Origin of the sequence: Ottowia beijingensis (assembly GCF_013423955.1) — a bacterium.
Classification (GTDB): Bacteria; Pseudomonadota; Gammaproteobacteria; order Burkholderiales; family Burkholderiaceae_C; genus Ottowia; species Ottowia beijingensis.
On the sequence record NZ_JACCKX010000001.1, the window covers coordinates 2777211 to 2892553 of the forward strand.

Annotated in this window: 73 protein-coding genes, 4 tRNA genes and 35 pseudogenes (2 of these 112 cut by a window edge); 76 read left to right on the top strand and 36 right to left on the bottom strand. The window is 68.5% G+C overall.

What is annotated here, in order from left to right; translation table 11 throughout:
- The 3 genes in view from H0I39_RS22360 to H0I39_RS13940 are tightly spaced (at most 3 nt apart) and all read left to right on the top strand, a layout consistent with a single transcriptional unit that may run on beyond the window.
- Positions 1–278: the end of a hypothetical protein gene (locus H0I39_RS22360; protein ID WP_257645798.1), read on the top strand. Its footprint begins 430 nt before the window's first position; only the last 278 of its 708 coding nucleotides appear in the window; its start codon lies off the left edge, out of view; it ends in the stop codon at positions 276–278.
- Positions 182–700: an FUSC family protein gene (locus H0I39_RS22365; protein ID WP_308645858.1), complete on the top strand. Its 519-nt coding sequence runs from the start codon at positions 182–184 to the stop codon at positions 698–700. The genes H0I39_RS22360 and H0I39_RS22365 overlap by 97 nt, the downstream gene beginning before the upstream one ends.
- Before the next feature lie 3 nt (positions 701–703).
- Positions 704–1525 (top strand): hypothetical protein, encoded by an 822-nt coding sequence (locus H0I39_RS13940; RefSeq protein ID WP_180550912.1) that lies wholly within the window; start codon positions 704–706, stop codon positions 1523–1525.
- Between the two features lie 159 nt (positions 1526–1684).
- Here H0I39_RS13940 and ubiM read toward each other — a convergent pair whose 3' ends face one another.
- The 4 genes from ubiM to H0I39_RS13960 all read right to left on the bottom strand — a co-directional run bounded on the left by ubiM (position 1685) and on the right by H0I39_RS13960 (position 4871).
- The gene (ubiM, locus tag H0I39_RS13945; protein WP_180550913.1) at positions 1685–2896 is read right to left on the bottom strand and encodes a 5-demethoxyubiquinol-8 5-hydroxylase UbiM; all 1212 of its coding nucleotides are present in this window, start codon (positions 2894–2896) and stop codon (positions 1685–1687) included.
- Between the two features lie 220 nt (positions 2897–3116).
- Positions 3117–3569, bottom strand: a complete 453-nt coding sequence (locus tag H0I39_RS13950) for an acyl-CoA thioesterase (protein ID WP_180550914.1) — start codon at positions 3567–3569, stop codon at positions 3117–3119.
- A gap of 119 nt (positions 3570–3688) precedes the next feature.
- Positions 3689–3928 carry a thioredoxin family protein gene (locus tag H0I39_RS13955; RefSeq protein WP_180550915.1) on the bottom strand — a complete coding sequence of 80 codons (240 nt, stop codon included), beginning with the start codon at positions 3926–3928 and terminating at the stop codon, positions 3689–3691.
- Between the two features lie 34 nt (positions 3929–3962).
- Positions 3963–4871 carry a permease gene (locus H0I39_RS13960; RefSeq protein WP_257645799.1) on the bottom strand — a complete coding sequence of 303 codons (909 nt, stop codon included), beginning with the start codon at positions 4869–4871 and terminating at the stop codon, positions 3963–3965.
- 335 nt (positions 4872–5206) lie between these two features.
- Here H0I39_RS13960 and H0I39_RS13965 point away from each other — a divergent pair, with 335 nt between their 5' ends.
- The 16 genes and pseudogenes from H0I39_RS13965 (at position 5207) to H0I39_RS22380 (ending at position 24333) form a co-directional block, all read left to right on the top strand.
- Positions 5207–5725 carry a DUF3305 domain-containing protein gene (locus tag H0I39_RS13965; protein ID WP_180550916.1) on the top strand — a complete coding sequence of 173 codons (519 nt, stop codon included), beginning with the start codon at positions 5207–5209 and terminating at the stop codon, positions 5723–5725.
- 4 nt (positions 5726–5729) lie between these two features.
- A complete protein-coding gene (locus H0I39_RS13970; RefSeq protein WP_180550917.1) occupies positions 5730–6449 on the top strand; it encodes a DUF3306 domain-containing protein in 720 nt (239 codons plus the stop codon).
- Positions 6409–8510: pseudogene (locus tag H0I39_RS13975) on the top strand (4Fe-4S binding protein). Before H0I39_RS13970 ends, H0I39_RS13975 begins: the two are co-directional and overlap by 41 nt.
- Positions 8507–9123, top strand: a pseudogene (locus H0I39_RS13980) (TorD/DmsD family molecular chaperone). The pseudogenes H0I39_RS13975 and H0I39_RS13980 overlap by 4 nt, the downstream one beginning before the upstream one ends.
- Before the next feature lie 231 nt (positions 9124–9354).
- Positions 9355–9570, top strand: coding sequence for a formate dehydrogenase (locus H0I39_RS13985; protein ID WP_180550918.1), 216 nt, complete (start codon positions 9355–9357; stop codon positions 9568–9570).
- 48 nt (positions 9571–9618) lie between these two features.
- Positions 9619–12587, top strand: a pseudogene (locus H0I39_RS13990) (formate dehydrogenase subunit alpha).
- A 10-nt stretch (positions 12588–12597) separates the two neighbouring features.
- Complete coding sequence (gene fdh3B, locus H0I39_RS13995) at positions 12598–13215, top strand: formate dehydrogenase FDH3 subunit beta (protein ID WP_180550919.1); 618 nt, start codon at positions 12598–12600, stop codon at positions 13213–13215.
- Between the two features lie 242 nt (positions 13216–13457).
- Positions 13458–14723 (top strand): formate dehydrogenase subunit gamma, encoded by a 1266-nt coding sequence (locus H0I39_RS14000; protein WP_180551820.1) that lies wholly within the window; start codon positions 13458–13460, stop codon positions 14721–14723.
- A gap of 14 nt (positions 14724–14737) precedes the next feature.
- A complete protein-coding gene (locus H0I39_RS14005; RefSeq protein WP_180550920.1) occupies positions 14738–15166 on the top strand; it encodes a hypothetical protein in 429 nt (142 codons plus the stop codon).
- A gap of 81 nt (positions 15167–15247) precedes the next feature.
- The gene (locus tag H0I39_RS14010) at positions 15248–16111 is read left to right on the top strand and encodes a formate dehydrogenase accessory sulfurtransferase FdhD (RefSeq protein ID WP_180550921.1); all 864 of its coding nucleotides are present in this window, start codon (positions 15248–15250) and stop codon (positions 16109–16111) included.
- Positions 16112–16246: 135 nt separating this feature from the next.
- Positions 16247–18769 (top strand): ABC transporter permease, encoded by a 2523-nt coding sequence (locus tag H0I39_RS14015; RefSeq protein WP_180550922.1) that lies wholly within the window; start codon positions 16247–16249, stop codon positions 18767–18769.
- A gap of 182 nt (positions 18770–18951) precedes the next feature.
- Positions 18952–21084: a bifunctional 2',3'-cyclic-nucleotide 2'-phosphodiesterase/3'-nucleotidase gene (locus H0I39_RS14020; protein WP_180550923.1), complete on the top strand. Its 2133-nt coding sequence runs from the start codon at positions 18952–18954 to the stop codon at positions 21082–21084.
- 145 nt (positions 21085–21229) lie between these two features.
- The gene (locus H0I39_RS14025; RefSeq protein WP_180550924.1) at positions 21230–22459 is read left to right on the top strand and encodes a patatin-like phospholipase family protein; all 1230 of its coding nucleotides are present in this window, start codon (positions 21230–21232) and stop codon (positions 22457–22459) included.
- 99 nt (positions 22460–22558) lie between these two features.
- Complete coding sequence (locus H0I39_RS14030) at positions 22559–22951, top strand: group II truncated hemoglobin (protein ID WP_180550925.1); 393 nt, start codon at positions 22559–22561, stop codon at positions 22949–22951.
- Positions 22952–23093: 142 nt separating this feature from the next.
- Positions 23094–23294, top strand: coding sequence for a hypothetical protein (locus tag H0I39_RS22370; RefSeq protein ID WP_257645801.1), 201 nt, complete (start codon positions 23094–23096; stop codon positions 23292–23294).
- Positions 23279–24333 (top strand): annotated as a pseudogene (locus H0I39_RS22380) (MFS transporter). Before H0I39_RS22370 ends, H0I39_RS22380 begins: the two are co-directional and overlap by 16 nt.
- A 307-nt stretch (positions 24334–24640) precedes the next feature.
- Here H0I39_RS22380 and H0I39_RS14040 read toward each other — a convergent pair.
- Both H0I39_RS14040 and radC read right to left on the bottom strand, forming a co-directional pair.
- Positions 24641–25300: a Smr/MutS family protein gene (locus tag H0I39_RS14040; RefSeq protein WP_180550926.1), complete on the bottom strand. Its 660-nt coding sequence runs from the start codon at positions 25298–25300 to the stop codon at positions 24641–24643.
- Positions 25301–25434: 134 nt separating this feature from the next.
- Positions 25435–26112, bottom strand: a complete 678-nt coding sequence (radC, locus tag H0I39_RS14045; protein WP_180550927.1) for a RadC family protein — start codon at positions 26110–26112, stop codon at positions 25435–25437.
- A 70-nt stretch (positions 26113–26182) separates the two neighbouring features.
- Between radC and H0I39_RS14050 the strand changes: the two genes are divergently transcribed.
- The 4 genes and pseudogenes from H0I39_RS14050 (at position 26183) to H0I39_RS14065 (ending at position 29269) form a co-directional block, all read left to right on the top strand.
- Positions 26183–26626, top strand: a complete 444-nt coding sequence (locus H0I39_RS14050) for an FKBP-type peptidyl-prolyl cis-trans isomerase (protein WP_180550928.1) — start codon at positions 26183–26185, stop codon at positions 26624–26626.
- Positions 26626–27594, top strand: a complete 969-nt coding sequence (gene ispH, locus H0I39_RS14055) for a 4-hydroxy-3-methylbut-2-enyl diphosphate reductase (RefSeq protein WP_180550929.1) — start codon at positions 26626–26628, stop codon at positions 27592–27594. Before H0I39_RS14050 ends, ispH begins: the two co-directional genes overlap by 1 nt.
- Positions 27595–27829: 235 nt before the next feature.
- Positions 27830–29145: pseudogene (gene serS / locus H0I39_RS14060) on the top strand (serine--tRNA ligase).
- Between the two features lie 34 nt (positions 29146–29179).
- Positions 29180–29269 (top strand) — tRNA-Ser (locus H0I39_RS14065).
- A 52-nt stretch (positions 29270–29321) separates the two neighbouring features.
- On the opposite strand, the gene H0I39_RS14070 is transcribed toward H0I39_RS14065, so the two are convergent.
- Entirely contained in the window at positions 29322–30032 is a 711-nt protein-coding gene (locus tag H0I39_RS14070; RefSeq protein ID WP_180550930.1) for an HAD family hydrolase, read from the bottom strand.
- Positions 30033–30073: 41 nt separating this feature from the next.
- On the opposite strand from H0I39_RS14070, the pseudogene hemH reads away from it, so the two are divergent.
- Positions 30074–31164: pseudogene (gene hemH / locus H0I39_RS14075) on the top strand (ferrochelatase).
- Between the two features lie 69 nt (positions 31165–31233).
- Here the strand turns inward: hemH and H0I39_RS14080 are convergent.
- From H0I39_RS14080 to H0I39_RS14135, 12 genes and pseudogenes are all read right to left on the bottom strand, one after another.
- Positions 31234–32132 (bottom strand): annotated as a pseudogene (locus H0I39_RS14080) (alpha/beta fold hydrolase).
- A 35-nt stretch (positions 32133–32167) separates the two neighbouring features.
- Positions 32168–34236, bottom strand: a pseudogene (locus tag H0I39_RS14085) (3-hydroxybutyrate oligomer hydrolase family protein).
- Between the two features lie 157 nt (positions 34237–34393).
- Positions 34394–35473, bottom strand: coding sequence for a branched-chain amino acid ABC transporter permease (locus H0I39_RS14090; protein ID WP_180550931.1), 1080 nt, complete (start codon positions 35471–35473; stop codon positions 34394–34396).
- 100 nt (positions 35474–35573) lie between these two features.
- Positions 35574–36557 (bottom strand): branched-chain amino acid ABC transporter permease, encoded by a 984-nt coding sequence (locus tag H0I39_RS14095; RefSeq protein ID WP_180550932.1) that lies wholly within the window; start codon positions 36555–36557, stop codon positions 35574–35576.
- Between the two features lie 79 nt (positions 36558–36636).
- The gene (locus H0I39_RS14100; RefSeq protein WP_180550933.1) at positions 36637–37362 is read right to left on the bottom strand and encodes an ABC transporter ATP-binding protein; all 726 of its coding nucleotides are present in this window, start codon (positions 37360–37362) and stop codon (positions 36637–36639) included.
- 138 nt (positions 37363–37500) lie between these two features.
- Positions 37501–38276, bottom strand: a pseudogene (locus H0I39_RS14105) (ABC transporter ATP-binding protein).
- A 247-nt stretch (positions 38277–38523) separates the two neighbouring features.
- Positions 38524–39709 (bottom strand): annotated as a pseudogene (locus H0I39_RS14110) (substrate-binding domain-containing protein).
- 206 nt (positions 39710–39915) lie between these two features.
- Positions 39916–41419 (bottom strand): annotated as a pseudogene (locus H0I39_RS14115) (sigma-54 interaction domain-containing protein).
- Between the two features lie 120 nt (positions 41420–41539).
- Positions 41540–41809: a GlsB/YeaQ/YmgE family stress response membrane protein gene (locus H0I39_RS14120; protein WP_180550934.1), complete on the bottom strand. Its 270-nt coding sequence runs from the start codon at positions 41807–41809 to the stop codon at positions 41540–41542.
- Positions 41810–41981: 172 nt separating this feature from the next.
- Positions 41982–43478 carry a tripartite tricarboxylate transporter permease gene (locus H0I39_RS14125; RefSeq protein ID WP_180550935.1) on the bottom strand — a complete coding sequence of 499 codons (1497 nt, stop codon included), beginning with the start codon at positions 43476–43478 and terminating at the stop codon, positions 41982–41984.
- A gap of 13 nt (positions 43479–43491) precedes the next feature.
- The gene (locus H0I39_RS14130) at positions 43492–44052 is read right to left on the bottom strand and encodes a tripartite tricarboxylate transporter TctB family protein (protein ID WP_180550936.1); all 561 of its coding nucleotides are present in this window, start codon (positions 44050–44052) and stop codon (positions 43492–43494) included.
- A 118-nt stretch (positions 44053–44170) separates the two neighbouring features.
- Positions 44171–45142, bottom strand: coding sequence for a Bug family tripartite tricarboxylate transporter substrate binding protein (locus H0I39_RS14135; protein WP_180550937.1), 972 nt, complete (start codon positions 45140–45142; stop codon positions 44171–44173).
- Between the two features lie 128 nt (positions 45143–45270).
- On the opposite strand from H0I39_RS14135, the gene H0I39_RS14140 reads away from it, so the two are divergent.
- The 8 genes and pseudogenes from H0I39_RS14140 to H0I39_RS14175 all read left to right on the top strand — a co-directional run bounded on the left by H0I39_RS14140 (position 45271) and on the right by H0I39_RS14175 (position 52598).
- Positions 45271–45951, top strand: a complete 681-nt coding sequence (locus H0I39_RS14140) for a response regulator transcription factor (protein WP_180550938.1) — start codon at positions 45271–45273, stop codon at positions 45949–45951.
- Positions 45948–47350 (top strand): annotated as a pseudogene (locus H0I39_RS14145) (sensor histidine kinase). The gene H0I39_RS14140 and the pseudogene H0I39_RS14145 overlap by 4 nt, the downstream one beginning before the upstream one ends.
- A pseudogene (locus tag H0I39_RS14150) lies at positions 47347–47783 on the top strand (RNA-binding S4 domain-containing protein). Before H0I39_RS14145 ends, H0I39_RS14150 begins: the two co-directional pseudogenes overlap by 4 nt.
- A 196-nt stretch (positions 47784–47979) precedes the next feature.
- Positions 47980–48852 carry an alpha/beta fold hydrolase gene (locus H0I39_RS14155; protein ID WP_180550939.1) on the top strand — a complete coding sequence of 291 codons (873 nt, stop codon included), beginning with the start codon at positions 47980–47982 and terminating at the stop codon, positions 48850–48852.
- A gap of 159 nt (positions 48853–49011) precedes the next feature.
- Positions 49012–49647: a DsbA family oxidoreductase gene (locus H0I39_RS14160; RefSeq protein WP_308645927.1), complete on the top strand. Its 636-nt coding sequence runs from the start codon at positions 49012–49014 to the stop codon at positions 49645–49647.
- Positions 49648–49962: 315 nt separating this feature from the next.
- Entirely contained in the window at positions 49963–50370 is a 408-nt protein-coding gene (locus tag H0I39_RS14165) for a cytochrome b/b6 domain-containing protein (RefSeq protein ID WP_180550941.1), read from the top strand.
- 11 nt (positions 50371–50381) lie between these two features.
- Positions 50382–51036: pseudogene (locus H0I39_RS14170) on the top strand (response regulator).
- A 176-nt stretch (positions 51037–51212) separates the two neighbouring features.
- A complete protein-coding gene (locus H0I39_RS14175; RefSeq protein ID WP_180550942.1) occupies positions 51213–52598 on the top strand; it encodes an ATP-binding protein in 1386 nt (461 codons plus the stop codon).
- A 216-nt stretch (positions 52599–52814) separates the two neighbouring features.
- Here the strand turns inward: H0I39_RS14175 and H0I39_RS14180 are convergent, their stop codons facing one another.
- The 5 genes from H0I39_RS14180 to H0I39_RS14200 all read right to left on the bottom strand — a co-directional run bounded on the left by H0I39_RS14180 (position 52815) and on the right by H0I39_RS14200 (position 56510).
- Complete coding sequence (locus H0I39_RS14180) at positions 52815–53633, bottom strand: M90 family metallopeptidase (RefSeq protein ID WP_180551822.1); 819 nt, start codon at positions 53631–53633, stop codon at positions 52815–52817.
- A gap of 11 nt (positions 53634–53644) precedes the next feature.
- Positions 53645–54460 carry a UDP-2,3-diacylglucosamine diphosphatase gene (locus H0I39_RS14185; protein WP_180550943.1) on the bottom strand — a complete coding sequence of 272 codons (816 nt, stop codon included), beginning with the start codon at positions 54458–54460 and terminating at the stop codon, positions 53645–53647.
- A gap of 228 nt (positions 54461–54688) precedes the next feature.
- Entirely contained in the window at positions 54689–55195 is a 507-nt protein-coding gene (locus tag H0I39_RS14190) for a peptidylprolyl isomerase (protein WP_180550944.1), read from the bottom strand.
- 23 nt (positions 55196–55218) lie between these two features.
- Entirely contained in the window at positions 55219–55899 is a 681-nt protein-coding gene (locus H0I39_RS14195; RefSeq protein ID WP_180550945.1) for a peptidylprolyl isomerase, read from the bottom strand.
- A gap of 89 nt (positions 55900–55988) precedes the next feature.
- Complete coding sequence (locus H0I39_RS14200) at positions 55989–56510, bottom strand: tetratricopeptide repeat protein (protein WP_180550946.1); 522 nt, start codon at positions 56508–56510, stop codon at positions 55989–55991.
- Between the two features lie 215 nt (positions 56511–56725).
- Between H0I39_RS14200 and cysS the strand changes: the two are divergent.
- The 3 genes and pseudogenes from cysS to H0I39_RS14215 all read left to right on the top strand — a co-directional run bounded on the left by cysS (position 56726) and on the right by H0I39_RS14215 (position 59827).
- A pseudogene (cysS, locus tag H0I39_RS14205) lies at positions 56726–58103 on the top strand (cysteine--tRNA ligase).
- Between the two features lie 41 nt (positions 58104–58144).
- A pseudogene (locus H0I39_RS14210) lies at positions 58145–58797 on the top strand (DNA-3-methyladenine glycosylase family protein).
- Positions 58798–58852: 55 nt separating this feature from the next.
- Positions 58853–59827 (top strand): acetyl-CoA carboxylase carboxyltransferase subunit alpha, encoded by a 975-nt coding sequence (locus tag H0I39_RS14215; protein ID WP_180550947.1) that lies wholly within the window; start codon positions 58853–58855, stop codon positions 59825–59827.
- 68 nt (positions 59828–59895) lie between these two features.
- Here the strand turns inward: H0I39_RS14215 and H0I39_RS14220 are convergent, their stop codons facing one another.
- Positions 59896–60192, bottom strand: a complete 297-nt coding sequence (locus H0I39_RS14220) for a YkvA family protein (protein ID WP_180550948.1) — start codon at positions 60190–60192, stop codon at positions 59896–59898.
- A 225-nt stretch (positions 60193–60417) separates the two neighbouring features.
- Between H0I39_RS14220 and tilS the strand changes: the two genes are divergently transcribed.
- The 3 genes and pseudogenes from tilS to H0I39_RS14235 all read left to right on the top strand — a co-directional run bounded on the left by tilS (position 60418) and on the right by H0I39_RS14235 (position 62834).
- Positions 60418–61386 carry a tRNA lysidine(34) synthetase TilS gene (gene tilS, locus H0I39_RS14225; RefSeq protein ID WP_180551823.1) on the top strand — a complete coding sequence of 323 codons (969 nt, stop codon included), beginning with the start codon at positions 60418–60420 and terminating at the stop codon, positions 61384–61386.
- Between the two features lie 57 nt (positions 61387–61443).
- Positions 61444–62714, top strand: a pseudogene (locus H0I39_RS14230) (aspartate kinase).
- A 27-nt stretch (positions 62715–62741) separates the two neighbouring features.
- Positions 62742–62834 (top strand) — tRNA-Ser (locus tag H0I39_RS14235).
- An 81-nt stretch (positions 62835–62915) separates the two neighbouring features.
- Here the strand turns inward: H0I39_RS14235 and serB are convergent.
- The 3 genes and pseudogenes from serB to mfd all read right to left on the bottom strand — a co-directional run bounded on the left by serB (position 62916) and on the right by mfd (position 68786).
- The gene (gene serB / locus H0I39_RS14240; protein WP_180550949.1) at positions 62916–63641 is read right to left on the bottom strand and encodes a phosphoserine phosphatase SerB; all 726 of its coding nucleotides are present in this window, start codon (positions 63639–63641) and stop codon (positions 62916–62918) included.
- 246 nt (positions 63642–63887) lie between these two features.
- Positions 63888–64565: a L,D-transpeptidase gene (locus tag H0I39_RS14245; protein ID WP_180550950.1), complete on the bottom strand. Its 678-nt coding sequence runs from the start codon at positions 64563–64565 to the stop codon at positions 63888–63890.
- 682 nt (positions 64566–65247) lie between these two features.
- Positions 65248–68786, bottom strand: a pseudogene (gene mfd / locus H0I39_RS14250) (transcription-repair coupling factor).
- A gap of 318 nt (positions 68787–69104) precedes the next feature.
- Between mfd and ispD the strand changes: the two are divergent.
- Together ispD and ispF are read left to right on the top strand one after the other, a co-directional pair.
- A pseudogene (ispD, locus tag H0I39_RS14255) lies at positions 69105–69814 on the top strand (2-C-methyl-D-erythritol 4-phosphate cytidylyltransferase).
- A complete protein-coding gene (gene ispF, locus H0I39_RS14260; protein WP_180550951.1) occupies positions 69811–70308 on the top strand; it encodes a 2-C-methyl-D-erythritol 2,4-cyclodiphosphate synthase in 498 nt (165 codons plus the stop codon). Before ispD ends, ispF begins: the two are co-directional and overlap by 4 nt.
- A gap of 40 nt (positions 70309–70348) precedes the next feature.
- On the opposite strand, the pseudogene H0I39_RS14265 reads toward ispF, so the two are convergent.
- Positions 70349–71763: pseudogene (locus H0I39_RS14265) on the bottom strand (sensor histidine kinase family protein).
- A gap of 225 nt (positions 71764–71988) precedes the next feature.
- A pseudogene (ompR, locus tag H0I39_RS14270) lies at positions 71989–72719 on the bottom strand (osmolarity response regulator transcription factor OmpR).
- A 161-nt stretch (positions 72720–72880) separates the two neighbouring features.
- Between ompR and H0I39_RS14275 the strand changes: the two are divergent.
- Both H0I39_RS14275 and H0I39_RS14280 read left to right on the top strand, forming a co-directional pair.
- On the top strand, positions 72881–73201 hold the full coding sequence (locus tag H0I39_RS14275; RefSeq protein ID WP_180550952.1) for a hypothetical protein: 321 nt from the start codon (positions 72881–72883) through the stop codon (positions 73199–73201).
- A gap of 122 nt (positions 73202–73323) precedes the next feature.
- Entirely contained in the window at positions 73324–74055 is a 732-nt protein-coding gene (locus H0I39_RS14280) for an SIMPL domain-containing protein (RefSeq protein WP_373368306.1), read from the top strand.
- 125 nt (positions 74056–74180) lie between these two features.
- Here the strand turns inward: H0I39_RS14280 and H0I39_RS14285 are convergent, their stop codons facing one another.
- Entirely contained in the window at positions 74181–74333 is a 153-nt protein-coding gene (locus H0I39_RS14285) for a hypothetical protein (protein WP_180550953.1), read from the bottom strand.
- Between the two features lie 26 nt (positions 74334–74359).
- Here H0I39_RS14285 and H0I39_RS14290 point away from each other — a divergent pair, with 26 nt between their 5' ends.
- The 5 genes and pseudogenes from H0I39_RS14290 to rimO all read left to right on the top strand — a co-directional run bounded on the left by H0I39_RS14290 (position 74360) and on the right by rimO (position 79790).
- Complete coding sequence (locus H0I39_RS14290; protein WP_180550954.1) at positions 74360–75277, top strand: alpha/beta fold hydrolase; 918 nt, start codon at positions 74360–74362, stop codon at positions 75275–75277.
- Positions 75274–77488 (top strand): annotated as a pseudogene (locus tag H0I39_RS14295) (RelA/SpoT family protein). The gene H0I39_RS14290 and the pseudogene H0I39_RS14295 overlap by 4 nt, the downstream one beginning before the upstream one ends.
- A 65-nt stretch (positions 77489–77553) precedes the next feature.
- Positions 77554–77630 (top strand) — tRNA-Val (locus H0I39_RS14300).
- A 152-nt stretch (positions 77631–77782) separates the two neighbouring features.
- Positions 77783–78343 carry a polyhydroxyalkanoate synthesis repressor PhaR gene (gene phaR, locus H0I39_RS14305; protein WP_180550955.1) on the top strand — a complete coding sequence of 187 codons (561 nt, stop codon included), beginning with the start codon at positions 77783–77785 and terminating at the stop codon, positions 78341–78343.
- A gap of 27 nt (positions 78344–78370) precedes the next feature.
- A pseudogene (gene rimO / locus H0I39_RS14310) lies at positions 78371–79790 on the top strand (30S ribosomal protein S12 methylthiotransferase RimO).
- A 113-nt stretch (positions 79791–79903) separates the two neighbouring features.
- Here the strand turns inward: rimO and H0I39_RS14315 are convergent.
- A tRNA-Leu gene (locus H0I39_RS14315) sits at positions 79904–79988 on the bottom strand.
- Between the two features lie 50 nt (positions 79989–80038).
- Between H0I39_RS14315 and rnr the strand changes: the two are divergent.
- Both rnr and H0I39_RS14325 read left to right on the top strand, forming a co-directional pair.
- Positions 80039–82304 (top strand): annotated as a pseudogene (gene rnr / locus H0I39_RS14320) (ribonuclease R).
- 58 nt (positions 82305–82362) lie between these two features.
- Positions 82363–83076, top strand: a complete 714-nt coding sequence (locus tag H0I39_RS14325) for a hypothetical protein (RefSeq protein ID WP_180550956.1) — start codon at positions 82363–82365, stop codon at positions 83074–83076.
- Positions 83077–83088: 12 nt separating this feature from the next.
- Here H0I39_RS14325 and H0I39_RS14330 read toward each other — a convergent pair.
- Positions 83089–84624 (bottom strand): annotated as a pseudogene (locus tag H0I39_RS14330) (NAD(P)H-hydrate dehydratase).
- A 133-nt stretch (positions 84625–84757) separates the two neighbouring features.
- Positions 84758–86010 (bottom strand): annotated as a pseudogene (locus H0I39_RS14335) (D-amino acid dehydrogenase).
- A gap of 284 nt (positions 86011–86294) precedes the next feature.
- Here H0I39_RS14335 and rpsB point away from each other — a divergent pair.
- The 24 genes and pseudogenes from rpsB to kdoO all read left to right on the top strand — a co-directional run bounded on the left by rpsB (position 86295) and on the right by kdoO (position 109838).
- Positions 86295–87053 carry a 30S ribosomal protein S2 gene (gene rpsB, locus H0I39_RS14340; RefSeq protein WP_180550957.1) on the top strand — a complete coding sequence of 253 codons (759 nt, stop codon included), beginning with the start codon at positions 86295–86297 and terminating at the stop codon, positions 87051–87053.
- 127 nt (positions 87054–87180) lie between these two features.
- The gene (gene tsf, locus H0I39_RS14345) at positions 87181–88068 is read left to right on the top strand and encodes a translation elongation factor Ts (protein WP_180550958.1); all 888 of its coding nucleotides are present in this window, start codon (positions 87181–87183) and stop codon (positions 88066–88068) included.
- 164 nt (positions 88069–88232) lie between these two features.
- Positions 88233–88955 (top strand): UMP kinase, encoded by a 723-nt coding sequence (gene pyrH / locus H0I39_RS14350; protein ID WP_180550959.1) that lies wholly within the window; start codon positions 88233–88235, stop codon positions 88953–88955.
- A 91-nt stretch (positions 88956–89046) separates the two neighbouring features.
- The gene (gene frr, locus H0I39_RS14355; protein WP_180550960.1) at positions 89047–89607 is read left to right on the top strand and encodes a ribosome recycling factor; all 561 of its coding nucleotides are present in this window, start codon (positions 89047–89049) and stop codon (positions 89605–89607) included.
- A gap of 209 nt (positions 89608–89816) precedes the next feature.
- Positions 89817–90476: a polyprenyl diphosphate synthase gene (gene uppS / locus H0I39_RS14360; protein ID WP_257646171.1), complete on the top strand. Its 660-nt coding sequence runs from the start codon at positions 89817–89819 to the stop codon at positions 90474–90476.
- A 16-nt stretch (positions 90477–90492) separates the two neighbouring features.
- Positions 90493–91353, top strand: coding sequence for a phosphatidate cytidylyltransferase (locus H0I39_RS14365; protein WP_180550961.1), 861 nt, complete (start codon positions 90493–90495; stop codon positions 91351–91353).
- Positions 91350–92543 carry a 1-deoxy-D-xylulose-5-phosphate reductoisomerase gene (locus H0I39_RS14370; RefSeq protein ID WP_180550962.1) on the top strand — a complete coding sequence of 398 codons (1194 nt, stop codon included), beginning with the start codon at positions 91350–91352 and terminating at the stop codon, positions 92541–92543. Before H0I39_RS14365 ends, H0I39_RS14370 begins: the two co-directional genes overlap by 4 nt.
- 265 nt (positions 92544–92808) lie before the next feature.
- Positions 92809–94180, top strand: a pseudogene (gene rseP / locus H0I39_RS14375) (RIP metalloprotease RseP).
- Between the two features lie 54 nt (positions 94181–94234).
- Positions 94235–96530 (top strand): annotated as a pseudogene (gene bamA / locus H0I39_RS14380) (outer membrane protein assembly factor BamA).
- Between the two features lie 50 nt (positions 96531–96580).
- Positions 96581–97045, top strand: coding sequence for an OmpH/Skp family outer membrane protein (locus H0I39_RS14385; RefSeq protein WP_180550963.1), 465 nt, complete (start codon positions 96581–96583; stop codon positions 97043–97045).
- 52 nt (positions 97046–97097) lie between these two features.
- Positions 97098–98084 (top strand): UDP-3-O-(3-hydroxymyristoyl)glucosamine N-acyltransferase, encoded by a 987-nt coding sequence (gene lpxD / locus H0I39_RS14390; RefSeq protein WP_180550964.1) that lies wholly within the window; start codon positions 97098–97100, stop codon positions 98082–98084.
- A gap of 61 nt (positions 98085–98145) precedes the next feature.
- Complete coding sequence (gene fabZ, locus H0I39_RS14395; protein ID WP_180550965.1) at positions 98146–98589, top strand: 3-hydroxyacyl-ACP dehydratase FabZ; 444 nt, start codon at positions 98146–98148, stop codon at positions 98587–98589.
- A gap of 143 nt (positions 98590–98732) precedes the next feature.
- On the top strand, positions 98733–99521 hold the full coding sequence (gene lpxA, locus H0I39_RS14400; RefSeq protein WP_180550966.1) for an acyl-ACP--UDP-N-acetylglucosamine O-acyltransferase: 789 nt from the start codon (positions 98733–98735) through the stop codon (positions 99519–99521).
- Positions 99522–99669: 148 nt separating this feature from the next.
- Positions 99670–100886, top strand: a pseudogene (lpxB, locus tag H0I39_RS14405) (lipid-A-disaccharide synthase).
- Positions 100858–101493 (top strand): ribonuclease HII, encoded by a 636-nt coding sequence (rnhB, locus tag H0I39_RS14410; protein ID WP_180550967.1) that lies wholly within the window; start codon positions 100858–100860, stop codon positions 101491–101493. Before lpxB ends, rnhB begins: the two are co-directional and overlap by 29 nt.
- Positions 101490–102266 carry a TrmH family RNA methyltransferase gene (locus H0I39_RS14415; RefSeq protein ID WP_180550968.1) on the top strand — a complete coding sequence of 259 codons (777 nt, stop codon included), beginning with the start codon at positions 101490–101492 and terminating at the stop codon, positions 102264–102266. The genes rnhB and H0I39_RS14415 overlap by 4 nt, the downstream gene beginning before the upstream one ends.
- 159 nt (positions 102267–102425) lie before the next feature.
- Positions 102426–103597 (top strand): annotated as a pseudogene (gene carA / locus H0I39_RS14420) (glutamine-hydrolyzing carbamoyl-phosphate synthase small subunit).
- A 32-nt stretch (positions 103598–103629) separates the two neighbouring features.
- The gene (locus tag H0I39_RS22385; protein WP_257645802.1) at positions 103630–103782 is read left to right on the top strand and encodes a hypothetical protein; all 153 of its coding nucleotides are present in this window, start codon (positions 103630–103632) and stop codon (positions 103780–103782) included.
- Positions 103773–103991 (top strand): hypothetical protein, encoded by a 219-nt coding sequence (locus tag H0I39_RS22390; RefSeq protein WP_257645803.1) that lies wholly within the window; start codon positions 103773–103775, stop codon positions 103989–103991. Before H0I39_RS22385 ends, H0I39_RS22390 begins: the two co-directional genes overlap by 10 nt.
- 171 nt (positions 103992–104162) lie before the next feature.
- Positions 104163–104645, top strand: a complete 483-nt coding sequence (locus tag H0I39_RS14430) for a hypothetical protein (RefSeq protein WP_180550969.1) — start codon at positions 104163–104165, stop codon at positions 104643–104645.
- Positions 104646–104654: 9 nt separating this feature from the next.
- Positions 104655–107935, top strand: a pseudogene (carB, locus tag H0I39_RS14435) (carbamoyl-phosphate synthase large subunit).
- 100 nt (positions 107936–108035) lie between these two features.
- Positions 108036–108512 carry a transcription elongation factor GreA gene (gene greA / locus H0I39_RS14440; protein WP_180550970.1) on the top strand — a complete coding sequence of 159 codons (477 nt, stop codon included), beginning with the start codon at positions 108036–108038 and terminating at the stop codon, positions 108510–108512.
- Between the two features lie 14 nt (positions 108513–108526).
- Positions 108527–108942 (top strand): annotated as a pseudogene (locus H0I39_RS14445) (DUF4149 domain-containing protein).
- Positions 108943–108946: 4 nt separating this feature from the next.
- A pseudogene (kdoO, locus tag H0I39_RS14450) lies at positions 108947–109838 on the top strand (Kdo hydroxylase KdoO).
- Positions 109839–110435: 597 nt separating this feature from the next.
- On the opposite strand, the pseudogene H0I39_RS14455 reads toward kdoO, so the two are convergent.
- Together H0I39_RS14455 and H0I39_RS14460 are read right to left on the bottom strand one after the other, a co-directional pair.
- Positions 110436–111190, bottom strand: a pseudogene (locus tag H0I39_RS14455) (glycosyltransferase).
- A gap of 132 nt (positions 111191–111322) precedes the next feature.
- Positions 111323–111793, bottom strand: coding sequence for a YhbY family RNA-binding protein (locus H0I39_RS14460; protein ID WP_180550971.1), 471 nt, complete (start codon positions 111791–111793; stop codon positions 111323–111325).
- A 196-nt stretch (positions 111794–111989) separates the two neighbouring features.
- Between H0I39_RS14460 and H0I39_RS14465 the strand changes: the two genes are divergently transcribed.
- The 3 genes and pseudogenes from H0I39_RS14465 to folP all read left to right on the top strand — a co-directional run.
- Entirely contained in the window at positions 111990–112652 is a 663-nt protein-coding gene (locus tag H0I39_RS14465) for an RlmE family RNA methyltransferase (protein WP_180550972.1), read from the top strand.
- A 198-nt stretch (positions 112653–112850) separates the two neighbouring features.
- Complete coding sequence (gene ftsH, locus H0I39_RS14470) at positions 112851–114764, top strand: ATP-dependent zinc metalloprotease FtsH (RefSeq protein ID WP_180550973.1); 1914 nt, start codon at positions 112851–112853, stop codon at positions 114762–114764.
- A 146-nt stretch (positions 114765–114910) separates the two neighbouring features.
- A pseudogene (gene folP, locus H0I39_RS14475) lies at positions 114911–115343 on the top strand (dihydropteroate synthase) (it continues 451 nt past the right edge of the window).

Here is a 115343-nt window from a genome sequence, read left to right on the forward strand (position 1 = left end):
TCATGGCGGCGGCCATCGGCGCGCACATGCCGATCCACGTGCCCGACTTTCCGCTCTACGTCGGCCTGTTCACGCTGGGCTGCGTGCTGGCCTGCCTGATCGCGTTCGGCTACAGCCTGTGGATCTTGCGCCTGCGCGAGCCGGCGCCCATCGCGCCCTGCCCGCGCCCACGTTCGACTTCGTGGTGTTCGACTCGGTCGTCATCGGCGTGTTCGTCGGCGGGTCGGTGCTGGTGGCGCAGGCGCTGGGCCTGCAGCGTGCCTACTGGGTGCCGGTGAGCTGCCTGGCCGTCATTGCCGGTGCCACGCTGCGCGCGGTGTGGGACAAGCAGCTGCAGCGCATCCTGGGCACCGCGCTGGGTCTGCTGCTGGCGTGGGGCTTCATGGCGCTGCCGTTCAACCCGTGGCTGATCGCGGCCATGGTGATGGTGCTGACCTTCATCATCGAAACGCTGGTGGTGCGCCACTACGGCGTGGCGGCGGTGTTCATCACGCCGCTCACGCTGCTGCTGGCCGAGGCGGCGGCGTTCGGCCAGCAGTCGACCATGGCGGTGCTGCAGGCGCGCTTTGTCGACATCGTGCTGGGCAGCGTGATCGGGCTCGTCGGCGGCGCGTGCATCCACAGCCCGCGCTTTCGCGCCGCCGTGTCGCCGTGGCTGCGGCGGCTGGCGCCGCAGCGCCTGCTGCCGCCGCCGCGCTGAGCCATGCAGCTCACCCGCCGCCACACCCAGCGCCTGCGCCAGATGCTCCGCTCGGCCGGCTGGCCGATGCTGGACGTGCTGGAGGCCGAACTGCTGACCGCCGGCCTGCTGCAGCGCGTGCCGGGCAGCGCGGGCGCCGAGACGCTGCGCGTGACCGACGCCGGGCTGGCGGCCATCGCCGCATCGGCCGTCAGCAACCGCGCCGCGCTGTCGGCGCACGAGGCGCTGGTGCAGCGCGTGGCGACCGAGCTGGCGCGCGCCGGGCGCATCGTGTGGCGCGGGCTGGGGCTGCGCGTGCCGCTGCCGCCGGTTGATGGGTCGAATCAGGCTACAGCGCTTGCTGGGCAAGCGCCATTAGCTATCAATAGTGAAGTTTCTGAAGACGATGGAGGCCTTGGCGAGACCATGGTGCCCGGTGCCCCGAAGGCCCGCTGGCTCGTCGCTTGCCCCGACGTGTTCTCGCTGCGCCACACCAGCGTCGAGGCCTACCTGCAACCCACCGTGCACGAGATCAAGGTCAGCCGCGCCGACCTGCTGGGCGACCTGAAGCGGCCCGACAAGCGCGCCGCCTACCTGCAGATGGGCGGCGCCTGCTGGTACGTGCTGGGCCGCGATGCGAAGGGCCGTGCCATCGCCAGCCCCGAGGAAGTGCCGCCCGAGTGCGGCGTCATGCAATGGGAGGCGGATGATCGCCTGGCCGTGTTGCGCCCTGCACCGCGCCGGACGGTCGAGCGGTTGCCATTCCACGTCTGGATGGCGCTGGCGCGCGCCACGCCGCTGCCGCCGCCCGAGGACGAGCAGGGCGATCTGGCCGTCGCGGATTGAGTGGGCACCTGCTTTGTGGGAGCGGGCTTGCCCGCGATGGCAGCGCTTGGACCACAAGATACGCCGCATCGCGGGCAAGCCCGCTCCCACAAGAAATCAGAACGTTATCCGCCCCGAGTCGCCGCCGGACAAGCGCGAGCAGCCATCTAATCAATAGCGTCAAGGCCGCCCCGCCAGCTGCGCCGCGACGGCGCGCTTGAACGGCGTCACGCGCTCGGCCACGCGCAGCACGGCGTCGCGCAGCAGGCGCGCGGGCGGCGCATCGGCCGTGTACAGCGTGGCGACCAGGCGCGTGGCCTCGTACAGCGGCCGCGTGGCCAGGCGGTGTGTGCGCTGGTAGCGCGCCAGTGGCTCGGGCGCGCCGATGTCACGGCCGGCGGCGTGGGCGGCCAGCAGCTCGCGCGACAGCGCTTCCACGCTCAGCAGCCCGAAGTTGAAGCCGTGCGCCGTCACCGGGTGCATGCCCACCGCCGCATCGCCCACGCAGGCAAAGCGCGGCGCCACCAGCCGGTGCGGGTACACGCCCACCAGCGGGTAGGCGTGGCGCGTGCTGGTCAGGCGCATCGCGCCCAGCCGCCCGTCGAAGCGGCGCGTGATCTCGGCGCTGAAGGCGGCCTCGTCCAGCGCCAGCAGCGGCTCGATCTGCTGGTGCGGCAGCGTCAGCACCACCGAGGCGCGGTGCGCGCCGGTGGCCGGGTCGTCGTTCATGGGCAGCAGTGCCAGCGTCTGGCCGTGGCCGAACCATTCCCAAGCCGCGTGGTGGTGCGGCAGCGCGTGCGTGAACTGGCTCACCACCATGCTGCGGCCAAAGTCGTGCATGCCCGCGCCGATGCCCACGGCGCGCCGCGTGGGCGAGAAGCGGCTGTCGGCCGCCACCAGCAGCCGCGCCTGGTGCGTGGCGCCGCTGGCCAGCGTGACCTGCGCCGTGTCGGTGGTCACGTTGACCCGCGCCACGCCGTCGCCGGCGATCAGCGTGATGTCGCCATGCCGCGCCATGCTGTCCTGCACCGCGTCCCACGCGGCGCGGCGGATCAGGTGGTTGGACACCAGCCAGCCCAGTTCGCTGCGCGCCGTCAGGCCGTGGCCGATGGTCATGGCGAAAGGCGACGGACCGTTCATCACCTTGGCATCGCGCAGCGGCGCCAGGGCGGCCGGCTGATGGCCTTCGATGCGCTGCCACAGGCCAAGGCGCCGCAGCGTCTCGGCCGAAGGCTGGGTCAGCGCGATCTCGCGCCCGTCGAAGGCCGGCTCGGCCATGGCTGCCTGCGGTTGCTGCTCCACGATGCCGATGGACAAGCCGTGACCCGACAGCGCCTGCGCCAGGCACAGCCCGGCGGGGCCGGCGCCGCTGATGAGAAGGTCGAAGTGCATGGCCGACGAGGATAGGCGCCGCGGCATCGGCCGGCATTGACCCCAGTCAATCGCGGCCGCGTGTGCTGCGGGCGCGCCCGAGGCCGCTGGCACCGCTGTCCAGCACGGCTGGCTGTTACATACTCCCCTATAGGTGGACCGCAAACGCCCGTCTATAAAGCGATTCAACTGCATACTCCAAACAAGTCAACGGCTGGACAAGGCGACGTCGCCGGTGATGTCAGCCCGCCGCCATGGCCGCATTCGCCATCGCCTGCAGGCGCTCGCGCACCGACGCCGGGAGCGGCGCGACGCGGCGCGTCTGGCGGTCGATGAACACGATGCCGGTCTTGCCCAGCGCCACTTCGCGCCCGCTCTGCAACTCGCGCATGCGGAATTGCAGGTCGAAGCCGTAGCGGTTGAAATCGCTGGCCGCCATCTCGATGCGCAGCGTCTCGCCGTGGTAGCCCTCCGATTTGTACTGCGCCATCAGGTCGCCCACCACCACGGCCGTGCCTTCGATGTGGCCCTCGCGGTAGCCCAGCGCCTGGAAGAAGCGCACGCGCGCCTCCGACACCAGGCTCAGCAGCTGGGCGTTGTCGAGGTGCCCGCCCTGGTTGACGTGGCTGATGTAGATCTGCACATCGGTGTGAAAGTCGTAGCGCGGCAGCGCGGGGTGGATCAGTCGGGGCATGGGCGGCGATTCTGCAGCAGCGGCTTGGCCAGGCCATTGCCTCAGTCGACAGGGCGCTTGCCACCATGGCCGCAAGCCGCCGATGGCGGGAGAGTCTTGAGTGCGATGCGCGCCACGCGTTAATTCCGTGCTCTCAACAACCCCGCAATCTCCTCCGCCGTCAACACCCGCCCGGTGCTCACCACCTGATCATCGAAGGCCAGGCCGGGCGTGGACATGACGCCAGCTTTGGCGATGTCGGCCATGTCGGTGACCTTGACGACTTCGTCGCTGCGGCCGAGATGGGCGACGGCGGCCTGGGCGTTTTCGGCCAGCGCCACGCAGTGCTTGCAGCCAGAGCCGAGGATCTTGATCTGCATGTGAACTCTCCTTGGGTGGGGTGAAAGCCAGCCCTCACACGAACCAGTGCGCGAGGGCGTTGAACAGGTAGCCGATGACGACGATGCCGCTCGTCACCAGCACGAAGAACAGCACCAGCAGCGGCGTACGCACCACCTGCTTGAGCATGATGAGCGAGGGCAGCGACAGCGCCGTCACGGCCATCATGAAGGCCAGCACGGTGCCCAGGCCCACGCCCTTGCCGATCAGCGCCTCGGCAATCGGCAGGGTGCCGAAGATGTCGGCATACATGGGCACGCCCACAGCGGTGGCCAGCGGCACCGACCACCAGTGTTCCTTGCCGAGCAGCGCGGTGATGAAGGGCTGCGGAATCCAGTTGTGGATGGCGGCGCCGATGCCGACGCCGACGAGGATGTAGAGCCACACGCGGTGCACGATGTCGCGCACCTGCTCGCGCGCGAAGCGCAGGCGGTCGGGCAAGGCCAGTGCTTGCTGCGGCACCTCGGCCATCTGGGCCTGGCGCACGAAGTCGGCCACGTGGCGCTCCATGCGCGCGTGGTCGATCACCGTGCCGCCGATCACGGCCAGCACGACGCCGACCACGACATAGGCGATGGCGATGGGCCAGTTGAAGATGCTGGCCAGCAGGATGACCGAGGCCAGGTCGACCAGCGGCGACGAGATGAGGAACGAAAACGTGGTGCCCAGCGGCAGCCCGGCGCTGGTGAAGCCGATGAACAGCGGGATCGACGAGCACGAGCAGAACGGCGTGATGGTGCCCAGCAGCGCCCCGGCCAGCCGCGCACTCACGCCGCTCATGCTGCCCAGGATGCGGCGCGTGCGCTCGGGCGGGAAGTAGCTCTGCACCCACGAGATGCCGAAGATCAGCACCGACAGCAGGATGAAGATCTTGACGACGTCGTAGACGAAGAAATGCACGCTGCCGCCCAGGCGGCTGTTCATGTCCAGCCCCAGGGCCTCGACCCCCAGCGCACCAGATCGGACAGCCACTGCATGCGCAGCAACTGGTTGTTGAGCCATTCGAAAACGGACATGGGCGCAGCGTGAGTGATTTCACTCGCAGCTTAATGGATGGCGGCGTGTGCGTGAGGGCAGGCGCCGCAAGCTGCCAGTGCCGATGCGCGAGTCGCCCCGGTGCTGGTGGGCTTGCTGCCCCGTCGGCCGCACAAGACGGGCGTACTCGGGATAATCGGGCCGTGAACGCCGCTTCTGATTCTTCGGCAGTCGAACCTGCACCCATTCATGCCGCCCGCCCGACCATCCGTGTATCGGTCCTGATGCAGCGCGTGCCCAACCACGGCGCCGCCGCGCGCTGGCAGCCTTGGCGCTGGGTGCTGGGTGACGTGGTGCCGCAGCAGCCGCAGCACGGCGATGCGCCGCACCAGCTGTACGACAACGACAGCGGGCAATGCTGGATCTTTCCCGGCCACACCGTCAGCCTGTTCAAGGACGATGCCGAGGGCTACTACCTGAACGTGACCACGCCCGCGCCGGGCTGGTTCGTGCTGTGGCGCATGGACGAGACCGCGGAAGGTGGCGAGCCAATACCGCAGCCGCAGGCCGTCAGCCTGAGCTACCACGACGCCGGCCGCTGGCTGGACGCGCAGGAGACGGTGGAGCAAGTGCCCGCGCCGCCCGAGGTGGTGGAGTGGCTGCGCGCCTTCGTCGATGCGCACTACCAGCCCGAACCCAAGCGCCGCCAGCGGCCGCAGAGCTTTCAGCCGCTGACGGACCGCTTCGGCAACCCGGCGCGCGTGTCGACCGAGCAGAAGCGGCGCGGCGGGGGCGGGGCGTGAAGCGATGAGCGACGAGCAGAGCGACGGATTCCTGGGCCGCTGGTCGCGCCGCAAGGTGCAGGCGCGCACCGGGCAGCCGCTGGCCGAGCCAAGCGTGCCGCCGGTGGCGGCTGTGCCGGCACCGGCGCCTGCGGTCGATGACCTGGAGGTTTCCGAGTCCAATCGGCCTCCAGAGCTCGTTGATACTTCGCAGGCAGCTATCAATAATGAAGCAAAAGAGCCCGCGCCAGCACCGACGCTGGACGACGTGAAGGCGCTCACCATCGATTCCGACTTCAAGCCCTTCGTGGCGCGCAGCGTGACGCCTGAGGTGCGCAACGCTGCCTTCAAGAAGCTGTTTGCCGATCCGCACTTCAACGTGATGGACGGGCTGGACATCTACATCGACGACTACACCCAGCCCGATCCGCTGCCCGCCAGCATGCTCAAGCAGATGGCGAGCGCGAAGTTTCTGCGCCTGGTCGAGGACGAACCCGAGGTGCCGGGCGATGCGCCCGCGGCCGACGAACCGCCCGTGGCCCAGGTGCCCGCGGAGGGCGCGGCCGAGCAACCCCGCGCCGATGCGGCCGAGGGCGATGTGGCACAGTCCGACGCATGCAAAGATTTGCCTATGTCGGCCCCGCTGGCCGAACCCACGGGGGCGCCCGCCGATGCGCACCCTGATCTGCGATTGCAACCAGACGATGCCGCTCGATGCGAAGCGGATCGGCCTGGCGCTGCATGAGGAGCTGACCCCGCATTCCACGCTGTGCCGCCGCGAGGCGCCGGCGTTTCAGCGCGCGCTGCAGGGCGGCGAGTCACTGGTGGTGGCCTGCACGCAGGAGCAGCGCCTGTTCGCCGAACTGGCCGACCAGACCGAGGGTGCGCGCACTTCGGTGATCCGCTTCGTCAACATCCGCGAAACCGGTGGCTGGAGCCGCGACGCGAAACAGGCCACGCCCAAGATCGCCGCGCTGCTGGCGGCCGCGCGACTGCCCGATCCCGAGCCGGTGCCCACGGTGAACTACCAGAGCGCCGGCCGCCTGCTCATCATCGGCGCGCTCGACGACGCCGAGCGCGCCGCCGCGCTGGTGCAGGACGTGCTGGACGTGACGCTGTTCACCACCGGCCCCGGCAACGCCGGCGGTGCGCAGGCGCGGCGCTGGCCGGTACTGGGCGGGCAGCTGAAATCGCTGAAAGGCTGGCTGGGCGCGTTCGACGTCGAATGGTCGGCCAGCAACCCGATCGACCTGGACCTGTGCACGCGCTGCAATGCCTGCGTGGCCGTGTGCCCCGAGAACGCCATCGGGCTCGACTACCAGATCGACCTGGCGGCCTGCAAGTCGCACCGGGCCTGCGTGGCCGCCTGTACTGCGGCGGGTGCTATCGATTTTGACAGGCCGGCGAATCTTCAGCAGGAGCGCTTCGACCTGATCCTGGACCTGCGCGCACCCGACGCCACGCCGACCTTCCTGCAGCACGCGCCGCCGCAGGGTTATCTAAGGGGGACGGGCGCGACGCCGGCACGCTGCTGAAGCTGCGCGAGCTGGTGGGCGAGTTCGAGAAGCCGCGCTTCGTGCAATACAAGCCCGCCATCTGCGCCCATGCGCGCAACGAACAGGTGGGTTGCAGCGCCTGCATCGACATCTGCTCGGCCGAGGCGATCAGCAGCGAGAAATCGCAGAACCGCGTAAAGGTCAACTTCAACCTGTGCGTGGGCTGCGGCGCCTGCACCACCGTGTGCCCCACGGGCGCCATCACCTACGCCTACCCGCGGGCGCCGGAGCAGGGCGCGCGCATCAAGACCCTGCTGTCCACCTACGCCGCGGCCGGCGGGCAAGGCGCTGTGCTGTTGCTGCACAGCCAGGACAAGGGCCAGGCGCTGATCGACGAGCTGGGCCGCGCCGCGCAGCTCAAGCTGATGCACGGCGTGCCGCACAACGTGCTGCCGCTGGCGCTGTGGCACACGGCCAGCCTGGGGATCGACGTGTGGCTCGCCGCCGTCGCCTGGGGCGCCCAGCAGGTGGTGGTGCTGACCACCGACGAGGAGGCGCCGCAGTATCTGGACGGCGTGCAGGCCCAGATGGACGTGGCCCAGGCGCTGCTGAACGGCCTGGGCTACAGCGGCACGCACCTGAAGCTGCTGCGCGCCAGGACGCCGCAGGATCTGGACCACGCGCTTCAAAACCTGAAGCAGACACAGCAGCGCACGCCGCGCGAGCCGGCGCGCTTTGCCTTGGTGCCCGAAAAGCGCAGCACGCTGGAACTGGCGCTGGATCACCTGATCGCGCAGTCGCCCTTGAAGGCCGCCGAGCGGCCCGAGGCCATCGCGCTGCCTGCCGCATCGCCCCTTGGCGCCGTGGTGGTCGACCAGGCCAAGTGCACGCTGTGCCTGTCCTGCGTCAACGCCTGCCCGGCCGCGGCCCTGCAGGACAACGAGGAGCGGCCGGAGCTGCGCTTCATCGAGAAGAACTGCGTGCAGTGCGGCCTGTGCGTGAGCACCTGCCCCGAGGATGCGATGGCGCTGCTGCCGCGCCTGTCGCTGGCGCCCGAGCGGCGGCAGCCACGCGTGTTGAACGCGGCCCAGCCCTACGGTTGCATCCGCTGCGGCAGACCCTTCGGCACCGTGCAGGCCATCGAGGCCATGCTGGGGCGACTGGCCGGGCACGCCATGTTCCAGGGCGCGGCGCTGGAGCGCCTGAAGATGTGCGCCGACTGCCGCGTGATCGACATCTATTCGGCCGACAACGAAGTCGGCATCGACGACGTGGCCGATGGCCGCAACCTGCAGGGGTGGAAGCCATGAGCGAGCTGCATCTGTCCGACGAAGGGCTCGACGAGGAAATCGCCCGCGCCGAGGTTTATGGGCTGCTGGCGCAGCTGTACCAGGCGCCGCCAGCGCCTGACTTGCTGGCCAACCTGCGCGTGGCCGTGACCGAGGCACCGACCGCCGGCGGCTTTCTCGAAGAGCCCTGGCGCCAGGTGGTGGGGCGGCGCGCGCGCAGACCGATGCGCAGATCGCCGATGAGTACGACGCGCTGTTCGGCGGCGTCGGCAAGCCCGAGGTGCTGCTGTTCGGCTCGCACTACCTCAGCGGTTTTCTGAACGACAAGCCGCTGGCCCAGCTGCGCACCGACCTGGCGCAACTGGGGTTGACGCGCGACGAGGCCCTGGCCGAGACGGAAGACCACATCGCCTACCTGTGCGAGGTGATGCGCTACCTGATTGCCGGCGACGACGTGGCCGTGGCCAACCTGACGCAGCAGCAGCGCTTCTTTGCCACGCACCTGCAACCCTGGGCGGATCGCCTGTGCGACGACCTGGCGGCGCACCCGGCGGCGCGCTTCTACCGCGCGGTCGCCCAGTTCACCCGTGCGTTCATCAGCGTCGAGGCGCAGGGCTTCGATCTGACGGCCTGAAAGGTACTGTCCAACGACGCTTTGCGGTACCGTTGAATCATTTGGGTTGTTTGCGCAGCTGTGGCCGGCGCGAGTTGCTATCAATTGAAAAGCGCTGTCAAACCTATAGACGTTGTTCGCGCTCGGGTTTACACCGACCCGCCGTCGGGGGCTCGTATATCATTCGCCGTACCAACCCATGTATCAGATTGCATAGGTACGCCTGCGCAGTCCACCACGAGGATCATCGCCATGTCCCGTTCCAACACCGATCACAAGCTCTCGCGCCGCGTGCTGTTTGCCGGCGCCGGTACCGCCGGTGCAGTGGCAGCGGTGGCCGCCGTGCTGCCCGCCGTGCGCCAGCCGCAGGCCGCCGTGGCCGAGACGCCGCGCCAGCCGCCCGAGCGCGGCGGCGGCTACGTGCTGAGCGAGCACGTCAAGCAGTACTACAAGACCACGCGCCTCTGAGCGCCGGCGTCCCACCCGATTCCACCCCCGACCGCGTGAGGGTTCCCCATGTTGCTGACCAAGAAATCCGGCGCCGCTGCAGGCGCTCCTGTCTCCTCGTCCTTCGTGCACCGCTTGCGCCATGGCCTGTCGCAGGCCGTGCCGACGATGGACCGCCGCGCCTTCCTGCGCCGCTCCGGCCTCGGCGTCGGCGCCGGACTGGCGGCCACGCAGCTGACGCTGGTGAAAAAGGCCGACGCGGCCGGCGCCGCCAAGAGCATCGACGGCAGCGGCACCGTCGAGGTCAAGCGCACGGTGTGCACGCACTGCTCGGTCGGTTGCGCGTCGGATGCGGTGGTGGAGAACGGCGTCTGGGTGCGGCAGGAGCCGGTGTTCGATTCGCCCATCAACCTGGGCGCGCACTGCGCCAAGGGCGCCGCGCTGCGCGAGCACGGCCATGGCGAATACCGCCTGCGCTACCCGATGAAGCTGGTGAACGGCAAGTACCAGCGCATCAGCTGGGACGAGGCGCTGAACGAGATCAGCGCCCGCATGCTGGATCTGCGCAAGCAGAGCGGGCCCGACAGCCTCTACGTCATCGGCTCGTCGAAGCACAGCAACGAACAGGCCTACCTGCTGCGCAAATGGATGAGCTTCTGGGGCAGCAACAACTGCGACCACCAGGCGCGCATCTGCCACAGCACCACGGTGGCCGGCGTGGCCAACACCTGGGGCTACGGCGCCATGACCAACAGCTACAACGACATGCAGAACAGCAAGGTCGCGCTGTACATCGGCTCCAACGCCGCCGAGGCCCACCCGGTGTCGATGCTGCACATGCTGCACAGCAAGGAAACCGGCTGCAAGATGATCGTGGTCGACCCGCGCTTCACCCGCACGGCCGCCAAGGCCGACGAGTACGTGCGCATCCGCTCGGGCTCCGACATCCCGTTCCTGTTCGGCCTGCTGTACCACATCTTCAAGAACGGCTGGGAAGACAAGCAGTACATCCATGATCGCGTGTTCGGCATGGACAAGGTGCGCGAGGACGTGCTGGCCAAGTGGACGCCCGACAAGGTCGAGGAGGCCTGCGGCGTGCCCGAGGCGCAGATGATCAAGGTGGCCACCATGCTGCACGAGAGCAAGCCCGGCACCATCGTCTGGTGCATGGGCCAGACGCAGCACACCATCGGCAACGCCATGGTGCGCGCCTCGTGCATCCTTCAGCTGGCGCTGGGCAACGTGGGCGTGTCGGGCGGCGGCGCCAACATCTTCCGCGGCCACGACAACGTGCAGGGCGCCACCGACGTCGGCCCCAACCCCGATTCGCTGCCCGGCTACTACGGCCTGGCCGAAGGCTCGTGGAAGCACTTCGCCGCCACCTGGGGCGTCGACTTCGAGTGGATCAAGAAACAGTACGCCAGCCCGGCGATGCTGACCAAGAGCGGCATCACCGTCAGCCGCTGGATCGACGGCATCCTGGAGAAGAACGAACTGATCGACCAGGAAAGCAACATCCGCGGCGTGCTGTTCTGGGGCCATGCGCCCAACTCGCAGACCCGTGGCCTGGAAATGAAGAAGGCCATGGACAAGCTGGATCTGCTGGTGGTGATCGACCCCTACCCGTCGGCCACCGCCGCCATGGCGGCCATGACCAGCGCGCCGGGCGACCTCAACCCCAACCGCGCCGTCTACCTGCTGCCGGCCTGCACGCAGTTCGAGACCAGCGGCTCCGCCACCGCATCCAACCGCTCGCTGCAGTGGCGCGAGAAGGTCATCGAGCCGCTGTGGGAAAGCCGCAGCGACCACATGATCATGTACCAGCTGGCGCAGAAGTTAGGCTTCGACAAGGAGCTGTGCAAGAACTACGCGATGCAGAAGGTCAAGGGCCTGGACGAGCCCGTGCCCGAGGACATCCTGCGCGAGATCAACAAGTGCGTGTGGACCATCGGCTACACCGGCCAGAGCCCCGAGCGCCTGAAGGCCCACATGAAGCACATGGGCTCGTTCGACGTCAAGACGCTCAAGTTCAAGGGCAGCGCCAAGGACGAGGTCTCTGGCGTGGACCTGACCGGCGACTACTTCGGCCTGCCGTGGCCGTGCTGGGGCACGCCCGAGATGCGGCACCCCGGCTCGCCCAACCTGTACGACACCAGCAAGCACGTGATGGACGGCGGCGGCAACTTCCGCGCCAACTTCGGCGTGGAGCGCGACGGCGTCAGCCTGCTGGCCGAGGACGGCTCGCACTCGCTGGGCGCCGACATCACCACCGGCTATCCCGAGTTCGACCATGTGCTGCTGAAGAAGCTCGGCTGGTGGGGCGAACTCACGCCCGACGAGCAGGCCAAGGCCGAGGGCAAGAACTGGAAGACCGACCCCACGGGCGCCATCATCCGCGTGGTGATGAAGAACCACGGCTGCCACCCCTTCGGCAACGCCAAGGCGCGTGCGGTGGTGTGGAACTTCCCCGACCCGATCCCGCAGCACCGCGAGCCGCTGTACGGCACCCGGCCCGACCTGATGGCCAAGTACCCGACGCACGACGACAAGCGCGCGTTCTGGCGCCTGCCCACCCTCTACAAGAGCGTGCAGGACAAGAACATCGCCGACGGGCTGGACAAGAAGTTTCCGCTCATCCTCACCTCGGGCCGCCTGGTCGAGTACGAAGGTGGTGGCGAGGAAACCCGCTCCAACCCCTGGCTGGCCGAGTTGCAGCAGGAAGCGTTCGTGGAAATCAACCCCAAGACCGCTGCCGACCGTGGCATTCGCAACGGCAGCCGCGTGTGGCTCAGCACCCCCACGGGCGCGCGCCTGAATGTGCAGGCCCTGGTGACCGAGCGCGTAGCGCCCGACACCTGCTGGATGCCATACAGCTTCTCAGGCCGCTGGCAGGGCGCCGACATGCTGGCGTATTACCCCAAGGGGCAGCGCCTCTGGTGCGTGGCGAGGCCGTGAACACCGCGACAACGTATGGCTACGACGTCGTGACCATGATGCAAGAAACCAAGACCACGATCTGCAACGTGGAACGCGCATAAGGAGGCAGCGATGGCACGGATGAAATTCATTTGCGACGCGGAGCGTTGCATCGAGTGCAACAGCTGCGTGACGGCGTGCAAGAACGAGCACGAGGTGCCCTGGGGTGTGAACCGCCGCCGCGTGGTCACCCTCAACGACGGCGTGCCGGGCGAGAAGTCGATCTCGGTCGCCTGCATGCATTGCTCCGACGCGCCCTGCATGGCGGTCTGCCCGGTCAACTGCTTCTACCGCACCGACGAGGGCGTGGTGCTGCACGACAAGGACGTGTGCATCGGCTGCGGCTACTGCAGCTACGCCTGCCCGTTCGGCGCGCCGCAGTTCCCCAGCAAGGGCACCTTCGGCGTGCGCGGCAAGATGGACAAGTGCACCTTCTGCGCCGGCGGCCCCGAGAAGAACGGCAGCCAGGCCGAGTTCGAGAAATACGGCCGCAACCGCCTGGCCGAGGGCAAGCTGCCCGCCTGCGCCGAGATGTGCTCGACCAAGGCCTTGCTGGCCGGCGACGGCGACATGGTGGCCGACATCTTCCGCACCCGCGTGCTCAGCCGCGGCAAGGGCGCCGAGGTGTGGGGCTGGGGCACGGCCTACGGCAACCAGAAGGGCGCCAAGCCCGAAGGAGCGAAATCATGAAAAGCCTGACCTGGACTCTGGCCGCCGTGGCCATGGTCGCGCTGGCCGCCTGCGGCGAGAAGCCGCAGGAGCAGACCGGTGCCAAGGCCGACAGCGCCGCCTTCAAGGGCACGGGCGTGGCGTCGTTCACCCAACCGGGCTGGACGGCGGGTGACGCCAACAGCTGGCAGCAGCAGTTGCGCGCGCGGGCAGTACGGCCAGAACGAATACAACCGCGCGTCGTCCAGGTAAGGGGGTCGACCATGCGACTCATCCCGTTTCTTCGAGCCGGTGCGCTGGCCCTGGGCCTGATCGGCGGCGCCTGGGCGCAGTCGGCGCCCGAGGCCGCCGCCGCTGCAGAGGCCGCGGCATCTGCAGCCGTGACGGCGGCTTCGGCCTCCGCTCCGGCGGCACAGCCCAGCTTCAGCCCAAGCCCCGCGGCCACCACCGCGGCACCGGCCATGGGCGGCATCCGAAGTGCCAACATCTTCGAGATCGCGCCCGGCGCCGCGTCCGACCCCGACTACGGCCAGCAGACCAATGCCGAGCGCAACCGCGTCCAGCCCGGCAACAACGCACCCATGTGGCGCGCGGTGGGCAGCGGCGTCACCGGCTACAGCAGCCTGCCGGTGTCGCAGGCGCCCGAAGCCGGCAACCTGATCCAGCCCATGGTGCAGTACCCCGGTTCGCGCTTCACCACGGCGGGCGAAGCCTGGCGCCAGGTGCGCAACAACTGGCTGATCCCGTACGGCGGCTCGCTGGTGCTGATCGCGCTGGTCGCGCTGGCGATCCTGTACTTCGCCAAGGGCAGCCTGGGGCAGGCCCGCAACGACGGCCCGCCGGTGATCGAACGCTTCACGCCGTTCGAGCGCTCGGCCCACTGGCTCAACGCCATCGCCTTCGTGCTGCTGGCGGTGTCCGGCATCGTCATGGCCTTCGGCAAGTTCTTCCTGCAGCCGGTGCTGGGCCTGCACCTGTTCGGCTGGCTGAGCTACCTGCTCAAGAACATCCACAACTTCGCCGGCCCGCTGTTCGCCGTGTCGCTGGTGATCGTGCTCATCACCTTCCTGAAGGACAACATCGCCAGCATCTGGGATCTGCTGTGGCTGAAGAACGCCGGCGGCATGTTCGGCGGCAAGCAGGTGCCTTCGCACCGCTTCAACCCGGCTGAGAAAGGCATGTACTGGTGGGGCATGTTCTTCCCCGGCCTGCTCGCCGTCGTTTCGGGCCTGGTGCTGGACAAGCTCATCCCCGGCCTGGGCATTACCCGCGGCGAGATGCAGATTGCCCACATGATCCACCTGGTGGCCACCGTCATCATGATGTCGATGGTGTTCGGCCACATCTACATGGGCACGCTGGGCGTGCGCGGTGCCTACAAGGCCATGCGCACCGGCTGGGTCGACGAGGAATGGGCCAAGGAACACCACGAGCTGTGGTACGACGACATCGTGGCCGGCAAGATTCCGGCGCAGCGTTCGGGGCAGGGTGCATCGGCCCAGCCGCCCGTGCAGACCGCCTCCGTGTGAAAGAGATCGGCACCATGAAGAAACACCTGTTGATGATCGCCGCGCTGGCACTGTGCGGCGCAGCCAGCGCCAAGCTGCCACCGCTCAGCGCCGAGGCCAAGGCCAAGGCCGACGAGGCCGCTGCGCGCACCGCGTGGCAGGGCAAGGTCGATGCCTACAAGCTGTGCCAGGCGCAGGACCGCGTCGCCGCGCGCTACCGCGCCAGCGTGCCCGCGGGGCGCCCGGCGCCGGGCGAGGTGGTGGGCACGCCCGCGTGCACCGATCCGGGCCCGTTCGTCTACACGCCGCCGCAGGCCAAGCCGATCGAGCAGGCGGGCGCGCATTCGCCCGCCGCCACCGCCGCCACGCCGCCGGTGACCACGCCGCAGACCCAGGCCGAGGTGAAGACCCAGGCGGCACCTGCCACCGCGCCCGCCAGCGCCGCGTCGGCTGCCAAGCCCTGATTGGTCGCGCGGCTCCGCGCACTCGCTACACTGACCCAGGCCACCCGGGCTGCCCGGCGTGGCCTGTTTCGCTTCTGAACGATGAACCCTGATCGACCGGAATTCCCCCAGCCGCACCTGACCCAGGCCAGCGCCCCGCTGACCGAGCGCGTTCTGGCCATCGACGAGCATGGTCAGGCCGCCGAGGTGTCGATTCCGGCCGAGCGCGCGCTGACGGTGTACGTCGACAAGCGCGAACTGGTCACGCTGATGACGCTGGGCGCGCACCCCGAATGGCTGGTGCTGGGCTACCTGCGCAACCAGCGCCTGATCGGCGCGCTGGCCGAGGTCGAGTCGATCACGGTGGATTGGGAAGTCGGCGCTGCCTCCGTGAAGACGCGCCACGGCATCGATCGCATCGAGGAGCGCACGGCGCAGCGCGTGGTCACCACCGGCTGCGGGCAGGGCAGCGTGTTCGGCGACCTGATGGCCGACCTGGACAGCATCCACCTGGGCGACGCCACGCTGACGCAGGCGCAGCTCTACGGCCTGCTCAACGCCATCCGCCTGCAGGAGAGCACGTACAAGTCCGCCGGCTCGGTGCACGGCTGCGCGCTGTTCGCGGGCGAGCGCATGCTGATCTTCGTCGAGGACGTGGGCCGCCACAACGCCATCGACACCATCGCCGGCTGGATGTGGCTGCAAGGCGCCGCCACGCAGCGCGGCAGCGACAAGGTGTTCTACACCACCGGCCGCCTGACCAGCGAGATGGTCATCAAGTCGGCGCAGATGGGCGTGCCCATCGTCGTCTCGCGCAGCGGCATCACGCAAATGGGGCTGCACGTGGCCAAGCGCCTGGGGCTGTGCGCCATCGGGCGGGCGATGAACAAGCGCTTCATCTGCTACAGCGCGCCCGAGCGGCTGCAATGGCAGCCGGAGCTGGCGGCGCCATCGTCTCAAAATTGATAGTTGGTTGCGCTCGCCAATGCTTGTTTTCAAATGATTTCGTTCTGAAATCATTGATGGACGGGCGCAGGCAGCTATCAAAAAGAAGTCTTCGCCCCCGTCACGCCCCGCGCCCGCATGCGCTAAGGTTGCCCCATGAACACCTCCTTCTGGTCCCTCGGCTGGCGCACGCTGTGGCGCGACCTGCGCGCGGGCGAACTGCGGCTGCTGATGGTGGCCGTGACCCTGGCCGTGGCGGCGCTGACCAGCGTGGGCTTTTTCTCCGACCGGCTGCAGGGCGGCCTGCAGCGCGACGCACGCCAGCTGCTGGGCGGCGACGCCGTGGTGGTCAGCGACAACCCGCCCGCCGCCGCCTGGACGCAGCGCGCCGAGCAGCTCGGCCTGCGGCATGCGCTGAACCTGACCTTTCCCACCATGGGCCGCGCGCCCGACGCGCAGGGCGGCGCCACGCGGCTGGTGGCGCTGAAGGCGGTCGATGCCGGCTACCCGCTGCGGGGCCAGATGCGCCTCGCGCGCAGCCCCACGGACCGCACCGGCGAGCCCACGCCAGACATCCCGGCGCGCGGCACCGCCTGGGTCGATGCGGCGCTGCTGGAGGCGCTGGGCTTGGCGCTGGGCGACACGCTGCTGCTGGGCGACGGCAGCTTCCGCATCGCGCAGTTGATCGCGCAGGAGCCCGACCGCGGCTCCGGCTTCATGACCTTCGCGCCGCGCGTGATGCTGCACGCCGCCGACCTGCCGGCCACCGGGCTGGTGCAGCCGGCCAGCCGCATCACCTACCGCCTCGCCGTGGCCGGCGATGAGCCAGCCGTGCGTCAGTTCATCACCTGGGCCGAGGCCGAGTTGAAGAACCCCGAGGTGCACGGCGTGCGGCTCGAGTCGCTCGACAGCGGCCGGCCCGAGATGATGCGCACGCTGGACCGGGCCGAGAAGTTCCTCAACCTCGTCGCGCTGCTGGCGGCGCTGCTGGCCGCCGTGGCGGTGGCGCTGGCCGCGCGCGGCTTCGCGTCGCGCCGGCTCGACGACTGCGCCATGCTGCGCGTGCTGGGCCTGCCGCAGCGCGCCATTGCGGGCGCGTATGCGGTCGAATTCGTGCTGGTCGGCCTGGCCGCCAGCGTGGCGGGCGTGCTGATCGGGTTTGCCGTGCACCACGTGTTCGTGGCGCTGCTGGCGGGGCTGGTCGAAACCGCGCTGCCGGCGCCCAGCGCCTGGCCGGTGCTGTTCGGGCTGGGCATCGGCCTGACGCTGCTCATCGCCTTCGGCCTGCCGCCCGTGCTGCAGCTGGCGCAGGTGCCGCCGCTGCGCGTGATCCGGCGCGACGTGGGCGCGCTGCGGCCGGCCTCGCTGGCGGTGCTGGCGCTGGGCGTGGCGGGCTTCGCGGCGCTGCTGGTGGCCGTCAGCGCCGATGTCACGCTGGGGCTGATCGCCGTCGGCGGCTTTGCCGGTGCCGTGGCCGTGTTTGCGCTGCTGTCGTGGGGCGCGGTGCGGCTGCTGCGGGCCGTGGTCAACGAACAGACGGCGCCGCGCTGGCTGGTGCTGGCCACGCGGCAGATCTCGGCGCGGCCCGCTTACGCCGTGGTGCAGGTCAGCAGCCTGGCCGTGGGCCTGCTGGCGCTGGTGCTGCTGGTGCTGCTGCGCACCGACCTGATCGCCAGCTGGCGCGCCGCCACGCCGGCCGATGCGCCCAACCGCTTCGTCATCAACGTGATGCCCGACCAGGGCGAGGCCTTCCGTGCCACGCTCAAGGATGCGGGAGTGGCCAAGATGGACTGGTACCCGATGTTCCGCGGCCGCCTGGTGGCCATCAACGGCCAACCCATCAACCCGGACGACTTCACCGAGGAGCGCGCGCAGCGGCTGGTGGATCGTGAGTTCAACCTGTCGCACGCGGCCGATAAGCCGCCGCACAACGAGATCGCCGCCGGCCAGTGGCGCGCGGGCGAGGCGGGCGCCATCAGCGTCGAGACCGGCCTGGCCGAGACGCTGGGCCTGAAGCTGGGCGACACGATGACCTTCGACATCGCCGGCACGCCCACGGAGGGCCGGGTCACCTCGCTGCGCAAGGTCGACTGGGCCTCGATGCACGTCAACTTCTTCGTCATGTTCCCGCTGGCCGAGATGCCTGAGATGCCGATCACCTACATTGCCGCCTACCGCGCCCCCGACCAACCGGGCTTTGACAACGCCCTGGTGCGGCAGTTTCCGAACATCACCAACGTCGACATGAGCAGCACCATCGCGCAGGTGCAGCGCGTGCTGGACCAGGTGATCCGCGCGGTCGAATTCCTGTTCGGCTTCACGCTGGTGGCGGGGCTGATCGTGCTGTTTGCGGCCGTCAGCGCCACGCGCGAAGAGCGCGCGCGCGAGTTCGCCATCATGCGCGCCATGGGCGCCGGCAGCCGCCTGCTGGGCAGCGTGCAGCGCGCCGAGCTGGCCGGCGTGGGCCTGCTGGCCGGTTTTCTGGCCAGCGTGGTGGCCATCGGCGTGGGCTGGGCGATGGCGCGCTATGCCTTCGAGTTCAGCTGGACGGCGTCGCCCTGGGTGCCGCTGGCGGGCAGCGTTGTGGGCGCCGTGCTGGCGCTGATCGCCGGCTGGTGGGGCCTGCGCGAGGTGCTGCGGCGGCCGGTGGTGGAGACGCTGCGGCGCGCAGCAGAGTGAAGATTGCTATGTATTGAATAGCTGCTGGCGCTTGATGGACAAGGGCTGAGGGCCGAAATCACTCCAAATCGGGGGCGGCGAGCAGGGCCGTGTCATGAAGGGTTACATCATCGCCACCCCGGCTTCAACGCGCTGTCATGTGCGGTGGTCAGCATCCGGCTTTTATCCCAGCCCCGCGCGCCATGCCCCACGCTCATTCCTTTCTTGCCCGTCGCCCCTTCATGCTCTCGCTGCTCGTCGCCACCGCGCTGACCGCGTGCGGCGGCAGCGATGACGACACCCCGGCGCCCGCCGCGCAGAACGCCACCGCGCAACTGGCGCTGCTGAGCACCACCGACCTGCACTACTACGCGCGCAGCTACAACTACTACGCCGGCCGCGAAGACCCGTCCGTGGGCCTGGAGCGCACCGCCACGCTGATCCGCCAGGCGCGCGCCGAATTTCCGAACAACCTGCTGGTGGACAACGGTGACACCATCCAGGGCTCGGTGCTGGGCACCTACGAGGCGCAGGTCGCGCCCATCCCGCCCACGCAGCAGCTGACCATGTACCAGGCCATGGGCGTGCTGAAGTACGACGCCGGCGTGCTGGGCAACCACGAATTCAACTTCGGCCTGCCTTACCTGAGCCAGATTCTGGGCGGTGGCCTGGAGGTCGACGGTGTCGATCCGAAGATCGGCAGCAAGGACAAGGGCCCGGGCTTCCCAGTCGTCACGGCCAACGTCACCAGCCTGAAGACCGGCAAGCCGCTGGTCGACCCCTACGTCATCCTGGAGCGCAATCTGACCGCGACCCAGGAAGACGGCAAGACCGTCACGTTGCCGATCAGGATCGGCGTCATCGGCATCACCACCCCCGGCATCCTGAACTGGGACAAGGACAAGCTCGACGGCAAGGTCAGCACCCAGGACGGCCGCGACACCGCCGCCAAATACGTGCCCGAGGTGCGCGCCAAGGGGGCCGATCTGGTGTTCGTGCTGCTGCACGGCGGCATGAACGCCAATGGCTATGTCCCGCTGATGGAAAACCCCGGCCACTACATCACCAAGGACGTGCCGGGCATCGACGGCATCGTGATGGGCCATGAGCACGGCGTGTTCCCCGACCGCGGCGCCAACCCGGCCTACCGCTTCGACGGCGCCGACAACGCCAGGGGCACCGTCAACGGCGTGCCCGCCGTCATGCCCAGCTCGTGGGGCAAGGCGCTGGGTGTCATCAACTACGCGCTCAAGTGGGACGGCGCGGCGAAGAAGTGGTCGCCCGACACCGCCAGGACCGACGTGCAGGTGCGCAGCATCCAGACCGGCAGCAACCCCAACACCTACGTCGCGCCCGACGCCGCCGTGGCCGCCGCGGTTCAGCCGCTGCACGACAAGACCCGCGCCTACGTCGCCTCGCCCATTGGTACCAGCGATTTCCGCCTCAGCTCCATGTTTGCCGACGTGGGCGACGTCGGCGCGCTGCAGATCGTCAACCAGGCGCAGCAGGACTACGTGGCCCGCTACGTGAAGGCCAGCCTGCCGCAGTACGCGCACCTGCCGGTGCTGTCGGTCACCGCGCCGTTCAAGGCCGGCTACGCCAGTGCCACCGACTACACCGACGTCAAGGCCGGCACCATGACCGTGGCCGCCGCCGCCGACCTGTACCTGTACGACAACAACACCATCCACGCCGTCAAGGTGACGGGCGCGCAGATCAAACTGTGGCTGGAGAACGCGGCCCACCGCTTCAACCGCATCGACCCCACCAGCACCGCCGACCAGTGGCTCATCAACGACAGCAAGACCGGCGTGCAGCCCGGCTCGGCCTTCCCCGGCTACAACTACGACGTGTTCACCTCGCCCGACATCGGCTACGAGATCGACGTGACGCAGCCCACGTACAACGTCAACAACCCCGGCCAGGGCGGCGAACGCATCAAGAACCTGACCTACCAGGGCCAGCCCATGGACCCGGCGCAGGAATTCATCGTCGCCACCAACAACTACCGCGCCAACAGCAGCGCGCGCTACATCCTGGGCACGGGCCAAAGCTTCGACATCATCTGGGCCGCGCCCGACGCCAACCGCGAGGTGGTGCTGAACTACGTCAAGGCGCGGCAGAACATCACCCGCGCCGCCAACGGCGCCACCAGCAGCTGGCGCTTTGCCAGGGTGGCCACGGCGGGCAAGGTGCTGTTCAAGTCCGGCAAGGACGAACTCGGCGTGGCGCAGGCGGCGGGCCTGGCCAACGTCAGCGTCGACAGGGCCGACGACACCGGCGTCAACAACGGCACCGGCACCTACACGGTGTACCGCATCGACCTGGGCCAGTGAGCGTGGCCGATGAGTGGCCCGCGCGTGGCGCGGCGGCCACCAGCGTGCACCAGCTTGGTGAATTAGAGTCGGCGCTCTGTAGGCGAAGGCCGATAGTCAGGGTTAATGCCTAAGTCTTTCGGCTTGCATGTGGTCCACTGCTGCCATGAGTGACACCACCACCGAGACCTCGAAAATCATTCACCTTGCGCTGCAGGGCGGCGGCGCGCACGGCGCCTTCACCTGGGGCGTGCTGGACGCCCTGCTGATGGACGGCCGGCTGCGGCCCTCCGGCATCAGCGGCACCAGCGCGGGCGCCGTCAACGCCGTGGCGCTGGCCCACGGCTGGGCGCAGGCGCAGGCCGAGCGGCAGGACCCGTACGAAGGCGCCCGTGCGGCGCTGGCCCGCGTGTGGATGCGGGTGATGGAGCTGGGCGCCGCCAGCGAAAGCACCGCGCGCCTGACCCGGCTGATGATGGGCGCGCTGCCCGGCGCGCTGACGCGCTTTTCGCCCTATCAGACCAACCCGCTCGACATCAACCCGCTGCGCCAGCTGATCGAGCGCGAGATCGACTTCGACCGCCTGGGCCGGCTGCGCTCGCTGCGCGTGTACGTGGCCGCCACCGACGTGGAAACCGGTCGCGCCGAAATCTTCAGCGGCAAGCGCCTGACCGCGCAGGCGGTGATGGCCTCGGCCTGCCTGCCGCAGCTGTTCCAGGCGCCCGAGATCGACGGCAAGACCTACTGGGACGGCGGCTATTCGGCCAACCCGGCGCTCGGCCCGCTGGTGGCGCTGGGCGACTCCAGCGACATCCTGCTGGTGCAGATCAACCCGCTGCGGCGCGCCGGCAAGCCCACCTCGGCGGCCGAGATCACCGACCGCGCCAACGACCTGACCTTCAACGCCAGCCTGATCGCGCAGATGCGCACCATCGCGCTCGTCAACGAGCTTGTGGCCAGCGGCGTGGCGCGCGAGGGGCTGAAGCCCGTGCACATGCACCGCATCGACGGCGGCGCGGCGCTGGCCGGGATGCCGGCCTCCAGCAAGGTGACGCCGCAGCGCGCCACGCTGGAGAAGCTGTTCGAGCTGGGGCAGGAGAGCGCCAAGCGCTGGCTCAAGCGCAGCTTCGACGCCGTGGGCGTCAAGAGCAGCATCAACCTGCAGCGCGACTACGGCGACCCGCTGAAGCTGGAGTTCGAGCCGGCCGCCGATGCCGACGCCGAAGACCCCGATGGCGATGCGGCGCTGACGCATTTTCTGTGGTCGACCGAGGAGCAGGCGCACGCCGCCAGCACCGCGGCCGCCGCCACCGAGCGGGCCGTGCGCGCGGCCAACGGGCTGGCGGACCCGCCAGCCGCGGAAGGCGATGCACCCACGGCCGCGGCGCCAGCCTGAGCGCGCTGCGCCGCCTAGAATCGAAGGCTTGCATCCGGGTGCTGGTTGCTTCATTAAAGATAGCTGTCAGCGCCCGTCCCATAAGCGCTGGAGCCCGATTTGACTCAAGAAACCGACACCGCCACGCCGTTCGACTGGATCGGCGGCGAGCCGGCGGTGCGTGCGCTGGTCGAGCGCTTCTACGACCTGATGGACCTGGAGCCGCAATACGCCGCCGTGCGCGCCACCCACGGCAGCACGCTGGATGACGCGCGGCAGAAGCTGTTCTGGTTCCTGTGCGGCTGGCTCGGCGGGCCCGATCACTACATCGAACGCTTCGGCCACCCGCGCCTGCGCATGCGCCACCTGCCGTTCGCCATCGGCATCCGCGAGCGCGACGAATGGGTGCTGTGCATGGACCAGGCGATGCGCGAAACCGGCGTCGACGATGCGCTGCGCCAGCGCCTGAACCAGAGCTTCTTCCAGACGGCGGACTTCATGCGGAACAGATGACATCGCCGCTGAGTCGCCTGCGGCGCCACGTGCTCGTCCCTGCGGACGCCTTCGTGTTGTGGGAGCGGGCTTGCCCGCGATGCAGCGCTCGCGCACCGCGCGTGAGTCATCACCGTCAAGGCCGGTTCCACCGCAACTTGCCATGAGCGACCCAGCCGCACCGAAGCCACCCAGCGCCTGGTGGAGCCTGGCCGTCACCACCGCCATCCAGGCCATGGTGTCGATGGCGCTGCTCACGCTGCCGGCCATGGCGCCCGTGGCGGCGCAGGGCTGGGCGTGCCGCCCGCGCTGGTGGGTGCCTACGTGGCGCTGTGCTATCTGGCGGCCATGCTGTCCAGCCTGATCGGTGGCACGCTGGTGCGGCGCCTGGGGGCCATCCGCGTGAGCCAGCTCGGGCTGGCGCTGTGCGCCATCGGCCTGCTGCTGTGCGCCGTGCCCTGGCTGCCGGCGGTGGCGCTGGGCGCGCTCTGCATCGGCGCGGGCTACGGGCCGATCACGCCGGCCAGCTCGCACCTGCTGGCGCTCACCACGCCGGCGCACCGCATGGCGCTGGTGTTCTCAATCAAGCAGACTGGCGTGCCTGCGGGCGGCATGCTGGCGGGTGCGCTGGTGCCGGGGCTGTCGCTGTGGCTCGGCTGGCAGGGCACGCTGGCCGTGGTGGCGGGGTGTGCGCGGTGTGCGCCGTGCTGTCGCAGCCGCTGCGCGCGGCGCTGGATGCCGACCGCCAGCCCAGCCAGGCGCTGGCACTGGGCGCGCTGTTCAGGCCGGTGGGCATGGTGCTGGGGCACCGCTCGCTGGCCGTGCTGGCGGCGTGCTCGTTCCTGTTCTCGGCGGTGCAGGTGTCGGTGACGGCGTACATGGTCACCTACCTGAACGGGTCGCTGGGCATGACGCTGCTGGCCGCGGGCGCGGCGCTGTCGGTGTCGCAGCTGGCCGGCGTGGTCGGCCGCATCGCCTGGGGCGCCGTGGCCGACCGCGGCCTGGGGCCGCGCAACACGCTGATGCTGCTGGCCGTGCTGATGATCGTGGGCAGCGTGCTGACGGCGCTGCTGCAGCCGGGCTGGCCGACGGCGCTGATCTGGGCCATCGTTGCGCTGCTGGGTGCCTCGGCCATCGGCTGGAACGGCGTGTACCTGGCCACCGTGGCACGCCAGGCGCCGCCGGGGCAGGCGGCCACGGCCACGGGCGGCACGCTGATGTTCACCTTCATGGGCGTGGTGCTGGGCTCGCCGGCATTCGGTGCGCTGGCGGGCTTCAGCGGCAGCTACCGCCTCGCCTTCGCCGCGCTGGCGCTGCCGGCGGCACTGGCCTTGGGGCTGCTGCTGTGGCGGGCGAGGCAGGTGCGGCGCGAGGCGGCGCTGCAAGCCCCGGAGGCTGCCTAATAACCTGGTCATCCAGAAGTCTCATTCCATTTCCAATTCAATGCGTCAATCACCGTCATCCCGGCGAAGGCCGGATTCCGGCTTGCGCCGGAATGACGAGCTATTGCAGCCTTGATCTGGAATTGAATCAGATGACGCGCGGGCTGCATCCGCTGTGTGGGAGCGGGCTTGCCCGCGATGAGGCGTCTCGTCGCAACCAGCGCTTGATCGCGGGCAAGCCCGCTCCTACCACGCTGCCTGAGGTCGGTTGCTAATCAAAATAAATAGCTGCCAGCGCTTGCTGGACGGGCGCTGGAGGCCGATTGGGCTATGAATCGCTGCGCGGCGCCCGCCCCGCCGCCGCCAGCAGCACCATCAAGGCCCCCGCGCCGCCTTCCAGCGGCCGGGCCTGCACGTAGGCCAGCACTTCCTTCTTCTGGATCAGCCAGCCGTGCACCTTGGCCTTCAGCACCGGCGCCTTGCCGGGCGAGCCCAGGCCCTTGCCGTGCACCACGCGCACGCAGCGCAGGCCGGCTTTCGTCGCCTCGCGCAGGAACTGGCCCAGCGCCTCGCGTGCCGCATCGGTGCGCAGGCCGTGCAGGTCGATCTGTGCCTGCACCGCCCAGTGGCCGCGCCGCAGCTTGGCCGTCACGTCGGGGCCGACGCCGGGGCGGCGAAAGCTCAGGTGCTCGTCGGTGTGCAGCAGGGTGCTGGTGTCGAACTCGTCGGAAATCGCCTCGCGCAGCGCGGCCTGCTCGTCCAGCACGCGCTGGCGCGGCTCGGGCGGCGTGGGCGCGGGCGCATGCACCACGCGCCCGTGCGCGCGCAGCGGCTGCGTGGGGCCGATGGCGCGGGCGAACAGGTTCTGCTCGGCCTGCGCCCGCTTCGCCGCCGCGGCGCGCGCGGCGGCTTCCTCGGCGGCGCGGGCTTCGGCCTCGGCCAGGCGGGCGCGGATGGCCTTCAGCTCCTGGAACGATTTCACCTTCATCTCCGGCATCCGCAGGATGCACGCCGCTCGACTGAACCGCTGGCCGCGGAGCAGGCCGCGCCAGAACGCCGTGGCCGGACCTGCGCCGACCAGTGGCGTTGTCCCCTGGGGAAGCCGCGCAGCGGCACAGGGGGTCATATGAGGCCTTTCTCGGCCATCGACAACGCCTGGCCCGGCGCCACGATCACATGGTCGAGCACGCGCACGTCGATCAGCGCCAGCGCGCTTTTCAGGTTCTGCGTGATCGCCTCGTCGGCGCGGCTGGGCTGCACGCCGCCGCTGGGGTGGTTGTGCGCCAGGATCACCGCCGCCGCGTGGTGGTGCAGCGCGCGCAGCGCCACCTCGCGCGGGTACACGCTGGTCTGCGTGAGCGTGCCGCGAAACAGCTCCTCCAGCGCGATCAGCTTGTGCTGCGCATCGAGAAACAGCACGGCGAACACCTCGTGCGGGCGCGCCGCCAGGTGCAGTTGCAGGTAGTCCTTCACGGCGGCGGCTGAGTCGAACGCGGCGCGCTCCTTCAGCTGCTCGGCCAGCGCGCGGCGTGCCAGCTCCAGCACGGCCATCAGCTCGGCGCGCTTGGCGCTGCCGCCCAGGCCTTTCACGCGCTTCAGGTCGTCGGCGCCCGCGTGCAGCAGGCCGGCGATGCCGCCGAATGTTTGCAGCACCTCCTGCGCCATCTGCAGCACGCCGCGCCCGGCGGTGCCGGTGCGCAGCAGCAGCGCCAGCAGCTCGGCATCGCTCAGCGCGCCGGGGCCGCGGGCCAGCAGCTTCTCGCGCGGACGCGCATCGGCGGGAAGGTCTTTGAGCGACATGCGGGCAGCGGGGCAGGGCGGTTTCTACAATCGGGGCAGTTTATCTGGGGCAGTCTGCCCACCCCATGGCATGAGCGTCGTCGAACCCGGTTCCTTTCTCACCCTGCATTACCGCCTGGCCGGCCCGCAGGGCGATGTCGTCAACACCTTCGGCGGCAAGCCGGCCACGCTGTCGCTGGGCGCGGGCGAGCTGTCGCCCGTGGTCGAGCAGCGCCTGGTCGGCCTGGCCGAGGGCGCGCGCGCCGCGTTCGACATCCCCGCGGGCGAGGCCTTTGGCGAGCGCAACCCCGACATGATCCAGTGGCTGGCGCGCAAGGAGCTGGACGCCATGGGCGACCCGCAGGAGCGCTATGCCGTGGGCGACGTGATCCACCTGCCGACGCCCGACGGCCAGGGCCAGTTCGCCGCCGTGGTGCAGGCGGTGCGTGACGATGGCGCGTTGCGGCTCGACTTCAACCACCCGCTGGCGGGGCAGCCCGTCACCTTCGAAGTCGAAGTGATCGGAATCCTCTGATGAAACCCTCTGAAGTTTTGCTGGCCGAGCCGCGCGGCTTCTGCGCCGGCGTTGACCGCGCCATCGAGATCGTCGAGCGCGCCCTGGCCAAGTTCGGCGCGCCGATCTACGTGCGCCACGAGATCGTGCACAACACCTATGTGGTGAACGACCTCAAGGCCAAGGGCGCGATCTTCATCGAAGCGCTGGCCGACGTGCCGCCGGGCGCCACGCTGGTGTTCAGCGCGCACGGTGTGCCCAAGTCGGTCGAGCGCGAAGCCGAGCAGCGCGGTTTTCGCGTGTTCGACGCCACCTGCCCGCTGGTCAGCAAGGTGCACGTCGAGGTGGCCAAGCTGCACCGCGAGGGCTACGAATTCATCATGATCGGCCACAAGGGCCACCCCGAGGTGGAAGGCACCATGGGCCAGCTCGACAGCGGCATCCACCTGGTGGAAGACGTGGCCGACGTGGCGCGCATCCAGCCCGCGCAGACCGACAAGCTGGCCGTGGTGACGCAGACCACGCTGAGCGTGGACGACGCGGCCGACATCACGGCGGCGGTGAAGGCGCGCTTTCCGCACGTGCGCGAGCCCAAGCAGCAGGACATCTGCTACGCCACGCAGAACCGGCAGGACGCGGTGAAGCTGATGTCGAAAGCGGTCGACGTGGTCATCGTCGTCGGCAGTCCCACCAGCAGCAACAGCAACCGCCTGCGCGAGGTGGCGCTGAAGCTGGGCACCGACGCCTACATGGTCGACAGCGCCGAGGAGCTGCGGGCCGAGTGGATCGAAGGCAAGACGCGCATCGGCCTCACGGCCGGCGCCTCGGCGCCCGACATCCTGGTGCAGCAGGTCATCGAGCGGCTGCGCGCGCTGGGCGCGCTGTCGGTGCGCAAGCTTGATGGCGTGGAGGAAACCATCAAGTTCCCGCTGCCCAAGGGCCTGAAGCTGGACGATGCGGGTGAATCCAGCCTGGGGCATCTGAGCTGAGCCTGGCGCATCCGGCCGTGGGCACTCCAGGCGTCTGAATCAGGCGATAGCCATTTGGCGCCATATTGCAGTTTCAAACTGATAGCTGCTTGCGCCCGATCAATGGGCGCTAGAGCCTGATTCTCGTATACAAAAAATCTGCAAGATCCCCCTTGTTGGACCCTGCCTTGCGCCATGGTGCCAGCGGCCCCGCACCGGCGGGGCACGCCGGCGGGCGCCACCTACAATCGCGCCCATGCTTGATCCCCTGCTGCTCCGCAAAGACCTGGGCACCGTTCTGGCGCGCCTGGCCACCCGCAAGAATCCCCAGCCCTTCCTCGACGAAGCCGCCTTCACCGCGCTGGAAGCCGAGCGCAAGACCATCCAGACCCGCACCGAAGAGCTGCAGGCGCAGCGCAACAGCGCCAGCAAGCAGATCGGCCAGCGCAAGTCCAAGGGCGAAAGCGCCGACGACCTGATGGCGCAGGTGGCGTCGATCAAGGACGAACTCGATGCTTCGGCCGCGCGGCTGGATGCGATCCAGGACGAACTTGGCGCGCTGCTGCTGGCCGTGCCCAACCTGCCGCACGCCAGCGTGCCCGTGGGCGCCGACGAAACCGCCAACCACGAAGTGCGCCGCTGGGCGCCGCACGGCCTGGCGCCGCGCGCGTTCGACTTCCCGTGCGCGACCACGTCGACCTGGGCGAGAAGCTGGGGCTGGACTTCGAGACCGGCGTCAAGCTGGCCGGCACGCGCTTTTCATTCATGCGCGGCCCCGTCGCGCGCCTGCACCGCGCACTGGCGCAGTTCATGCTGGACGTGCAGACCACGCAGCACGGTTACACCGAGTGCTACACGCCCTACATCGTCAACGCCGACACGCTGCGCGGCACCGGCCAGTTGCCCAAGTTCGAGGCCGACCTGTTCGCCGTCAAGAAAGGCGGGCAGGAAGGCGAGGGCGAACTGCTGTACCTGATCCCCACCTCCGAGGTGTCGCTGACCAACATGCTGCGCGACGAGATCGTGACCGAGGCCGATCTGCCCATCAAGCTCACCGCGCACACCCCGTGCTTCCGCTCCGAAGCCGGCAGCGCCGGCCGCGACACGCGCGGCATGATCCGCCAGCACCAGTTCGACAAGGTCGAGATGGTGCAGATCACGCACCCCGACAAGAGCTACGACGCGCTGGAAGAAATGGTCGGCCACGCCGAGGCCATCCTGCAGGCGCTGGAACTGCCCTACCGCGTGGTGCTGCTCAGCACCGGCGACATGGGCTTCGGCGCCAGTAAAACCTACGACCTTGAAGTGTGGGTGCCCGCGCAGGACACTTACCGCGAGATCAGCTCCGTCAGCAACTGCGAAGCCTTCCAGGCGCGCCGCATGCACGCTCGCTTCAAGAACGCTGCCGGCAAGAACGAACTGGTGCACACCCTCAACGGCAGCGGCCTGGCCGTCGGCCGCGCGCTCGTCGCCGTGCTGGAGAACCACCAGAACGCCGACGGCTCCATCACCGTGCCCAAGGCGCTGCGTTCCTACCTGGGCGGACTGGAAGTGCTGCAACCCGCGCCCTGACTGCTGCTAGAATGCGCGATTCGACACGAAAGCAGGAGAGGTGGCAGAGTGGTCGAATGCGCCGGACTCGAAATCCGGTATACGGTTCTCCGTATCGAGGGTCTGAATCCCTCCTTCTCCGCCAGCAGTAAGGCAAGCCCGCTACTCAAAAGGTAGCGGGTTTTGTTTTTCCGGCCTCAGATGCCCAGCAGGCGGCACAGCGCCTGCATGTCCTGCGCCACGGCATGCGGCTGGCCGTCGATGGCGTCGGGCCAGGCCTCGGCCGTGCGGTTGATCCATGCCAGCTGCATGCCCGCGGCCAAGGCACCCGCGCCGTCCAGGTGGGCGTCGTCGCCGATGTGCAGCACCGCGCTCTCGGGTACGCCGGCGGCCTGGGCGGCGGCGGTGAAGATGCGGCGGTCGGGCTTGCCGACGCCGAACTGGGCGGCGCTGATGGCAGCGTGGAAGTGCTGGCCGATGCCGATGCGGTGCACGTCGGCGTTGCCGTTGGAGAGGGCGACCACCGGATAGCGCGCGCTCAAGGCCTGCAGCGCAGGCAGCGCATCGTCGAACAGCGTGACCTGCTGGCGCGCGTCGAAGAACACCTCGAAGGCCGGCTCGGCCAGCGCCGGGTCGTCGCCGGCCCAGTGCAGCAGCTGGCGGATGGCTTCGCGCCGCATCACGGCCAGGTCGTGCGTCTGATCGGGCCTGCTGATCTGCACCTGCTGGCGTGCGCGGTGCGATGTCTCCTTGTCGCGCGCCAGGGCGGCGGTGCGCGGGGCTTGGGTGTCCAGCCAGGCGCGCAGCACATCCTCGGCGCGGTGGATGGTGGGCCACACGGGCCACAGCGTGTCGTCCAGATCAAGCGTGATGGCGCGGATGCGGGACACGTCCAGCTGATGGGTCATGCGGGCAAACGGTGGTCGACGGGCATGACCGAGAATAGCGCATGCGTTTTCGACCTGAACCGGCCCACCAGCATGGCCAGCCGGCGCGCACCGGCGTGCTGCTGTGCAACCTGGGCACCCCCGACGAACCCACGGCCGCGGCCACGCGGCGCTATCTAGCCGAGTTTCTGAGCGACCCGCGCGTGGTGGAGATCCCGCCCGCGGCCTGAAGCCGATCCTGCATGGCGTGATCCTGCGCACGCGGCCGGCCAAATCGGCCGCCAAGTATCAGCAGATCTGGCTGCCCGAGGGCTCGCCGCTGATGGTGTGGAGCCGCAAGCAGTCGACGATGCTGCGCGGCTACCTGGGCGAGCGCGGACACAGCGTGAGCGTGCGGCTGGCGATGCGCTACGGCAACCCGTCCATCGCGTCGCAGCTCGATGAACTGAAGGCACGCGGCTGCACCCGCATCCTGGTGGTGCCGCTGTACCCGCAGTATTCGGGTACCACCACGGCCAGCGTGATCGACGCCGTGGGCGCCTGGGCGCGCGGCGTGCGGCACGTGCCCGAACTGCGCTTCGTCAACCGCTTTCACGACGACCCGGGCTACATTCGCGCGCTGACCCGCGTGATGCACCAGCACTGGCAGGCGCACGGCCGGCCCGACAAGCTGGTGATGAGCTTTCACGGCGTGCCCGAACGCACGCTGACGCTGGGCGACCCCTACCACTGCGAATGCCTGAAGACCGCCCGCCTGCTGGCCGAGCGGCTGGCGCTGAAGGACGGCGAGTGGGTGGTGAGCTTTCAGTCGCGCTTCGGCAAGGCGAAATGGCTGGAGCCGGCCACGCAGACGGTGCTGGAGCAACTGGGCCGTGCCGGCACGCAGCGCGTGGACGTGGTGTGCCCCGGCTTCGTGGCCGACTGCCTGGAGACGCTGGAGGAGATCGCCATTGAAGGGCGCGATGCCTTCAAGGCCGCGGGTGGGCAGGAGTTTCACTACGTGCCCTGCCTGAACGACAACCCCACCTGGCTGGCAGCGCTGGCGGAGATCGTGCAGGACCACCTGCAGGGCTGGCCGACGCGCGGTGCCGATCAAGCCGCCGAAGCCGCCGCCACGCGCGAGCGTGCACTGGCGGCCGGGGCCAAGGCGTGATCAGTTTGCTATATCAACAATAGCTGCTGGCGCTTGCTGCATGCGCGCTGAAGCCCGATTTCATTCAAATCACGCCGCTACGGCAGCGGCCGGCTGGTGCGCGCGTTCGATGAAGTCGGTGACCAGCTTCAGCTGCTCGGCCACGTTCAGCGCCGGGGCGTGGCCGCAGCCCGGCACCTCCACCCATTGCAGCTGGCCGCGTGCGCCCGGTCCGCGCGTGCTCATCTGCTCGGCCGTGTCCTTCAGCACCAGGTCGGAGTCGACGCCGCGCAGCAGCAGCACCGGGATGTCGAGCGCGTCGTAGTGGTGCCAGATCAGGTAATCGTCGGGGTAGTGGATGAACTGGCCGACGATGGCCGGGTCGTAGTGCGGCGTCACGCGGCCGTCGGGCAGGCGGCGCGTGCTGGTTTCCGTCAGGCGGCGCCACTGCGCGTCGGTGAGAAAGCCGTAGGGCTTGTACGCCGTGCGCAGGAAGGCCTCCAGTTCGGTCACGCGGTCGAAGGCGGGCGGCTGGCCGGCGTAGGCCTTGATGCGCTCGATGGCTGGCTGTGCCAGTTGCGGCGCGTTGTCGTTCAGCGTCAGGCTGCGGATGCGTTTCTTGAGTTCGGGCTCGAAGTAGCCCGACGCCGCCACGGTGCCGATGGCGCCGCCCATCGAGGTGCCGACCCAGTGGCAGTGCTCGATGCCCAGTTGCACCAGCAGCTCGCGTGCGATGCGGGCATAGAAGGCCAGGCAGTACTCGTCCTTCGGGTGCTCGGCCCACTGGCTGAGGCCGCGGCCCACCATGTCGGGGCACAGCACGCGCCAGCCGCGCGCCGACAGGTGCGCGGCCAGTTCGTCCATGTCGCGCCCGGTGCGCGCCAGGCCGTGCCAGGCGACCACGGTGCCGCGCACGGGGCGGCGGGCCGCCAGTCGGTGTAGTGCAGCTCGCGCCCGGCGCAGGTGAGGTAGTGGGAGGTGAACGACATGGACTTCTCTGCGGATGATGAAGGGGTGGGCGGCGTCAGTCCGGGATGACGACGGTGTCCCCGCCCGTCACGCTGATGCGGTCGGCCGCGGCCGGCACGGCGGCGGGCAAAGGCACGTTGGCGGCGGTGATGGCGGGCGCCTGGCCGGCGGTGCCGCCGCGTGGCACGGTGCGCACCACCTGGCTGGGTGGCAGCGGCTTGCCGTTCTTCAGGTGGTCGTACACGGCGTCCAGCGCGTGGTTCAGGTACACATGCAGCGGCACGTAGCGGCTGTCGTAGCCTGGCAGCACGGCCGGCAGGCCGATGAAGCCGTCGAAGTGCTGAGCGTTGGCCACCTCCAGGTAGCTCAGCTTGCTGGCCGCGCCTTCCACCTTCTTGTTCAGCGCGTAGTAGGGGCGCGAAGTGTGGTTGACGGGCAGCAGCGCGTCGTCGCGGCCGTGCACGATGATGGCCGGCTTGCCCTGCAGGTTGCCACTGCGCTGGGTTTCCCTCATGCCGGCCTGCAGGCGCTGCGCGGCGGCGCCGCTGCCGGTGACCAGATCGCGCAGGCACAGCGCGCCGTCCAGGTTCCAGTCGGGCAGGCCGTTGGCGGCCAGGCTCAGGAAGTCGCGCACCGGCCCTTGCGCCGCGCGGTTGTTCACCAGGTTGACGCCGGCCGATGGCGGCACCCCGTTGCCGGTGGCGAACATGGCGGCCAGTGCGGCGGGGGCCAGCGTGGTCACGCTGCCGTCGGCGGCGGTGGCGGCAAAGCTGAAGCCGCACAGGTGATCGCTGACGCGGGCGCGCGCCAGTGCGTTGGCAAAGGTCACGGCCACGGCGGGCGCAATCTCGAACGCGGCGTGCGAGGGCGTCAGTGCCAGCGATTCGGGTTCCCAGCCGTAGTCGCGCAGGCGCAGCAGGGCCTCTTCGGCCTGCTGGGCGGTGGTGCTGGCGGCGGCGCTCAGCAGGCCCTCCTGCCGCAGCGCCGTGCAGCGGCTGGCGGCAATGGGCAGCGCCGGCAGGTTGTACAGCCCGGCAAAGGCGGCGCCGAAGGGTGCACCGGCCAGCGACGGCGCCAGCGAGGCGCAGGCCTGGTAAAGGTTGGCGTAGGTGGTGAAGTCGATCAGGTTCCGGCCCACGGTGGCCACCCGCGCGCTGCCGCGCTGCACGGCCACACCGGCGTTGGCGGGCAGCTCGATGGCAGGCTCGGACACGGCCACGCCGTCGATCAGGCCGTCTGCATCCTGCTCGGCGGCGGCAATCGCAGCACCGCCGCCGTTGGAGACGCTGGAGGCGATGACCAGCGTGTTGTTCGGGGTGAAGGTGACGAGGCGCTCGCCCTTGTCGTTGACGTCGCCGAACTGCTGGTTGACGGCGTACAGCGCGAAACGCACCGCCGCAAGCGTGAACTGGCCCCAGTCCTTCTCCGGGTTGCGGCCCGAGTGCGCGTGCTTGAAGGCAAAGCGGTTGGGCGTGGCGGTGTTGAAGGCGGTCAGCTCGGCGGCGCTGAGGCCGGCGTTGAAGGAGACCAGATCCCAAAAATGCGGGCCGGTTGCGAAGTGCCCGCCCGTATCAGCCGCGCGCTTGCGCGTGCCATCGACCATGGGCACGGTGTCATTCTGCAGATCGTGCGGGGCACCGCCGGTGCCCTTGTCGGTATAGGCCACCGCGCAGCCGCGCTTGAGCCCCCATTCGCCGGTGGAGATGGCGCCGTAAACGCCGCGCGATCCCGACGAGGTAGCGGTCACGATGCACGGATTCCTGGGGTCGAACGTGGACGGCACTTGCGCCATCAGCGTCACGGTCTGCTTGCCGCTGCCGTCGTCGAGTACGCCCACCACTTCGGTGCCGGCGATCTTTCCTCGCCGGTGCCCACCGACCCATCGGCCGCCACGTTGGGGCCATAGAGCACGCCGTAGCCGCCTGCCGCGGTCATGTCGACCAGTGAACGATAGCTGTTGTAGATGGCCGCGCGACGCAGTTCCACCGCCGTGGGGTTGAGTGGATCGGTGTAGGCGGGTGGCGTGACGGACTGCAGGCCGGTCTTGCCCAGGCCCGCGGTCAGCAGGTCGTCTGCGGCGCCGTCGTAGCTGCGAAACTGCACGCCCCAGACACCCGCCGGCACGCTGTTCAGCGGCGCTTCCGGCTTGTCGCCGCCGCTGCTGCCGCCGCACGCGGACAGCACGCCGGCGGCCAGCGCGGCCAGGGCAATGGGATGGATGCGATGTTTCATGGCTTGTCTCCTGGTGTCGTTTTCTTTGGGACTGATCGGTGCGCGGGCTTCAGTGCGCCGCAGCCTTGGCCGCGCTGCGTGCGCGCAGCTTGCCGACGACGCCGGTGGGGAAGTAATAGACCGAGAGCACGAACAGCACGCCCAGCCACAGCAGCCAGCGGTCGGGCGAGAGCAGGGCGGGCAGCAGCGGCACGCTGGCCGTGGCTTCGCTCGCCAGCCGCAGCAGATCCTGCAGGTAGCTCTGCGCCACCAGGAACAGCACCGAGCCGATGACCGCACCATAGATCGTGCCCATGCCGCCAATGACCACGATCAGCAGCACGTCCATCATGATCTCGAAGCTAAGGGATGTATCCGGCCCGTTGTAGCGCAGCCAGATCGCCAGCATGCAGCCGGCCAGCGTGGCGAACAGCGCCGACAGCACCGACGACAGCGTGCGGTAGACGACGACACGGTAGCCGATGGCCTCGGCGCGGAATTCGTTCTCGCGGATGGCCTGCAGCACGCGGCCGAATGGCGAATTGACGATGCGCAGCAGCGCCAGCACCAGCACCACGGCGACCACGAACAGCAGGTAGTAGGTGATGATCTTGCCGTCGATCAGCACGCCGAGGAATTCGGTCTCGAACGGCTCGAAGCTGGGGCTGAGCACCTCGGGCAGGCGGAACGTGAGGCCGTCCTCGCCGCCGGTCCATTCGGACAGTTGCGAGGCCAGCGTCTGGAACGCCGCCGCCACGGCCAGCGTGATCATGGCGAAGAAGATGGCCCGCACCCTGAGCGAGAACAGCCCGATCGCCAATGACAGCAGCAGCGACAGCACCAGCGCGCCACCCACGCCCACGGCCAGCGCGCTCCAGCTGGCGCCCATGCGCGAACTGGCGATGGCGATGCCATAGGCCCCGATGCCGAAGAACATGGTGTGCGCAAAGCTGACGATGCCGGTGTAGCCCAGCAGCAGGTCGAACGCCGCCACCAGCACCACGAAGATCAGCACCTTGGCCGCCACGTTCAGCGCCTTGACGCCGGGGAACAGGAAGGGCGCGAAGGCCAGCCCCAGCACGATGGCGACGAGGATCAGGGCCAGCAACTTGTTGCGTGGCAAATCGTGTGAGAGCAGGCGGCTGAGCATGGCGGGGCGGCGCGGAGCCGGTGTCAATGGGTTTGAAGAAAAACCGGCATCAGAGGCCGTGGTGCGGGCGCTGGAAGCTATCGTGTTCATAGCGGTTCGCTCAGCGGTTGGCGACAGCGTAGACACCTTGCGGGCGCCACAGCAGGATGGCCACCATCAGCGCGATGTTGGAGAACAGCGCCACCTTGGGCGCCAGAAAGCCGGTGTAGTTGGCCATCAGGCCCACCATCAGCGCGCCGATCAGCGCACCCGTGGTGCTGCCCAGCCCGCCGATGATGATGACGATGAAGATCAGGATGTTGACCTGTGCCCCCATCTGCGGAATCACGTTCTGCTGGTACAGGCCCCACATCACGCCGCCCAGGCCGGCGAGGGCGCTGCCCACCACGAACACACCGATAAAAAGGCGCCGGATGCGGTAGCCGAGCGATTCGACCATTTCCCTGTCCTGAACACCAGCGCGAATCAGCAGGCCGACCTTGGTGCGCGACAAGGTCCAGGCCAAGGCGGCAAACACGAGGACGCCGACGATGACAGCGACCACGCGGTATTTCTCGACGGCGGCATCGCCGATCAGCCAGGAGCCGCGCATGCCCTCGGGCAGCGGCAGCGGAATCTGCGCCGGGCCCCAGATGACCTTGATCAGCTCCTCGCCGATGATCATGCCGCCCATGGTGATGAGAATCTGCTTCAGGTGCTGGCCGTACACCGGGCGCACGATGAAGCGCTCGAACGCCAGGCCGACGGCGCCGGCCACCAGCATGGCCACTACCATGGCGGGCACCACGGCCATCAGGTTGCGCCAGATGTCGGCCGAGTTGGTGTAGTCGCCCATGGCGCCCAGCACGCTGGTGGCGACGAAGGCGCCCAGCGCGATGAACACGCCGTGGCCGAAGTTCAGCACGTCCATCAGCCCGAACACCAGCGTCAGGCCCGAGGCGATGATGAAGATGATCATGCCCATGGCCAGGCCCGCCACGGTGAGCGTGAGCCAGGTGGAGCCGGAGCCAATCAGCGGCAGCGCCACCAGCGCCAGCAGGGGAACCAGCAGCAGCGGCTTGTAGTCGATGTCGAGGGATTTCATGGCGAGGTGAATGCTTCTGAATGAATAGCTGCTTGCGCTTGCTGGACGGGCGCTAGAGGCCTATTTCTTATAAATCGGTTTACAGCGACAGGCCCAGCAGCCGCTGCTGCAGTGCCTCGTCCTGTGCGAGCGCGGCCATGGTGCCGCTGTGCACCACGCGGCCGTCGTCCATCACCGCCACGGTGTCGCCCAGGCGCTTGGCGAAGTTGATGTTCTGCTCCACCAGCAGAATCGTCACGCCGCTGGCCTTCAGCTGCTGGAAGGCCTCGATCATGTTGTTGATGATGGCCGGCGCCAGGCCCTTGCTGGGCTCGTCGATGATGAGCAGCTCGCGCGGCTCGACGATGGCGCGGCTCACGGCCAGCATCTGCTTCTGCCCGCCGCTCAGCTTGCCGGCGGGGTGGTTCCAGAACTTCTCGACCGCCGGGAACAGCTTGAAGATCCACTGCAGGCGCGCCTCGTCGATGTGCGCCGCGGTCTTGGCCTGGCGCGCGGCCAGCACCATGTTCTCCTTCACCGTCAGGTCGGCGAAGATGCCCATGTTCTCGGGCACGTAGGCGATGCCCAGGTGCGCGATCTGCGGCGTGTGCTTCTTGGTGATGTCCTGGCCGTTGAAGCTGATGCGACCCTGGCTGGCCTGCCACAGGCCCATGATGGTGCGCAGCGTGGTCGTCTTGCCGGCGCCGTTGCGGCCCAGCAGCATGGTCAGCTGGCCGCGCGGCACTTCGAGGTCGACGCCGTGCAGGATGTGGTAGGCGCCGATGTGGGTGTGCACACCCTCGAGTTTCAGCAGGATGTCGCTCATACGGATACTCCCGAAAACCGAACGCAGGGGACGCAGAGATTTCGCAGAGAACGCAGAAGAAGCAGCCAGAGAAAATTTCTTTTCTGCGTTCTCTGCGTGGCCTTTGCGTCCTCTGCGCAAGCTTGTTGAAGGCTGCCCTCATACCTCGGCCTCCTCTTTCGTCACGCCCAGGTAGGCCTCTTGAACGACCGGCGAGGCGATCACCTCAGCCGGGTCGCCGTCGGCCACCAGGCTGCCGTTGGTCAGCACGATGATGCGGTCGGCCAGCTCGCGCACCACGTCCATCTTGTGCTCCACCAGCAGGATGATCTTGCTCTTGTCCTGCTTCAGCGCGCGGATCAGGTTCAGGATCACGGGCGCCTCGTCGTGCTCATGCCGGCGGTGGGTTCGTCGAACATGTAGACCTGCGGATCCAGCGCCATGAGCAGCGCCACCTCCAGCTTGCGCTGGTCGCCGTGCGGCAGGCTGGCCACGGGCATGTCCTGCTTGTCGGCCATGGCGACGGATTCGAGGATCTCGACCGCGCGCTGCGTCAGGTTCTGGTGGTCGCTCCAGATGCTGGTCAGGTTCAGGCCGCGCTTGTGGCGGCCGTCCAGCGTGGCCTGCACCGCCAGGCGCACGTTCTCCAGCACGCTCAAGGAAGGGAACAGGTTGGTGAGCTGGAAGGCGCGCCCCAGGCCTGCCTTGGTGCGGGCCGAGGGCGACAGGTTCGACAGATCCTGCCCGCCCAGGTGCACCGTGCCGCTGCTGGCCTTGAGCTGGCCCGAGATCAGGTTGAAGTAGGTCGTCTTGCCCGCGCCGTTGGGCCCGACGATGGCCGTCAGCGTGCCGGGCTCGAACGCGCAGGTGACCGCGTTCACGGCCACGTGCCCGCCGAAGCGTATGGTGAGATCTTGGGTGGACAGGGTGCTCATGATTCAGTAGCTGCTGGCGCTTGCTGGATAAGCGCTGGAGGCAGTTTCTATCGGTGAAATGCCGGCTTGGCCAGCGCGTGGCGAAACCCGACTTGTCCGCGAGCAGGCGGTGGTTCTTGCGAACCACGCCATCGCGGGCAAGCCCGCTCTCACAAAGTGCGATCCCAGGTCGCCGCGCAGCCGGCTTGGCCGGGCCGCCAAAGACGCCCTTGAGCGCAGCCGGCGCAGCCGGCACAGGGTGGGCGGTTTACCGCTTGTTGCGGATCGGCACGTGCATCTCTTCCGGCTTGATCTCGCGCACCAGCTCAGGCACGCCCCAAGTGAAGGCCGGGTCGGCCTTGATCTTGAAGTGGTACATGCTCTGCATGGCCTGGTGGTCTTCCTTGCGGAAGGTCATCTTGCCCTTGGGCGTGTCGAAGCTCATGCCCTCCATGGTGCTGATGAGCTTGTTGGTGTTGGTGTCGCCGTTGGTCTTCTTCAGCGCGGTGACGATGGCCATGGCGGCCGAGAAGCCGCCGGCGGTGAAGAAGTCGGGCGGGGTCTTGTATTCCTTGTAGTGGGCGGCCACCATGGCCTCGTTCACCGGGTTCTTCGGGATGCCGAAGTAGTAGTAGGTGGCGCCTTCCATGCCCGGGAAGGCCTTGTACGAGGCCATGGCCGGCAGGATGTTGCCGCCGGTGGCGACGTCGATGTTGAAGCGCTTGTTCAGCTCCTGCGCCGCCAGCGCGCCGAACGGCGGGTGCCGCCGGCCCAGATCACCATGACCACCTTGCGGCCCGGCTCGCCCTTCAGCTTGTCGACGATGCGCTGGATGCCGGCGGTGAAGTCGGTGGTGTTCTGCGGCAGGTATTCCTCGTGCACGATCTTGGCGGACTTGACGGCGTCCTTGAACGCCTTCACGCCGTCGCGGCCGAAGGCGTAGTCCTGCGCCAGCGTGACGATGCTGGTGCCGGCCTTGTCGATGGCGACGGCGTTGCTGATGGCGTCCTGGCTGGAGTTGCGGCCAGTGCGGAAGATGTACTTGTTCCACTTGTCGCCGGTGATCGAGTCGGCCACGGCCGGCTCGACCAGCAGGATCTTCTTGTATTCCTCGGCCACGGGCAGCATGGCCAGCGCCACGCCGCTGGAAGTGGGGCCGACGGCCAGGTCGACCTTGTCGTCGGAATAGGCGGCGGCCAGCAGGCTCTTGCCCAGGTCGGGCTTGCCCTGGTCATCCTTCTCGATCACGGTGATCTTGCGGCCGTTCACGGCCATGGTGCCGCCGGTGGCGTAGTTCAGGCCCATCATCAGGCCGGCCTGGGTCTGCTTGCCGTAGGCCTCCAGCGGGCCGGTCTTGCTGTAGATGTGGGCAATCTTGATGTCGGACTGGGCCAGGGCGGGGCGCCCACGGCGGCGGCCAGGGCGGCAATGGCGATGAGGGTGCGGCGTTGCATGGTGCGTCTCCTGTCAATGCAAAACGAAATAGGACGAGACAACCAATGCACAGTACGTGCCAGGCGCTAAGCGGTTGATTTCAAACAGACGTCAATCGAAAGCGACTCGAATTGACTAAAAAAGACAAATTAATTGTTCGAATATCAGTCAATTGTCTGAAATTTGTTCAGGGTTTGTCCGTAGCATCGCCTGCGCCCTCTGGCGTTCAGGCCACGCTGGCTGAGCGCGCCTCACGCGCCTGCAACCGCTCATACAGCGTCGCGCGCGAGATGCCCAGCAGCCGCGCCGCCGCCAGCTTGTTGCCGCCGGTGGACTGCAGGGCGGTGGCAATGGCGCGCTGTTCCAGCTCAGCCACCTGCTCGGCCAGCGGCCGCAGCAGGGCGCCGGCATCGGGTGGCGCCGGCTCGGGCGGCAGCGCGGGCTGCACCTGGGCCAGGCCGGATTCGCGTAGCACCGTTTCCATCAGTGCGGCGTCCAGCCGGTCGGAGTCGCTGCGCAAGGCCGCCTGCTCCAGCACGTTGCGCAGTTCGCGGATGTTGCCGCGCCACTGCTGCGCCGCCAGCAGCGCGATGGCGCCTTCGCTCAGCTCGGGCGGCGGGCTGCCGCGGTGCGCCATGTCGTCGCCCAGCACCTCGATCAACGCCGGAACGTCGCCGCGCCGCTCGCGCAGCGGGGCACGCGCACCGGCAGCACGTTGAGGCGGTAATACAGGTCTTCCCGGAACTGGCCGGACTGCACCAGGGCCGGCAGGTCGCGGCTGGTGGCGGCGATCACGCGCACGTCGAAGGGCACCAGCTGGTTGCTGCCCAGCGGCTCGATCTCGCCCTCCTGCAGCGCGCGCAGCAGCTTGGCCTGCAGGCCGGGCGGCATGTCGCCGATCTCGTCGAGGAACAGCGTGCCGCCGTCGGCCAGCTTGAACTTGCCCACGCGGCCCTTGCGGTCGGCGCCGGTGTAGGCGCCGGGCGCGGTGCCGAAGAATTCGGCCTCCAGCAGCGTGTCGGGCACGGCGGCGATGTTGACGCTGACGAAGGGCTGCCCCGCGCGTAGCGATGCCGCGTGGATGCCGTGCGCCAGCAGTTCCTTGCCGGTGCCGGTCTCGCCCAGCAGCAGCACCGGGCTGTGCGATTGCGCGGCGCGGCGCGCCTGGCGCTTGACCTCGGCCGCCGCCGGGCTGCTGCCGACGAAGCTGGCCAGCGTGTAGCGCGACTGACGCTGGCCGGCCGGCTGGTTGCTGCGTTGTGCCGCCAGCTCGCGCTGCGCTTCCTGCAGTTCCTGCTGCAGCTGGGCGAACTTGGCCACCAGCGGCTGCATGCTGGTGCCGGTCTGGTCGAACAGCACGATGCCCAGCGCGCCGATCACCTCGCCGCTGTCGTCGCGCAGCGGATGCGGCTGACCACGAAGGTGCCGGCGCGGTTGCTCAGCAGGTCGATCAGGATCGGCTTGCCGGTCTTGAGCACCTGGTGCATCTGCGTGTTCTGGATCACGCTGGACACCGGGTGGCCGACGAAGTCCTCCTCGCGCGGAAAGCCCAGCGCCGGCAGGTAACGGCGGTACTGGTCGTTGATCCACACCACGCGCGCATCGCGGTCCACCAGCAGCATGCCCTCGCTGGCGCCTGCGAACAGGTCGAACATGCTGCGCGCGGCCAGCTCCAGGATGCTGGCGGCGTCGCGCGGCAGGGACGACGCGGTGGCGGAAAGGGCAGGCATGCGCACGATGGTAGCGCGGCGCAAGAAAAACCGCGCGGGTGACCGCGCGGTTGTAAGGGGCGTTGCCTGACCGTCAGGCTTGGGCAGACGCCGGTGTTTTGTGTTGGTTGGTCGCGGAGATCAGCGCACGCTGCCGCGCTTGAACAGGTTGACGATGGCCAGCAGGATGACGGCGCCCAGGAAGGACACGACCAAACCCATGACCGAGAAGTCGTTCATGTTGATGGTGCCGGCGCCCAGCAGCGGCGACAGCAGGAAGCCGCCCAGGAACGCGCCGACGATGCCGACGACAACGTTCAGCAGGATGCCTTGCTGGGCATCACGGCGCATCACGATGCTGGCGAGCCAGCCCAGGATGCCGCCGACGATCAGCCAGATGATGAGGTTCATTTTCAAATCTCCTTGCGGTGATGAGTGGGGTTTGTTTTTCCGAGTCCGACGTTCGTGTGCTCGTCGTGAAGTCATTGTGGAAAGCCCCATGGCCTCATCACGTCATCCAGCGCAGGCGGCAGCTGTAGGAAACTTGTCCTACACCCTGACAGTGTGGTGTTCCCTTTGGCGGTCAGGCGCGGCGGGCGCGGTGCCAGCGCGCCAGGCGCGGCATCACCAGCACGGCAGCGATGACGACCAGCAGAAAGACCGATACCGGGCGATCCAGGAACACGGTCCACTTGCCCTCGCCGATCGACATCGCGTTGCGCAGCTGCGCCTCGGCCAGCGGCCCGAGGATCATGCCGATCACCACCGGCGCGGTCGGAAAGTCGAAGCGCCGCATCACCACGCCCACGGCGCCGATCACGTAGAGCAGGAACACGTCGAACGCGCTCTGCCGCATGCCATACGCGCCCACGGTGGCGAAGATCAGGATGCCGGCATACAGCTGCGGCTTCGGGATCTTCAGCAGCTTCACCCACAGCCCCACCATGGGCAGGTTCAGCACCAGCAGCATCAGGTTGCCGATGTACAGCGAGGCGATCAGCGCCCACACCAACGCCGCCGAGGTGCTGAACAGTTGCGGCCCCGGCTGGATGCCGTAGTTCTGGAACGCCCCCAGCAGGATGGCGGTGGTGTTGCTGGTGGGGATGCCCAGCGTCAGCAGCGGGATCAGCGCCGTGGTCACCGTGGCGTTGTTGGCCGATTCGGGGCCGGCCACGCCCTCGATGGCGCCCCGGGTGCCGAACTCGGCCTTGTCCTCGCCCTTGGCCAGCTTCTTCTCGGTGGCGTAGCTCAGGAAGGTGGGAATCTCGGTGCCGCCGGCCGGAATGCAGCCGAACGGCGCGCCGATGGCCGCGCCGCGCAGCCACGCCGGCACGCTGCGGCGCCAGTCGCGCGCGCTCATGTGCACGCGCGTCAGCGTGTTCTGCGTTTCCACCACCTTGCCCTCGAACAGCGCGGCGTGCAGCACCTCGGCCACGGCGAACAGGCCCACGGCCACCAGCACGATCTCGATGCCGTCGAGGAACTCCGGCTTGCCGCCGGTGTAGCGCGGCTGGCCGCTGATCTGGTCCATGCCGATCAGCCCCACGGCCAGGCCGATGAACAGCGCCGCCAGGCCGCGCACCGTGCTCTTGCCCAGCACCGCGCTCACGGTGGTGAAGGCCAGCACCATCAGCAGGAAGTACTCGGGCGGGCCCAGGCGCACGGCGTACTCGGCCACCACCGGCGCGAACAGCGTGACCACCACCGTGGCAATGGTGCCGGCCACGAACGAGCCGATGGCCGCAGTGGCCAGCGCCGCGCCGGCACGGCCGCTCTTGGCCATCTTGTTGCCTTCCATGGCCGTCACCATGCTGGCGGTTTCGCCCGGCGTGTTGAGCAGGATCGAGGTGGTCGAGCCGCCGTACATGGCGCCGTAGTAGATGCCGGCAAAGAAGATCATCGACGCCGTGATGTCGACCTTGGCCGTGATCGGCAGCAGCATCGCCACCGTGGTGGCCGGGCCGATGCCGGGCAGCACGCCGACAGCCGTGCCCAGGGCGCAGCCGAACAGCGCCCACAGCAGGTTGGAGAGCGTCAGCGCCGTGCCGAAGCCGTCCATGAGCATGTTGAAGGTGTCCATGCGCGGCTCCCCGTCAGATCCAGCCGGTGTTCGTCAGGCCCGGCAGGTTGATCGCCAGGAACTTGGTGAACAGCCAGAACACCGGCGCCGCAATCGCCACGCCGCTCAGGATGTCGACCAGCCAGGTGTCGTGCCGCTGGCCGAAGGCGCGCCGCAGGCCCTGCGCGGCCAGCACGTAGGCCAGCGCGCAGCTCAGCACGAAGCCGATGCGTTCGATCAGCGCCGCGTTCAGCAGCAGGCCGGCGGACACCCAGACGTAGGCCGTCCAATCCGGGCTTTCGTCACCGGGCACTTCCTCCATGTTGCGGTAGCCGCCGGTGCGCGCGTGCCACAGCAGCACGGCACCGCACGCCATCAGCGTGATGGCCACGACCCAGGGCAGGAAGTTGGCGCCGACGCCGCCGTAGCCGGCTTCGGCCGAGATGTCGACGGCGCCGACGGCCATCGCCAGGCCGACGCCGATGAGGCCGGCGCTGACCACGGTTTCCCAGATCAGCGTCTTGCGCGAGGGGTGCGCCGGCTCGGGGTGATCGGGCCGCAGCTCGAGCGGGATATTGGGTTGCGGACTGCTCATCGGGTGTCTCCTCCGGCGCCACGCAGCCGCTGCCGCCCAGGGAGCGGCAGGGCTCGTTCACTCTGTTATTGATAGCTGCTGGCGCCCTTTGGACAGGGGTTCAAGGGCTTTTTCATCATCAACCGGCGATCATGCCCGACTTGGCCATGATGGCGCGCAGGCTGGCGAATTCGTCGTCGACGAACTTGCTGAAGGCATCGCCGGTGAGCACGGCCGACGTCCAGTCGTTCTTCTTCAGCGCTTCCTGCCACGAGGCGGATTGCGTGGTGGCGACGATGGCGTCGATCAGCGTCTTGCGCTGCGCCGGCGTGATGCCGGGGCCGCCGAACACGCCGCGCCAGTTGCCGATCTCGACGTTGATGCCCTGCTCCTTGAGCGTGGGCACGTCCTTGATGCTGGCCAGCCGCTGCGCGCTGGTCACGGCGATGGGCTTCATCTTGCCGGTGGCGATGTACTCGGCGAACTCGCTGTAGCCCGAGCCGCCCACCGTCACGTTGCCGCCCAGGATGGCCGCCGTCGCCTCGCCGCCGCCGCGGAAGGCGACATAGTTGATCTTGGCCGGGTCGACACCGGCCTCGCGCGCGATCATGGCCGCGGCGATGTGCTCGGTGGAACCGCGCGAGCCACCGCCCCACTTCACGCTGCCCGGGTCCTTCTTGAGCTGGGCGATCACGTCGGCCATGGTCTTGTGCGGCGAGTTGGCCGGCAGCACGAACACGTTGTATTCGGTCGTCAGGCGCGCCAGCGGCGTGGCCTGCATCAGGTTCAGCGGCGAGCGGCTGGTGATCAGGCCGCCCAGCATCACCGCGCCCATCACCATCATCTGGTGGCCGTCGCCCTTGGCACCGGCCAGGAAAGGCGCCAGGCCCAGCGCGCCGGCCGCGCCGCCCTTGTTGTCGTAGGTCACGGTGGCGGCCTGCTTGGCATCCAGCATGGCCTTGCCCAGCGCGCGCCCGGTGGTGTCCCAGCCGCCGCCCGGGTTGGCCGGGATCAGCATCTTCAGGTTGGCACCGGGCTGCGCCCAGGCAACGGGCAGGGCGCCGGTGGCGGCCAGGGCGGCGAGGGTCTTGAGGAAGGTGTCGCGGCGCATGCTTGTCTCCTTGTGTAGAACGGAATGGAACGGATCGATGATGTGGAGCGAGGCTGTCAATCGGCTGTCCGCCGCCTCGGGGTTTACCCGGGCGCGGGCGCTGCGGGCGCTGCGGTATCGTGCCGCGCATGAAGCTGCTGGTGGTGGAGGACGACCCGGCGTTGCAGGCCACGCTGGTGCGCACGTTCGCGCGGCGCGGCTTCGTGGTGGCCGCCGTCGGCGACGGCCCGGCCGCGCTGCAGCGCTGGGCCGCCAGCCTGCCCGACGCGGTGGTGCTCGACCTGTCGCTGCCGGGCCTGGACGGCCTGCAGGTGCTGGCGCAGGCGCGCGCGCAGGGCCTGCGCACGCCGGTGCTCATCCTCACCGCGCGCGGCGCCGTGGGCGACCGGGTGCTGGGGCTGAACGCCGGCGCCGACGACTACCTGCCCAAGCCCTTCGACCTGGACGAGCTGGAGGCCCGCCTGCGCGCGCTGGTGCGCCGCAGCGCGCCCGAGCACGACGCGATGCCCGCGGCCGGCGTGCAGATCGGCCGAATTCGCTTCGAGCGCGACGGCGGCGCCATCTACCGCGATGGTGTGCCTATGGAGCTGACCCCGCGCGAGCTGGCGCTGATGCATGCGCTGCTGGCGCGCCCCGGCCACGCGGTGGCCAAGGAGCGGCTGTTCGAGCAGGTGTTCCCCGGCGAGGCCGAGGTGCGCTACGAGGCCATCGAAGTGGTGGCCTACCGCCTGCGCCGCAAGCTGGCCGATACCGGGCTGGAGCTGGTCACGCTGCGTGGCCTGGGCTACCTGATGCGGGCGGCGCCGTGAGCGTTGCGCGCACGCGCTCGCTCAGGCGCCAGCTGCTGGCGGGCATCCTGCTGCCGCTGCTGCTGATCGTCGCCTTCAACACCTGGAGCCTGTACCGCGAGGCGCTCGGGGCGCTCAACACCGCCTACGACCGCACCCTGCTGGCCTCGGCCAAGAGCCTGGGCGAATGGCTCGATATCCAGGGCGAGGGCGATGCGGCGCGCCTGCAGGCCAACGTGCCCTCGGCGGCGCTGGAGGCGTTCGAGGCCGACCTGCGCAGCCGCATGGCGTTCCGCATCTCCACGCGCCAGGGGCTGCTGCTGTCGGGCTACGACGACCTGCCGATGTGGCATGGCGAAATTCCCATGCAGCCGCCGTATGCCGCGCTGGTCGACTTCTACGACGGCGCGTTCCGCGGCGAGCCGGTGCGCATGGCGGTGCTGCTGCAGCCGGTGGCTAGCGGCAGCGGGCGCGACGTGGCCGTGGTGCAGGTGGCCGAGACGCTGGAGATACGCCACGCGCTGGCGCGGCAGATCCTGTGGGACACGCTGGCGCGCCAGGCGGCGCTGATCGCGCTGATCGCCGCCACCGTGATCGCCGTCGTCCAGCTCGCCACGCGGCCGGTGCGGCGCCTCAGCCACGAGCTGCAGGGCCGGCCCGACGACGACCTGCGCCCCATCGCCGCGCCCGACGCGCCGCGCGAGCTGCAGCCGCTGATCGCCGCCACCAACGCCCACATGCGCCGCCACGGCGAGATGGCGGCGCAGCAGAAGCGCTTCGTGCGCGACGCCTCGCACCAGCTGCGCACGCCGCTGGCGGTGCTGAAGGCGCAGGTGCAGTCGGCCCGGCGCGGCGACGTGCCGCCCGCGCAGGCGCTGGCCGAGATCGAGGACACCGTCGACCGCGCCACGCTGCTGGCCAACCAGATGCTGGCGCTGGCCAAGGTGGCGCAGCTCCGGCAGCAGGCTGACGCGTCGGCCAGCGCCTTCGACACCATCGTGCGCGACGTGGCGCTGGAGCTGTCGCCCCTGATCGCCGAACGCGCGCTCGACTTCAGCCTGCAGGTCGAGCCGCTGACGCTGCCGGCGCACGAATGGATGCTGCGCGAACTCACGCGCAACCTGCTGCACAACGCCGTGCGGCACACGCCGCCGGGCGGGCCGCTGTGCATCACCCTGGCGCGCGTGGGCGATCAGGCGCGCCTCACCGTGGCCGATGGCGGGCCGGGGTCGAGCCGGACCTGGCCAAACGCCTGTTCCAGCCGTTCCGCTCCGGCGCCGGCGGCTCGGGCTTCGGCCTGGGCCTGGCGATCTGCCACGAGATCACCCAGGCGCTGGGCGGCAGCATCCAGCTGCTCAACCGCAGGCAGAATGGGCGCATCGTCGGTCTCGACGCCATCGTCACCCTGCCGCTTTCATGAGTGCCACCGCCGCCCCAGCCGACAGCATGCGCCTGGACAAGTGGCTGTGGGCCGCGCGCTTCTACAAGACCCGCGCGCTGGCGGTGGAGGAGATCGGCCGTGGCCGTGTGCTGGTGGCGGGGCCAGCGTCAAGCCCGCGCGCGAGATCCGGCCGGGCGACGTGGTGACGGTGCGGCGGGGCGCCGTGGCGCGCCAGGTCGTGGTGCGCGGCCTCAGCGCCCAGCGCGGGCCGGCGCCGGTGGCGCAGCAGCTGTACGACGAAACCCCCGAGAGCATCGCCGCGCGCGAGCAAGCGGCGGCCGCGCGCCGGCTGGCGCCGGAGCCCGCGCACGCCATCGCGCAGGGCCGCCCCACCAAGCGCGACCGCCGCGCCATCGACCAGCAGCGGCGCGGCGACTGGGGCGAGCGCTGGTCGGCGTCGCTGGACGACTGATGCCCGCGGGCGCCCGACGCCGCAGCGCCCGTGGGCGTTGCGCCAGCGCCGGCAAGGCTTCGGCAGGCCCAGCCCCCACGCTGTCGTGCCTCTGAACGCGCCACCGCATGCGCCCCGCCGCTGCGCCGCCCCGCGGGCGGTGCCAGAATCGGCCAGCACCGGCACGGGCCGGCCGCGCAGCATCACACCGATCCCGATGAGCGACATCACCGTCCCCACCTTCCTGCCCCTGGCCGAGCGCGCACGCCTGGCCCAGGCCCGCCGCCTCACCACGCCGTGCGGCGATGGCGAACTGGTCTGGCACGCCTGGGGCGAGCCGCGCGCCGGCGTGCCGCCGCTGGTGCTGTTCCATGGCGGCAGCGGCAGCTGGACGCACTGGGTGAAGAACATCCTGCCCCTGGTCGATGCCGGCCGCAGCGTGTGGGCGGTCGATCTGCCCGGCTTTGGCGACTCGGGCCCGCCCACCGGCGGCAGCGATGCGGATGCGATGGTCGCGCCGCTGGCCGCCAGCCTGCGTCAGTTGATGGGCGACGAGCCGGTCGATCTGGTCGGCTTTTCCTTCGGCGGCATGACGGCCGGCCTGCTGCTGGCCGCGCACCCGCAACTGGCGCGACGCCTGGTGCTGGTGGGCGCGCCGGCCATGGGCGTGGTGCCGCGGCGCCAGTTCGAGCTGAAGGCCTGGCGCCACCTGAAGACGCCGCAGGAGCAGGCCGACATCCACCGCCACAACCTGGGCGTGCTGATGCTGCACGACCACGACCTGATCGACGGCCTGGCGCTGGAGGTGCACATCGCCAACGTGCAGCGCGACCGCCTGCCGCGCCGCCGGCTGGCGCACACCGACATCCTGGCGCGCAGCCTGCCGCAGGTGCCGTGCCCGGTGCACACCATCTACGGCGCGCACGACGCCATCTACCGCCAGTACATCCACCAGCTGGAAGACGCCTTCGCCGCCGCCGCGCCCGCCTTTCGCGGCATGCAGCTGATCGAGGGCGCCGGCCACTGGGTGCAGTTCGAGGCGCCCGAGGCCTTCGATGCGGCGCTGGAGCGGGCGCTGTCGTCGGCATGACGCCAACACAACAGCCGGACGCAGAGGACGCAGAGATTGCGCAGAGGACGCAAAGGAACATCCAGGAAAACTGGTTTCTTCTGCGTCCTTTGCGTCCTCTGCGTCCGGTATTCTGTCTCCTGCTCACGCCCCAAGGACGCCCATGACCACCCCCTCAAGATCGACTTCGTCTCCGACATCGCCTGCCCCTGGTGCGCCGTCGGCCTGGCCTCGCTGCAGCGCGCGCTGGCGCAAAGCGCCGACGCGGTGCAGGCCACGCTGCACTTCCAGCCCTTCGAGCTGAACCCCGACATGCCGCCCGGCGGCGAGGAGATCAACGAACACCTGGCGCGCAAGTACGGCGGCACGCCGGCGCAGTTCGAGGCCAACCGCGCCGCCATCCGCGAGCGCGGCGCCGCCGTGGGCTTCAGCTTCAACCCGGCCGGGCGCGGGCGCATCTACAACACCTTCAACGCGCACCGCCTGCTGCACTGGGCTGGCCTGCAGGGCGCCGAGCCGCAACTGGCGCTGAAGCGCGCGTTGCTCGACGCCTACCACGGCCGCGGCGAGGCGGTGGAGCAGGACGACGTGCTGCTGGCCGCGGTCGAGGCTGCGGGGCTGGATGCGGCGCGGGCGCGCGAGATTCTGGCGGGCGACGACTACGCCGCCGAAGTGCGCCAGGCCGAGGCCTTCTGGCAGCAGGCGGGCATCCGCTCGGTGCCGGCGGTGGTCATCAACGAGCGCCACCTCATCAGCGGCGGCCAGCCGCCCGAGGTGTTCGAGCAGGCGCTGCGCCAGATCGCGCAGGCGGGCTGAGCCACCCGCCGCCCGCCATCGGTCTGTGGCAGCGGGCTTGCCCGCGATGGCGGTGCCCGCGCCCGCGCCGCGGTCACGCAGGGACCATATACTCCCCACATACCCATCTGCTAGCGCCCGTCCTCAGGGCGCTGAAGTCATATACCCACCATATATGATCGTGGCGCCCGCCATCGGTCTGTGGCAGCGGGCTTGCCCGCGATGGCGTCAGCAACACCTGTCCCGCGCTCGCCTGTTGCTCACATACTCCCACCATGGCTATCCGCCAGCGCCTGAATGATGGGCGCTTAAAAGGCATACTCCTATCAATCGTCCATGCAGCGTCCCTTGCGGCCGGCCGGCACCGTGGCGCTGCTGCTGGCCGTGATCGCGCCGCTCACGTTGAGTGGCCTGGGCGTGTACCGGCAACGAGCCGGCGGCGACTGGCTGGAAGAGGTGCACGAGTTCTTCGGCAACGGCATGCTGGCGCTGGTGCTGGCCCACATCGGCGTGGTGCTGGGCCTGTCGCTGCTGCGCCGGCGCAACCTGGTGGCGCCCATGCTGACGGGTCGCACGGCCGGCGCGGAGCCGGATCTGGTCAAGCGTTCATACACCGGCGTGGCCGCGCTGCTGCTGATGGCGGTGTTGGCCTTCTGGGCCTGGCAGTGGCAGACCGCGCCGGCGGCGGGCGATGCGGGCCACGCCGCACAATCGCACCATGACGACGATGACGACGACGATTGAGGTGCTGCCCCATGCGCGTGCTGCTGGCTGAAGACGACGAACTGCTGGGTTCGGGCCTGAAGGCCGGCCTGGGCCAGCAGGGCTTTGCGGTGGACTGGGTGCGCGACGGCGTGGCCGCCGAGCGCGAACTGCTGACGCAGCAGCACGCCGTGGCCGTGCTCGACCTCGGCCTGCCGCGCCAGGACGGGCTGGACGCGCTGGCCGCGGTGCGCGCCCAGGGCGTGCGCACGCCGATCCTGATCCTGACCGCGCGCGACGCCATCGACACGCGCATCCAGGGGCTGGACGGCGGGGCCGACGACTACCTCGTCAAGCCCGTCGACCTGGGCGAGCTGGCGGCGCGCCTGCGCGCGCTGGTGCGGCGCGCCCACGGCGTGCCCACCACGCGCCTCACGCTGGGGGCAGTCTCCTCGACCCGGCCGCGCGCCAGGTGTGGCGCGGCGACGAGCTGGTGGAGCTGTCGGTGCGCGAGTTCGACCTGCTGCACGTGTTCATGCTCAACGGCGACCGCGTGCTGTCGCGCGAGCAGATCGAGCAGCACCTGTACAAATGGGGCAGCGAGGTCAGCAGCAACGCGGTGGAAGTGCACATCCACAACCTGCGGCGCAAGCTGGGGCGGAACTGATCGAGACCATTCGCGGCGTGGGCTACGTGGCCAGGAAATGATGATCATCCCCTGAGCGGCTTGCGCCGCTTCCCTTCTCTCGCTTCGCGGGAAGGGGGCGCACCCAGCGGGCGGGCCAAGCCCTTGCGCGGGTGCCCGCGTGTGGCCTGCTCCGCGGCCGGTTGGCTCCTGGTGAATCATCGGTTGCCGACGATGTGCGACGCTTTGGTCTTTTGAGATGAACGGCACTGCTCTGCGCACCTGGTCGCTCGCCCAGCGCCTGACGGCGATGGTGCTGGGCTTCGTGCTGCTCACCTGGCTGGGCACGGTGGCGGTGGCGTGGTTCGTCACCCAGCACGAGCTGAACGAGCTGCTGGATGCGCACTTGGCACAGAACGCGGCGCTGCTGGCCACCGGCGAGGTGGACGACGCCGAGGACGATGCCGTGGTGGAGGCGCCGACGCTGCTGCACAAGTACCAGTCGCGCGTGGCGTTCCAGATCTGGCACAAGGGCAGGCTGCACGCGCGCTCGGCCGACGCGCCCGAGGCGCCGATGGCGCCGGCGGCCACGCGCGGCCTGTCCAACCAGCGCATCGGCGGCGCCCGCTGGCGCGTGTTCACCGTCGCCCGGCTCGACAAGGACAGGGTCGAGGACGTCATCCACGTCGGCGAGCAGGCCTCGGCCCGCCGCCACGTGCTGCTGGCCAGCCTGCGCGGCTCGCTGCTGCCGTTGCTGGTGGCGCTGCCGCTGCTGGCGGCCGGCATCTGGTGGGCGGTGCGCCGCGCCGTGCGCCCGCTGCGCGCCCTGGGCGCCAGCGTGGCCGCGCGCCGCCCGCACACGCTGGAGCCGCTGCCCGAAGACGGCGTGCTGCCCGAAGTGCGCCCGCTGGTGCAGGCGCTGAACGGCCTGTTCGAACGCGTGCACGCGCAGCTGGCGAGCGAGCGCCGCTTCACCGCCGACGCCGCGCACGAGCTGCGCACACCGATCGCCGGCATCCGCATGCAGGCGCAGGTGGCGCAGGGCGCCACGCAGGACGACGAGCGCCGCGCCGCGCTGGCCGCCACCATTGCCGGCTGCGACCGCGCCACGCGGCTGGTGGAGCAACTGCTGCAACTGGCGCGGCTGGAGGCCGAGGTGACCGATGCCGACGCGCGCGCGGGCGGGCGTGGCCAGTGCGACCTGGCCGCCGTCGCTGCGCAGCAGGCGCAGGATCTGCAGCGCACGGCGCAGGCGCGCGGCCAGCACATCGACCTGCAACGGCCCGGGCAGCCCGTGCCCGTGCCCATGAACGGCCCGCTGGCCGCCGTGCTGCTGCGCAACCTGCTCGACAACGCGCTGCGCTACGGCCCCGATGGCGGCCGCGTGGCGGTGCAGGTGGCCCCGGCCACGGCGGGCGAGGGCGCGCGGCTGGTGGTGGAGGACGCCGGCCCGGGCCTGTCGGACGCCGACCGCGCGCGCCTGGGCGAGCGCTTCTTCCGCGTGCTGGGTAGCGGCCAGAGCGGCAGCGGCCTGGGCTGGTCCATCGTGCGGCGGCTGGCGCGGCTGCATGGGCTGGACGTGGCGCTGGACCGCAGCCCCACGCTGGGCGGCCTGCGGGTGACGGTGCGCTGGCCGGCGCAGTGATCTGCTATTGAAAAAGAAGCTGCTTGCGCACGTTACAAGGGGTTTTCAGATATGTTTGCATCTGAAATCGCCCTATAACAGGCGCAAGAAGCTATCGTAATTGAACTCGATGCAGGAGCGGCGGGAGCCGCGAACGCACGGAACGGCGCTCGCGCTTCACGCTGCCCTTCGCGGCTTCCGCCGCTCCTGCACCAGGGTGCCTGGCGTCGAGAACGGCTACGGCTGCCTGAACAACGCCCGCAGCGCCGCGCTCAGCGCGGGAAATTCGGTGGCAAAGCGCTGCGGCTGCACGAAGTGGGCTTCGCAGGCGACGGCGAAGAACTCGGCCGGGGCGGTGGCGCCATAGGCATCCAGCCAGGGCGCGGGCGCGCCGAAGCGCTCGGCCATCACCACCTGTTCGCGAAAGCGCTCGTAGGCCGGCGCCCAGGTGCGGTACCAGTGCGCGGCGGCCTCGCGCGCATTGGCGGCGCCCATGAAGCCGCGCGGCAGCGGCGGCGCACCGTCGGCGCCGCCGGCCTGCATGTCCATCTTGTGCACGAACTCGTGGATCACCACGCTGTAGCCGGCATCGTGCTCTGTGCCGGCGCGCTGCACGGCGGGCCAGCTCAGCATCACCGGGCCGTGGTGCATGGCCTCGCCCGACAGCACCTCGTCGTAGTGGTGCATCACGCCGGCTTCGTCCATCGCCTTGCGCGGCGCGACCGCGGCGTCGGGGTGCATCACGATGCCGACGAAATCGTCGTACCAGTGCAGCGCGTCCTCGGGCCGCTCGGCCGGGCCCAGGTGCAGCAGCGGCAGGCAGGCCTGCGCGGCCACGGCCACGGCCATGGCGTCGGTCACTTCCAGCCCGTGCGCGCCGGTGAATTCCTTGCGGTCGATGAAGTGCTCGGCCAGGCGGCGCAGGCGCGCGGCTTCATCGGCGGGCAGTCGCGCCAGAAAGGGGTAGTGCTCCAGCGTGTCGCGCCACAGCGGCTCGGGGATCGGGGTGGGCCCGCCGGCGGCGCGGCGCATCCATTGGGTGATGGCCTTCAGCATGGCACCGGCGCTCACCCCAGTCGCGGCGTCACGCGCTGCAGGCCATCGGCGGGCGTCAGGCGCAGCACTTGTGTGCGGCGTTCGGCGGCGGTGACGTGCCAGTCGCTCAGCACCACCTGCGTCAGCGGCCGGCCCGCCGCGTCCGCGCCCAGCGCGTGATCGCCCGGCTGGTGCGTGTGGCCGTGGATCAGCGTGGTGGCGCCGGCCTCGGCCAGCCAGCGGCGCGCAAGTTGGGCGTCGATGTGCGCATACACGCCCTGCGCCGCATGGTGCGCCTCGCTGTGTTCGCGCATCTGCCGCGCCATGGCCTGGCGTTCGGCCAGCGGGCGCGCCAGAAAGGCGGCCTGCCATTCAGGCGTGCGCACCTGGCGGCGGAATCGCTGGTAGGCCACGTCGTCGGTGCACAGCAGGTCGCCGTGCGTGAGCAGGCAGGTTTGCTCCTGAAACGAGAGCATCGTGGGTTCGGCCAGGTCGTGCACGCCGCAGCGCGCGAGGAAGTCGGCACCGACCAGGAAGTCGCGGTTGCCGCGCATGAAGAACACGTCCATGGCCGCGCCGGCCGCGCGCAGCACCTGGCCGCAGTGGTCCTCGAAGCTGCCGGGCAGCGCGCTGTCGTCGCCCACCCAGACCTCGAACAGGTCGCCCAGGATGAACACCGCATCGGCCGGCGTGTGCAGCATGTAGTGCTGCCAGGCTTGGAAGGTGTGCGGCTCCTCGGCCTTCAGGTGCAGGTCGGAGATGAAATCGACCGTGCGCCAGTGCGGGCGCGCGCGCAGTTCGGCCAGGGGCGGCACGGCGGGGCGATGGGCGGGCTGGGGTTCCGACATGGTGCGGGTTCAGGGCGTGGGCGCCGATCCAGGCGACATGGGCCGCATCATGCACGCATCGCGGCAGGCCTGGGGCAGGGCCGCAGTGCGGATATGAATATGGGGAGTATCAGTCGCCAGCGCCTGATTGGCGGGCGATGGCGGATTGGCATCTGGGGAGTATACGAGCCGGCCTGATGCCAGGCAGGCTGCGCTGCGGGGCGACGCGGGCGCGGCCTGCCACGCCGATCAGAGCGCCACGGCTTTTTCGATCACCACGTCGTCGCGCGGCACGTCGTCGTGAAAGCCCTTGCGCGTGGTCGGCACGGCCTTGATGGCGTCCACCACGTCCTGGCCCTTGACCACCTTGCCGATGACCGCGTAGCCCCAGCCTTGCGCCGTGGGCGACTTGAAGTTGAGGAAGTCGTTGTCGACCGTGTTGATGAAGAACTGCGCGGTGGCCGAGTGCGGATCGCTGGTGCGCGCCATGGCCACGGTGTACTTGTCGTTCTTCAGGCCGTTGTCGGCCTCGTTGGTGACGGGCGCCTGCGTGGGCTTCTGCTTCATGCCGGGCTCGAAGCCGCCGCCCTGGATCATGAAGTTCTTGATCACGCGGTGGAACACCGTGTTGTTGTAGTGGCCGGCGTTGACGTATTGAAGGAAGTTGGCGACCGACTTGGGTGCCTTGGCTTCATCCAGCTCCAGCGTGATGACGCCGTGGCCGGCGATGTGCAGTTCGACTTGAGGGTTGCTCATGGGGTCTTTCTTGTCGTTGGGGGTTACTTGACCAGCGTGGCGGACTGGATCACCACCTGCTTCTGCGGTACATCGGTGGGGAAGGGGCCGCCGGGGCCGGTGGGCGTGTTGCGGATTTTCTCCACCGTGTCCATGCCGCTCACCACCTTGCCGAACACGGTGTAGCCGAACAGGGCAGGGTGGTTCTCGACGTTCTTGCGCGGAATGTCCTTCTGCACCTGGCCCTGGAACTCGAAGGTCACCGGGTCGCCGGGCGGCAGGATCACCGGGTCGAGGCGGGTGTTGTCGACCACGTTGATGAAGAACTGCGAGCTGGCCGAGTGCGGATCGTTGGTGCGCGCCATGGCGATGGTGCCGGGCAGGTTCTTCAGGCCCTTGGCCAGCGCCTCGCGGCCTTCGTGCTTGATGGTGGGGCGCGTGGGCCGCTGCTTGTAATCCTTGTCGTAACCGCCGCCCTGCACCATGAAGTTCTTGATGACGCGGTGGAAGATGAGGCCGTCGTAGTGCTTGTCCTTGACGTACTGCAGAAAGTTCTCCACGGTCTTGGGCGCCTTGTCGGGATACAGCTCGACCACGAAATCGCCCTCGCTGGTGACGAACTTCACGCGCGGGTCGGCGGCGAAGGCGGGCAGGGCGGTGCCCAGCGCGGCGGTGGCCGCCAGCGTGGTGGCCAGGCGGGCGAGTGTTCTTCTTGAAACGGTCATGAAACAGGACTCCTGAAACAGGCGATGAGGAAAGTGGTTTGGTGCCGACCGGCGCGCTGCAAGTTCCCGGCACGCGCTGCCGTGGGGCGTCAGCCGCCGGGCTTGGCTGGCGTGCCCAGCGCCCCGCGCAAGGCCTCGATCTTGGGCGCCAGGCGGGTGTTGCCGGGGTCTATCTGGCGTGCACGCTGGTAGGCCTCGTTGGCCTGGCGCAGGCGCACGTCGCCCAGGTTCTCCAGCGCGGTGGCGTAGGCGGGGTTGATGCGCAGCGCCGCCTGAAGCGCTTCCTGCGCCTTGTCGAGCTGGCCGCGGCTGGCGTGCAGCACGGCCAGGTTGTTCCAGGGTTCGGGCAGCTCGGGGTAATCGCGCGTCAGCTGCACCAGCAGTTCTTCGGCCTCGGCGGTCTTGCTGGCGGCGCTGAGCACGCCGGCCTTGACGAAGCGCATCTGCGGATCGCGCGGGTTGGCGGCGATGTACTTGTCGGCACGCGCCAGCGCCTCGGTGGTCTGGCCGCTGCGCTGCAGGCGCTGCACCTCGGCGTACTCGTCGGCCAGCGCGGCGGTGGCGGGCAGCAGCAACCCGCAGGCCAGCGCCAGCGCGCGGGCCGGGGCCATGAGTGAAATGCGGGGAGGTTCATGCGAGGCGATGGGGAAAGACACGCATTGGCCGCTCGGGGATGGCGCCTTATACTGCGAGGCATTGTAGCCAAGCAGCCTTGCGCCGCCGGGCCTCGCACCCTGCTGCTTCCGGCGTGCCAACGCCTTCGTTGCTGCCCGCACCTGTCGAATCCAACCCTTCCGCAGTTCGCCGGCACTTTTCTTCGCTTTCCATGACCTTGCGCATCTACAACACGCTTTCGCGTGGGCTGGTGGACTTTTCCCCTATCGAACCGGGCCACGTGCGCATGTACGTGTGCGGCATCACGGTGTACGACCTGTGCCATATCGGCCATGCGCGCTCGGCGGTGGCCTTCGACGTGGCGCAGCGCTGGCTGAAAAGCAGCGGCATGCGCGTGACCTTCGTGCGCAACATCACCGACATCGAGGACAAGATCATCCGCCGCGCGCTGGAGAACGGCGAGACCATCCGCCAGCTCACCGACCGCATGATCGCCGAGATGTACCGCGACTTCTGACGCGCTGGGCATCGAGCGCCCGCAGCACGACCCGCGCGCCACCGACTACGTGCCGCAGATGCTCGACATCGTCGGCAAGCTCAAGAACAAGGGGCTGGCCTACCAAAGCGACAACGGCGACGTGAACTATGCCGTGCGCAAGTTTCCGGGTTACGGCAAGCTGTCGGGCAAGTCGCTGGACGAGCTGCAGGCCGGCGAGCGCGTGGCCGTGGCCGACGGCAAGCACGATCCGCTCGACTTCGTGCTGTGGAAATCCGCCAAGCCCACCGAGCCCGAGGGCGCGAAATGGGACAGCCCCTACGGCCTGGGCCGCCCCGGCTGGCACATCGAGTGCTCGGCCATGAGTTGCGCGCTGCTGGGCGAAACCTTCGACATCCACGGCGGCGGCGCCGACCTGCAGTTTCCGCACCACGAGAACGAGATCGCCCAGAGCGAGGGCGCGCACGGCGTGCCGCTGGCCAGCGTGTGGATGCACAACGGCTTCGTCAACATCGACAACGAGAAGATGTCGAAGTCGCTGGGCAACTTCTTCACCATCCGCGAGGTGCTGGAGCAGTTCGACGCCGAAACCATCCGCTTCTTCATCGTGCGCAGCCATTACCGCAGCCCGTTGAACTACAGCGACGTGCACCTGCAGGACGCGCGCGCGGCGCTCAAGCGGCTGTACACCGCGCTCGACGCGGTGGCGCCGGCCGAGGTGGTCATCGACTGGGCGAGCCCGTTCGCCGCCCGCTTCAAGGCGGCGATGGACGAGGACTTCGGCACGCCCGAGGCCGTGGCCGTGCTGTTCGATCTGGCCAGCGAGGTCAACCGCACGCGCGATGCGCAGGATGCGGGTCTGCTGAAAGGCCTGGGCGGCGTGCTGGGCCTGCTGCAGGGCGACCCCAAGGCCTTTCTGCGCGCCGGCAGCACACTCGACGAAGCGGCCATCCAGGCCCAGATCGACGCCCGCGCCGCCGCCAAGCAGGCCAAAAATTTCGCCGAAGCCGACCGCATCCGTGCCGAACTGCTGGCCGCCGGGATCGTGCTGAAGGACGGCCCGGGCGGTACCACCTGGGAAGCCGCGCAGTGATGATTTTCAAAGCCAAATCGGCCTTCAGCGCAGGCGGTTAAATCGGTGGCAGCTACAAAAGCAAAGCGATCGAGGTCATCACGCCCGGCTTCTGGGCCGAGGCCTGCGACCACCTGGCGCGGCGCGATCGCGTGATGAAGCGCGTGATCCCGCTGTTCGGCGACGCCTGCCTGAGTCGCGCGGCGATGCCTTCGTCACGCTGGCGCGCTCCATCGTTGGCCAGCAGATCTCGGTCAAGGCGGCGCAGTCGGTGTGGAACCGCTTCGAGGCGCTGCCGCGGCGCATGACGGCGGCCAACGTGCTGAAGCTGAAGGTGGACGACATGCGGGCGGCTGGGCTGTCGGCGCGCAAGGTCGAATACCTGGTGGACCTGGCGTTGCACTTCGACAGCGGGCGCCTGCGCGTGAACCAGTGGCAGCGCATGGACGACGAGGCCATCATCGCCGAGCTGGTGGCCATCCGCGGCATCGGCCGCTGGACGGCCGAGATGTTTTTGATGTTCCACCTGCTGCGCCCCGACGTGCTGCCGCTGGACGATGCAGGGCTGATCAAGGGCATCAGTCTCAACTATTTCTCGGGCGAGCCGGTCAGTCGCAGCGAGGCGCGCGAGGTGGCCGAGGCCTGGGCGCCCTGGCGCAGCGTGGCCACGTGGTACATGTGGCGCTCGCTCGAACCCACCCCGGTCGCGTACTGATGGCGCGGCCACATCCGGTAACATCGCCGGGTGTTTCGTATCCAAGGAGCCAATCTTGGCCAAACGAACGTTTCTTGATTTCGAGCAGCCCATTGCGGAGCTGGAAAACAAGATCGAAGAACTGCGTTACGTGCAGAACGAGAGCGCGGTCGACATCAGCGAAGAGATCGACCAGCTCGACAAGAAGAGCCTGCAGCTCACCAAGGACATCTATTCCGATCTGTCGCCGTGGCAGATCACCAAGATCGCGCGCCACCCCGAGCGGCCCTACACGCTCGACTACGTGCGCGACTGCTTCACCGACTTTGTCGAACTGCACGGCGACCGGCATTTCGCCGACGACCAGAGCATCGTCGGCGGCTTGGCGCGCTTCAACGGCAACGCCTGCATGGTGATCGGCCACCAGAAGGGCCGCGACACCAAGGAGCGCACGGCGCGCAACTTCGGCATGGTGCGGCCCGAGGGCTACCGCAAGGCGCTGCGCCTGATGAAGACGGCCGAGAAGTTCAAGCTGCCGGTGTTCACTTTCGTCGACACGCCGGGCGCGTTTCCGGGCATCGACGCCGAGGAGCGCGGCCAGTCCGAGGCCATCGGCCGCAACATCTACGAGATGGCGCAGCTGGAGGTGCCGATCATCAGCACCATCATCGGCGAGGGCGGCTCGGGCGGCGCGCTGGCGATTGCGGTGGCCGACCAGGTGTTGATGCTGCAATACTCGATCTACTCCGTGATCAGCCCCGAGGGCTGCGCGTCGATCCTGTGGAAGACCAGCGACAGGGCGCAGGACGCCGCCGAGGCACTGGGCATCACGGCGCACCGGCTGAAGGCACTGGGTCTGGTGGACAAGATCGTGAGCGAGCCGGTGGGCGGCGCGCACCGCGACATGCGGCAGATGTCGGCCTTCCTCAAGCGCGCGCTGGGCGATGCCTGGCGGCAGGTGAGCGATCTGAAGGTGAAGGAGCTGCTGGACCGCCGCTACGAGCGCCTGATGAGCTACGGCCGCTTCAACGACACCAAGGCGGAGCGCTGACCGGGCCAGCTGTGCGCGTGCACGAAAAAGGCCTGCGGGCCCCTTGTTTCATGGTGTTGCGCCATCCATCAAGGTTGAACCGTGCGGCGTGCCCGCGCGTCGATCTTGCTGCGCAGCGCGGCCAGCAGATCGGGCGGCAGGAACTTGAACGCCAGTTGCAGCAGGAAGTAGGCGATCAGGCCATCGTCCACCCAGCCGAGGATGGGGATGAAATCCGACACCAGATCGACCGGGCTGATCACGTACAGGATGGCGAGCACGGTGGTCAGCTTGGCCGCGTTGGGCGTGCGCGGGTCGCGCAGCACGGCCCAGGCCAGCAACAGCTCCTTGCGGAACATCGCGACGATTCGGCCCAGTTTCCACATCGGTCACACCTCCGGTCAGTTCAGCGGGCCGCGGCGCGGCCTTCAGACCACATAACGTTGGGACGGGCAGGGGATGACAAGAGTCGTCTGCCGCGATGTGTGCGTTTTCTCACGGCCGGGGGCGGGTGTACAGCCCCGGCCTTAACATGCGGCCGTTCCGAAGCCGCGCCCATGGAGTCCCGATCATCACCCCCGTCACCATCGGCCAGCCGCGCCGCCGAGGCGATGGAACGCGCGATGGCCGCGTTTGCTGCCAGCGCGCCGGCGCTGCCGCTGGCGGTGGCGTTCAGCGGCGGTGCGGATTCGACGGCGCTGCTGCTGGCATGCGCGCAGCGCTGGCCCGGTCAGGTGCATGCCTGGCATATCCACCACGGCCTGCAGGCGGCGGCGGACGACTTCGAGCGGCATTGCGTGCAACTGTGCCAGCGCCTCGGTGTGCCGCTGCAGGTGCGGCGCGTCGATGCGCAGGCCGCTGCCGGCGACAGCCCCGAAGATGCGGCCCGCCGTGCGCGCTACAAGGCTTTTGATGCCCTGGCGCTTACCCAGCAAGCGCGGGCAGCTATTAAAACAGTAGTAATCGCGCAACATGCCGACGACCAGGCGGAAACCGTGCTGCTGGCGCTGTCGCGCGGTGCCGGGTTGGCGGGCCTGGCCGCCATGCCCCGCCGCTGGCAGCGGGGCGATGTGGTGTTCTGGCGGCCGCTGCTGGACGTGCCGGGGCCGTTGATCCGCGACTGGTTGCGCGGGCTGGGCGAGCGCTGGGTGGAAGACCCTTCCAACACCGACGAGCGCTTTACCCGCAACCGCATCCGCGCCCGGCTGTTGCCGGCGCTGGAGGCCGCCTTTCCGCAGTTTCGCGCCACCTTCGCCCGCAGCGCCGCGCACGCCGCGCAGGCGCAGGCCCTGCTGCAGGAGCTGGCGGCGCAGGATCTCGCGCTGGTGGGCCTGCCGCCGCACATTGCCGCCCTGCAGACCCTGTCGCCCGCACGGCAGACCAACCTGTTGCGCCACTGGCTGGCGCAGCAGGGGGCAGCGGCCAGCACGGCGCAGATGACGGAACTGCTGGCACAGATCGCCGCCTGTACCACGCGCGGGCACCGCATCTCGCTGAAAATCGGCGCCGGCTGGCTGCAGCGCCAGGGTGAGGTTCTGGCCTGGTCCGACAGTCAGGAAAGCCCCGCCCACCGCGGCTAAAATGCGCAGTTGGCCGCAGCCCAGCCTTGGTGCCGCGGCGCTTGAGAAAACACAGTCATGGCATTGATCGTTCAGAAATACGGCGGCACGTCGATGGGCTCGACCGAGCGCATCGCGCAGGTTGCCAAGCGCGTGGCCAAGTGGGCGCGCGCCGGCCACCAGGTGGTGGTAGTGCCCAGCGCCATGAGCGGCGAAACCAACCGGCTGCTCGCCCTGGCCAGGAGCTGGCGCCCGGCAAGCTGACCCAGGATTACTTCCGCGAGCAGGACATGCTGGCCGCCACGGGTGAGCAGGCCTCGTCCGCCCTGCTGGCCATCGCGCTGCAGGCCGAGGGCATGCCCGCCGTCAGCTACGCCGGCTGGCAGGTGCCCATCAAGACCAGCAACGCCTACACCAAGGCGCGCATCGACAGCATCGACGATGTGCGCGTGCGTGCCGACCTGAATGCGGGCAAAGTGGTCATCATCACCGGCTTCCAGGGCGTCGACGAAGGCGGCAACATCACCACGCTCGGCCGTGGCGGCAGCGACACCTCGGCCGTGGCCGTGGCGGCCGCGCTCAAGGCCGACGAGGCACTCATTTTCACCGACGTGGATGGCGTCTACACCACCGACCCGCGCATCGTGCCCGAGGCACGCCGCCTGGCCTCCATCAGCTTCGAGGAAATGCTGGAGATGGCCAGCCTGGGCAGCAAGGTGCTGCAGATCCGCTCGGTCGAATTCGCCGGCAAGTACAAGGTGCCCATGCGCGTGCTCTCCAGCTTCACGCCCTGGGACATCGACCTGACCGAAGAGGCCAACTCCGGCACCCTGATCACTTTCGAGGAAGACCAACAAATGGAACACGCCGTCGTTTCCGGCATCGCCTTCAACCGCGACGAAGCCAAGATCTCCGTGCTCGGCGTGCCCGACAAGCCGGGCATCGCCTACCAGATTCTGGGCGCCGTGGCCGACGCCAACATCGAGGTCGACGTCATCATCCAGAACGTCAGCAAGGACGGCAAGACCGACTTCAGCTTCACCGTCAACCGCAACGACTACACGAAGACGATCGACCTGCTGAAGGACAAGATCGTGCCCGCGCTGGGCGCCGCCGACGTGATCGGCGACCCGAAGATCTGCAAGGTCAGCATCGTCGGCATCGGCATGCGCAGCCACGTGGGTGTGGCCAGCAAGATGTTCCGGGTGCTGAGCGAGGAGGGCATCAACATCATCATGATCTCCACCAGCGAGATCAAGACGTCCGTTGTGATCGACGAGAAATATATGGAACTGGCCGTTCGCGCCCTGCACCGCGCGTTCGACCTGGACCAGCCTGCCGCCGCCTGATGGTGGCTATAATGCGGGCTTCGCGCTGGAAACGTGACCGAGTGGCCGAAGGTGCTCCCCTGCTAAGGGAGTATGGGGTGTAGAGCCTCATCGAGGGTTCGAATCCCTCCGTTTCCGCCAGAAACCCAGAAACAAAAAAGCGACCTTGCTGGTCGCTTTTTTGTTTCCTCGCGCTGCTCAAAGCAGCACTGCGCGAAGCGCTCAATCAGCCTGAACAACCTCCAGCAGGCGGTCGAGCCCGCCGCTGTCGATGGCGACCATGGCCTGGGCACGCACGGCTGGTTTGGCGTGGTAGGCGACGGACAGGCCCGCGGCGCCCATCATCGGCAAGTCGTTGGCGCCGTCGCCCATGGCGATGGCCTGGCGTGGCTCGATGCCCAGTTGCGCGCAGGTTTCGAGCAGCATGCGGCGCTTCTCGGCGCCGTCACAGATGTCGCCCCAGGGCTGGTCGACCATGCGGCCGGTGAGGACGCCGTCCTGCACGTCCAGGACGTTGGAGCGCGTGAAGTCCAGCCCCAGCCGGTCGCGGATGCGGTCGGTGAAGAACGTGAAACCACCCGACACCAGGAGCGTTTTCAACCCAGCGGCCTGGCAGGCGGCGACGAGTTCGGCAGCGCCGGGGTTGAGTTGCAGGCGCTGGTCGTAGACCTGCTGCATGTGCGCCACCGTCACGCCCTTCAGCAACGCCACACGCTGACGCAGGCTTTCCTTGTAGTCGGTGATTTCACCGCGCATGGCGGCTTCGGTGATGGCCGCGACCTCTGCTTTGCGGCCCGCGGCGTCGGCGATCTCGTCCACGCACTCGATGTTGATCAGCGTCGAGTCCATGTCGAAGGCGATCAGCTTGAAGTCATGCAGATGAAGTGGGGGCGTGAAGCCACGCACCGTGAGGCCGGGTCTGATTTCTGATGGAGAGGTCGGGTTCATTGCTTGCAGATTGATAGCTGTTCGCGCCGGTGGTTCGGCGGTCAGCGGCCGAAAACATCATTATCGTGGAGCCCCAATCGGCCTGCGGCATGACGCGCGGTGCGGGCCCCATGGCGGCCATGCGCAGGTGGCTGCTCATCAACCAATAGAGGCACGCACGGCATTTCAACAGCGTGCCACCGTTCATCGATAGCCCGTTGAATGCACGAGGGAATGATGCGAGACGACCAAGCACCGCCGGCCGCATCAGAAGTTTGCCTGAGCCAATCGCTCAGCGTGCGGCGGGGATTTGCTGTGCCACAGCCTGCGCAGGCACGCTGCCATCGGCAAACGGGAACAGGCTGGCGATGGGTTTGGTTTCCGGCAATACGTAGACCACCCCCTTGAGCGACTGAACAGGGGGTCGATGTAGCGGTCGTAGAAGCTGGCCGGGATGTTGACGCAGCCGAAAGAAATGCGGTTGTCGGCCACCGTGGGTGTTTGCAGGCGCTTGGTGCGGCTTTCACCTGGCACGTTGCGCACGCGGTGCATCGACAGGGCGGCGTTGTAGTCCAGCCACACGATGTCTTCGCCCTTGTGATTGCTGCCGGCTTCGGTGACGAAGCGGCCGGCGTTGGTCACTTTCTCGTGCAGCTTGACCTTGGACAGCGGGCGCATGCCGATGTCGGGCGGCGCCACGTCGCCCACGGCCTGGCCGACCAGCACCGGCGAACTGGCCACCGGGCGACCCTGCGCGTCGAAGATCCACAGCGTGGCCGAGGGTTTGTCGATGACGCCGAAGGTGCGACCCTCGGCATCGGCCGAGCGAACCACGTCCTGTGCGAACTGTTGCACCGTGCCAGACGTCTCGGACGCGGGCGGCACCATGCCGGACGGGGTGGACGCCTGTGCCTGCAGCGCCAGCGCACACAAGGCAGCGCCCATTGCGGTGGCCAGCGAGCGGCTGGCATGGATGGAAAGACGGTCAAACATCGGCATAGGGAAAGACTACTGCGTTCACCACAGGGATCTTTATACGGCCTAAACGCCCGCAGCGTTCATGCGTGGGTCTTCAGACCGGGTAAAGATGACGAAAAAGCCCCGGCGGGCCGAGGCTTGGTTGCAGATCAACCGTGCGTTGATCAACCGCGGTCCGCACGGGGCGGAGGCGGCGGTGGGGAGGCGGCGGCGCTGGGGGCGGCGGAGGCGGGGGCGCCACGGCCGGCGGGGGCGGCGGAGGCGGTGCCACAGGCGGCGGGGGCGGCGGCACCACGGCGACGGGCGGCGGGGGCGGCACGTAACGGCCGGTGGGGTTGAACTCGCCGGCGTCGGGGAAACCCTTCTCGACCTTGTAGGGCGAATTGGGGAACGAGGTGTCGCTGTTGACTGCGCTCTGGTTGGGGTCGTCCTGGGCGAGCACGGGGCTGCTCAGGGCGGCTGCCACGGCGAACAGGGCCACTGACTTCAGTCTTGTCATTTGTCACTCCTTGAAGGTATGGAAAAGGGCCTGCGAATCGCCGGGTACATCTCGCTGACGCAAAGCCTGAGTTGGACTCTAGGCGCCACCCTGGTCGCGGGCTGTGCAAATGAAGCTTCTTGGGCTGTAGGACGCTTTCCGCGCCGCCAGTCAGGCGGGCGCGGCTGCCAGGCGCAAGCCGCGCAGCACGTCGCGCACCATCTGGGCACGTGCCGCCGCCTCGGGCAGCGCCTTTTCCACGCGCAGCTTGTCGTTGCCGGCCAGCTTGATGTGCTTGTTCTTCTGGATCATCTGGATGATGGCCATGGGGTCGATCGGTGGGTTGGGGCGGAAGGCGATGTTGATCACGCCCGGCGCCGCGTCCACCTTCTGCACGCCGTAGGGTGCCGACAGCACGCGCAGGCGGTGCACATCGATCAGCGTCTGTGCCTGGGCGGGAAGCTTGCCGAAGCGGTCGACGATCTCCTCGAGCAGCGCGTCGATCTGGTCGTTGGTCTTGGCCGTGGCGAGCTTCTTGTAGAACGACAGGCGCAGGTGCACGTCGCCACAGTAGTCGTTGGGCAGCAGGGCGGGGGCGTGCAGGTTGATCTCGGTCACCGCCTGCATGGGTGCCAGCAGGTCGGGCTCCTTGCCGGCCTTCAAGCTGCGCACCGCCTCGGCCAGCATCTCGTTGTAGAGCTGAAAGCCGATCTCCATCATGTTGCCGCTCTGGTTCTCGCCCAGCACCTCGCCGGCGCCGCGAATCTCCAGGTCGTGCATGGCCAGGTAGAAGCCGCTGCCCAGCTCTTCCATCTGCTGAATGGCGTCGAGGCGCTGCGCGGCCTGCTTGGTCAGGCTTTCGATTTCGGGCACCATCAGATACGCATAGGCTTGGTGGTGGCTGCGGCCCACGCGCCCGCGCAACTGGTGCAGCTGCGCCAGGCCGAACTTGTCGGCGCGGGCGATGACGATGGTGTTGGCCGTGGGCACGTCGATGCCGGTCTCGATGATGGTCGAGCACAGCAGCAGGTTGTGGCGCTGGGCGACGAAGTCGCGCATCACGCGCTCCAGTTCGCGCTCGGGCATCTGGCCGTGGGCGATGGCGATGCGCGCCTCGGGCAGGATTTTTCCAGCGCCTGGCGGCGGTTCTCGATCGTCTCGACCTCGTTGTGCAGGAAGTAGACCTGCCCGCCGCGCTTCAGCTCGCGCAGCACGGCTTCGCGGATCACGCCCGTGCCCTCATTGCGCACGAAGGTCTTGATGGCCAGGCGGCGCTGCGGCGCGGTGGCGATCACGCTCAAGTCCCGCAGGCCCTCCAGCGCCATGCCCATGGTGCGGGGATCGGCGTGGCGGTCAGCGTGAGCACGTCCACTTCGGCGCGGAACTGCTTCATCTGTTCCTTGTGGCGCACGCCGAAGCGGTGCTCCTCGTCGATGATGAGCAGGCCCAGGTTCTTGAATTGCGTCTTCTCGCTCAGCAGCTTGTGCGTGCCGACGACGATGTCTACGCTGCCATCGGCCAGCCCTTTCAGCGTGGCGTTGACTTCCTTGGCCGAGTTGAAGCGGCTCATGCCCGCCACCTTCACCGGCCACTTGGCAAAGCGATCCGCCAGCGTCAGGTAATGCTGCTCGGCCAGCAGCGTGGTGGGCGCGAGGAAGGCCACCTGCTTGCCGCCCGTCACCGCCACAAAGGCCGCACGCAGCGCCACCTCGGTCTTGCCGAAGCCGACGTCGCCGCACACCAGGCGGTCCATGGGCTGCGGGCTGATCATGTCCTGCACCACGGCGTGGATGGCGGCCTTCTGGTCGGCGGTTTCCTCGAAGCCGAAGTCGGCCGCGAACTGCTCGTAGTCGTTCGGGCTGTAGCGGAAGGCATGGCCCTCGCGCGCGGCGCGGCGGGCGTAGATGTTGAGCAGCTCGGCGGCCGCATCGCGCACCTGCTCGGCCGCCTTGCGCTTGGCTTTTTCCCACTGGCCGCTGCCCAGCTTGTGCAGCGGTGCCTCGTCGGCACTCACGCCGGTGTAGCGGCCGATCAGGTGCAGTTGCGATACCGGCACGTACAGCGTGGCGGCGCCGGCGTATTCCAGGTGCAGCATCTCCTGCAGCGCGGGTGTGCCGTCGGCGTTGCGGGCGCCCAGGTCCATGTTCACCAGCCCGCGGTAGCGCCCGATGCCGTGCTGCGCGTGCACCACCGGGTCGCCCAGCTCAGCTCGCTCAGGTCCTTGATCAGGGCATCGACGTCGCTGACCTGCTCCTGCTTGCGGCGCTTGCGCGTGGTGGGGCCGGCGGCGAACAGCTCGGTCTCGGTGACGAAGTCGATGCCGCCTTCGAGCCAGGCGAAGCCCTGCATGAGCGCGGCGGTGGCGATCCCGGTGGGCTCATCGGCGCTTTGCTGGAACTCGGCCAGCGAATCGAAGGCGGGCGGGTTCAGGCCGCTGGCGCGCAGAAAGTCGAGCAGGCTCGCGCCGGCCCGCGCTCGGCCAGCACCAGCACGCGCTGCGCGGTGCCGGCGATGTGGGCCTGCAGCCGCGCCAGCGGGTCGTCGGCGCCGCGTACCACGGTCAGATCGGGCAGGCAGTCGAATTCGGCGAAGTCGGGGTTGGCTCTCTCTCTCTGGGGGAAGGCTGGCGGCGCCTCCATCAGACGCCGCGCCCTCACCCCAGCCCTCTCCCCAGAGGGGAGAGGGAGTGAAGCCGGGCGCAGCGCCAGCTGCGCGTGCGCCTTGGCGCCCAGGTAAAAATCCTCGGCGCTCAGGAACAGCGCCTCGGGCGGCAGCACCGGGCGCTCTGGGTCGCCCTGCGCCAGGCGGTAGCGCTCGCGCGTGTCCTGCGTGAACTGGCTGAAGGCGGCTTCCAGGTCGCCGTGCAGCACCAGCGTGGCGTCGGCGCCCAGGTAATCAAGCACCGTCACCGTGTCGTCGAAGAACAGCGGCAGGTAGTACTCGATGCCCGCGGTGGCCACGCCGTTGCCCATGTCCTTGTAGATGCGGCTGCGCGTCGGGTCGCCCTCCAGCAGTTCGCGCCAGCGGCTGCGGAACTTGGCGCGCGCCTCTTCATGCGTCGGAAACTCGCGCCCGGGCAGCAGGCGCACCTCGGGCACGGGGTACAGGCTGCGCTGGGTGTCGGGGTCGAAGGCGCGGATCGAGTCGATCTCGTCGTCGAACAGATCGACGCGAAAGGGCTGCGGGCTGCCCATCGGGAACAGGTCGATCAGCCCGCCGCGCACCGCGTATTCGCCGGGGCTCACCACCTGCGTCACGTGCGTGTAGCCGGCCAGGGTGAGCTGCGACTTCAACGCCGCCTCATCCAGCTTCTGCCCCTGCTTGAAGTGGAAGGTGGTGCCGGCCAGGAAGCTGGGCGGCGCGAGGCGATACAGCGCGGTGGTGGCGGGCATCACCACCAGGTCGGCCTGTTGCTGGCGAATGGCCCACAGCGTGGCCAGGCGCTCGCTGATCAGGTCCTGGTGCGGGCTGAAGCTGTCGTAAGGCAGCGTCTCCCAGTCGGGGAACAGCACGCTGCGCAGGTCGGGCGCGAAGAAGGCCAGCTCGTTCAGCAGCCGCAGCGCATCGCTCGCGTCGGCGGTGACGACGGCGGTCAACTTCTTGTGGCCGGCTTCGCGCCGCGCAAGTTGTGCCAGCAGCAGAGCATCGGCCGAGCCGGGCGGGCGCGGCATGGCGTGGCGTTTGCCGGGAATGAGCTTGGGCAGGTCCATGGGCAGGCAGATGGGGACGGCGGAAACGACAAAAACCCCGGCCGGGCTGGGCGGGGGTGCGGGCACGATTTTATGCCGACGGGATTTTCGAATGATTTTGGCCGCCAGCGCTTGTGTGGAAAGCGCGAGAAGCTATCGAAATAATAGTTTCGACCGTGATGGCGCCGAGGCGACGGTCATCGCCGGCGCCGGTGTGCCTGCGGGCCCTGCCGCGCCACGTTGATTCATGAAGAAACATGGCTTCATCCGCCGCCCAGCAAGCGCGGCAAGCTATTGAAAGTGTAGTGTGTGCGGCGGTGTCACTACAATGCGGCGCTCATGCCTGCCGATTCCTCCACCGCACGTTGTTTTGCCCTGCTGCCCTGCGCCGGCACGGGCTCGCGCGCCGGCACGGCGCAGCCCAAGCAATACCAGCCGGTCGCCGGGCGGCCGATGGTGCAGCACACGCTGGCGGCGTTCGCGGGGTGCCGCGCATCGCCCGCGTGCTGGTGGTGGTGGCGCCGGGCGACGGCTTTCTACAGCCGCAGAGCACTTCGATCTTGGTAGCAAACTGCGGCGGCGCCACGCGCGCCGAGAGCGTTTTCAATGGTCTGCAGCGCCTGCTGGCCGAGGGCGCGCGGCCCACCGACTGGGTGCTGGTGCACGACGCGGCGCGCTGCCTCATCGCGCCGGCGCAGATCGACGCCCTGATCGACGCCTGCCTGCCCGATGCCGTGGGTGGCCTGCTGGCGCTGCCGCTGCCCGATACGCTGAAGCACGCGGGCGCCGACGGGCGCGTCGACGCCACCATCGACCGCGCGCACAAATGGCTGGCCCAGACGCCGCAGATGTTCCGCATCGGCCTGCTGCGCGACGCCCTGGCGGCGCACGCGGCGGGTGGCTTCGCCGGCATCACCGACGAGGCCAGCGCCATCGAACTGGCCGGCCTGGCGCCGCTGCTGGTGCCGGGCAGCGCCCAGAACTTCAAGGTCACCTATCCCGAGGACTTTGCGCTGGCCGAGGCCGTGCTGAGGAGCCGAATCGCATGAACCCGATTCAAGACGCGCCCCCGTTCCGCATCGGCGAAGGCTGGGACGTGCACGCCCTGGTGCCCGGGCGGCCGCTCATGATCGGCGGCGTGCGCGTGCCCCACACGCACGGCCTGCTGGGCCACTCCGACGCCGATGTGCTGCTGCATGCCATCACCGACGCGCTGCTGGGCGCGGCCGGGCTGGGCGACATCGGCCGGCATTTTCCGGACACGGACGCACGCTTCAAGGGCGCCGATTCGGCCGCGTTGCTGGCCGAGGCGGCGCGCCGCGTGCGTGCCGCCGGCTGGCGCATCGGCAACGTGGACAGCACCGTGGTGGCGCAGGCGCCGCGCCTGGCGGCGCACATCCCCGCCATGGTGGCGCGCATTGCCGAGGTCCTGGAGGTGGCCGCGCCGCAGGTCAACGTGAAGGCCAAGACGGCCGAGCGCCTGGGCACGGTGGGGCAGGGCGCGGCGATCGAGGCGCGTGCCACGATACTATTGTTTCGGTAGCTGCTCACGCCCACTGGACGGGCGCTGGAGCCTGTTTTGACTATGAGGTGCCGCCAGTGCGCCGCTTCTTCAGCAGCGACGAGCCGCCGCGCTGCTCGGGCGCCTGCTGCAGGCGGATGACCGCCATCAGGCCGCCGCTGGGGCTGTTGCTCAGGTCCAGCGAGCCGCCCATGTTCTGCACCATCTTGGCGACGATGGCCAGCCCCAGGCCGGCGCCGGTGGCGGCGGTGCGGGCGCTGTCGCCGCGGAAGAACGGGCGCGTCAGGCTGGGCAGCACGTCGGGCGCCACGCCGGGGCCGTGGTCGCGCACGCGCAGCGTGACCCACTGGTCGCGCACGGTGGCGGCGATGCGCACGCGCGTGACGCCGGTGCCGGGCGTCTTGCCGTAGCGGCGCGCGTTCTCCAGCAGGTTGCCCAGCACGCGCGACAGCTCCACGTCGTCGCCCATCACGCGCAACTCGGGCGGGATGTCGATCTGCACCTGCATGTCGTCGCGCAGGGTGAAGGGCGCCGCGGCGGCATCGGCCAGCTCGGCCAGCGGCAGCGCCTGCAGCGTCACGTGGTCGGGCCGGGCGTAGTCGAGGAACTTGTCGATGATGGTGTCGACCTGCTCGATGTCGGCCACCATGTGGTCGCGCGCCTCGGCGTCGGGCACGCTCATCTCGGTTTCCAGCCGCAGGCGCGCCAGCGGCGTGCGCAGGTCGTGCGAGATGCCGGCCAGCATCTCGGCGCGGTCCTGCTCGATCTTCGACAGCTGGTCGGCCATGCGGTTGAAGCCGACATTGACCTCGCGGATCTCGGCCGAGCGCGCGTTCTCGTCCAGCCGGCCCTGCAGATAGTCGCCCCGCGCACGCGCGCGGCGGCAATCGACAGCTGCCGCAGCGGCCGGTTGATGAAGCGCGCCAGCAGCGCCGCGCCGATCAGCGACACCATGCCCAGCATGGCCAGCCACAGCAGCCACGCGCTGCCGCCCAGCAGCGCGCCCACGCGCGAGCGGTCGGTCAGCAGCCAGTACGAGTCGCCCTCGATCTGGAACCCCACCCACAGCCCCGCCTCGTCGTTCACACGGCTGGCCACCACGGTGCCGGGGCCCAGGCGGGCCATGATCTCGGCGCTCATGCGGCGTTCCAGCTCGGTCTGGTTGAACAGGTCGAAGCGGTCACCCGGCTCGCGCGGCAGGATGCGCACCTTCTCCTGCTCGGCCAGCGTCTTGATGAGTGAGACGCGGGCGATGGCGTCGGAGTGGATCAGCGCGGCGCGCGACAGGTTGACGAGCGACGCGATCTGGCGTGCGTTGTCGATCACGCGCGGCTCGTACTCGAGCGTGCGGAACATCTGGTACCAGCCGACCGAGCTGCCCAGCAGCAGCAGCGCCAGCATGAAGAAGGTGCGCCAGAACAGGCTCAGGCCGATGGGTGGGCGTGCCTCGCGCTCCACCTCCAGCGGCGCGTTCATGGAGTCGGTCAGCAGGTCGGGCCGCGTGCTGGGCGCGGCCACGTCGGCGCCCGGCGGCTGCACCACCGCGCTCATGGCTGCGGTGCTGGCTGCTCGGCCAAGCCGCCACCGTGCGCCGCCGCCGGTGCCGGCGTGTGCGCCGGCAGCCTGCGCGCGGCGCAGCAGATCCTGCGCCGCCGGCCTGCCGTGGCGGCGGGGCGCAAAAGGCAGCGCAGGGGTGGCGCATCAGCTCGTGCCGTCGGGCACGAACACGTAGCCCACGCCCCACACGGTCTGGATGTAGCGCGGGCTGGCGGCGTCGGCCTCGATCAGCTTGCGCAGGCGCGAGATCTGCACGTCCAGGCTGCGGTCGAAGGGCTCGAACTCGCGCCCGCGTGCCAGTTGCGCCAGCTTCTCGCGGCTCAGCGGCTGGCGCGGGTGGCGCACCAGCGCCTTCAGCATGGCGAATTCGCCGGTGGTGAGCGAAATCTCCTCGCCGTTCTTGTGCAGCGTGCGCGCGCCGAGGTCGAAGGCGAAGGGGCCGAAGGTGACGGATTCGTTCTCGGCCGACGGCGCGCCCGGCGCCTCCTGCGGGGGCGGCGGCGCAGCACGGCGTGGATGCGCGCCAGCAGCTCGCGCGGGTTGAACGGCTTGCCCAGGTAGTCGTCGGCACCGACTTCGAGGCCGACGATGCGGTCCACGTCCTCGCCCTTGGCGGTGAGCATGATGATCGGCGTCTTGTCGCCCGCCGCGCGCAGGCGGCGGCACACCGACAGGCCGTCCTCGCCGGGCATCATGAGGTCGAGCACGATCAGGTCGATGGTGTCGCGCAGCATGATGCGCGACAGCGCCTTGGCGTCCTCGGCCACGATCACCTCGAAGCCTTCCTGCGCCAGGTAGCGGCGCAGCAGGTCGCGGATGCGCGCATCGTCATCGACGACGACGATCTTGTCGGTTCGGTTGGTTGCCTGGTTCATTCAAACCCTTCGGTCTTATTTGTAACAGACCCATTGTGGCCCTGATGCCGAAAAAATTCGGGTTTACCCGGCGTGCCTTTCACAGTGTTACATCTGTTGCCCCGCGCGGTGCCTATCTGAAGGACAAACACGTACCGGCATGGGATCGTTGGAGCGTTGTGATGACCATGAACCGCGTTCCTTTTCTGTGGCTGAGTCTGGGGCTGTGCGCGGCGCCGACCATGGCGCTGGCGCAGCTTAGCGGCGAGTCGACCGACATGGGCCCGCGCGCCGAACTGCGGCCCAGCGTGGCCGCGTCGGCTGCCGACCAGCGCAGCCCGCTGTGGATGGCGGTGGACGCCGTGCACCGCCAGCGCGAGGCCGGCAGCCCCGACCGTCGCCTGACCGCCGAGCAGCGCCTGCAGCTGCGCGAGCAGATCCGGCGCGCATCGATGCGGCCCGACCTGGAGCCACCAACCACCGCGCAGATCGGCCAGCGCTGACGCTGCACACGCTGGGCCAGGGCAGGCGCCGCAACTGCCGCCCTTGTCTGACAGGCGTGCCGAGTCAGTCATGACAAGATACTCCCCGCGCCGATCAGGCGCTTGTCGATCCCTCATTCCGCATGACCACACGCATCACCCGCACCGTGGCGATGGGCCTGTTGTTTGGCCTGGGCGCCGCGCTGGCCCACGCGCAAACCACCCCCATCAGTGCCATGACCATTGCCCCGCCCCAGAACGTGCTGCAGCTTTCGGCCACGGGCCAGGTCGAGGTGCAGCAGGACCTGCTCACGCTGTCGCTCACCACCTCGCGCGAGGGCGCCGACGCCGCCGGCGTGCAGGCCGAGCTGCGCAAGGCGCTGGACGCCGCGCTGGCGCAGGTCAAGACCACGGCACAGCCGGGGCAGATGGACGTGCGCACGGGCGACTTCAGCATCCACCCGCGCTACAACCGCGACGGCAAGATCAGCGGCTGGCAGGGCCGGGCCGAGCTGGTGCTGGAAGGGCGCGACTTCGCACGCATCACGCAGGCCGCCGCGCGCGCCAGCAGCCTGACCATCGGCAACATCGCCTTCGGCCTCAGCCGCGAACAGCGCGCCAGGGTGGAGGGCGAGGCGCAGGCGCTGGCCATCGAGCGCTTCAAGGCCCGGGCGGCCGAGATCGCCAAGGCCTTCGGCTTCGCCGGCTACACGCTGCGCGAAGTCAGCGTCAGCAGCGACGACTCGGGCTTTCAGCCGCGCATGTACGGTATGGCCAAGGCCCAGGCCATGAGCGCCGAGGCCGCCCCGGTGCCGGTGGAGCCGGGCAAGAGCATCGTGCAGGTCACGGTGTCGGGCTCGGTGCAGGCCAGGTAAGCGCGCCCTGGCGCCGCCCGGGCAGCACCGCTGGCGGGCGCAGGCATCGGGCCGCGCGTTGCCACTAGGCTGGCCGGCCGCGCTGGCGGCATTCCGCGGGACGGCCTCTGATGGTTCGAGTGCCATCATTGCTTCTGTATTGATAGCTGCTTGCGCGCGTTTTTAAAGCGTTTCAGATATAAAACTATCTGAATCTGTCTTGTACAAAGCGCAAGCAGCTCCTGTTTTTTCATGATCCCGGCTCGTTGATCCATCGGATTGCCGCCTTGCTTTACCATGGGCTCGTCCCATCTTCCTGCCGCCCATGACCCCGCCCACCCTCGCTCACGTTGCCTGTCCTGACGCGCACGGCGGCCACCGCATGGCCTACTGGCAATGGGGCGATGCGGCGGCGCCGCACCTGGTGGTGTGCACGCATGGCCTGTCGCGCCAGGGGCGCGACTTCGACGTGCTGGCCCGCGCCCTGCTGGCGCGCGCCGCTGCGCAGGGGCAGGCGCTGCGCGTGGTCTGCCCCGACGTGGTGGGCCGCGGCGAAAGCGACTGGCTGAAGGACCCGATGGGCTACCAGTTCCCCACCTACGTCGGCGACATGCTGGTGCTGCTGAACACGCTGCAGGCGCAGGCGCCCATCGCCACCTTCGACTGGGTGGGCACCAGCATGGGCGGCCTGATCGGCATGACGCTGGCCGGCATGCCCGACCTGCCGCTGCCCGCGCCCCTGCACCGGCTGGTGCTGAACGATGTTGGCCCGGTCATCGAATGGCAGGCGCTGGAGCGCATCGGCCAGTACCTGGGCAAGGCCGGCACCTTCGACTCCGTCGAGGCGGCGGCCGCGCGCATGCGCGAGATTTCCGCCGGCTTCGGCCCGCACAGCGACGAGCAGTGGCTGGCGCTGTCGCGCCCCATGCTGCGCCCGGTGCCGGGCAGCAGCTGGCGCATGCACTACGACCCGGCCATCGCCGTGCCGTATGGCGCGCTCACGCAGCAATCTGCGGCCGACGGCGAAGCCGCGCTGTGGCAGCTGTACGACCGCGTGCAGGCCGAGACGCTGGTGATCCGCGGCGCCGACTCCGACCTGCTGTCACCCGCCACCGCGCAGGCCATGGCGGCGCGCGGCCCGCGCCCGCGCGTGGTCGAATTTGCCGGTGTGGGCCACGCACCCACGCTGGTGGCGGCCGATCAGGTGGCGACGGTGCTCGACTTTCTGTTGCCCGCGCCATGAAGACGCTGGCGCTGCCATCTCAGACCTCGCGCCAGCCGCTGGCCGACGTGGTCACGGCCACGGGCGGTGGCAGCGACGTCGTCGGCGAGATGCGCGCGCGCGCCCGCGCCTTTGCCGAGCCGCTGCTGGCGGGCGAAGCCACCTCGTCGGGCGAGAACGTGCTGGCCCATGCCGATGCCACGGCCGACATCCTGGCCGGCATCGGCGGCTCCGACGACATCCAGGCCGCGGTGTACCTGAGCTACGCCAGCAGCCAGCTCAACCGCCCGGACGAGGTGATCGGCAAGGCCTTCGGCGACAGCTTTGCCCGGCTGGCCATCGAGACCTCGAAGCTGGAGCGGGTGCAGCAGCGCTCGCGCGCCAGCCGGCACGACCAACTGGGCGATTCGGAACTGGCCGGCCAGCAGACCGAGTTCGTGCGCAAGATGCTGCTGGCCTTCAGCCGCGACCTGCGCGTGGTGCTGCTGCGCCTGGCATCGCGCCTGCAGACGCTGCGCTGGTGCGCATCGGCGCGCAAGGTGCCGGCACCCAGCCTGCTGCGCGAATCGCACGAGGTGTTCGCGCCGCTGGCCAACCGCCTGGGCATCTGGCAGATCAAGTGGGAGATGGAGGACCTGATCTTCCGCTTCCAGGAGCCCGAGACCTACCGCATGGTGGCCTCGCTGCTGGACGAAAAGCGCGTCGAGCGCGAAGCCGCGCTGGAGCAGCGCCGCGCCGAGATCGAGTCGGCGCTGTGCGCCCAGGGCATCGACGCCAGCGTGACGGGGCGGCCCAAGCACATCAGTTCCATCGTGCGCAAGATGCGCGGCAAGGCGCTGGACTTCGACCAGGTGTTCGACGTGCGCGCGCTGCGCGTGCTGGTGCCCACGGTGGAGGACTGCTACCGGGCGCTCGGCTGGGTGCACCAGCGCTTCATGCCGGTGCCGCAGGAGTTCGACGACTACATCGCCAAGCCCAAGGGCAATGGCTACCAGTCGCTGCACACCGTGGTGCGCGACGGCGATGGCCGCGCGTGGGAAATCCAGATTCGCACGCACCAGATGCACCAGCACGCCGAGCACGGCGTGGCCGCGCACTGGGCCTACAAGGAGGCGGGCACCAAGGGCTATGTCGGCGTCAGCGCCGAAAGCGATTACGACGCCAAGATCGCCGTGCTGCGCCAGCTGCTGGCATGGGAGCGCGACCTCTCGGGCGCGGCGCCGCAATACGGCCTGTTCGACGACCGCATCTACGTGCTCACGCCGCAAGCCGCCATCGTCGAACTGCCGGCGGGCGCGACGGCGGTGGACTTCGCATACACGCTGCACACCGAGCTGGGCCACCGCTGCCGCGGTGCGCGCGTCGACGGCGCCATGGTGCCGCTGCACACGCCGCTGAAGAACGGCCAGACGGTCGAGGTGATCTCGGCCAAGGAGGGCGGCCCGTCGCGCGACTGGCTGAATCCCGATCTGCATTTCCTGGCCTCGTCGCGCGCCAAGTCGAAGGTGCGCGCCTGGTTCAACGCCCAGCAGACGCGCGAGACCATCGCCCGCGGGCGCGAGATGGTCGAGAAGCTGCTGCAGCGCGAAGGCCGCACCGCCATTGCGCTGGATCACCTGGCCGGTGAACTGGGCTTCAAGACGCCCGACGCGCTGTTCGAGACCGTCGGCAAGGACGAGCTGTCGCTGCGCGCCATCGAGACCGTGCTGCGCCCCCGAGCCCGTGCCCGATGCCGACGAGCAGGTGTTGCGCAAGGCGCGCACCGATGGCGGCGGTGGTGCCCGCGGCGGCGTGCTGGTGGTGGGGCTGGATTCGCTGCTCACGCAGCCGGCGCGCTGCTGCAAGCCCGCGCCGCCCGACGACATCGCGGGCTACGTCACACGCGGGCGCGGCGTCAGCGTGCACCGGCGCGACTGCAACACCTTCCGCGAACTGCAGGCGCGCGAGCCCGAACGCGTGATCGAGGTCGGCTGGAGCACGCCCGCCACCGGCCATTCGCCGGCCTACCCGGTCGACGTGGCGGTCGAGGCGCTGGACCGCCAGGGCCTGCTGCGCGACATCTCGGATTTGTTCGCGCGCGAGAAGATGAACGTCATCGGCGTGCAGACCCAGTCCGTCAAGGGCTGGGCATGGATGACCTTCACCGTCGAAGTCAGCGACACGCAGCGCCTGGCCCATGTGCTGCGCCAGGTGCAGGATGTGACCGGCGTGCGCGTGGCGCGCCGGCGCTGAAATTTCCACCGCCTTCCGCGGCCAGCCATCGCCAATCGGCTATACTCTGCGGCTTCGAATCTTTCAGGCGCGTAGCTCAGCTGGTTAGAGCACCACCTTGACATGGTGGGGGTCGTTGGTTCGAGTCCAATCGCGCCTACCAATGAAATCAAGCACTTGCGGGAAACCGTAGGTGCTTTTTTCTTGCCGGCATGAAGAAAGTACGGACAAGCGCATCAGGGTAACTCATGCCCGGTCTCGTGTGGCCTGCGACCTAGAATCTGTTGCAGTGCAGCAGTCTTCTACTCCCTGTCCATGAGCCGATCCAGAGCTTCAGCGTCCACCGCCAAGGCACCTGCGACGTCGCCAGCCAGCGATGCGCGGGTGATCAAGAAATACCCCAACCGGCGGCTGTACGACACCAGCAGCTCGTCCTACATCACGCTGGCGCAGGTGCGTGAACTGGTGATGGCGCACGAGGCGTTCGTGGTGCGCGATGCCAAGAGCGGCGAAGACCTCACGCGCAGCATCCTGCTGCAGATCATTCTGGAAGAAGAGGCCGGCGGCGCGCCGATGTTCACCGAGGCGGTGCTGGCGCACATCATCCGCTTCTACGGCCATGCACTGCAGGGCTTCATGGGGACGTACCTGGAGAAGAACATCCAGGCCTTCATCGAAATCCAGGCCAAGCTGGCCGAACAGTCCACGGGTCTGTCGCCGGAGAGCTGGGCGCAATTCATGAGCATGCAGTCGCCCATGATGCAGGGCATGATGGGCAACTACCTGGAGCAGTCGAAGACCATGTTTCTGCAGATGCAGGAGCAAATGACCCGGCAGACCGAGCAGATGCTGGGGGCGTTCGGCATCAAGCGCTGACCGGCGCCGGGCTGCGACAATTGCGGCATGAGTGAAACCAACATGCCCGCGCCGCGCATCGGCTTCGTGTCGCTGGGCTGCCCGAAGGCGCTGACCGATTCGGAACTGATCCTGACGCAGCTCTCGGCCGAGGGCTATGCGACCAGCAAGACCTTCGAGGGCGCCGACCTCGTCATCGTCAACACCTGCGGCTTCATCGACGAGGCCGTGAAGGAAAGCCTGGACACCATCGGCGAGGCGCTGTCGGTCAATGGCAAGGTCATCGTCACCGGCTGTCTTGGTGCAAAAACCATAGCTGCTGGCGCAGGTGGGACGGGCGCTGAAGGCCAAAATGATTCGGAAAACCTGATCAAGCACCTGCACCGTCGGTGCTGGCCGTCACCGGCCCGCATGCCACGCAGGAGGTGATGGACGCGGTGCACCAGCACCTGCCGAAACCGCACGACCCGTTCCTCGACCTGGTGCCGGGCGCCTTCGGCGAGGCGGGGCTGAAGCTGACGCCGCGCCACTACGCCTACCTGAAGATCAGCGAAGGCTGCAACCACCGCTGCACCTTCTGCATCATTCCGTCGATGCGCGGCGACCTGGTGAGCCGCCCGATCGGCGATGTGCTGAAGGAGGCGCGCGCGCTGTTCGAAGGCGGCGTGAAGGAGCTACTGGTCATCAGCCAGGACACCTCGGCCTACGGCGTCGATGTGAAGTACCGCACCGGCTTCTGGGACGGGCGCCCGGTGAAGACGCGGCTGCTGGAGCTGGTGCAGGCGCTGGGCGAACTGGCCGCGCCGCACGACGCGTGGGTGCGCTTGCATTACGTTTACCCGTACCCACATGTCGATGACATCCTGCCGCTGATGGCCGAAGGCAAGGTATTGCCTTATCTGGACGTGCCGTTGCAGCACAGCCATCCCGATGTGCTGCGGCGCATGAAGCGCCCAGCCAGCGGCGAGAAGAATCTGGAGCGCATCGCGCGCTGGCGCGAGATGTGTCCCGATCTGGTCATCCGCTCCACCTTCATCGCCGGGTTTCCGGGCGAGACGGAAGAAGAGTTCGAGCACCTGCTCGACTTCATGCGTGAAGCACGCATCGACCGCGCGGGTTGCTTTGCCTACTCGCCGGTCGAAGGCGCCGCTGCCAACGATCTGCCCGGCATGCTGCCCGCCGAAGTGCGCGAAGAGCGCCGCGCCCGATTCATGGCCGTGGCCGAGGAGGTGTCGACCGCCAAGCTGCGCGAGCGCATCGGGACGACGATGCGGGTGCTGGTCGATGCGGCGCCCGCCATGGGCCGACGCGGCGGGGTGGGGCGCAGTTACGCCGATGCACCCGAGATCGATGGCGTGGTGCAACTGCTGCCACCCGAAAAATCAGCAAGCAGCTGAAGGTGGGCGAGTTCACGCGGGCGCGCATCGTGGGTGCGCAAGGGCACGATTTGGTGGCCTTGCCGATCTGATGCGCGCTGGCAACAACCTGCCCGGTGGTGCCGTCTGCGGGCCACAAAAAGCCACCCGAAGGTGGCTTTCGTTGCAACCCGTCTGTTATCTTCAAACGTGTTGCGGTTTTAGTTGGTGCCCAGGAGAGGACTCGAACCTCCACGCCTCTCAGCGCTAGTACCTGAAACTAGTGCGTCTACCAATTCCGCCACCTGGGCATTTCAGGAAAGCAAGGATTCTATATCAAAATTCAGACTTTTCCAGCGGCCTGCTGGATGAAATTGAAGGCACGGTGCAAGGCCACCGCGACGGCCACGGTTTCGTGGTGCGCGACGATGGTGATCCGGACATTTATCTGCCCGCCAACGAGATGCGCGCGGTGCTGCACCGCGACCGTGTCAAGGTGCGCATCGTGCGCCAGGACCGGCGCGGCCGGCCCGAAGGGCGCGTGCTCGAGATCGTGCAGCGTCCCCGCACCCGATCATCGGGCGCTTGTTGCACGAAGGCGGCATCTGGCTGGTGGCGCCCGAGGATCGGCGCTACGGCCAGGACGTGCTGATCCCCAAGACCGCTATTGGCGCGGCCAAGACGGGCCAGGTGGTGGTGGTCGAGTTGACCGAACCGCCCGCGCTCTACGGCCAGCCCGTGGGCCGCGTGAAGGAAGTGCTGGGCGAGATCGACGACCCCGGTATGGAGATCGAGATCGCCGTGCGCAAGTACGGCGTGCCGCACGAGTTTTCCGATGCCGCCATCGGTGAGGCGCGTGCCCTGCCCGACACGGTGCAGCCGGCCGACCGGCAGGGCCGTGTCGACCTGACCGACATGCCGCTGTGCACCATCGACGGCGAGGACGCGCGCGACTTTGACGACGCCGTGTACTGCGAGCCGGCGGTGGTCAGCGGCCGCGGCAAGAAGCCCAATGGCTGGCGCCTGCTGGTGGCCATTGCCGACGTGAGCCACTACGTCAAGACCGGCAGCCCGATCGACGTGGACGCCTACGACCGCGCCACCAGCGTGTACTTTCCGCGCCGCGTGATTCCGATGCTGCCCGAGAAGCTGAGCAACGGCCTGTGCTCGCTCAACCCCGATGTCGAGCGCCTGTGCATGGTGTGCGACATGCTGGTCGATGCCAAGGGCGAGGTGGTGGCGTACCAGTTCTATCCGGCGGTGATGTTCAGCCACGCCCGCTTCACCTACACCGAGGTGGCGGCCATCCTGGCCAACACGCGCGGCCCCGAGGCGGCGCGTCGCAAGGATCGGGTGCCCGATCTGCTGAACCTGCACGACGTGTTCCGCGCGCTGCTCAAGGGCCGCCAGCCCGCGGCGCGGTCGACTTCGACACCGTGGAGACACAGATCGTCTGCGACGAGGCGGGCCACATCGAGAAGATCGTGCCGCGCGTGCGCAACGATGCCCACCGCCTGATCGAGGAATGCATGCTGGCCGCCAACGTGTGCAGCGCGGATTTCATTCAGCAGGGCAAGCAGCCCGGCCTGTACCGCGTGCACGAGGGCCCGACGCCCGAGAAGCAGGACATCCTGCGCGCCTACCTGAAGGCGCTGGGGCTGGGCCTGTCGATCAGCGACACGCCACACCCGAGCGAGTTCCAGCGCATCGCCGACGCCACCAAGGACCGGCCCGACGCCGAGCAGATCCACATGATGCTGCTGCGTTCGATGAGCCAAGCCATGTACACGCCCGTCAACAGCGGCCATTTCGGCCTGGCGTATGACGCGTACACCCACTTCACCAGCCCCATCCGGCGCTACCCCGATCTGCTGGTGCACCGCGTGATCAAGGCGATCCTCGAAGCGCGCAAGTACCAGTTGCCGGCGCTGCCCACGCCGGGCGAGGCGCACGAGAAGCTGAAGGCGCGCCTGCAGAAGAACAGCGCGGCGCGTCGTCGCAGCGACGACGAGACGCCGCAGCTCCGGCGCCAGTCGCCCGAGATGCTGGCCTGGGAGGCCGCCGGCCTGCATTGCAGCGCCAACGAGCGCCGCGCCGACGAAGCCAGCCGCGACGTCGAGGCCTGGCTCAAGTGCAAGTACATGAAGGAGCACCTGGGCGAGGAGTTCGGCGGCACGGTCAGTGCGGCCACCAGCTTCGGCCTGTTCGTCACGCTGGACGACCTGCACGTCGAAGGGCTGGTGCACATCACCGAGCTGGGCGGCGAGTACTTCCGCTCTGACGAAATCCGCCAGGAACTGCGCGGCGAGCGCACCGGCATCCGCTATGGCCTGGGCACCCGTGTGCGGGTGCAGGTGAGCCGCGTCGACCTGGACGGCCGCAAGATCGACTTCCGCCTGGTGCGCGAGGGTGACGAGCTGCTGTCGCGTGCCATGCGCGACAAGGGCGTGGCGCCGGCCGGCGAGCGCGGGCAGCCCGCCAAGGCGGCGGACAAGCGCGCCGCGCGCAAGCAGCGCGATGCCGAACGCGGCGCGCGACCCTCGCCGATCCAGGCGCTGAAGTCCGCTGTCAAGAAGGCCGCGACCAAGGTCCAGAAGAACGGCAAGGCGCGCAAACCGAGGCGCTGAATCCCCTGCCGCTCGGCCAAGCACGAGTAAATTGCTCGGGTTTGGTACAGGTTCGGGTATGACGGCCGTATTGCTGGCGGCTACACTCTTGCGCCCTCGACCGGACGGCCATGCGGTGCATCGGCACCCGCAGGCGATGTGCGGCGAGCGCGTTGGCATGCTGCACATTTATTACATCAAGACCCCGGCCGGGCAGGAGGAGATGAACGCCCGCGGCCCGGGGCTGAATGCCCGGGAGCGGCAGATCATGCTCATGTGCAGCGGACAGCGCCCGCTGCAGGTGTTGATCGAGCTGTTCGGCGAATCCGTGGTGCGCGAGTTGCACGAACTCGTCGTCCAAGGCTACCTTCAGGCCGTCCGCCGTCTGCCCGATCCGACCCCGCATCCGGCGGGTGTGTTGCAGGCGGCACCGGATTTCGCATCCGCCCGGCTGCAGACGCGGCTGACGCATACGCGGGATTTCATCACGGTGGTGGCCCAGTCGCTGGGCACGACCCTCGCTCGTGAACTGGTGTTGGCCTACAGCAGGACCACGGACCCGGAGGCCGTGCTGACCTATGCAGGCGGCTTGCTGGAGCTGTTGTTTCGCGCCGGCGACCGGAGCCGCACGCTGCGGGTGGGCTACAAGATCGCCGACCTGCTGCCGCGCGCCCTGGTGCCGCAGATGGTGGACCGCCTGCTGGACGGCCCCAATCCCGACATGGCCGCGGCGCTGTACGAGCACCTGCTGTCCGGCCAGGACGTGGTGTCGTTCGACGACGGCACGCTCTGAAGACTTGAGAGCTTAAGGCGCCAGCCGGGCGGCCAAGGCGCTGGCCGTCAGGCTGCGGCCTTCGGGCCAGGCATCGGCCACGGCGCCGTGGCGCTGCACGGCGGCGCAGGCGGCACTGAACGCCGCTTGTCCGCCCGCCAGCAGGGCGCCGACCAAGCCCGCCAGCACGTCACCCGAGCCCGGCGTGGCCAGCCGCGCGTTGCCGGTGGGGTTGATGCGCGGCACTTCGCCCGGCGCTGCGATGACGCTGCCCGAGCCCTTGAGCACCGCCACGCATTGAAAGCGTGCCGCCAGCGCCGCAGCGGCGGCCAGCCGGTCGGCCTGCACCTGGCGGGCGTCGGTGGCCAGCAGGCGCGCGGCTTCCAGCGGGTGGGGCGTCAGCACCGTGGCCTGGCCGCGTGCGGCGCGCCCGGTCAGCGCGGCCTGCAGGGCTGGGTCCTGCGCGATGGCGTTCAGCGCGTCGGCATCCAGCACCAGGCGCGGGGCCTGGGCCAGCACGGCCGGCAGCACGCCGCGCACGGCCTCGCCGCCGCCGCAGCCGCACACCACCGTCATGGCGGTCAGCGGCAGGGCATCGGGGCGGCGGAACATCAGTTCGGGCTGCGACACGTCAAGCGCCAGCGCACCATCGCCCAGCAGGCCAACGTACACGCGCCCCGCGCCGCCGTGCAGTGCGGCGCTGGCCGCCAGCAGCGCGGCGCCGGCCATGGCGGTGCCGCGCGTGGCGTCGGTTTCGCCGCCGATCACGGCCACGTCGCCGAAGCTGCCCTTGTGGCTGGCGTGCGGCGCGGCGCGGCGGGTGGTGGGGCGTTCAGCCAGGCGGTGGGCGGCTCGTCGCCGGGCGCCACGCCCAGGTCGTCGAACCACAGCGTGCCGCAGGCGTCGCGGCCTTGTGCGGTGAACAGGCCGGGCTTCAGGGTGAGCAGGCTCAGCGTGTGCCGGCGGTGACCGGGCGGTTTCAAGCCAAATCGGCCTTCAGCGCTTGGTGGACAAGCGCAATCAGCTATGAAATCAGCAGTATTCGGGGTTGGCCAGATACCGCTGTCGGCCTGCAGGCCGCTGGGCACGTCGACGGTGAGCAGCATGGCCGGGCTGGCATGCAGCTGCGCCAGCAGTTCGGCCATGCGCCCCTCCGGTGCGCGCGTGGTGCCGATGCCGAGCAGCGCGTCGATGCCCAGGTCCTGTGCGCCCAGCACGGGCGGTTCGTCGGTGAAGGTGACCTGCGCCGCGCGCGCGTTGCAGCGAGGCGCGGGCGTCGGCCGGCAGGCGATCCTCGTCGCCCAGCCACGTCACCACGGGGTTCATGCCCCACTGGCGCAGGTGCAGGGCGGCTTCCAGCCCGTCGCCGCCGTTGTTGCCGGGGCCGCAGGCGATCCAGACCGTGCGCGCATGCGGCGCCAGCGCCAGCGCCAGCCGCGCCGTGGCCAGGCCGGCGCGCTGCATCAGCGTGTGCGGCGGCAGCGCGGCCTGGGCCGTGGCCTCGATGCGGCGCGTGGCGGCCAGGTCGAACAGCGGGGCGGGGCGGTCGAGCGGCAGCAGGTGGGGCATGGCCCATTATGGGTTCAGCGCGCTGGCGCGGAACTCATGAATTGATAGTGGCTTGCGCTTGCCCTTCAATGGTTTCAAGCGAAAAATGTCTGAAATCGTTTGCTGGAGGGCGCCAGCAGCTATATTTTTACGATCAACCTGCCAGCCGCCGCACGTCCAGCCCCTCGGTGTCGATCTCCGGCGCGCGCCCCGCGATCTGGTCGGCCAGCACGCGGGCCGAGCCGCACGACAGCGCCCAGCCGCTGGAGCCGTGCCCCAGGTTGAGCCACAGGCTGGGGATGCCGCTGGCGCCGACGATGGGCGGGCCGTCGGGCAGCATGGGCCGCGCGCCCTTCCACACCTGCACGCCGCTGGACAGCCGCGCCGCGCCCGGAAACCAGTCGGCCAGCACCTTGTACAGCGTCTGGATGGCGGCATCGTTCATCGCATCGGGCGTGCCGCCGATCTCGGCCGAGCCGGCCACGCGCACGCGCTGGCCCATGCGCGTGATGGCCACCTTGTAGCGCTCGTCCATCACGCCGCTGCGCGGGCGTACACCGGCTCGGGGATGTGGGCGCTGATCGAATAGCCGTACACCGGCCGCAACGGCAGGCGCAGGCCGAGCGGTCGCAGCAGCGCCGCCGACTGCACGCCGGCGCACAGCACGATGGCGTCGAAGCGCTGCGGTGCCGTTTCGCCTGCTATATAAAGCGTAGCTGTCTGCGCTGTATCCACGGCACTGACGGCCGTATTGAACACGAAACGCGCGCCCAGCTGCTCGGCCGCGTCGCGCAGGATCACGGCGAATTGGCGGCAATTGCCCACTTCGTCCTGCGGCAGGTGCACGGCGCCGGCCAGCGGCGTGTGCGGGTGCAGCGCCGGCTCGATCTGGCGCGCCTCGTCGGCGGTGATTTCGTGGAAGGGCACTTCCAGCTCGCGCAGCAGCGCCAGGCCGGGCTGCACCATCTGCCGGTCCCGGTCGCCGCGCAGCAGCACCATGTAGCCGCTGCTGCGGTCGAAGTCGTAGGCCATGCGCGCGGCCACCTCGTGCAGGCGATGCCGGCTGTAGAAGGCCAGGCGCAGCATGCGCGTGCGGTTGGCGGCGTAGGTCGCCGGGTCGCAGGCGGCGCGCCACTGGCGCATCCAGGCCAGGTCGGCCGCCGCCAGCGGGCGCCGCACGCGCACCGGCGCGTGGCGCGCCAGCAGGTGGCCCAGCACCTTGGCCGGCATGCCGGGCGCGGCCCAGGGCGTGACGTAGCCGGGCGCCACCACGCCGGCGTTGGCAAAGCTCGCGCCCTCGGCCACGCTGGCGTGGCGCTCGAACACCGTCACCTGGTGTCCATCGGCCGCCAGTTCGTAGGCCGTGGTCACGCCGATGATGCCGGCGCCGAGGATGGCGATGTTCATGAAGACTGCAACGAGGGGAAGGGCGCGGCGGATTCTACGGGGCCGGGCTGTCGCGTGCCGTACGCGCCCGCTGCACCCCAGGCATCGGCCCGGCCGCGAGCATGGGGCGCACTGCTATAATCCGCAGGTTTTGCGTTGCCGACCCGCTGGCCGGGTGCCCGCACGGCGCGGAACAAATCGCAAACCAGCCCCACGAGGTGTTGCCGCCGGCCTTTTCACAGGCGTTCAGGCGGCGATGAGCGGGCTGGCTTTAAGACCCAACCTTCGAGAAAAAGGCTTTACCCATGTCCGTGACCATGCGTCAAATGCTGGAAGCCGGTGTCCACTTCGGCCACCAGACGCGCTTCTGGAACCCCAAGATGGCCCCGTATATCTTCGGCCATCGCAACAAGATCCACATCATCAACCTGGAAAAATCGCTGCCGATGTTCCAGGAGGCGCAGAAATACGCCAAGCAGCTGACCGCCAACCGCGGCACCATCCTGTTCGTCGGCACCAAGCGTCAGGCGCGCGAGATCGTGGCCGAGGAAGCCCGCCGCTGCGGCATGCCCTACGTCGAGCAGCGCTGGCTGGGCGGCATGCTGACCAACTTCAAGACCGTCAAGACCTCCATCAAGCGCCTGAAGGACATGAAGGCCCAGCAGGAAGCCGGCCTGGAAAGCATGAGCAAGAAAGAGCAGCTCATGTTCACCCGCGAGATGGAAAAGCTGGAGAAGGACATCGGCGGCATCCAGGACATGACCGCGCTGCCCGACGCCATCTTCATGATCGACGTGGGCTACCACAAGATTGCCGTGTCGGAAGCCAAGAAACTGGGCATCCCGCTGATCGGCGTGGTCGACTCCAACCACAACCCGGACGGCATCGACTACGTGATCCCCGGCAACGACGACTCCGCCAAGGCCGTGACGCTGTACGCCCGTGGCATGGCCGACGCCGTGCTGGAAGGCAAGGCCAACGCCGTCAACGACGTCGTGAAGGCCGTGCAGGCCGCCGAAGGCGACGACGAGTTCGTAGAGGTCGAGGACGAAAACGCCGCCTGACGACCGCGTGCGCCGCGCCATCGCGGCCGCAGGCAAAGGGGCGTCATGGCCCCTTTTTTAATGTTTCATCTTGATGAGCCCGGCCACGACGGCCGGGCCCGCACCCAAGGACCACTGGAGTAAACACATGGCAGCAATCACCGCAAGCATGGTCGCCGAACTGCGCGCCAAGACCGACGCCCCCATGATGGAGTGCAAGAAAGCCCTGACCGAGGCCGACGGCGACATGGCCAAGGCCGAGGAGCTGCTGCGCGTCAAGCTGGGCACCAAGGCCGGCAAGGCCGCCAGCCGCGTGACGGCCGAGGGCGTGATCGCCGCCCACGTGGCCGGCGACACCGGCGCCATGATCGAAGTCAACTGCGAAACCGACTTCGTGACCAAGAACGACATGTTCCTGAACATGGCCGCCGCCGCCGCCAAGCTGGTGGCCGAGCAGAACCCCGCCGACGTCGCTGCCCTGGGCGCGCTGCCCTACGAGCAGGACGGCTACGGCCCCACGCTGGAAGACGTGCGCGTCGGCCTGATCGGCAAGATCGGCGAGAACATGAGCTTCCGCCGCTTCGTGCGCAAGTCGGGCAGCAAGATCGCCAGCTATGTGCACGGCACGCGCATCGGCGTGCTGGTCGAGTACGCCGGCGACGAGACCGCCGCCAAGGATGTCGCCATGCACGTGGCCGCCATGAAGCCCGTGGCGCTGGCCAGCAGCGACGTGCCGGCCGAGCTGATCGAGAAAGAGCGCAGCGTGGCCGCCGCCAAGGCGCAGGAATCGGGCAAGCCGGCCGACATCGCCGCCAAGATGGTGGAAGGATCGGTGCAGAAGTACCTGAAGGAAGTGTCGCTGTTCAACCAGCCCTTCGTGAAGAACGACAAGCAGTCCGTCGAGCAGATGCTGAAGGAAAAGGCCACCCAGGTGACCGGCTTCACGCTGTACGTGGTGGGCGAGGGCATCGAGAAGAAGGTGGACGATTTCGCCGCCGAAGTGGCCGCCCAGGTGGCCGCGGCCAAGAACGCCTGACACCCCTGAGCGGCTGACGCCGCTTCCCCTCTCACTGGGTGAGGGGGCAACGCCGATGCCCGGCGCAGGTCCGGGCATGGCGTCCGCTGACTTGGCCTGCTCCGCGGCCCTTCGTGAATCCAACCTGTAGACTCTTGCCCGCCGCCATCCCGGAGCCTTCGCCAATGACCAAAGCCAAACCCGCCCACAAGCGCATCCTGCTCAAGCTCTCCGGTGAAGCCCTGATGGGCGACGATGCCTTCGGCATCAACCGTCCCACCATCGAGCGCATCGTGGGCGAGATCGCCGAGGTGACGCGCATGGGTGTCGAGGTGGCGGTGGTGATCGGCGGCGGCAACATCTTCCGCGGCGTGGCCGGCGGCTCCGAGGGCATGGACCGCGCCACCGCCGACTACATGGGCATGCTGGCCACCGTGATGAACGCGCTGGCGCTGGCCGACGCCATGAACCATCAGGGCCTGACGGCGCGCGTGATGAGCGCCATCGGCATCGAGCAGGTGGTCGAACCCTACGTGCGCCCCAAGGCGCTGCAGTACCTGGAAGAAGGCAAGGTGGTGGTGTTCGCCGCAGGCACCGGCAATCCTTTCTTCACCACCGACACCGCCGCCGCGCTGCGCGGGGCCGAGATCGGCGCCGAACTGGTGCTCAAGGCCACCAAGGTGGATGGCGTGTACACCGCCGATCCCAAGAAAGACCCCAAGGCCACGCGCTACGCCGAACTGAGCTTCGACGAGGCGATGACGCGCAATCTGGGCATCATGGATGCCACGGCGTTCGCCCTGTGCCGCGACCAGAAACTGCCGATCAAGGTGTTCTCGATCTTCAAGCCCGGCGCGCTGAAAAGCGTGGTGCTGGGTGCCGACGAAGGCACGCTGGTGCACGCCTGAGCACCGTTGCAGCCGCCGCGCGCCCAGGCGCCGCGGCCCTCTTCGCGCGCCCGTCAGCGTGGCGCAATAATCGACCTCTGGAGAGACCGATATGACCATTGCCGACATCAAGCAGAACGCCCAGGTCAAGATGGACCAGTCCATTGCCGCGTTCAAGAACAACCTCACCAAGATCCGCACCGGCCGCGCCAACCCCGCGCTGCTGGACACCATCCACGTCGAGTACTACGGCAACCATGTGCCGCTGTCGCAGGTGGCCAACGTGTCGCTGCTGGATGCGCGCACCATCAGCGTGCAGCCGTGGGAAAAGGGCATGGGGGCCAAGATCGAGAAGGCCATCCGCGAGAGCGACCTGGGCCTGAACCCCGCCAGCATGGGCGATTTGATCCGCGTGCCGATGCCGCCGATGAGCGAGGAACGCCGCAAGGAGATGACCAAGATCGTGCGCTCCGAGGGCGAGAACGCCAAGATCGCCATCCGCAACCTGCGCCGCGACGCCAACGAGGCGGTGAAGAAGCTGGTCAAGGACAAGGAAGCCACCGAGGACGACCAGAAGCGCACCGAGGCCGATGTCCAGAAGGTCACCGACAAGCACATCGCCGAGATCGATGCGCTGGTGGCGTCCAAGGAAAAGGACATCATGGAGGTGTGATGCTCCCCGAGGCGCTGCGCGCCTCCCCCAGGGGACTACGCTGGTGGCCGGGGCACCCCGGCCACGGCGTTCTGGGATGGCCTGCTCCGCGGCCTCTGGAACGGGCTGGCTTGGCAGCCCTTTGATTCGTTCACACCCGCGCGCATGGCACAAGCTTCTTTCAGCGCTGTACCTCACCACATCGCCATCGTGATGGACGGCAACGGCCGCTGGGCCCGGCGCCGCCTGCTGCCGCGCGTGGCCGGCCATCGGCAGGGGTCGAGTCGCTGCGCCGCTGCATCCGCGCCTGCGCCGAGCGCGGTGTGAAGGTGCTCACCGTGTTCGCCTTCTCGTCCGAGAACTGGAACCGGCCGGAGGACGAGGTCAGCGGCCTGATGGAGCTGATGGGCAAGGCGCTGACGCGCGAAGTGCCCGAGCTAAAGAAGAGCGGCATCCGCCTGTATTTCGTCGGTGACCGGCAATCGCTGTCCGAGCGCATGCGGCAAGGCCTGACGCAGGCGGAAGGCCAGACCGCCGACAATGCCCGCATGGTGCTGAACGTGTGCTTCAACTACGGTGGCCGCTGGGACATCGCGCAGGCGGCCGCCAGGCTGGCCGCGCGTGGCGAGCCGATCACCGAAGCGGCGCTGGGCCGCGCCATGGCGCTGGCCCACGTGCCCGACCCCGACCTGCTGATCCGCACCGGCGGCGAGCAGCGCATCAGCAACTTCCTGCTGTGGCAATGCGCCTACAGCGAGCTGTATTTCAGCGACCGGCTGTGGCCCGACTTCGACGAAGCCGCGCTGGACGAAGCCATGGCCGCGTTCGCCGAGCGCGAGCGCCGCTTCGGCAAGACCTCCGAGCAGGTCGCGCAGCAGGCCACGGGCTGACGAGGGGAGCCGGACCATGCTGCTGCAACGTGTCATCACCGCGCTGGTGCTGCTGGCCATCCTGCTGCCGGCGCTATTCGCGTCCACGCCCGTGCCGTTCATTGCGCTGTCGCTGGTGCTGATTGCCGCCGCGGCGTGGGAGTGGGCGCGGCTGAATGGTCTGAAAGGCGGCGCCGCCATCGCCACCGGCGCGGCCTGCCTGGCCGTGTGCGTGGCCCTGTGGTGGGGCGGCGCGGTCGAGCGGCCGCTGCCCCTGCTGTGGATCGCTGTCGCGCTGGCCTGGGTGCTGGGCGGTGCCGTGGTGCTGCGGCGCGGTGTGGCGGGTTGGCCGCAGCTGCCGCTGGTGTTGCGTTGGGTCATCGGCATCAGTGCACTGTGCGTGGCCTGGCTGGCGATGGCGCAGGCGCGGCGCATCGGCGTCAACTTTCTGCTGTCGGTGATGGTGCTGGTGTGGGCGGCCGACATCTTTGCCTACTTCTTCGGTCGCGCGCTGGGCGGCAAGCTGACGGGCGGCCGCAAGCTGGCGCCGGCCATCAGCCCCGGCAAGAGCTGGGAAGGCGTGTGGGGCGGCATGCTGGGCGTGCTGTTGGTGGCGATAGGGTGGGTATGCCTTGACAGCGCTTACCAGACGGGCGCTGCCAGCCTGTACACCCGGCTGTATGAGTCCGGCGCCATGCTGTTGGTGCTGGGTGCGGTGTTTCTGTCTGCCATGAGCGTGGTGGGCGACCTGTTCGAATCGCTGGTCAAGCGCAGCGCGGGCATGAAGGATTCGAGCAACCTGCTGCCCGGTCACGGCGGCGTGCTGGATCGCATCGACGCGCTGCTGCCCACGCTGCCGCTGGCGATGATGCTGGTCACGCTGGGGCAGGGCGCATGAAGAAGCAGCGCCTGGCGGTGCTGGGCAGCACCGGGTCGATTGGCGGCAACACGCTCGATGTGGTGGCGCGCCACCCGGACCGCTTCGAGGTGGTCGCGCTGACGGCGGCCACCCAGGTCGACGCCATGCTGGCGCAGTGCGAGCAGTTCCGCCCGCGCGTGGCGGTGATGGCGAGCGCGCCGCACGCCGCCGAACTGGCCGAGAAAATAAAGCAAAAAGGCCTTCCGACGCAGGTGGATCAAGCGCCAGATGCTCTTGAAAAAGTAGCATCTTCGGGCGAGGTCGACACCGTCATGGCCGCCATCGTCGGCGCCGCCGGCCTAGCGCCGTGCCTGGCTGCGGCGCGCGCCGGCAAGCGGCTGCTGCTGGCCAACAAGGAGGCGCTGGTGGTCGGCGGCGAGGTGTTCCTGCGCGCCGTGCGCGAGGGCGGCGCCGCGCTGCTGCCCATCGACAGCGAGCATTCCGCCATCTTCCAGTCGCTGCCCGACGATCCGGCCACCTGGGGCCAGCGCATCGACAAGATCATCCTCACCGCCTCGGGCGGGCCGTTTCGCACCCGCGCGCCGGCCAGCCTGTGCGAGGTCACGCCCGAACAGGCCTGCGCCCACCCCAACTGGGTGATGGGCCGCAAGATCTCGGTCGACTCGGCCACCATGATGAACAAGGCGCTGGAGGTGATCGAGGCGCGCTACCTGTTCGGCGTGTCGCCCGATCAGCTCGACGTGGTGATCCACCCGCAGAGCGTGATCCACTCGATGGTGCAGTACCGCGACACCTCGGTCGTCGCGCAGCTGGGCACGCCCGACATGCGCGTGCCCATCGCCTACGGCCTGTCGTGGCCCGAGCGCATCGAAAGCGGCGCCGGCGCGCTCGACTTTCGCAACTTGCAGAACCTGACCTTCGAGCCCATCGACGGCGACGGCCACCGCGAGCGCTACCCCGGCCTGGCGCTGGCCTGGGAATCGCTGCGCGGCGAATCGGGCAGTTGCGCCGTGCTGAACGCGGCCAACGAGGTGGCCGTGGCGGCCTTCCTGGAGCGGCAGATCCGCTTCGACCAGATCCACGCCGTCAACCGTGCCACGCTGGACGAGGTGCAGCCGAACGCACCCGACGGGCTGGAGGCGCTGCTCGACCTGGACGCCCGCGCGCGCGCCGCCGCGCTGGCCACGGTGCGCCTGCTGGCGGTTTGAGCATCCTTGCAGGAGCGGGCTTGCCCGCGATACGGCACCTTCTCACCGCTGCCTCCTGCATCGCGGGCAAGTCCGCTCCCACAAGACCGAACTCCAATATTGATAGTGGGCAGCGCAGGCCAGTCAATCATTTCAAGCCGAAACGATCTGAAATCATTGTGTGACGGGGGCAAGCAGCTATGTTTTTTGATGTTCCTGCCGAATCTTCAACGTACCGCCCGCCCGCGCACTGAACTTTTCCCCGCCAACACGGACAATACGCCCCATGCTGTTGACACTGATTGCCTTCATCGTCGCCCTCGGCCTGCTGATCGCCGTGCATGAGTGGGGCCACTACCGCATGGCCGTAGCGCGCGGCGTCAAGGTGCTGCGTTTTTCGGTCGGCTTCGGCAAGCAGATCGCGCGCTTCAAGCCGAAGAACCAGCGCCCCGGCCAGGACACCGAATTCGTCATCGGCGCCATCCCCTTCGGCGGCTACGTGAAGATGCTGGACGAGCGCGAGGCGCCCGTGGCGGCAGAAGAGCGGCACCTGGCCTTCAACACCCAGCCGCTGAAGTCGCGCGCCCTCATCGTCGCCGCCGGGCCGGCGGCCAACCTGATCCTGGCGGTGCTGCTGTACGCGCTGGTCAACTGGATCGGCGTGAACGAGCCGCGCGCCATCCTGTCGCCGCCGGTCGCTGGCTCGCTGGCCGCGCAGGCCGGTCTGCAGGGCGGCGAAACCGTGCGCCAGGCGGCGCTGGCCGGGGATGAGCTGAAGCCCGTCGCCTCGTTCGAATCGCTGCGCTGGGTGCTGACGCGCGGCGCGCTCGACGGGCAGGACGTGGTGCTGGAAGTGGCGCGCACCGATGGCCGCGGCCGCGAGCTGACGCTGCCGCTGTCGAGCCTGAAGCTGCGCGACCCCGATGCGCGGCTGTTCCGCGCCATCGGCATCGTCTCACCCCTCACCACGCCCACCATGGGCGAGGTGATGGACGGCGGCGCCGCGCAGCGCGCCGGCCTGCAGCCCGGCGACGTGGTGCGCCGCGTCGGCAACGCGCCGGTGCAGGACGGCCAGCAACTGCGCGAGCTGATCCGCGCCTCGGCGGCCGACGGCGCGCCGCCCGCCACGGACTGGCAGATCGAGCGCGACGGCCGCAGCCTGACGCTGCAGGTGCAGCCCGAGGCGCAGGACGACAAGGGCCAGCGCGTGGGCCGCATCGGCGCCTACGTGGGCGGCCTCCCGAGATGGTGAAGGTGCGCCAGGGGCCGCTGGACGGCCTGTGGTCGGGCGCGGTGCGGGTGTGGGAGGTCTCGGCCCTGTCGCTCAAGCTGCTGGGCCGCATGCTGATGGGCGAGCTGTCGCTGAAGAACCTCAGCGGGCCCATCGCCATCGCCGATTACGCGGGCAAGTCGGCGGCGCTGGGGCTGACCTATTACCTCGGCTTTTTGGCCTTCATCAGCGTCAGCCTGGGCATCCTGAACCTGCTGCCGGTGCCGGTCCTCGATGGGGGCACCTGATGTATTATCTTTGGGAGGCCGTGACGGGCAAACCCGTCACCGGTGTGTGGCTGGAGCGCCTGCAATACGTGGGCATGTCCTTGCTGCTGGCCATGATGGCCATCGCGATGTACAACGACGTCGTTGCTCGCCTGGGCTGATCGAACCGAACCATCCTACCGGCCTCGCGCGGCCGCCGTCCTCTCGAAGCATTCATGAAATCCATCGCTCAACGATTCCGCCTGCGGTCCGTGACTTCGCTGGTGGCCATGGCGTTCGCCACGCAACTGGCCTGGGCGATCGACCCGTTCACCGTGCGCGACATCCGCGTCGAAGGCCTGCAGCGCGTGGAGCCGGGCACCGTCTTCGCCTCGCTGCCGGTGCGCGTGGGCGAGACCTACAACGACGAGAAGGGCGCCGCCGCCATCCGCTCGCTGTTCGGCCTGGGCCTGTTCAACGACGTGCGTCTGGAGGTGCAGGGCGACGTGCTGGTGGTCATCGTGCAGGAGCGGCCCACCGTGGCCTCGGTCGAATTCGCCGGCAACCGCGAGTTCAGCAACGAAGTGCTGCAGGGCGTGCTGCGCGATGCCGGCCTGGCCGCCGGCCGGCCGTATGACCGTGCCCTGGCCGACCGCGCCGAGCAGGAGCTGAAGCGCCAGTACATCAACCGCAGCCTGTACGGGGCCGAGGTGCAGACCACCGTCACGCCGTCCGAGCGCAACCAGGTGCGCCTGACCTTCAACGTCACCGAAGGCCGGCCCGCGCGCATCAAGGACATCGACATCGTCGGCAACCAGGCGTTCTCGGACAAGCGGCTGAAGGACCTGTTTGACCTCGACACCGGCAACTGGATGTCGTGGTACACCAAGAGCGACCAGTACTCGCGCGCCAAGCTCAACGCCGACTTGAGGCGCTGCGCTCGTTCTACCTGGCACGCGGCTACCTCGACTTCAAGATCGACTCCACCCAGGTCGCCATGGCGCCGGACAAGGAATCGATCAGCGTCACCGTCAACGTCACCGAGGGCGACCGCTTCGTGGTCTCCGGCGTGTCGCTGGACGGCAACTTCCTCGAGCGCGACGACGAGTTCAAGTCGCTCATCAAGATCAAGCCGGGCGAGGCCTACAACGCCGACCTGGTGGCCGAGACCACGCAGGCCTTCACCGAGCACTTCGGCAACTACGGCTTCGCCTTCGCCCACGTCGAGGCCGTGCCCGAGGTCGACCGCGTCAACAACCGTGTGGCCATCGTCATCAAGGCCGAGCCGTCGCGCCGCGCCTACGTACGCCGCATCAACATCCAGGGCAACACGCGCACGCGCGACGAAGTCATCCGGCGCGAATTCCGCCAGTTCGAATCGAGCTGGTACGACGCCGAGAAGATCCGCCTGTCGCGCGACCGCGTCGACCGCCTGGGCTACTTCACCGAGCTGTCGGTGACCACGGCCGAGGTGCCGGGCGCGCCCGACCAGGTCGACCTGAACGTCGACGTGAAGGAAAAGCCCACCGGCAACGTCACCATCGGCGCCGGCTATTCGTCGGCCGAGAAGCTGGCCTTCACCTTCGGCCTGACGCAGGACAACGCCTTCGGCTCCGGCAACAAGCTCGATCTGCAGCTGAACACCGGCAAGTACAACCGCACCGTGGTGGTCAGCGCCACCGACCCGTACTTCACCGCCAACGGCGTGTCGCGCACGGTGGACGTGTACTACCGCACCCAGAAGCCGTACCAGGACCAGGGCGGCAATTACACGCTGATCACCATGGGCGCGGGCCTGAAGTTCGGTGTGCCCGTCACCGAGCTGGACACCGTTTACCTGGGCATGAACGCCGAGCGCACGCGCATCAAGCCCGGCACCAACATTCCCGCGGCCTACCTGGATTACGCCGAGCGTTTCGGCTACACCAGCTCGGCCTTCCCGTTCACGCTGGGCTGGTCGCGCGATTCGCGCGACAGCGCGCTGGCGCCCAACTCGGGCCGCTACCAGCGCCTGCTGGGCGAGCTGGGCCTGTTCGGCGATGCGCGCTACGTCAAGGCCAACTACCAGTACCAGCAGTACATGCCGCTCAACAAGTTCTACACGCTGGCCTTCAACGGCGAGCTGGGCTGGGGCAAGGGCCTGAGCGGGCGGCCGTTCCCGGTGTTCAAGAACTTCTACTCCGGCGGTCTGGGTTCGGTGCGCGGCTACGAACAGTCCACCCTGGGCCCGCGCGACGTGACCGGCGCCTACATCGGCGGCACGCGCAAGGTCACGCTGAACACCGAGCTCATCATGCCCTTCCCCGGCGCCGGCAACGACCGCACGCTGCGCCTGTTCGGCTTTGTCGACGCCGGCGCGCTGTACGGCGAAGGCGAGAAGATCAGCGGCGATGCGCTGCGCTATTCCACCGGTGTCGGCCTGAGCTGGATTTCGCCCTGGGTCCGCTGCGCTTTGCCTTCGCGGTGCCCCTGCGCAAGCGCCCGGGCGATAGAATCCAGCGTTTCCAATTCCAGATCGGAACCTCGTTTTGAAGCAGTATCTTTCTCGCAGCCTGTGGCTGGCCCTGTGGGCCGGGGCGGTCATGTTGGCACCATCGGTGCAGGCGCAGGATGCCGCGCGCATCGGCTTCGTCAACACCGACCGCATGCTGCGCGAGGCCGCGCCCGCCAAGGCCGCGCAGACCAAGCTGGAGCAGGAGTTCTCGCGCCGCGAGAAGGAGATCGACGACGCCGGCCTGGCGCTGAAGACCGCCTCCGAGCGCTTCGAGCGCGAGGCGCCGACCATGAGCGAAAGCCAGCGCAACACGCGCCAGCGCCAGCTGCTGGAGCAGGATCGCGAGTTCCAGCGCAAGCGCCGCGAATTCCAGGAAGACCTGAACGCGCGCAAGCAGGAAGAACTGCAGCACATCCTCGACCGCGCCAACCGCGTCGTCAAGCAGGTGGCCGAGGCCGAGAAGTACGACGTCATCCTGCAGGAAGCCGTGTACGTCAACCCGCGGCTCGACATCACCGACAAGGTGATCAAGGCGCTGAACGCCGGCAAGTGAGCGCGGCGGCCGGGCACCCTGCCCGGCATCGGACTGTCCTGAGGCACGCGACGTGACACTGAGAACCGGAGCCATCGTCCAGGCCTTGGGCGGCGAACTGTTTGGCGATGCCGATCGCCTCATCACCCGGCTGGCGCCGCTGGAAAGCGCGCAGCCGTCCGAGCTGAGCTTCCTCGTCAACCCCCGGCTCACCCAGGTGCTGGCCGGCAGCCAGGCCGGCTGCGTGATCGTCGGCGCCGCCATGGCCGAGGCCGCCCGCGCCCGCGGCGACTGCATCGTGGCCGACAACCCGCACCTGTACTTCGCCCGCGTCACGCAGATGTGGAAGCGCCTGCACGGCGGCGCGGCGCGGCGCGGCGTGCACCCCAGCGCGGTGGTCCAGGAGGGCGCCTTCGTGCATCCCACGGCCAGCGTGGGCGCGCTGTGCTTCGTCGGGCGCGGTGCGCGCATCGGCGAAGACACCCTGGTCAAGGAGCGCGTGACCATCGGCGAGGACTGCGTGATCGGCGCGCGCTGTGTCATCCAGAGCGGCGCCGTGATCGGCGGCGACGGCTTCGGCTTCGCGCCGCATGAGGGTGCCTGGGAGAAGATCGAGCAGCTCGGCGCCGTGCGCATCGGCGACGACGTGGAGATCGGCGCCAACACCTGCATCGACCGCGGCGCGCTCGACGACACCGTGATCGAGGACGGCGTCAAGCTCGACAACCTGATCCAGATCGGCCACAACTGCCACATCGGCCAGCACACGGCCATGGCCGGTTGCGTGGGCGTGGCCGGCAGCGCACGCATCGGCGCCTACTGCACGGTGGGCGGCGCGGGCATGATCGCCGGTCACCTGACCATCGCCGACCACGTGCATGTGTCGGCGGCCTCGTTCGTCACCCGCTCCATCCTCAAGCCGGGGCATTACACCGGCTTCTTCCCCATCGCCGAGAATCGCGAGTGGGAAAAGAACGCGGCCACGCTCAAGCAGATCCATCGCCTGCGCGACCGCATCAAGCACCTCGAGCAGATGCTGCCCGAGCAGGATCAAGAATGAAATCGGCCGTCAGGCGCCGTGGTACAGGCGTTGACAGCTATCAATTGATGAGCAAAATGCCATGATGGACATCTATCACATCCTGACCAAGCTGCCGCACCGCTACCCCTTCTTGCTGGTCGACCGCGTGCTGGACATCGACCTGCAGGCCAAGACCATCCGCGCGATCAAGAACGTGACGGTGAACGAGCCCTGCTTCACCGGCCACTTTCCCAAGCGCCCGGTGTTTCCCGGCGTGCTGATCCTGGAGGCGCTGGCCCAGTCGTGCGCACTGCTGTCGTTCGAGACCGAGGGCATCGCGCTCGACGACGAGTCGGTGTTCTACTTCGTCGGCATCGACGGCGCGCGCTTCAAGCGGCCGGTGGAGCCGGGCGACCAGCTGGTGCTGCACGCCGCCATGGACCGCTCGCGCGGCGGCATCTATAAGTTCAAGTGCCATGCCGACGTGGACGGCGAGGTGGCGGCCGAGGCCGAGATCATGTGCACCATGAGGAAAGTGGTGTGACCCCCTGAGCCGCGGCATGACCTGTCCCCCTGAGTCCCTTCGCGCCTTCCCCCACGGGGGACACCACCAGTGGCCGGGCCAAGCCCGCTCCACGGTGGCCGCTGGCATGGCCTGCTCCGCGGCCATCTGATTGCTGGTTGGGCATGGCTGCGATTCATCCTACTGCGCTGGTCGACCCGAAGGCCCAACTGGATTCAAGCGTCAGCGTCGGCCCCTACGCCGTCATCGGGCCGCACGTGCGCATCGGCGCCGGCACCACGGTCGGGGCGCACTGCGTGATAGAGGGCCACACCACCATCGGGCAGGACAACCGCATCTTCCAGTTCGCCAGCGTGGGCGCGCAGCCTCAGGACAAGAAATACGCCGGCGAGCCGACCCGGCTGGAGATCGGCGACGGCAACACAATCCGCGAGTTCGTCACCATCAACACCGGCACCGTGCAGGACGAGGGCCTGACCCGCATCGGCCACGACTGCTGGATCATGGCCTACGTCCACATCGCCCACGATTGCCGCCTGGGCGACCACATCATCCTGGCCAACGCCGTGCAACTGGCGGGCCATGTGCACCTGGGCGACTGGGTGTTCCTGGGCGGCCTGACCGGCGTGCACCAGTTCGGCCGCGTCGGCGCGCACGCCATGACGGCCTTCCAGACCCGGCTGGCGCAGGACGTGCCGCCCTTCGTCACCGCCGGCGGCAACCCGGCCGAGGCGCAGAGCATCAACGCCGAGGGGCTCAAGCGCCGCGGCTTTTCGCCCGAGCGCATCACGCTCATCAAGCAGATGTACCGGCTGCTCTACCGCCAGGGCCTGACGCTTCATGCTGCGCGCCAGCAGATCGACGCGCTGCGCGGCGAGGTGGCCGAGGCGGATGCCGACATCGCCCTGATGCAGGATTTCCTGACGTCGGCCACGCGCGGTATCGTGCGCTGAATGCTTCAATTAACATAGCTGCTTGCGCCGGTAAATAGAGGTTTTCAGGTCGTTTTCTCTTGAGAGTGGCTAGAATCAGGCGCAAGCCACTATCAATAAATGACCGCCTGGGGGCGATGCGCCTGGGCCTGGTTCCTATACTCACCGCATGAACGCGCATCCAGCGTCACCGCGCCTGGGCCTTGTCGCTGGCGAAGCCTCGGGCGATCTGCTGGCGGGCCTGCTGCTCGACGGCTTGCGCGCGCGCTGGCCTGGCCTGCAGGCGGCGGGCATCGGCGGCGCGCAGATGGCGGCGCGCGGCTTCGAGGCCTGGTGGCCGGTCGAGAAGCTCTCGGTGCGCGGCTACCTGGAGGTGCTGCCGCGCCTGCCCGAGCTGCTTCGTATCCGCAAGCAGCTGGGCGACCGCCTGCTGGCCGAGCGGCCCGACCTGTTCATAGGCGTCGATGCGCCTGATTTCAATTTCGACCTGGAGGCGCGGCTGAAAGGCGCCGGCCTCAAGACGCTGCACTTCGTCAGCCCGTCGTTCTGGGCCTGGCGGCCCGAGAAGCTGCCAAGCTGAAAGCCGCCGCCGACCACGTGCTGTGCCTGTTCCCGTTCGAGCCCGAGCTGCTGGCCGAACACGGCATTGGTGCCACCTACGTGGGCCATCCGCTGGCCAGCGTGATTCCGCTGAAGCCCGACCGCGCCGCCGCGCGCCGCGCGCTGGGGCTGGCCGAGCAGGGCACCGTGGTGGCCCTGCTGCCGGGCAGCCGCGCCGCCGAGGTCATGCATCTGGGTGCCCGGTTCTTTCAGGCGGCAGCGCTGATCCAGAAAGCGCAACCCGCTACGCAATTCATAGTGCCGGCAGTGCCGCATCTGCAGCCGCAGATCGAAGCTGCCGCCCGCGCCAGCGGGCTGGGCGATGCCGTCAAGGTGCTGCGCGGCCAGTCGCACGCCGCGCTGGCCGCCTGCGACGTGACGCTGATCGCCAGCGGCACCGCCACGCTGGAAGCCGCGCTGTTCAAGCGCCCCATGGTCATCGCCTACGCCATGCCGGGTTTCAGCTACCGGCTGATGGCGGCCAAGCGCCAGTTGCCCTGGATTGGCCTGCCCAACGTGCTGTGCGCGCCGCGCGGCTGGCTGCACCGGCCCGCCAGCGTGGCGCCGCACGACTGGGCCGACCGCCCCGGAGCGCCCTTCGTGGTGCCCGAGCTGATCCAGCACGCCGCCACGCCCGACGCGCTGGCCCGCGCGGTGCTGGACTGGCTGGCGGCGCCTGAGAAAATCGCGGCAGTCCAGCAGCGCTTCACCGCGCTGCACCACGAATTGCAACGCGACACCGCCCAACTCGCCACCGATGCGATCGAAACGCTTCTTGCGCGCTGAGCAAGGCGCCCTGAACTGGGACACGCCCGGCCTGCTGGCCGGCGTGGACGAGGCTGGGCGCGGCCCGCTGGCCGGGCCGGTGGTGGCCGCCGCCGTCATCCTCGACCCGCGCCAGCCCATCGCCGGCCTGGCCGATTCGAAGAAGCTCACGGCGCGCCGGCGCGAGCGCCTGTACGACGAGATTTGCGCCAAGGCGCTGTGCTGCTCCATCGCGCTGGCCAGCGTGGCCGAAATCGACCGCCTCAACATCCTGCAGGCCACGCTGCTGGCCATGCAGCGCGCCGTGGCCGGCCTGCGCCTGCCGCCGGCCAAGGTGCTGGTCGATGGCAACCGCCTGCCCACCCTGGGCGTGCTGGCCGAGGCCATCGTCGATGGCGATGCCACCGTGCCCGCCATCTCTGCCGCCTCCATCCTGGCCAAGGTGCAGCGCGACCGCTGGTGCGCCGAGGTGGATGCGCAATGGCCGCAGTACGGCTTTGCCGCGCACAAGGGTTATGGCACCGCCGCGCACCTGGCGGCGCTGCGCGCGCACGGGGCCTGCGAGCACCACCGCCGCAGTTTCGCGCCCGTGGCGGCGGTGCTGCTGCAAGCCGTGGAGCGCGCATGAGCGTGAACGAGCCGCAGCGCATCACCTCGCGCGACAACGCGTTGCTGAAGGATTTGCGCCGCCTGGCGCAAGGCAATGGCGAATACCGCAAGCAGGGCCGTGTGTGGATCGAAGGCGATCACCTGTGCAGCGCCGCCCTGCTGCGCGGCTGGCGGCCGGCGCTCGCTGTGTTTTCCGAGTCATATTGGCCTCTGGCGACCGCCCATATTGCGCAAGCAGCTACCAAAAACGTAGTGATCGACGATGCGCTGATGAAGACCATCAGCGATCTGCCATCGCCCGCGCCAATGGCCTTCCTGCTCGATCTGCCCGCGGCGCCCACGCTCGACGTGCAGGCGCCCACCGTGGTGCTCGACCGCGTGCAGGACGCCGGCAACGTCGGCTCCATCCTGCGCAGCGCCGCGGCCTTCGGCTTCACGCAGGTGGCGGCGCTCAAGGGCACGGCGCTGCTGTGGTCGCCCAAGGTGCTGCGGGCCGGCATGGGCGCGCACTTCGGCCTGCGGCTGGTCGAAGGGCTGGTGGCCGATGACCTGGCCGCGCTGCAGGTGCCGCTGCTGGTGACCAGCTCGCACGAGGGCGACTGGCTGCACCGCGCCGCGTTGCCCTGGCCCTGCGCCTGGGTGCTGGGGCACGAAGGGCAGGGCGTTGACGCCGCGCTGGCCGCACGCGCCGCCCAGGCGGTGCGCATTGCGCAGCCAGGCGGCGAAGAGTCGCTGAACGTGGCCGCCGCGGCGGCGATCTGCCTGCACGCCAGCGGGGTTTCTCGCGCCTGACGGCACTTTTCTGCCGCAGGCGCGCCGTTATAATCAGAGGCTTTTCTCGAAACAGCGTCGCCCGACCGCACCAAAAGCAACCCTTGTCTATCTGAGAGCTGCCGCGCGTGCCGTTGCGGCCAGCGTGCACGGGCGACCGAATCTCACACGGAGAACCCAGTGCTTTCGTCTCTCGAGGGGAAATTCCCGCCCGCCATCCTGGCGCTTGCCGACGGCAGCTGTTTTCTGGGCCAGTCCATCGGCGCCACCGGCACCACCACGGGCGAAGTGGTGTTCAACACCTCCATGACCGGCTACCAGGAAATCCTGACCGATCCCAGCTACCGCCAGCAGATCGTCACGCTGACCTATCCGCACATCGGCAACGTCGGTGTCAACGACGAAGACGTCGAATCCTCCAAGGTGCAGGCCGCCGGGCTGATCATCAAGGACTTGCCCCTGCTGGTCAGCAACTTCCGCGCCCAGCGCAGCCTGAGCGACTACCTGAAGGCCGAGAACACCGTCGCCATCGCCGGCATCGACACCCGCAAGCTCACGCGCATCCTGCGCACCAAGGGCGCGCAGAACGGCGCCATCGTCGGCCTGCCCGCGGGCGAGCAGCCCACGCCCGCGCGCATCGACGAGGCCCTGGCCGCGGCGCGCAACGCGCCCTCCATGGTCGGGCTCGACCTGGCCAAGGTGGTCAGCACCCAGCGCCCCTACGACTGGAACCAGACCGAGTGGTCGATCGAGGGCGGCTTCGGCACGCAGGACAAACCGCGCTTCAAGGTCATCGCCTACGACTTCGGCGTCAAGAAGAACATCCTGCGCATGCTGGCTGCGCGCGGCTGTGCCGTCACTGTTGTGCCGGCGCAGACCCCGGCGTCGGAAGTGCTGGCGCGCAAGCCGGACGGCGTATTCCTCTCCAACGGCCCGGGCGACCCGGAGCCGTGCGACTACGCCATCGCCGCCGCGCGCGAGCTGATCGACAGTGGCACGCCGGTGTTCGGCATCTGCCTGGGCCACCAGATCATGGCGCTGGCCTGCGGCGCCAAAACCTACAAGATGAAGTTCGGCCACCACGGCGCCAACCACCCGGTGAAGGATCTGCAGGATGGCCGCGTGTCCATCACCAGCCAGAACCACGGCTTCGCGGTCGATGAGAAGACGCTGCCCGCCAACGTGCGCGCCACGCACGTGAGCCTGTTCGACGGCACGCTGCAGGGCCTGGCCTACGTGGACAAGCCGGCGTTCTGCTTCCAGGGCCACCCCGAGGCGCTGCCCGGCCCCACGACGTCGGCTACCTGTTCGACCGCTTCATGGAAAAAATGGCTGCAGCGCCCGCCAAATAAGCGCAAGCAGCTATCGTTATGGGAGTGAACACATGAAGCTGTACAGCTTTCCCCAAGCCGCGCTGGAAAAGGCCATTGCCAAGCGCATGCTCACCCTGCCGCCGCCGCACAGGGAATGGTTTGCCGACCGCTGGTCGCAAAGCCCTACAAGAAGTCCTTCATCGAGCACAAGGCCATGCCGCTGATCACGCTGCTGGCCAAGGGCAAGACCTGGGACGAAGAGACCTTCAACAGCGAGCTTTCCGCGTGGGGCGTCAAGTTCTACGACGCCGAAGCCGAGGTGCTGCGCCCGATGGTGGAAGGCGATGGCGTGATCCAGCTCATGCAGAAGAACATGCCGCCCGAGCGCGTGCAGGCGCTGCTCACCAAGCTGAACGAAGACCGCCATGCCTGAACGGCGCGCGCTGCGTTCACCCCGCCATGCCCGCCGCGCGGGCCGTTCGCGCCTGGGCGCGACGGCCTTGGCGCTGCTGGCGGCGGGTGCGCGCAGCCGCCGCAGGCTCCGGCCGATCTGGTCGAGCGGTTTGCCGACGCCTACGTCCAGCTGCTGCCCCTTGGCCGCGTGATGGATCTGGCTGCTGCGAAAGATGCGCACTGGCCTCTCGGCGAGAAGGCCGGGATGGTGAGCGGCGCGCAACTGGGCTGCGTGCGCCGCGCGATGTCGTCGCCAGTGGTCACGCCACGCCAGCGCCAGGCAGCGCGCGACTACGCGCACGCGCACCCGGCCACGCTGCAGGCTGATCTGCAGATCCTGGAAGCGGGTGCTGCCCGGGTGCTCGGCCAGGCCATGGTGTGGGGCGCCGAAGGCAAGACCACGCAACCGCTGGCCGGTGCCACGGCGGCGGAAGCGCGCGCAGTGGCCGCTTTCGTGCTGGAGCCGCGGTACGCTGACTTGCGGCGTGCCACCGGCGTCGCACAAATGCTCGGCGCCAGTACCCAGTCCAGCCAGGCGATCCAAGGTGGTCGAGGCGTGGCCCAAGGGCTGCTGGTGCACCACCTGACCGACGCCTTTCTCAGCTGCCACATTCCGGTCAAGCTGCTTTACTGATCCAAAGAAATGCCCAAAAGAACCGACCTCAAGAGCATCCTCATCATCGGCGCCGGCCCCATCGTCATCGGCCAGGCGTGCGAGTTCGACTACTCCGGCGTGCAGGCCTGCAAGGCGCTGCGCGAGGAGGGCTACCGCGTCATCCTGATCAACAGCAACCCCGCCACGATCATGACCGACCCGGCCACGGCCGACGTCACCTACATCGAGCCTATCACCTGGCCCACAGTCGAGAAGATCATCGCCAAGGAGCGTCCCGACGCCATCCTGCCCACCATGGGCGGCCAGACGGCGCTGAACTGCGCGCTCGATCTGTGGCGCCACGGCGTGCTGGCCAAGTACAACGTCGAGCTGATCGGCGCCAAGCCCGAGGCCATCGACAAGGCCGAAGACCGCCTGAAGTTCAAGGACGCGATGACGCGCATCGGCCTCGGCTCGGCCAAGAGCGGCATCGCCCACAGCATGGACGAGGCTTGGGCGGTGCAGAAGCACGTGGGCTTCCCGACCGTCATCCGCCCAAGCTTCACGCTCGGCGGCACCGGCGGCGGCATCGCCTACAACCCGGAAGAGTTCGAGACCATCTGCAAGCGCGGGCTGGAGGCCTCGCCCACCAACGAGCTGCTGATCGAGGAATCGCTGCTCGGCTGGAAGGAGTTCGAGATGGAAGTCGTGCGCGACCGCGCCGACAACTGCATCATCATCTGCTCGATCGAGAACCTGGACCCGATGGGCGTGCACACCGGCGATTCGATCACCGTCGCCCCGGCGCAGACGCTGACCGACAAGGAATACCAGGTCATGCGCAACGCCTCCATCGCGGTGCTGCGCGAGATCGGCGTGGACACGGGTGGTTCCAACGTGCAATTTGCGGTCAACCCCAAGGACGGGCGCATGATCGTCATCGAGATGAACCCGCGCGTGAGCCGCTCGTCGGCGCTGGCGTCCAAGGCCACGGGCTTTCCCATTGCCAAGGTGGCGGCCAAGCTGGCGGTGGGCTACACGCTGGACGAGCTGAAGAACGACATCACGGGCGGCGCCACACCGGCCTCGTTCGAGCCGACCATCGACTACGTGGTCACCAAGATTCCGCGCTTCGCGTTCGAGAAATTTCCGCCGCCGACAACCGCCTGACCACGCAGATGAAGAGCGTGGGCGAGGTGATGGCGATTGGCCGCACCTTTCAGGAATCGTTCCAGAAGGCGCTGCGCGGGCTGGAGGTCGGCGTCGACGGCATGAACGAGAAGACGCAGGACCGCGAGTGGCTGGAGAAGGAGCTTGGCGAGCCCGGCCCCGACCGCATCTGGTTCGTCGGCGACGCGTTCGCCGCCGGCTGGTCGCTGGACGAAGTGCACGACCTCACAAAAATAGACAAGTGGTTCCTGGTGCAGATCGAGGAGATCGTCAAGATCGAGCTGGAGCTGGATCAGCACACCGCGAAGCACGGTGACAAGGCGCTCGAGATGCTCTCGAAAGAGGAGCTGTTGACGCTGAAGCAGAAAGGCTTCTCGGACCGCCGTCTGGCAAAGCTGCTGAAGACCACCGACAAGGCCGTGCGCGAGCGCCGCCGCGCGCTGAACGTGCGTCCGGTGTTCAAGCGCGTCGACACCTGCGCCGCCGAATTCGCCACCGACACCGCCTACATGTACTCGACCTACGAGGACGAGTGCGAGGCCGAGCCTTCGAGCAAGAAGAAGATCATGGTGCTGGGCGGTGGCCCCAACCGCATCGGCCAGGGCATCGAGTTCGACTACTGCTGTGTGCACGCCGCGCTGGCGATGCGCGAGGACGGCTACGAGACCATCATGGTCAACTGCAACCCCGAGACGGTGTCCACCGACTACGACACCTCCGATCGCCTGTACTTCGAGCCACTGACGCTGGAAGACGTGCTGGAGATCGTCGACAAGGAAAAACCCACCGGTGTGATCGTGCAGTACGGCGGCCAGACGCCGCTGAAGCTGGCGCTGGGGCTGGAGGCCGAGGGCGTGCCCATCATCGGCACCACGCCCGACATGATCGACGCCGCCGAAGACCGCGAGCGCTTCCAGAAGCTGCTGCACGAGCTGAAGCTGCTGCAGCCGCCCAACGCCACCGCGCGCACTGAAAGTGAAGCGCTGGAGAAGGCCGCCGAACTGGGCTACCCGCTGGTGGTGCGCCCCAGCTACGTGCTGGGCGGCCGTGCGATGGAAATCGTGCACGAGCAGCGCGACCTGGAGCGCTACATGCGCGAGGCGGTGAAGGTCAGCAACGACTCGCCCGTGCTGCTGGACCGCTTCCTGAGCGACGCCATCGAATGCGACGTCGACGCCGTGCGCGACAGCACCGGCCGCGTGTTCATCGGCGGCGTGATGGAGCACATCGAGCAGGCCGGCGTGCACTCGGGCGACTCGGGCTGCTCGCTGCCGCCGTACTACCTCAAGCAGGCCACCATCGACGAACTCAAGCGCCAGACCGCCGCCATGGCTGAAGGCCTGAACGTGGTCGGCCTGATGAACGTGCAGTTCGCCATCCAGGAAGTGCCGCAGGACGATGGCACGAAGAAGGACGTGATCTACGTGCTGGAGGTGAACCCGCGCGCCAGCCGTACCGTGCCCTTCGTCAGCAAGGCCACCGGCATCCAGCTGGCCAAGGTGGCCGCGCGCGTCATGGCCGGCCAGTCGCTGGATGCGCAAGGCGTGGGCGCCGAGGTCACGCCGCCGTACTTCAGCGTCAAGGAGGCCGTGTTCCCCTTCGTCAAGTTCCCCGGCGTGGACACCATCCTCGGCCCCGAGATGAAGTCCACCGGCGAGGTGATGGGCGTGGGCAAGACCTTCGGCGAAGCCTTCATCAAGGCCCAGATGGGCGCCGGCGAGCGCCTGCCCAAGCCCCTGAAGGCCGACGGCACGCCGGCCGGCAAGGTGTTCCTGACGGTGAAGCAAAGCGACAAGCCGACCGCGGTGCAGATCGCGCGCGACCTGGCGGCCATGGGCTTCAGCCTGGTGGCCACCAAGGGCACGGCGCAGGCCATCCGCGATGCGGGCGTGGCCTGCGACACGGTGAACAAGGTCACCGAAGGCCGCCCGCACATCGTCGACATGATCAAGAACGGCGAGATCTCGCTGGTCATCAACACGGTGGAAGAGCGCCGCAACGCCATTGCCGACAGCCGCGCCATCCGCACCAGCTCGCTGTTGGCGCGCGTGCCCACCATCACCACCATCGCCGGCGCCGAGGCGGCCGTCGAAGGCATGAAGTTCATGGACAAACTGGGGGTGGTGTCGGTGCAGGAGATGCACGCCGAACTGGCGTAGGAACGGCGGACACCCACCACCGGGGCGGCATAATCCGCCCCATTCACCACACCGCCGAGGGGCAACGCTCGGCGGTTTCCTTTGAATCGAGAGACAAGCCATGGCCACCATCCCCATCACCAAGCGCGGCGCCGAGAAGCTGAAGGAAGAGCTGCACCGCCTGAAGACCAAGGACCGCCCCGAGGTCATCAACGCCATCGCCGAGGCGCGCGCGCAGGGCGACCTGAGCGAGAACGCCGAATATGACGCCGCCAAGGACCGCCAGGGCTTCATCGAAGGCCGCATCAAGGAGGTCGAGGGCAAGCTGGCCGCCGCCCAGGTGATCGACCCGGCCTCGCTGGATGCCGGCGGCAAGGTGGTGTTCGGCGCCACGGTCGATCTGGAAGAGGAAGACTCGGGCGAGCAGGTGACCTACCAGATCGTCGGCGAGGACGAGGCCGACCTGAAGCACGGGCTGATCAACATCAGCAGCCCGATCGCCCGCGCGCTGATCGGCAAGGAAGAGGGCGACACGGCGGTGGTGCAGGCGCCGGGTGGTGACCGGCACTATGAAATCATCGCCGTCCGCTACGTCTGACCGGGGCGGTTGCCATGCTGAACGCGCGCATCGTCACCTTCGCCAGCGCCCTGTGGTGGGGCAGCCTGACGGCGGTCGGCTTCATGGTGGTGCCGCTGCTGTTCAAGTTTCTGCCCACGCCGGCCCTGGCCGGCAACATGGCGGCCCGGCTGTTCACGGCGCAGACTTGGGTGGCGGTGGCGTGCGGTGTGGTGCTCCTGCTTTCCCTGAAGAATCAGGCCACGGCGCAGGCGGGCAGGGCGCGGTCAGCTCTGTTTTTGTAGTTCTCGGCCTGCTGCTGGCCTTGCTGATCGAGTTTGCCGTGGCGCCGCGCATCGTGGCGCGCGAGAATCTGCGCCTGTGGCACGGCGTGGGCACGCTGATGTACGCCGTGCAATGGCTGTGCGCCGCCATCGTGCTGTGGCGCCTGGCCGATGACAAGCGGGGGTGATGGCATGGATTCGCAGATCGTCGAGATCGACTTCAACGACTGGGCCCAGGCCCACAGCCGGCCCGAGTGGACGGCCGCGCTGGAGGCCGGCAAGGTGCTGTTCTTTCCGCGCCTGGGTTTTGCCGTGCAGCCCGACGAGCAGGCGCTGCTGCGCGAGGACATGCTGGCGCCGAAGTCGCGCAACGTCAGTCTGGGCGCCGACGGCGTGCTGAAGGGTGCGGCCGGCAGCGCCGCCGAGCAGCAGGCGCTGGCGGCGATGGTGGGCCGTTTTCGCCAGCAGGCGCTGCGGCTGGTGGACGACCTGCTGCCCGAATACCAGGGCCTGTTGCGCATCGCGCCCACCAGCTTTCGTCCCAGGCAGGTGGAGACGCGCGCGCAGTCGGTGCGCGCCGACGACCAGCGCATGCACGTGGATGCCTTCCTCGCGCCCCAGCTATGGCGAGCGGCTGCTGCGCGTGTTCACCAACCTGAACCCGCAGGGCGTGCCACGCGTGTGGCGCGTGGGCGAGGACTTCGAGACCATCGCGCGCCGCTACCTGCCCCAGGCCAAGCCTTACCGACTGTGGCAAGCCAAGGTGCTCAACGCCGTGCACGCCACCAAGTCATTGCGCAGCGAGTACGACCACCTGATGCTGCAACTGCACGACCTGATGAAGTTCGACGAGGCGTACCAGAAGAACGGCACGCAGGTGACGGTGCCGTTTCCGCCCGGCAGCGTGTGGGTGTGCTTCTCGGATCAGGCCACGCACGCGGTGATGAGCGGCCAGTTCATGATGGAGCAGACGCTGTACCTGCCGCCCGGCAAGGAGGTCGATCCGCAGGCCAGCCCGCTGGCGATCCTGACCCGGCTGATGGGCCGCCCGCTGGTGGGCGTGGGTGCGCGCACGGCGCGCTGAAAGCGCCGCGATTCGCGCCGCCGCCGCGCCTTCGCAAAGTCATCCTGATCAGCTGGATAAGGGGAGTATCTGGCTGTAACTCTTGATTGGCGGGCGCTGGCGATGGGGCGCTGGGGAGTATGTGATCCTCGGCAGACCTTTCATGCCGCTTTGCGCACCGAACGATGACCCATGTCCGTGGCTGGCGCCGCATGAACCATGGTGAATGGTTTCCGGGTCATTGAAGCGCAGCGCAGCCATTCGTCATGGTTGCTTGCCGAGTCACCCGTCTCCGGCAGCGTTGTGGGAGCGGGCTTGCCCGCGATCAAGCGTTCGTGACGACGAGGCGCCGCCATCGCGGGCAAGCCCGCTCCTACACCGCGGATGCGGTCCGCGCGTCAACCGAGACTGCTTGATGATCAAGCGTTCTTGAAAGCCGATGCGTCTCAGGGGCACGCGCCGGCGCGCTGCCTGCTGCCAGTGCGAGCGGCTGCAGCACCGGCCGGGAAAGGCGCGGCACGCCACATACTCCCAGCCATGCGATCCGCTAGCGCCCGAAATACGGACGCTGGTGGTGCATACTCCCTAAAATCAATTCAGGAAGGGGCTGACGCTGCTTCAGCCCTTCCACGCATCGGCCACCCAGGTGGCCGGCTGGATGTGGTGAAAGCGCTTGTTGCGCCGCCCCGCCAGTGCGTCGTGCGGGTTCACCTCGCCGTGGAAGATGATGATGCGCGCGCCCTGCGGCACGAAAGGCGGCTTCCAGTAATTGGTCGGCCAGGCCGGGATGCAGTGGTACTTGAAGCTGGGGCACCAGCCGACGGGCCAGTAGCTCAGCTTGCCCTGCCTGTGCAGAAAATGCGAGAGGAAGTCCTGCTCGTTGCGGTATTCCTTTGCGCCTCCTCCATGTGGCCACGGAAGTACGCCAGCGCATCGGCATGCGCGCCCAGCGTGAAGCGGTACACCGACGAGTTGCCCACGATGCGCTCGCCGAAGCGCCAGAAGCGCGGGTAGTCCTTGATGATCAGGAACTCGCCGGGTTGGGTGAAGAAGTCGTCCAGGCTGCCGACGATCACCACGTCCAGATCGAGGAACAGCGCCGTGCCGCGCAGGCCGTGCAGGTCGGCCTCGAAGGTGGTCAGCTTCTTCCACGCGCCGTCGCGCTGGCCGGGCTTGAGCTGCAGGTTCAGCGGCGGGATGGGCAGGCATTGCACCTCGGGGCGGATGCCGCTGGCGTCGTCCGTCAGGCAGACGAAGTTGAAGTCGCCGTGCAGGTGGCGGCGCACCATGCCGTACAGGCGGTTGACGTATTCGGGCCCGTACTTGGTGCCCCACTTCATGCACAGAATGTGCCGCTGGCCCTTGTCCGACATGCGCTAGTAGCTCTGTTTTTATAGAAACGAGTGGCTGCGGAGCAAGCCGTGCGAGGACGCCGCGGAGCGGGCTTGGCCCGGCCGCTGGCGTCGTCCCCTCTGGGGAAGGCGCTGAAGGCGACTCAGGGGGTGTCATGTCCGGTTCTTCTTGACTGATTTTTGCTTGGGCGCGGCTTTCTTCAGCTTGCCGCCGGGCGTCAGCCGCTGGTTGCCCAGCACGCGCACCACGCGCACTTGCGGGCGCTGGCCGCCGCGCTTGCTGTACTTCAGCACCTTCACGTCCTTGGGGCCGGCCATGCGGTCTTCGTCCTCGGCGCGCGCCTTCTTCGGCTGGGGCCGCCACAGCACCAGCAGCTTGCCGATGTGCTGGATGGGCGCGGCGTTCAGCTCGTCGGCCAGTTGTTGGTAGATCGCCTCGCGCGCGGCGCGGTCGTCGCCGTGCACGCGGATCTTGATCAGGCCGTGGGCGTTCAGCGCCGCGTCGGTCTCCTTCATGACCGCGGGCGTCAGGCCGTCGCCGCCGATCATGACCACGGGGTCGAGGTGGTGCGCTTCGGCGCGGTGCGCCTTGCGCTCGGCAGGGGTCAGTTCGATGTGCGGCATGGGCGTGATTATCGTGGTGCCGCGCGGATGACGAAATGATCCCGGTGCTGCGCACCGCCATGACGGCCGCTGACGCGGCCATGAAACCGGGCACGGGGTGCGCTGATCAACTGAACGTGGTCATTCCGTCATCGACGGTGCGCAGCACCCAGGTCATGGCGCCGCGCCAGCGGTGCCGGCATTGGACAATAGCGCCATGAAGGTCAAAACCAAGAGCAAGAAGGTCAACAAGGCATGGCTGGCCGATCACCTGAACGACCCGTACGTCAAACAGGCGCAGAAGGACGGCTATCGCGCCCGTGCGGCCTACAAGCTGAAGGAGATCGACGAGACGCTGGGGCTCATCAAGCCCGGCATGCGCGTGGTCGATCTGGGCAGCACGCCCGGTGCCTGGAGCCAGTACCTGCGCCGGCGCCTGTCGCCCGGCGGCGCGGCGATGGGCGCGCTCGATGGGGTCATCGTCGCGCTCGACATCCTGCCGATGGAGCCGATCGAGGGCGTGCAGTTTCTGCAGGGCGACTTCCGCGAGGACGCCGTGCTGGCGCAGCTGAGCGAGGTCGTGGGCGGCCAGCCGGTGGACGTGGTGGTGTCCGACATGGCGCCCAACCTGTCGGGCATCGAATCGAGCGATGCGGCGCGCATCAGCCACCTGGTGGAACTGGCGGTGGATTTTGCGCAGGCGCACCTGAAGCCCGGCGGGGCGCTGGTGGTGAAGCTGTTTCACGGCAGCGGCTACAGCCAGCTGGTCAAGCTGTTCAAGGAGCGCTTCAAGGTCGTCAAGCCGATCAAACCCAAGGCCTCGCGCGACAAATCGTCGGAAACCTTTCTGGTGGGCATCGGTCTGAAGAACGCTGCGTGAGCGCACAGTCTTGACCCGTGTCAAGGGTTGAAGCTGAATGTGTTTCGGATGCGGGTGATTCCCCGCCGCTTTTCGGCATTAATACGGGTTCTCCCCGCAGGGACACCGGCTTCGTCTGACGTCGGCGCCAGGTTGAAATGCCTAAAATGACCCGCATGTACCCGGCATTGCCGGGTTTTCTGACTGGAGCGCAAGGCTTTGAAAAATCAATGGTTCTCGAAGATCGCCGTCTGGATGGTGATCGCCATGGTGCTGTTCACTGTGTTCAAGCAGTTCGACGGCGGCCGCATGGCCAGCGCCAGTCACATGGCCTATTCCGACTTCCTGGAAGAAGTGCGCAACAACCGTGTGAAAAGCGCCACCATCCAGGAGGGCCAGGGCGGCACCGACATCGTGGCGACGATGAACGACGACCGCCGCGTGCGCACGCAAGCCACCTACCTGGATCGCGGCCTGGTCGGTGACCTGATCAACCACGGCATCAAGTTCGACGTCAAGCCGCGCGAGGAAGGCTCGCTGCTGATGACCCTGCTCGTCAGCTGGGGCCCGATGCTGCTGCTGATCGGCGTGTGGGTCTACTTCATGCGCCAGATGCAGGGCGGTGGCAAGGGCGGCGCGTTCAGCTTCGGCAAGAGCAAGGCGCGCATGCTGGACGAGAACAACAACACCGTTACCTTCGCCGACGTGGCCGGCTGCGACGAAGCCAAGGAAGAAGTCAAGGAGGTCGTCGACTTCCTGAAAGACCCGCAGAAATTCCAGAAACTCGGCGGCCGCATTCCGCGCGGCCTGCTGCTGGTCGGCCCGCCCGGCACCGGCAAGACGCTGCTGGCCAAGTCGATCGCCGGCGAGGCCAAGGTGCCGTTCTTCAGCATTTCGGGTTCCGACTTCGTCGAGATGTTCGTCGGCGTGGGTGCGGCGCGCGTGCGCGACATGTTCGAGAACGCCAAGAAGAACGCGCCCTGCATCATCTTCATCGACGAGATCGACGCCGTCGGCCGCCAGCGTGGCGCGGGCCTGGGTGGCGGCAACGACGAGCGCGAGCAGACGCTGAACCAGATGCTGGTCGAGATGGACGGCTTCGAGACCAACCTGGGCGTGATCGTGGTCGCGGCCACCAACCGCCCCGACATCCTGGACGCCGCGCTGCTGCGCCCCGGCCGCTTCGACCGCCAGGTCTACGTCACGCTGCCCGACATCCGCGGCCGCGAGCAGATCCTGAACGTGCACATGCGCAAGATCCCGATCGGCCAGGACGTGAGCCCCAGCGTCATCGCGCGCGGCACGCCCGGCATGAGCGGCGCCGACCTGGCCAACCTGTGCAACGAGGCCGCGCTGATGGCCGCGCGCCGCAACGCCCGCGTGGTCGAGATGCAGGACTTCGAGAAGGCCAAGGACAAGATCCTGATGGGTCCCGAGCGCAAGAGCATGGTCATGCCCGAGGAAGAGCGCCGCAACACGGCCTACCACGAGAGCGGCCACGCGCTGATCGGCAAACTGCTGCCGAAGTGCGACCCGGTGCACAAGGTCACCATCATCCCGCGCGGCCGCGCGCTGGGCGTGACCATGAGCCTGCCCGAGCAGGACCGCTACAGCTACGACAAGGAATACATGCTGAACCAGATCAGCATGCTGTTCGGTGGCCGCATCGCCGAAGAAGTGTTCATGAACCAGATGACCACCGGTGCCAGCAACGATTTCGAGCGCGCCACCAACCTGGCACGCGACATGGTCATGAAGTACGGCATGAGCGAGGCGCTGGGTCCCATGGTCTATGCCGAGAACGAGGGCGAGGTGTTCCTGGGCCGCAGCGTGACCAAGACCACCAACATCTCGGAAGAGACCATGCAGAAGGTCGACGCCGAGGTGCGCCGCATCATCGACGAGCAGTACGCGCTGGCGCGCAAGCTGATCGAGGACAACCAGGACAAGATGCACGCCATGGCCAAGGCGCTGCTGGACTGGGAAACCATCGACGGCGAGCAGCTCGACGACATCATGGCCGGCCGCGCGCCGCGCCCGCCGCGCGACTTCACGCCGCGCACGCCGTCGTCCGGCGGCAGCGGCGGCACGCCCGCCGCCAAGCCGGCCGACGCGGCACCGACGGTGGCCTGAGCTCCACACTCAATACCCAACAGCCGGACGCAGAGGACGCAGAGATTACGCAGAGGACGCAAAAGGACAGCCAAAATTTGGTTTTCTTTTTGCGTCCTTCGCGAATCTTTGCGCCCTTCGCGTCCGGCTGTTGCGTTTTCTAGCCCATGAATTCCTGGAAGACCACCCGCTTCGAGATCGACCTCGGCCAGCCGCGGGTGATGGGCATCGTCAACGTCGCGCCCGACTCGTTTTCTGATGGCGGCGAACATGCCGACACCGCCGCGGCGCTGCGGCATTGCGAGCAGCTGCTGAAGGACGGCGCGCACATCCTCGACATCGGCGGCGAATCGACCCGCCCGGGCAGCGCCGCGGTACCGCTGGGAGTGGAGCTGGCGCGCGTGGTGCCGCTGGTGCGTGAAGCGGTCAAGCTGGGCGTGCCGATCTCCGTCGACACCTACAAGCCCGAGGTGATGGCGGCGGTGCTGGACGCGGGCGCCGACATCATCAACGACATCTGGGGCCTGCGCCGCGCCGGCGAAGCGGGTGGCCCCAGCGCGCTCGACGTGGTGCGCGGCCACCCGGCCTGCGGCGTGTGCC

Coding starts and splice junctions, on each gene's coding strand:
- H0I39_RS13940 (WP_180550912.1), top strand. CDS start 704: ATGCAGCTCACCCGCCGCCACACCCAGCGCCTGCGCCAGATGCTCCGC.
- ubiM (WP_180550913.1), bottom strand. CDS start 2,896: ATGCACTTCGACCTTCTCATCAGCGGCGCCGGCCCCGCCGGGCTGTGC.
- H0I39_RS13950 (WP_180550914.1), bottom strand. CDS start 3,569: ATGCCCCGACTGATCCACCCCGCGCTGCCGCGCTACGACTTTCACACC.
- H0I39_RS13955 (WP_180550915.1), bottom strand. CDS start 3,928: ATGCAGATCAAGATCCTCGGCTCTGGCTGCAAGCACTGCGTGGCGCTG.
- H0I39_RS13960 (WP_257645799.1), bottom strand. CDS start 4,871: ATGAACAGCCGCCTGGGCGGCAGCGTGCATTTCTTCGTCTACGACGTC.
- H0I39_RS13965 (WP_180550916.1), top strand. CDS start 5,207: ATGCAGCGCGTGCCCAACCACGGCGCCGCCGCGCGCTGGCAGCCTTGG.
- H0I39_RS13970 (WP_180550917.1), top strand. CDS start 5,730: ATGAGCGACGAGCAGAGCGACGGATTCCTGGGCCGCTGGTCGCGCCGC.
- H0I39_RS13985 (WP_180550918.1), top strand. CDS start 9,355: ATGTCCCGTTCCAACACCGATCACAAGCTCTCGCGCCGCGTGCTGTTT.
- fdh3B (WP_180550919.1), top strand. CDS start 12,598: ATGGCACGGATGAAATTCATTTGCGACGCGGAGCGTTGCATCGAGTGC.
- H0I39_RS14000 (WP_180551820.1), top strand. CDS start 13,458: ATGCGACTCATCCCGTTTCTTCGAGCCGGTGCGCTGGCCCTGGGCCTG.
- H0I39_RS14005 (WP_180550920.1), top strand. CDS start 14,738: ATGAAGAAACACCTGTTGATGATCGCCGCGCTGGCACTGTGCGGCGCA.
- H0I39_RS14010 (WP_180550921.1), top strand. CDS start 15,248: ATGAACCCTGATCGACCGGAATTCCCCCAGCCGCACCTGACCCAGGCC.
- H0I39_RS14015 (WP_180550922.1), top strand. CDS start 16,247: ATGAACACCTCCTTCTGGTCCCTCGGCTGGCGCACGCTGTGGCGCGAC.
- H0I39_RS14020 (WP_180550923.1), top strand. CDS start 18,952: ATGCCCCACGCTCATTCCTTTCTTGCCCGTCGCCCCTTCATGCTCTCG.
- H0I39_RS14025 (WP_180550924.1), top strand. CDS start 21,230: ATGAGTGACACCACCACCGAGACCTCGAAAATCATTCACCTTGCGCTG.
- H0I39_RS22370 (WP_257645801.1), top strand. CDS start 23,094: ATGAGCGACCCAGCCGCACCGAAGCCACCCAGCGCCTGGTGGAGCCTG.
- H0I39_RS14040 (WP_180550926.1), bottom strand. CDS start 25,300: ATGAAGGTGAAATCGTTCCAGGAGCTGAAGGCCATCCGCGCCCGCCTG.
- radC (WP_180550927.1), bottom strand. CDS start 26,112: ATGTCGCTCAAAGACCTTCCCGCCGATGCGCGTCCGCGCGAGAAGCTG.
- H0I39_RS14050 (WP_180550928.1), top strand. CDS start 26,183: ATGAGCGTCGTCGAACCCGGTTCCTTTCTCACCCTGCATTACCGCCTG.
- ispH (WP_180550929.1), top strand. CDS start 26,626: ATGAAACCCTCTGAAGTTTTGCTGGCCGAGCCGCGCGGCTTCTGCGCC.
- H0I39_RS14070 (WP_180550930.1), bottom strand. CDS start 30,032: ATGACCCATCAGCTGGACGTGTCCCGCATCCGCGCCATCACGCTTGAT.
- H0I39_RS14090 (WP_180550931.1), bottom strand. CDS start 35,473: ATGCTCAGCCGCCTGCTCTCACACGATTTGCCACGCAACAAGTTGCTG.
- H0I39_RS14095 (WP_180550932.1), bottom strand. CDS start 36,557: ATGAAATCCCTCGACATCGACTACAAGCCGCTGCTGCTGGTTCCCCTG.
- H0I39_RS14100 (WP_180550933.1), bottom strand. CDS start 37,362: ATGAGCGACATCCTGCTGAAACTCGAGGGTGTGCACACCCACATCGGC.
- H0I39_RS14120 (WP_180550934.1), bottom strand. CDS start 41,809: ATGAACCTCATCATCTGGCTGATCGTCGGCGGCATCCTGGGCTGGCTC.
- H0I39_RS14125 (WP_180550935.1), bottom strand. CDS start 43,478: ATGGACACCTTCAACATGCTCATGGACGGCTTCGGCACGGCGCTGACG.
- H0I39_RS14130 (WP_180550936.1), bottom strand. CDS start 44,052: ATGAGCAGTCCGCAACCCAATATCCCGCTCGAGCTGCGGCCCGATCAC.
- H0I39_RS14135 (WP_180550937.1), bottom strand. CDS start 45,142: ATGCGCCGCGACACCTTCCTCAAGACCCTCGCCGCCCTGGCCGCCACC.
- H0I39_RS14140 (WP_180550938.1), top strand. CDS start 45,271: ATGAAGCTGCTGGTGGTGGAGGACGACCCGGCGTTGCAGGCCACGCTG.
- H0I39_RS14155 (WP_180550939.1), top strand. CDS start 47,980: ATGAGCGACATCACCGTCCCCACCTTCCTGCCCCTGGCCGAGCGCGCA.
- H0I39_RS14165 (WP_180550941.1), top strand. CDS start 49,963: ATGCAGCGTCCCTTGCGGCCGGCCGGCACCGTGGCGCTGCTGCTGGCC.
- H0I39_RS14175 (WP_180550942.1), top strand. CDS start 51,213: ATGAACGGCACTGCTCTGCGCACCTGGTCGCTCGCCCAGCGCCTGACG.
- H0I39_RS14180 (WP_180551822.1), bottom strand. CDS start 53,633: ATGCTGAAGGCCATCACCCAATGGATGCGCCGCGCCGCCGGCGGGCCC.
- H0I39_RS14185 (WP_180550943.1), bottom strand. CDS start 54,460: ATGTCGGAACCCCAGCCCGCCCATCGCCCCGCCGTGCCGCCCCTGGCC.
- H0I39_RS14190 (WP_180550944.1), bottom strand. CDS start 55,195: ATGAGCAACCCTCAAGTCGAACTGCACATCGCCGGCCACGGCGTCATC.
- H0I39_RS14195 (WP_180550945.1), bottom strand. CDS start 55,899: ATGACCGTTTCAAGAAGAACACTCGCCCGCCTGGCCACCACGCTGGCG.
- H0I39_RS14200 (WP_180550946.1), bottom strand. CDS start 56,510: ATGGCCCCGGCCCGCGCGCTGGCGCTGGCCTGCGGGTTGCTGCTGCCC.
- H0I39_RS14220 (WP_180550948.1), bottom strand. CDS start 60,192: ATGTGGAAACTGGGCCGAATCGTCGCGATGTTCCGCAAGGAGCTGTTG.
- tilS (WP_180551823.1), top strand. CDS start 60,418: ATGGAACGCGCGATGGCCGCGTTTGCTGCCAGCGCGCCGGCGCTGCCG.
- serB (WP_180550949.1), bottom strand. CDS start 63,641: ATGAACCCGACCTCTCCATCAGAAATCAGACCCGGCCTCACGGTGCGT.
- H0I39_RS14245 (WP_180550950.1), bottom strand. CDS start 64,565: ATGGGCGCTGCCTTGTGTGCGCTGGCGCTGCAGGCACAGGCGTCCACC.
- ispF (WP_180550951.1), top strand. CDS start 69,811: ATGAACCCGATTCAAGACGCGCCCCCGTTCCGCATCGGCGAAGGCTGG.
- H0I39_RS14275 (WP_180550952.1), top strand. CDS start 72,881: ATGACCATGAACCGCGTTCCTTTTCTGTGGCTGAGTCTGGGGCTGTGC.
- H0I39_RS14280 (WP_373368306.1), top strand. CDS start 73,324: ATGACCACACGCATCACCCGCACCGTGGCGATGGGCCTGTTGTTTGGC.
- H0I39_RS14285 (WP_180550953.1), bottom strand. CDS start 74,333: ATGGTAAAGCAAGGCGGCAATCCGATGGATCAACGAGCCGGGATCATG.
- H0I39_RS14290 (WP_180550954.1), top strand. CDS start 74,360: ATGACCCCGCCCACCCTCGCTCACGTTGCCTGTCCTGACGCGCACGGC.
- phaR (WP_180550955.1), top strand. CDS start 77,783: ATGAGCCGATCCAGAGCTTCAGCGTCCACCGCCAAGGCACCTGCGACG.
- H0I39_RS14325 (WP_180550956.1), top strand. CDS start 82,363: ATGACGGCCGTATTGCTGGCGGCTACACTCTTGCGCCCTCGACCGGAC.
- rpsB (WP_180550957.1), top strand. CDS start 86,295: ATGTCCGTGACCATGCGTCAAATGCTGGAAGCCGGTGTCCACTTCGGC.
- tsf (WP_180550958.1), top strand. CDS start 87,181: ATGGCAGCAATCACCGCAAGCATGGTCGCCGAACTGCGCGCCAAGACC.
- pyrH (WP_180550959.1), top strand. CDS start 88,233: ATGACCAAAGCCAAACCCGCCCACAAGCGCATCCTGCTCAAGCTCTCC.
- frr (WP_180550960.1), top strand. CDS start 89,047: ATGACCATTGCCGACATCAAGCAGAACGCCCAGGTCAAGATGGACCAG.
- H0I39_RS14365 (WP_180550961.1), top strand. CDS start 90,493: ATGCTGCTGCAACGTGTCATCACCGCGCTGGTGCTGCTGGCCATCCTG.
- H0I39_RS14370 (WP_180550962.1), top strand. CDS start 91,350: ATGAAGAAGCAGCGCCTGGCGGTGCTGGGCAGCACCGGGTCGATTGGC.
- H0I39_RS14385 (WP_180550963.1), top strand. CDS start 96,581: ATGTTGGCACCATCGGTGCAGGCGCAGGATGCCGCGCGCATCGGCTTC.
- fabZ (WP_180550965.1), top strand. CDS start 98,146: ATGATGGACATCTATCACATCCTGACCAAGCTGCCGCACCGCTACCCC.
- lpxA (WP_180550966.1), top strand. CDS start 98,733: ATGGCTGCGATTCATCCTACTGCGCTGGTCGACCCGAAGGCCCAACTG.
- rnhB (WP_180550967.1), top strand. CDS start 100,858: ATGCGATCGAAACGCTTCTTGCGCGCTGAGCAAGGCGCCCTGAACTGG.
- H0I39_RS14415 (WP_180550968.1), top strand. CDS start 101,490: ATGAGCGTGAACGAGCCGCAGCGCATCACCTCGCGCGACAACGCGTTG.
- H0I39_RS22385 (WP_257645802.1), top strand. CDS start 103,630: ATGAAGCTGTACAGCTTTCCCCAAGCCGCGCTGGAAAAGGCCATTGCC.
- H0I39_RS22390 (WP_257645803.1), top strand. CDS start 103,773: ATGCCGCTGATCACGCTGCTGGCCAAGGGCAAGACCTGGGACGAAGAG.
- H0I39_RS14430 (WP_180550969.1), top strand. CDS start 104,163: ATGGATCTGGCTGCTGCGAAAGATGCGCACTGGCCTCTCGGCGAGAAG.
- greA (WP_180550970.1), top strand. CDS start 108,036: ATGGCCACCATCCCCATCACCAAGCGCGGCGCCGAGAAGCTGAAGGAA.
- H0I39_RS14460 (WP_180550971.1), bottom strand. CDS start 111,793: ATGCCGCACATCGAACTGACCCCTGCCGAGCGCAAGGCGCACCGCGCC.
- H0I39_RS14465 (WP_180550972.1), top strand. CDS start 111,990: ATGAAGGTCAAAACCAAGAGCAAGAAGGTCAACAAGGCATGGCTGGCC.